Consider the following 115,343-nt stretch of genomic DNA (forward strand, 5'->3'; position numbering starts at 1 on the left):
TCCCCTTTTATCTGCGTTCTCCGCGCTATCCGCGGTCCCTCTCCTTTCCGTGATTTTTCGTGTCCTTCCGTGGCCACCATTCGTGAGATTCGTGGTCGTTCTCCCGGCTAAGCCCTCGCGTAGATTAGGTGCGCGAGCGTGAGCCCCAGGACTACCGGGAGACGGGGGAACCAGGAAGGATACGAAGAGCACGAAGGCAAGGTGGGGAGTTGAACCGCAGATAACACCGATAGCGCAGATTCTTGGTTCTCGCTGTTCCTCTTTCATCGGCGTTCTCCGCGCTATCCGCGGTTCTCTTTTTCGTGCCCTTCCGTGGCCACCATTCGTGAGATTCGTACCATTCGTGGTGGTCTCCCCGGCTAAGTCCTCGCGTAGATTATGTGCGCGAGCGTGAGCCTCGCGAGACTGCCGAAAGACGGGGGAACCACGAAGGAAAGGTGGGGGAGTTGAACCGCGGATAACGCCGATAGCGCGGATTCTTGGTTCTCGCTCTTCCCCTTTCATCGGCGTTCTCCGCGCTATCTGCGGTCCCTCTCCTTTCCGTGCTTTTTCGTGTCCTTCCGTGGCCAACATTCGTGAGATTCGTGGTCGTTTTCCCGGCTAAGTCCTCGCGTAGATTATGTGCGCAAGCGTGAGCCTCCCGGGACTGCCGAAAGACGGGGGAACCACGAAGGAAAGGTGGGGAGTTGAACCGCAGATAACACCGATAGCGCGGATTCTTGGTTCTCGCTCTTCCCCTTTCATCGGCGTTCCCCGCGCTATCGGCGGTCCCTCTCCTTTCCGTGATTTTCCGTGTCCTTCCGTGGCCACCATTCGTGTGATTCGTGAGATTCGTGGTTGTCTCCCCGGATCCCGCCTCCCACTCAGCTCAGCTCTTGCATGACTCGGCCGAAGGGGATTCCGTTGCAGACGCCGAAGTGCGGATCGCGGGAGAGTTTGCTTCGCGTCATCGCTGGTGAGGTGAAGCCGCAGAGAAAGCGGGCTTGTTGGCGGGGCGTGGCGAGCACCTCGGGATGGCGGCCGGCCAAGTCTCGCACGGCGGTTGCGGCGGAGCGTCCGATGCGGCCCTCGTGCGACTCTGGGATGCGGAGCGGTCCATCGCCGGTGCAGGCTGTGCAGCGGCCGCAGGGCTGCTCCATCGTTTCCCCAAAATGCTCCGAAAGCGTCGCCGCTTGGCACTCATTTGCAGCGATCAATTCAAACACCTCGTCCAGCCGTTGGACCTCGCCCTGTTCGCGGTCAGTCAACCGGGCGTGCAGTTCCTCGGCGAGTGCCGTTGGCTGCGTGATCGGCTTGAGTTTGTGGTAGCCGTGGACGAGATCGCTGACGCGGACATCGATCCAACCCTGCTCGGCTAGGTAATCGATCGCCTTGACCAGGCGCTCGCGATCGGCACCCAGACGTCTCGCGGCGACCGGGAGCGGGATCGAGAACCAGGTCCGTCCTTTGACGGCCGAGGCCAGCAGTCCGGCGATGAACTGCCGACGCTCGCCGCTGAAGTGGGCGAGGATCGATTGGGAACTGGTCAGCGGGCGGAATTGATAAGTGTCGTAGCGGGGGGACGTGCCGCGGAGGTAGCCGTCGAGCTCCAGGTACGTCAGCAGCGTGCGAGCGACGAGGACGCGAATATCGGTCTCGCTGGAGAGCCGGTAGTGGCTGATGTGAAACGTCTCCGCTTGTCCCGCGATCAGCTCGATGAACCGCACCACCGACGAAGCATCGGGGGTATCACCGTAGGCGAAGTTCTCCAGCACGATCCGGTCGCCGGGGACGAGCAGCGTTTCGCAGGTCGAGTCGAGCCCGTCTCGCCCGGCGCGGCCGATTTCTTGGGCGTACGCTTCGAGCGACTTGGGCGGGTTGTAGTGGTACACGTAGCGAATGTCGCTCTTGTCGATCCCCATCCCGAACGCGATCGTCGCCACCACGATCCCGTCGTTCGAATCGAGAAACCACTGTTGGATCTCGGCTCGCTCGGCCGGTTCGAGTCCGGCGTGGTAGGCTCGGGCCGGATAGCCGAGTTCGGCGAGTTGCCCGGCCACTTGTTCGGCTGTTTTCTGCAGCGTGACGTAGACCAGCGTGCAGCCCCGGGGTCGCTCTTTCAAACGTGCGAGCAGTTCGGCGTCGCGCTGAGCGTCACTGAGCACGCTGCTGCGAAGCTGCAAATTGGGGCGGAAAAACGGCGTCCGCACGGCGTCGTCGGCGTCGATCGCGAAGGCTCTGCGAATATCCTCGAGCACCTGCGGTGTGGCTGTTGCCGTCAGGGCCAGAACCCGTTCGGCCTGGAGGTCCTTCGCCAATTCGGCCAGCTTTAAATAGTCGGGACGGAAGTTGTGTCCCCACTGGCTGATGCAGTGGGCTTCATCCACGGCGAACATGGACACGTGCAAATCGCCCACTGCCGCTCGGAACCGCTCGTTGAAAAATCGCTCCGGCGCGACGTACAGCAGCTTCGTCTCGCCCCGCCGGACCCCTCGCATCGCCTCGCGAAACTCTTCCGGCCCCAACGACGAATCGAGCCGCGCCGCCGAGATCCCCCGCGCCGCCAGCGCATCGCACTGGTCCTTCATCAAGGCGATCAGCGGCGAAATGACGATCGTCACCCCCGAGAACGTGAGCGCGGGGAGCTGGTAGCAGAGCGATTTGCCGCCGCCGGTCGGAAACACCGCCACGGCGCTCCGCCCGGCGAGCAAGCTGTCGATCACCGCCCGCTGCCCGGGGCGAAACGATTCCAGCCCAAACCGCTCCCGTAGCAGCGCGTGGGGATCGACCGCCGGCACCGCCTCAGAGGCCGGCGCTGATGGGGAAGCTGGTGAAGCCGCAGCAGTTTTCATCGGAATCGCCTTCGGGTGGAGGCAGAAGGGAAAAACCTCACAGGCACTCCGGCAGTGTACGGGCATTCACGCGGAAGGCAAGTGTAGAATCCCCCAAAAGAGGCCCACGACTTTCCAGCCGCCGGACCGCCTTTCGTTTAACGGCAAGCCAAAGGCGACGGTGTTTCGGGGGGCGGGGCGCGACCACGAATAACACGAACGGTGGCCACGGAAGGACACGGAAAGGAGAGGGACCGCAGATAGCGCGGAGAACGCGGATAAAAGGGGAATCAGAAAGCCAACAATCCGCGCTATCCGCGGGGCAACTCCCCGCCTTTCCTTCGTGCTCTTCGTGTCCTTCGTGGTTCCCCCGTCTTCTGATCACTCGGCGCCTTTAACCCTCGACGGCCGATTCGCTGCTCAGCCGATCGACCATGGCGGCCGAGCTGCCGAGGGTGCTGGCCAGTTCCCGCTGCCGCTCGGCCCAGGTCGGCGCCGCAGCGATTTCCAGCACGTGCCGCAATTCGGACGTGCACCGCAGCTCGGTGGCAATCTCCTCAAGCCGCTCGACCAGCCGCGAGGCGATCTGGCGAACCGGCTGCACTTCGTAGTTGTAGCCGTTGACCAGCGCGGCATTCGTCCCGTAGCGACTGGCTCGCCACTTGTTCTGGCGGACCATCATCGGGTGGCAGTCGAACTGGTAGGTTCCCTCGTCGATTTCATTGCTGAGCTGCTGGACTAGGCACTGGATGAGGGCGGCCATGGCGCAGACGTCGTCCAGATTGCCCGGCATGTCGCACATCCGAACTTCGACCGTTCCAAACTTGTGGTGCGGGCGGACATCCCACCAGATTTCGCGGATCGTGTGGATGAACCCCGTATCGACCATGTGGTTGACCAGCCAGGTGTACTCGCTCCAGTTCCGCATCAACGGGGGCAGCCCGGCTGTGGGCAACCCCTCCATGATCTTCGATCGCTGCGATTGCAATCCCGTATCGCGGCTCTCCCAAAAAGGGCTGCTGCAGGTCAGCGCCAAGAGCGTCGGGAGGTGCTGCATGATCCGGTCGCAGATCATCACGGCCTTGTCTCCCGAGTCGACACCGACATGCACGTGCAAGCCGAAGGTGATCAGCCGCCGCGCCATTTCCTGCAGCAGGTCGACCAGCCCTTGGTAGCGAGGCGTGGCGGTCACGACCTGGTCCTTCCAGTGGCTGAACGGATGGGTGGCTCCCCACCAGAGCCGCAGCCCGAGTTGGTCGGCCGCGTGCTGCACGACACGCAGCTTGGCTTCCAGATCGCCGCGGGCGTCAGCGATGGTCTGACTGACGTCGCTGTTGAGCTCGACGCAGCTCTGCATTAGTTCGGGTTTGACGCAGCCGAGCGGCTCGGTCTCGAGATGCGCGATCAGTGAATCGCACTCGCTCGCTAAAGCAAAGGTTTGATTATCGAGCAAACCCAATTCGATCTCGATCCCCACGGTCGGCCGAGCATTGGCAGTAAATTCAAGTTTCGTCATTGTTGCCGATCCGTACCAAAGCCTTTCCACCACGTGCGCCAGCTTTTTCAGGCTGACAATCGAAGTCGTTTAACGGCAAGCCGAAGGCGACTTTGTTTTAAAAAGCAGTCGCCTTCGGCTTGCCGTTAAACGATTTTTTCGCGAGCCGTCCTGCTCCGAACCAATCCAAAGTGTCGCTGTCCAGTTAGGGTTAGGCTGGAAAGCCTGACGTACGGTTAGTGCCCGGCCGCGGCGCCCCAGATTTCTCTCAGCCGTTGATCGCGACCGCAGGTGTAGCGGTAGTAGGGGGTTAAACGGGTCGATGTTATGCCAAAATACGTTGAGCAATTCTTCGTAGCTGACGCGGTGGGAGGTCCATGACTCTCATTCCTCGCGAGGTGCGAAGTAGGAGATGGCCGCGGCGGCCATCATGCGGATGCCGACGGCCAGAGCGCGTTCGTCGATATCGAACTGCGGCGTGTGGAGCGGCGCACAGCCGACTTGATCGCCGGCCACGCCGAGCCGGAACATGGCGCCGGGAACATGATCTAAGTAGTAGGAAAAATCCTCGCTGCCCATGCTGGGGTAATCGATCCAGTCGATCGCTCCGGCGCCGAGGGTGCGAGTCGCGGCGGTGGCGAGCATCTCGGTGATCTGGCGATCGTTCTCGACCGTCGGGGAGGACTGGGTGCGTTGGATGTTGATCTCGACTCCCGCTTCGCGATGGATCGATTCGTTGATGTCTTCGAGCGCATCCAGCGCTGCCGCGCGGGCTTCGCGGGAGAGGGTCCGGAGCGTTCCGTAGAGCGTCGCCGTGCCGGGGATCACGTTCGGCGAGTGGCCGCCAGTGATATGCCCGATCGAGATCACCACCGTCTTGTGGGCATCGACGATCCGAGGAATCCGTCGGTAGGTAGCCAGAATCCAGGCCGCTGCCGCTTCGATCGGGTCGCGAGTCAGGTGGGGCCGCGCTCCGTGCCCCCCCTGGCCGACGAAATCGACGCGAAACGTATCGCACGAAGCGGTCAAGGCACCGACACGCAATCCAATGCGGCCCACCGCTCGAGAGGGATCGACATGCAGCGCGATCGCCGCGGCCACGTCGCGGAGGGCGTGGGCATGGATCATCGCTTTGGCACCGGTCGCGGTCTCCTCGGCCGGTTGGAACAGCCCGCGGATGGCGATCGGCCACGGCAACAGCCCATCGCGGTCGAGCGAGACCAGCAGCCGCAGAGCTCCGTAAACGATCGTCGGATGCGCGTCGTGGCCGCAGGCATGCATCCGCCCTTCGCAACTGCTGCGGTACTCGACCGCCTTGCCGTCCTGCAGTGGCAGGGCGTCGATGTCGCCGCGGAGCACGAGCCGAGGTGGCAACTCGGTCGCCGCAGTCCCACTCAGCAGGTCGCACGTCAAACCGGTGCGAGCTTCGGTCACCGTTGGAACCAGACCGAGCGATTCCACTAAGCGAGCCAGAAACTCGGTCGTGCGGAACTCCTGCTCGGACAATTCCGGGTTGCGGTGCAGGTGCCGCCGAACCGAGATCACATCGGGCAGCATCGCTTCGGCCCGCGCATTGATCTCGGTAACGAGGTCTTCCGAAAGGGGAGCAGCCGCCGGCGGGTCTCCGCCAGCGGCGGCCAGGTCGAGCGTTCGCAGGGGCAGTTCAGACAATGTCGATCCAGGTGCTAGCAGCTAAGGGGAACGGACGAAACATTCTATCAGCCGTCAGGCACTGTCAAAAAACTCCGTTTCAGCATTACTTTCCCCCGGGATGGTCATCGAACAGTGCACGGCTAGACTCTGTCAGAAAACCCAGGGTTTTAGGCTTTTGAGCCGTAGGCGCTAGCCTCGGGCCTCGCAGCCCCGGGATTTCCGCTGCAGCACCCGCGGCTAGCGCCGTCGGCTCAGGGGTTTCTGACAAAGCATAGCGCCTTCGGCTCAGGGGCCACCGGAAAGCAACTCGCGGGCCGGAAGCTAAATTTTCAGTTCGTCTTGCTCAGCGGGCGGCAATTAGCCTATTTCCGCCAGCGGCTCCCCACCCGCTTCCGCGGTCCCTGATTTCATGCGCCCTCCCCTTCCCTGGCTTGCCGCACTGCTCTGGATCGTAGGCGGCTGCGCAGGGTTATCGTTCACGGGCGGCTGCGCAGCACCTCTCGTTCGATCGACCGATCCGCCAGAGAGGCAGGCCTCCTTCGAGTCACCCGCGGAGCCGGTACCGGCGGCGAGTCGCGCGGCGGAGTGGATGGAGCGGTGGCTGTTTCCCAAACGGGTTGCCTGGGAGCAGTGGGGCGGAGCGAATCTGCAGACCGGCGACCTCGTCTTCACGCGCGGCAATTACTACGTGCTGCTCGGGGCGATCAACTTCTCCGATTTCCTGAGCACCGTTTCGGCCAGTCCCTTCTCGCACGTGGGGATCGTGGCGATCGAGGACGGGCAGGCGATGGTGTACGACATTTCCGATGCAGGACTCCGCAGCGCTCCCTTTGCCCACTATGTGACGCAGAGCAATTTTGAGCAGCTCGCGGTCCGCCGCCCGGTCCCGGAGCTGTACGCCGCGCTTCCCGAGGTGATCCGCTTCGTCCGCGAGAAGCAGGCCGAGGGAGTCGCGTTTGATCGCCGGTTCGGGCTCGGCAACGACGCGCTCTACTGCAGTGAGTTGATCGTCGAGGCTTTCGCGGCTGGCGGCGTCACGGTTGCGGAACCGGTTCCGGCTGGGGAGTTGCCGGGGATTGGCGAGGTGAGTCCTGCGATGCTGGAGCTGGTCCAGTGGACGACCGGGCTCGCGCTGAGCGATGCCGTCTATTCAATTGGCAATGAGACGAGTGGACTGTACGGCTCCCGCTGGTTTGTCGAGTGTTTGCCGCCGACCGAGTTGTAGCGAGTTACAGGCCGAGCCATTCGCGAAACCCGGCCAAGGTTTCGGTGGGCTGGCCGACAATCTGATAGACGGCGATCGCCATCAGGATGCTTCCGGCGGCAACCATCCCGCTCGCGCTGCGATGCGACGGGGGCTGCATGGCGTGGGTCCGTTCTCGGAGTTCCCGCAGCAGGTGGTTCCAAAACTCGGGATGGAGATGTTTTTCGAACGCTTCGATCGCCACGGCGTGGGTCCAGCCGAGCGGTTCGACGCGGAGGTGGACGCGGCGTTCGGGGAGCGAGACCTGCATCCGTTCGACCGTGCTGACCGCGGCCGGGTCGACCGTCCGGGCGGCCGCTTCGAGCGGCTCCAGAATGTCTCGAGCCCGCACGCCGTAGATCACGATTCGCTGGGGGAACGAGAACAGCAGGAGGCTCACGCAGAGCAGGTATAGGACGACCAGCAGGACCCAGGTCCACCAGCCGAGCTGGATGGCGGCGGTCGACGGAAAGAACAGATGGAGCGGTCCGACGACCATCAGCCCACTGATCGCCAGCGCCACGGCGGCTCCATCGCGAACGCCGGTCGTGGCCAGCGGACGGCGGCGGAAGCGGATCCCGCCGAGCAGCAACAGGTAGGTGGCCAGTGGCAGCAGGGCGATGACCGTCGCGAAGGGGTCGAAGAAAAACATCAGGAAGAGGTGGGGACGGAATCGGAACTGGAGACCGCCTTCGGTTCGCTCGAAGCGGCGTGCCCGGGCGGAATGGGCAAGGCGGGAACCAAGGCCACGACAGTGCTCCCCGGTTCGGGATTGAGTTTCTGGTCGACCGTGTTGACCTGCAGCGTCTCGCCCTGGATGACGAACATCAGCACCGCCTGGTCCCCGTAGCGTACGAGAAAATCGCTGTAGGAAAAGTTGTCGCTCAGCTTCGTCGCTTTGAACACCGCTCCGGCGGCGACGGTTTCACGAATCCGGGTGAAGGTCCAGTCGGAGCCGAACAGCACGCGGGCCTGCAGGTGGCTGGCTGGCGAACGGCTGTCGGCCGCGGCGTGCGATTTGAACGGCAGCTGAAAGACGCCGGAGCTTTCAAACAGCTGGCGGAACTCCTGCACGGCCAGCGAATTGACCTCGTCGTTCGGCGTGACCGCCAGCATCCGACCGATCCCGCCGAGATTGACCTCGTTCCGCGCTTGATCGCTGAGCACATTGATGCACTCGGCCGGCAGCCCCGCCATCCGGGCGGCGCTGATCTTGTTGTAGTTGGTGTCGACCAGCATCACCCGGACGCCGTTCTCGTGGAGCACTTTGGCCAGCTCGCGAACCCAGTGGTCCGCCCCAGCAAACAGCAGCCCTTGCGGGTTCGCGATCGCCAACCCGAGGACGCGGGCCAGCGGTCCGGAGACGAGGCCGTAGAAGGTGACCGTAGAAAGAATCACCAAAAACGTGGCCGAAACGAGCGGCGTCGCGCTGTCCACCATCCCCGATTCGTCCGCCAACTGCTCGAGCTTCAGTGCAAACACGCTGGCCACCGCAGCGGCGACGATCCCGCGGGGAGCGAGGAAGCCCACAAACACCTTTTCCCGCCAATCGAGCTGCGTGCCGGCAAGCGAAATGAACGCCGAGGCGGGGCGGATCACCGCGATCAGAAACAGGACCAGCCCGACGCCTGGCCAGCCCAAATCGAGCAGGGCCTGCGGATCGATCCGCGAGCCGAGCAGGATGAACAGGCAGCCGATCAGCAGCGTGCGGAGATGCTCCTTGAACTCGATCAAGTGCTCGATCACCGCCTGCTTCTGATTGGCGAGGATGATTCCCAGCAGCGTGACGGTGATCAGCCCCGACTCCTCGGCCAGATAGTTGCTGATGCAGAAGCTGACCAGGGCGACCGCCAGAGCCAAGATCCCCTGCAGATAATCGGGAACCCAGAAGCGGCGGATGCACTGCACCAAGAAGCCGGCACCGGCGGCTCCGAGCACCAGTCCGACCAGCACTGTCTTGCCGAGCGAGAGGGCGGCGCTCCACGGGTTGACGCTCGGCGGGAGCAACAGCTCCTCGAATACCAGGACCGCCAGGACCGCTCCGATTGGGTCGATCACGATCCCTTCCCACTTGAGGGTCGAGGAGATGCGGCGGGTCGGGCGGATGTGGTGCAGCAGCGGCGTGATGACGGTCGGTCCAGTGACGGTCAAAATCGAACCGATCAGGAGCGACACCCGCCAGCTGAAATCGAGAAACCAATGGGCGGCCAGCGTCGTCATCAGGCACGTCACGACTGCTCCGATCGTGACCAGCCGCAGGACCGCCGAGCCAGCCTCGCGAAGCTCCCCGAGCCGCAGGGTCAGGCTCCCCTCAAACAGGATCACCGCCACCGACAGGGAGACCAGAGGAAACAGCACCCGCGTTCCCGACGACGCATCGCCGCCGGTGACCCCCGCGATCACTTCGTCCGGGCTGAGGAATTGACCGAGGATGATGCCGAAAATCAGCAGCATCAAAATCCCCGGAAGGTGCAGCCGCCAGGCGATCCACTGGGCCGCGACCCCGAGCGCCGGAACCAAGGCCACGTAGTACAGCAGCATGGAATGGCTATGCGCTGTTTCCGCAGCCCAGAGGGCCGGTAGTTCAAAAAACGGGCTCATACAGGCTCGCTCGAAGAGGCTCGTGCGGAATCTCGGAGGATCCGGGGGGAACACGCGTTCCGGATCGGCGAAGATCCCCGGGCGGTTGCTTCGCAGCAAGCATAATACAGGCCATGCGACTCGGCGCTAGCGGGACGAGCCGGCAACGTCCGCGAGTCCCGAAGCCGGTTGCGAACAACGCCGGTGGCCGAGCGAAGGCAAGCGATGCAGCGAGTGCCAACAGCGAATCGGGCGCCGGTCTCGCTGGCAGCGTCGAAGCGGTCCGCCGCAAGAGGGCTACCGCGGCCGTAAGTTCCGCAGGTCGCTGCGCCTCTCTCACCCTCCCCCCGGGAGGGTCGGGCTCTCAGGCCCGGGGAGGGCCTGCAGGATTCAGCCGCGTAGAGGCGTTGCGTTTGGGATCACCCTCCCCGCTCGTTCCTCGCGACCCTCCCGGGGGGAGGGTTTTGATCGGGGGGACTGAGAGAGACCAGCGTCCGCGGCTCCGGAGGTCCGCAATTCGTCCGGGCGACTCAGACGCCCGAGATCGACTCGATCCGGACGCGGGTGTGCAGCTGGCGGTGGCCGGTCCGCTTGCGGTAGGTTTTGCGGCGGCGGAATTTCTGCACGTAGATCTTCTCGCCCTGCTTCGGTCCAAGCACCGAGGCGGTGACGGCAGCCCCTTCGAGGGTCGGCGAACCGAGCTTCAGCCCGTCATCGCCGCCCACGGCCAACACCTTGCCGAACTCGACGTTTTCCCCTTGGGCCACGTCCCGGTAATCGACGACCAATTCCATGCCCGGTTCGACTCGGTACTGGCGTCCGCCGTCCACAATAATCGCGTACATCGCAGGAAAACTCGTGTATCATTCTCGTGCGGTGAACGGCCGCTCGAGGGGGCCATCCGCCGCTGGGGGCAATAAGCTGCTTCAACGAATCGCGAAATATAGCGACCGGGCGAGCTTCCACGCAACCCATTTTGCGGCGAACCGGTGAGGCAACTTTTTTCCCAGGTTCCCCAAGTCCCGCCATCCCACGACGGCCCAGTTTGTTCATAATGGGCGACGGCCCCCCGCGGTCCAGGGGCCAAAACCGGCCGTGGGCCAACCCCGAGCTGGCCTCCGTGGGCGTCCTTCCCCCGAGCCGGGCCTGCCGGCTGGGGATCGCACCTTATTTGCTTCTTCCCGCTTGCCTTACGAGAGCTGTTACTGATGATGCGAACGCTTCCTTTCTTTCTCCTTTCCCTGACTGCCAGCGGAGTCCTCGGCGGCTTCGCGGCTGACTCGGCCGTCGCCGCGGAGGCAGCGGACCAGAGCCAAGAGCTTCCGCAGTTGTTCGACGGCAAGTCGCTTCAGGGGTGGCACGGCCGGCCTCACATGGATCCGGCGAAGTACGCTGAAACGACCGAAGAGCAGCGGGCCCAGTGGGAAAAGGAGACCGCCGAGCACTGGACGGTCGAGAATGGCGAGTTGGTCAACGACGGCAAGGGGCCGTATCTGACGACCAATAAGGAATATGGCGACTACGAGCTGCGGCTCGAGTACCGCACGGTCGCCGGTGCCGACAGCGGGATCTACCTCCGCGGCGTTCCCCAGGTGCAGATCTGGGACACGACCGACGAGTCGAAGTTCAAGCTCGGTGCGAACCTCGGCTCCGGGGCGCTGTGGAACAATCCTCCCGGCGCTCCCGGCAAAGACCCGTTGGTCAAAGCCGACCGCCCGTTCGGCGAATGGAACAGTGTCCGCATCGTCCACGTCGGCGAGCGGGTTTCGGTGTGGCTGAACGACAAGCTGGTCGTCGACCACGCCCGGATGGACAACTACTGGGATCGTGACGCGCCGCTTCCGGCAAAGGGGCCGATCCAGTTGCAGACGCACGGCGGCGAAATCCGCTGGCGGAACATCGGCTTGCGGGAGCTGTCGGCCGAAGAAGCCAACGAGATCCTCAGCTCGCACGGCGACAAGGGTTTCAAGTCGATCTTCGACGGCGAGTCGCTCGCAGGCTGGGCCGGTGCGGTCGACGATTACCAGGTTCAGGACGGAGCGATCGTGTGCCGTCCGGGCCGCGGGGGCAATCTCTTCACCGAGGAAGTTTATGGCGATTTCGTCGCTCGGCTCGAATTCAAACTCCCTCCCGGGGGCAACAACGGCTTGGCGATTCGCTACCCGGGTAAAGGCGGCCCTTCGGTCGACGGGATGACCGAGCTGCAGGTGATCGACAACACGGCGGAAAAGTACGCCGAACTCGATCCCCGCCAGTACCACGGCTCGGCCTACGGCATGGCCGCCGCCAAACGCGGTTACCTGCGTCCGATCGGCGAGTGGAACTTCCAGGAAGTCACGGTCCGCGGATCGACGATCGTCGTCGAGCTCAACGGGACGGTGATCCTCGATACCGATCTCTCGAAGATCGAGGAGTTCATGCAGAAGACGCCTCCGCCCGGACGCACCCGCACCGAAGGCCACTTTGGTTTCGCCGGTCACAGCGACCCGGTCCAGTTCCGGGCCCTGGAGATCAAGAAGCTCGACTAGTAGTGGCTACACTACGTACTGCGACAGATAGCGGTACGATTGCTCGAGAGCTCGAAGGCGATCTTCGAGCGTCGCTTCATAGGCTCGGTCTTCGACTTCCACGCAGACCGGGCCGTTGTATCCGGCGTCGGTCAGGATGCTGAAGAATTTCCCCCAATCCACATCGCCGAGTCCCGGTAGCTTGGGCGAGTGGTAATCGTTGGGGTGGCCGAGCACTCCCACGCGGTCGCGCCGCTGTTGGTCGACCCGCACGTCCTTGGCATGCACGTGGGAGATGCGGTCGGCGAATTCCCGCATCGGCTGCAGGTAATCCATCGCCTGCCAAATCATGTGCGACGGATCGTAGTTGAGCCCAAAGTGCGGGTCAGGGATCGCTTCGAACATCCGCTGCCAAAAGGCAGGATTCGACGCGAGATTCTTGCCCCCCGGCCACTCGTCGGCCGTAAAAATCATCGGGCAGTTCTCGATCCCCACGTTCACGTCATGCTTCGCGGCGAGCTCGATCAGCGGCGTCCAGGTGTCGAGGAACCGGGGCCAGTTGTCTTCGACCGAAAGATTCCAGTCCCGACCGATAAACGTGTTGACTTGCCGTACGCCCAGTTCCGGCGCCGTCTCAATCACCCGCCGCAGGTGAGCCACCGCGGCCGAGGCTTCGGCTTCGTCGGGCGTGAGCACATTCGGATAATAAGCCAGGCCGCTGATCGCGATCCCGTGGTCGTCGAACTTCCGCCGCACTTCTCCGGTTGCGGCGTCATCCCCGGCGATGCTGTCGATGTCGATATGGGTGATCCCCGAGTAACGCCGCTCGGCCCGCGAGGGAGGCCAGCAGCACACTTCCAGACATTCGTAGCCAAACTTGGTGGCGATGCGAAGGACTTCGTCGAGCGACAGCTCGGGAAGAATTGCCGTGAGAAAACCGAGTTGCATTGGGGGTGACTCCTAGTTCAATCAGCCGCCAGGCGCTAGCGTCCGGTTCCGTTGCGGTGGCGGAAACCGGACGCTAGCGCGTGGCGGCTGATGGGGTGTTTCAGCGGTCAAATCGAATGTAAAAACCGACGCCTTCGGCTCGCCGTTAAACGACTGGAGGCGAACCGAAGCCGCCTAGATCCTCAATCCAACCAGTCCTCGTTTTCCAGACGCTCGGGCACGTAGACCTCGGTAACATAACTGATGTCTTTGGAGATCAGGGCTTCGACTTCCAATTTGAAGCCATTGTCGAGCATCTTTTCGATCTCCTTCTGCCACGGCTTTTTGTTCTCGAACCATGGGTACTTGGCGATCTGCTTGGCCCGCTTGCGGTCGTTGTCACTGAGGTTGATCGTGACGTTCGGGTCGAGGTCGCAGCGTTCCAGATCGATGCTGCGGATGCCGAGGAATTTCGCGTCGGGAATCGCCATCCGGCTCGACTCGAATGCGAGATTGATACTTCCCTGTTTGATCACGCTGTAGATGTAATATCCCCAGGGATCGTTATCGAGCAGGCAGTAGACGGGCAGACCGAGTTCGACGTGCAATCGGTGCAGCAAACGGCGGACGCCGCGAGGCGGCTGACCATTGCCGTGCGTCAAGATGCAGTTGTGGGTTTCCCAGAACCGGTCCTCATTGAACCGCTGCCAGACCGTGTTTTTTTCCACATGCAGGATGAAGTCGGCGGTGCACTTTTTGAACTGCACCACGTCGGGCTCGCAGATGCTCGGGATCCCATAGCCGCCGCGCCCCATGCGGGCGCAGTTGATGTCGTTGCCATCGTCGGTGATCACGATCGGGCCGACCATGTCGCCCCGTTTGTCGGCGAACAGGTGCAATTCTTCGCGCAGGCTCCCGGCCAGCACTTCCAAATCCTCGAGCACCGCGTCCGATTCGCTCTGGTCGTCGAAGGTCGCTTCCTTAGTGCCGGGAATCGTGTGTTTGAGCTTGTAGTAGAGTCCTCGAATGCTGAGCGTCTTGCCGCGATGGATCAGGTCCGCGCAGCCGCTTCCAGCCAGCAGCGTCTGCATGTACGAGCGGGCTTGGTTCAGATTGAACAACTCGCGGCGGTTGGTCCGCTTGCCCATCTCGAGAAAGCGTTTGCGGCGGTTGTAAGTCACGTTCGAGAGCGTCCGCGAAGGGATGTCGAGGTGCGGGTCGCGCTGATTCTCAGCCGCTTTGACCACCACGTCCGCGAGCCCTTTGAGCCGCTCGACCGTGTCGAGATCCTTGCCGACCAGCTTGACCGGCTTCGGTGGAGCCACGTCCGCCGTCGTTCGTCGAGTGCGCTTCTTAGCCATCGAAGGGAATTAGGTTCCAGGGGGCAGGGAACAGGTTTCAGGTTTCAGGTTTCAGGTTTCAGGTTTCAGGTTTCAGGTTTCAGGTTTCAGGTTTCAGGTTTCAGGTTTCAGGTTTCAAGTTTTTTCGTACTCGTACTCGTACTCGTACTCGAATCGAGCGCAACAGATTTCAGGTTTGAGATTTGAGATTGCAGATTTCTTCGTGCTTCGTGCTTCGTGCTTCGTGCCCGATTCGAGTACCGCTCCGCTGAGTACGAGTACCGCTTCGCTGAGTACGAGTACGAGTACGAGTACGAGTACGAGTACGAGTGCGAAGGGAATTCAAATTCCTGAAACCTGAAACCTTCTATCCCGCTTCTCCGTATTTCTCGGCCACCGATTCGTCGATCTCTTGGCTTTCGTTTTCGGAGACTTCGATCACCTTGCCGAATTCGTCGAGCTTGACGTCGGCGTCGGAGGTTTTCGACTCGGCGACTTGCAGGAGTTGGTTGTAGAGCCGTTCTTTGTCGGTGCCGTTGAGATCGCTGACCGCCGTGGCGACTTCGCCCAGGTAGCGGAGGAAGACGCTGCGGCGTTCGGCTTGCTGGCGAATCGATTTGCGTTTTCGCATGAACGCGGCGAGCGAGCGACCGACGCCCTGGATCGCCATCCGCAGTTCTTTCTCGATCTCCGGGTAGCTGGCGACCGCTTCCTTCGATTCGCTCGTGAAGGGAACCCAGACGCTGGCGATGTGGGCGATGATCGTGACCGGTCCGTTGGGCAGATTGCCGCGGGACTGGGTCAATCCATAGGCCCGCCAGTTGGTGTTGATCACGGCCTGGGTGATCGCGCATGCGCCTCCCTGGAACTGCAGGGGCACGCGGTTGGCGAACCGCAGCACCTGGCACGATTGGCCTTCGCTGGTGTTGACCGCGTGCATCGCCTCGTGCAGCTTCTGCAGGTCGGACTTTTTGAGATTGCTCGGCCCTTTGCGAGTCGGCAGTCCGGCGGCTTTGATGATCTTGTCGGCCGAGTCGCTGCCGAGACCGCTGAAGGTGTCGATCAAAAATCGCCGCAGGGTCCGCGCGTCGCTCTGACCGATCAGCTCTTCGAGTTCATCCAGGGCGACCCGCTGGGTCTGCGGCGAGCCGCCGTAGGCTAGACCGACTTCGACCTGGAACGGACAGCCGCGATAGACGGCCGGAGGGCGGGTCAGCGTGTCGTGGAATTCGCCGGGGACGACCGACTGCAATCCCTTGAGCAGCAGGTCGTGGCCGATCGGGACTACGCAGTCGGTCGACGGCGGGCGGATCTTGGTTTCCTGCATCGCCTGGTACAGCTTGTCGGCCTGGGCGCGGCCGATCTTGCCGGTCGTCACCCGCGGTCCGATCTCCGCGGTTTCACAGATCCGGCGAGCCACTGCCGGAGTGACGCAGGAGAAGGTCTGCTTGAGGAACTGGCCGATCGGGTGCGAGCGGTCTTCGGCCAGCAGCGTGATCAGCCGCCCGAGTTCGATCCCGTAGGGGTGCGGCTTGATCTCCTTGGCCTCGGCCGGCAGCTCGGTCGTGCTCCGCCAGTAGGTCGTCTCGTTGCCGTCGGGATCGCGATAGTGGATCGTGACGTGCGGGTTGGCGATCGCTGTTTGCGAAAGGTATTCGTCGACGCTTCCGCGGCCTCGCTTATAGACTGCCGCCAATTCGATCGCCACACGGGTCCCGTGCTGGAGCGGCTCGCTCGTCCCATCCTCGTGCGGGATCTCGAACTCCCAAGCGATGTTCTGCTCGGCGATCTGCTTGAGCCCCTTCTCGCCTGGCGGAATATCGATTCCTTCGCCGCGGCCGTTGACGATCTCCGGAGCGTTCTTTTTGGTGTCGATCTGCAGCTCGAAATAGTGCACCGGTTTGCGGATCGAGGTCTTGCTGACGATCCGGATCGGTTGGCCGCTGGTCAGCATCCCGTTCATGCCGGCCGCGCTGATCCCGATTCCTTGCTGGCCGCGGCTCATCCGCAAGCGGTGGAATTTCGAGCCGTAGAGGAGTTTGCCGAAGATCAGGGGAATCTGCTTTTTGACGATCCCCGGCCCGTTGTCCTGGACGCTCACGCGGAACCGGCCGTTGACCGTGCTGTCGATCTGCACCCAAATCATCGGCAAAATGCCCGCTTCTTCGCAGGCATCGAGCGAGTTGTCGACCGCTTCCTTGACCGTGGTCAGCAGCGCCTTGCGGGGGTTGTCGAACCCGAGCAAGTGCTTGTTTTTGGCAAAGAATTCGCTGACCGAGATATCGCGCTGGCTTTTGGCCATCGCTTCGGCGGTCGAGCGGCGCGCGGGACGATCGGTTTTTGTTGCAGGGGTTGCAGTCGCCATCTTCTCCTTCGGGCAACTCAGAGGATCTGGGGCTTTGGGAAGCCGGGGAATTTGGGGACCCGGAATGCAGGTGCACAAATGTTCCTGTCGGCTCCGTCGCTGCGGATTGTATCGGTTTTGCCCTGCGAACCCCAGCCGTCAAGCCGGGAAAGCGGGGTAATTTTGGTGTGATTGGGGGAAGGCGCTAGGAAAGGCTGGCCCGGCGAACTAGCGTTGGACGAAACAAGCCCCGGGGACTTTTCCATCAAAAACCAAACGTTTCCGCCTTGGCAATGGCAAAAATTACGGCCCCGGGCGGGATCGGCTCCAAACTCGACCAAAAGGGGACGAGCGTCATGCGTCTTTCGCTTCGCAGCATCGTCGTCGCGGCAGCCGTTGCGGCGCTCGGCGGCACGGCCGACTCCGCTTCGGCTCAGGAATTCATCGTCAACAGCCAAGTCATCTCCGACGAGGTCGCCACGGACGCGGTGGTCAGCGGTGCGGCGGCTGGCGATGCGGTGGCCGGTGGGGCGGTGGTCGCCGGCGACGCGGGGTATTATCTGCCCGGCCGGACGTACGGTAGCCCTGACCTATTCTATAATTACTACACCCAGGGCTACAGCAATGCTGTCAATGCTCAGATGTACGTCTCGCCTCTCCCGGTGCCGCCGTACGTCGGGCACACGTTCTACACGTACCAGCCGCTGCTGCCTGAGCATTACCTCTACTGGCACAAGGACCGTTACCACAACCACTACGACGGCGGTCGCGGCCTGAACCGCACCCGGGCGGTCTATTACTCGCCGCCGGCGCGAACCGCTGCGCAGAACGTGTACTGGAACTGGTTGCGGATTCCTCGCTAAACGAGACCTCCCAATCCCCCGCATCCTGGAGTCGATTCCCATGTTCAAGCAGACCTTGCTGGTCGCCGTCGCCGCTGCGGCGCTCACCGCGTGCGGTGCCCACCGCGCCGAGGCAGGCGATCCCTACGCCTTCACCGATGCCTGGGCCGCCCAAGCCGCGGCGACTTATCCCTGGCACGGGGCGTACTACCACCAACAGTACGGTGCGCCGGTCGCGCTGGTCGTTCCGCCGACCTCGCACATGCGACAAGCCTACGCCTGGGGCGTCAGCCAGAACCTGATGTACCCGATCCACCACCAGTTCGAGCGGCCCGCCACCTATCCGGGCTCGACCGCCGGCTTCCTGCCCACCCCTTACTGGCCGAGCCACACCGACCAGTTCGGCGTGTACTACGTCCGCGGCCCCTGGTAAGAGCCCTCTCCAACTCGTACTCAGCGAAGCGGTACTCGTACTCAGCGAAGCGGTACTCGTACTCGAACGCGGTACTGAGTGCTGAGTACGAGTACGAGTACGAGTACGAGTACGAGTACGAGTACCGCCGCAAGCGGCTGAGTACGAGTTTGGGCCGCCTACACTAGCCTTACGATTTCGCCTGATTCGACGTGGTGCACCGTGTGCCCGTCGTCGATTCGCAGGGCTCCCGCCTCGTCGATCCCGCGGCACCAGCCGCGGAGTGATTCTCGGCCCCGCTGCAGCGTCACTTGTTTGCCGCTGAGCAGGCATCGTTGGCGGATCGCCGCGATCAACTCGGGGAATTCCTCGGCCATCCGGGCAGTATTTTCGGCCAGCCGCTCGACGAGGAGCTCGAGCAGTTCGTTGCGAGCGAGCGGACGGTTGGCGATCTCGGCGAGCGATCCGGCTCGCTGGCGAACGTCCTCCGCGGCGGTGCTGAAATCGGTCGAGACGTTGACGCCGATGCCGATGACCACGCGGTCGACTGCTGACCCAGCCGCTTCGACGAGGATCCCGCAGACTTTGCGGCCAGCAACTTGAACGTCGTTGGGCCACTTGATGCGGGCCGAGAGCGGAGGGACGAAGCTCTCAATCGCTTCGGCCACCGAGAGTCCCGCGACAAGGGCGATTCGCGAGGCAGTGGCGCGCTGGAGTTGTAGCCGCTTGAGCCCTTCGAGGAGGGAGAAGGTCAGCGTGCCGGCGTCGGCGTGCCATGAGCGATCGCCGCGGCCGCGACCGGCCGTCTGGTGGTCGGCTAGCACCAGCAGCGGCAGTTGCTCGTCGCTGAATTCCGCCCCGTGCTCGACCGCCCAGCGGTTGGTCGAATCGAGCTGGTGGAAGTGGCGGAAGCTGCGGACCGGTGAGCCCGCTTGTCGGAAGCTGGAGGGCTCCTCGGAGCTGGCAGGTGGCAGCATCGGGTCCACGCTCAGCTAGCGCGGCTCTTGGTCCGCGACTCGCGGAGTCCTCGGCTGAGGATGTCTCGAAGCATCGGCGAGTAATCCTCGTACTTCGAGCGGTCCGGAGCTCCCGCGGAGAACTGGTAGATCGCGTCCCGCGGTTTGACCCCCAGGGCGAGCAGCGTGCTGCTGACCGTGCCGTGCTCCTTGCCCCGCATGACCATGCTCGGCCGGCCCGGTCCGACCGGAGCACGGGCGAAGACTTTACTCGCGACGGCGAGGAACTTGACCGGCGAATCGAGCGTCTGAAGGGTCAGCAGCCGCTTGGCCATCTGGACGCGTTCGTCGGTCGGATCGTTGACGTTTCGCGAGCCGATGATGTTCAATCCTTCCTCGAGCTCGACCACTTCCTGGTCCTCTTCGGAATGAATGACCCAGCCGTGTTTGGCGTCGGCAATGACGATGTTGCAGCCCTCGTAGCGGGTTTTGTTCAGCTCCACGAGCGCTTTGTCGAGCGCTTTGCGGGAACTGGTGCAGCGGAGCAGGTCGAGGCAGAGCAAGCCGCGGGACCGCTGGCCGAACAGGGGCATCAGGGTCGCCCGGTTGCACAGCCCCACGAACAGCCCGTTTTGGTTGACGCCCAACCAGCTGCCGCCGGCCCGCTGGTCGATGCCGCACAGCACGCGGGGCTTTCCCGATTGGATCGAAGGCGGCAAACTAGGCCGCTCAAAATATTCTTCCCGGTTGGCAGCGACCAGAATCGGACTTTCAGGAACAAGCTGATATTGAACGGCGAGGAGGCACATCTCGGCTTTACTTTCGCTTTCCAAAGACCAATGAAACGAGGCCCTGGGGCCTGCGACGAGAGGGGAATCTACGGATCCGCCCGGTCGACTGGTGAAGCCGCTAATTTAGCTGCTCAGACGCTCGGGATGCACCCCCTGCGGTGGGGTAGGTAGCAAAAATAAAGCCGCATCTGGCAGGCTTTGACGCTCGCCTCGCCTTTTGGGCTGATGTCGGTCGGGGCGGATGGCCGATACCGTCGGGGAGAGGGTCCAGCCGTGCGTCTTGAGCTGGACTCGTGCCCCCACTCCTGCCCTCGTTGCCATGCCGCACGCGGCCTCCACCGCTGACGCCAAGAGCACCCCCCGGCCTCCGACAGGGGCGGTTCCGCCAGCAAACTCCGGCAGCCCCAATCCCGGTTACCAGCGCGAGGTGCTGGCGATCCGGGCACCGGTGGCGGTGACCTTGGCCCAGAAGCCGGTGCCGCTCTCGGTGGTTCTCGATCTGGTTCCCGGAGCGATGCTGCAGTTCGACAAAAACTGCGACGAGCCGCTGGTCCTCGAGGTGGGCGGGCACGCGATTGCCTACGGCGAAGCGGTCAAAGTCGACGACAAATTCGGGCTCCGCATCCGCAGTTTCGACGTCGCCAAAGAAGACCCCTGAGGGGGGCGTTGCAGTCATCAGCCGCCGGGCGCTAGCCCCCGGTTTCCGAAAGCGCGGTGGAAACCGGACGCTAGCGCGTTGCGGCTGATTGCGGAACCGGACGCTAGCGCGTTGCGGCTGATTGCGGAACCGGACGCTAGCGCGTTGCGGCTGATGGAGGAACCGGGCTACCGCGTGGTGGCTGATTGTGCAGCGGCTGAGCGATTTGCGGCGGTGGCCGGTTCGCGTTCGGGGGGGCTCTGAAGCTGCTCGGCGAGGCCGTCGTCGAGCGGCGAAATCAGCTCCGCCCTCCCCTGCCGCCACTCCTTGCCGATGATCAGCCGCGCTCCTTTGCTGAACGTCAGGTACGACCAAGTCCACTGCAGGAACACGAACACGCGGTTGCGGAAGCTGCTCAAGTAGTAGATGTGGATCAGCAGCCAGGCGAGCCAGGCGATGAACCCGTTCAGCTTGGCTTGGCGGCTCTGCAGGATTGCTCGGCGACGCCCGATCGTGGCCATCTGCCCTTTGTCCCAGTACTGGAACGGCTTGCGTGTCGGCGGCTCGGTTCCCGCCGCGGATGTCGCCTGTCGATGGCGGATTTCGGCCAGAATCGTTTTGCCGACGTAGCGGCCCTCCTGCATCGCCACCGGCGCCAGACCGGGGAGCGGGCGGCCGCCGGGGCCAGCGACGCTGGCGAGGTCTCCGGCGACGAAGACGTTGGGGTGGTCGGGAATCGAGAGATCCTCGCCGACCACCACCCGGCCCGCCCGGTCGAGCGGGACACCGAGGCTTTGGCCGATCCGATTGGCCTGGACTCCAGCCGCCCAGAGGACCGTTCCGGCGTCGATCCGCTGGTCCTGCATGTTGATCCCGCGAGCGTCGATCGCGGTGACCGGTTTACCGAGCACGACTTCCACGCCGAGCTGGTTCAGCGCCTTGTGGGCCCAGCTCGCTTGGTTGGCGTCGAACTGGTTGAGGATCCGGTCGACGGCGTCGACCAGGATCACGCGGGCCTGAGTCGCGTCGATGGCGCGAAAGTCGCGAGCCAAAGCGAAGCTGGCCATCTCCGCGATCGCTCCCGCCAACTCGACTCCGGTCGGTCCACCCCCGACGATCACGAAGGTCATCCAGTGGGCCTGCTCGGCGGGGTCCTTGCTGCGTTCGGCTTTTTCGAAAGCCACCAGCACGCGGCGGCGGATCTCGGTCGCCTGTTCGAGGTTCTTCAGCCCCGGCGCGTACTGCTCCCACTGCGGATTGCCAAAGTAGCTGTGCGTCGCCCCGCAGGCGACCAGCAAATAGTCGAACTCGAGCGGCCCGGCATCGCTCAGCACCCGCCGATTGGGCACGTCGATCGACTGGGCTCGCGCCAGCAGCGTGCGGACGCGGGGGTAGGGACGGAGCATGCTGCGGATCGGCGAAGCGATGTCCGACGGATCGAGCCCCGCCATCGCCACTTGGTAGAGCAGCGGCTGGAACAGGTGGTGGTTTCGCTGGTCGACGATGGTGACATCGACCGCTTGGCTCTGGCCGAGCACCTTTGCGGCGTTGATTCCCGCAAACCCGCCACCGATGATCACCACGTGGGGAAGCAATTCAGCACACTCCGGTAAGAAAGGTTGTTCCTTCCTTGGTATGCATCGGAGGCAGAAACAGCAACCCGGTACTCAGTACTCAGTACCGCTTCGCGGAGCTCCACGAAAAAACGGACCCTCGGGTTAGCGAGGGTCCGCGATTCGTCTTTCAGCTGGGTTTGCCGTGTGGGCGGGTTAGGCCGTGGTCGAGGCGGCCAGGCCGGCCGCTTCGGCCAGCGCGTCGGCCTTGTCGGTCTTTTCCCAGGTGAACGAGTCGCCGGTGCGGCCAAAGTGACCTCCGGCGGCGGTGGCGCGGTACACCGGGCGGCGAAGCTCGAGGTAGTCGATAATTCCGGCTGGCGAGAGCGGGAAGTGCTCGCGGACCAATTTGCAGATCGTCTCGTCGTCGACGCGGCCACTGCCCTGAGTGTCGACGTGGACGCTGACCGGCTCGGAGACGCCGATCGCGTACGCCAATTGGACTTCGCAGCGGTCCGCCAGCCCGGCGGCGACGATCGTCTTGGCGACGTGGCGGGCCATGTAGGCGGCGCTGCGGTCGACTTTGGTTGGATCCTTGCCGCTGAACGCACCGCCACCGTGCCGGCCCCAGCCGCCGTAGGTGTCGACGATGATTTTGCGGCCGGTCAAGCCACAGTCGCCGTGGGGTCCGCCGACGACGAACTTGCCGGTCGGGTTGATGTGGTACTTGATGTCCCCTTTGACCAGCTCCTGCGGCAGGCAGGGCGTGATGATTTGGTCGACGACGAACTTGCGGAGTTCTTCCTGCGAGACCGACTCGTCGTGCTGCGTGCTGAGCACCACCGTATCGATGCGAACGGGCGTGAAGCCGTCGTACTCGACCGTCACTTGGCTCTTGCTGTCGGGACGCAGCCAGCTGACTTCGCCGTTCTGGCGGGCCTCGGTGATGCGGTTGATGATCCGGTGCGAGAGGGCGATCGGCAGCGGCATCAGTTCTTCGGTGTCGCGGCAAGCGAAGCCGAACATCAGCCCTTGGTCGCCAGCCCCGACCTCTTTCCCCTTGCTGGCGTCGGCGTTGACGCCCATCGCGATGTCGGGGCTCTGCTCGTCGAGCGAGACCATCACGGCGCAGGTGTCGGCGTTGATCCCCATCTTGTCGTCGGTGTAGCCGACTTCGCGGATCACGTCGCGGACGATCTTCGCGTAGTTGACCGTCGCGGTGGTGCTGATTTCGCCCGCGATCATCGCCAGCCCCGTCGTCACCAGCGTCTCGCAGGCGATCCGGCTGTTCGGGTCTTGCGCGAAGAGGGCGTCGACGACGCCGTCGGAAATCTGGTCGGCCAGCTTGTCGGGATGCCCCATGCTGACCGATTCGCTGGTGAAGAGATACTTACCCGTTGCCACGTTCAATACTCCTGAAGACGCTTTTGGAAGACCCGTGTCCGCACGCCAGTATGACTGGACTGCGGGAAAAATGTTGGACGGTAGCCGGTAGCCGGTGGACGGTAGCCGGTGGCCGGTGACCGGACGCCGGAGACCGGAGACCGGACGCCGGAGACCGTTTTCTCAGCTATCGATCTCGACCAGCTCGCCATGGCTGTCGCGGCAGTCCATTTCGAGGTGTTCGGGGAACAGTCCGTCGCTGCCGAGAATTTGGACGGTCATGCTGCCGCTCTCCTCCATCTCCATGATCTTGCGACGTTTGCGGTTGTTGAGGAACGCGGCCACTTCGTCGTTGACGCGAATCGTGACCCGCGTGATGTGTTCGTTGCGGCAGGCCAGGGCGAGCATCCGGATGACTTCGATCGACATGCTCTCGGCCGTCTTGACCAGCCCTCGGCCGCTGCAGCAGGGGCAGTCGGTATAGATGCTCCGCTTCAGGCTGGGGCGAATCCGTTGGCGAGTCATCTCGATCAACCCGAACGGGCTGGTCCGCAGAATTTTCGTCCGCGCCCGGTCGTTCTTCATCGCATCGCGGAGGGCGTGCTCGACTTTGCGGCGGTGCGACTCTTTCCGCATGTCGATGAAGTCATTGACGATCACGCCGCCGAGGTCGCGGAGCCGCAGCTGGCGAGCGATCTCTTTGGCGGCCGACATGTTCAACCGGAAGGCGGTTTCCTCGGCCGAGTCGTCGGTGCGGAAGTTGCCGCTGTTGACGTCGATCGCCACGAGGGCTTCGGTCGGATCGATCACGATCGAGCCGCCGCCCGGGAGCGGCACTTTCCGCTCGTTGATGTTAGCGATCTCTTCCTCCAGCCGGTACTTGTGGAACAGCGGCTCGCTGCCTTCGTACAGGTGGAGATGGTCGGTGAACCGCGGCATCACCAGCCGCAGGAATTCGCGAGCTCGTTCGTAGGCGTCGCGATCGTCGATGTGGATCGCTTCGATCTCGTCGTTGAAGATGTCGCGGATCGTGCGGATGATCAGATCGCTCTCTTCGTAGATCACGCCCGGTTCGCTCGTCTCCTGCAGCCGGCGGACGATCGCCTTCCAGAGCCGCAGCAGGTAGTTCATGTCGCGGTGCAGGTCGCGGCCGCTCCGCTTCTGCCCGGCGGTGCGAACGATGAACCCGAGCCCCTTGGGCGGATTCATCTCGATCAGCAACTTGCGAAGTCGTTTGCGGTCGTCCTCGTCTTCGATCTTGCGGCTCACGCCGACCCGTCCGAGGGCGGGCATCAGGACGAGATAGCGGCCGGGGATGCTGATGTAAGTGCTGAGGGTCGGGCCCTTGGTGCCGATCCCTTCCTTGATGACCTGGACGAGCACCTCGTCGCCGCGTTTGAAGATCTCTTGGATCGGCGGCTTGATCCGGGGGCGTCCCCCTTTGAAGGCCCGGCGGTTTCCGTGCCCGCTCTCGCGTGCCCGCACCGCGGCTCGCTCGGCGTCCTCGTCCGACTGCCGCATGATCTCTTCGGGATCGTAGCCCCCTTGGCGGAAGTACTGCGGCTCGACGTCGCTGATGTGCAGAAAGCCGTTGCGGCCGACCCCAAAGTCGACGAACGCCGCTTGGATGCTCGGCTCGAGGTTGACGATTCGCCCGCGGTAGACGTTCCCGGCGTAGGTCTCCTGGCTGGCCCGGTCGATGTACAGCTCGTCGAGCCGCCCGTTGTCGAGCACGGCGATCCGGCTCTCCTCGGGCTGAGCGACGTTGATCAGCATTTCTTTCTTCATCGAGGTCTCTTCGGTTTGATTTGATGAACGCGAGGCGGAGCGTGAGGCGCGGCTGGAGCCGTCCGCACTGCGGCGCGTGGTTGGAGTGCTTCTCATGGCGTTTTGGTCGGGGGCATTTGGGTCGTTTGAATTTTGTTCGCGTGAGGATCGAGCGCGTCGGAGTCCGCCGCGTCTCGGGTCTGAGATGGATGGGTGGGTGCGGAGTTCGGCTCGGCACAGTCCGCCGCGGCAAGCTCGGCCGGATCGAGCTCGCGGTCGAGTTCGGTGCGGAATCGGGTCAGTCGTCCGCCGGCCTCGACGAGCCCCTGGAGACCGAGGGCGGTGAGCACATCGTCCGGACGGAGGCTGGCGGTGCGGCTGCTCCGCAGGACCATCTCCAGCCGCCCGTCGCGGACGGCCAGGTCGACGATCTGTTCGGCGACGCTCGCCTCGACCGGCTTGTCTTTGCGGGTGAAGCGAATCGTGCCAGCGGCCCGCAGGCGCTCGATCCGGGCTTCGACCTCCGAAGGGTCGAGCGTCACGGCTGAAGCCAATGCATCGCTGGCCGCGTCGCTGGGGGGCCATTCGAGGGCGAAGTGGCCGCAGGCGAGTTGGGCTTTGCCAAAACCTTCAGGGATCCGGCAGACCCGCGTGATCTGCATCCCGGCGGCGGTGGCCGCATCGCCGCGAAGGTCGCTCGAGAGCCGCTCGAGCAGTTCGGCGGCGGAGAGCTCCTCGGTCAGGTCGAGCTCGACGACTTCGTCGAGGCTCTCGGTGCCGAGGGCGAGGGCCGAGGGGAAGCTGATCCGCGGTTTGGGGTGAAAGCCCTCGGTCATCGCCAGCTGTAGCCCGCTCCGCCGCAGCAGGCGTTCCCACAGGCGTGCCAAATCCCGATGGCTGATCCAGCGGAGCAACCCGGTTTTCGTGAATCGGACTTGGTAGCGAACACGCGACATGCGGGAGCGGTGTTTCGGATTTCTAGGTGGGAATCAATTCGGGAGCCAAGTCACTCAAGCGGTCCATCAGATACATGTCGACTTCGCCGGCGGCTTCGAACGTCATGACCCGTTCGGCGATCTCGCGGCACTGCCCGATCGTCACCGAGCGGATGGCCTTTTTGACTTTCGTCAGGGCTTGCGGAGGAACGCTCAGGCGGCGGACGCCGAGCCCGATCAGGAGCAGGGCCCGAGCCGGATTGCTGCTCATCTCGCCGCAGACGCTCAGCGGCACGTGGTGGGCGTCGGCGATCTCGACCGCGCGGAGGATCAACCGCAGGACGGCCGGGTCGCTCGACTGGTACAGATCGGCGACGTACTCGTTGCTGCGGTCGACCGCCAAGGTGTACTGGACCAGGTCGTTGGTCCCGACGCTGAGGAAATCGACCTCGCGGATGAAGCGGTCGAGCATCAGCACTGCCGAGGGGACTTCGACCATCATCCCGATCGGAATGTCGGTGCGGCAGCCGACCCCTTCCTCTTCCAGGTCCTCGGCCACGACGTTGACCAGCATCCGCGCTTGCCGGAGCTCGCCGAGGGTGGTGATCATCGGGAACATCAGCCGCACGTCGCCGTGGATCGCGGCCCGCAGGACGGCTCGCAGCTGGGGGCGGAAGAGGTCTTGGTTTTTCAGGCTGAGGCGGATCGAGCGGAGGCCGAGGCAGGGGTTGTGTTCGTACTCGGCCAGCGGCCGGTGGCCCATTTTGTCCGCCCCGAGGTCGAGGGTCCGGATGATCACCGGTCGCCCCTGCATCGCCCGGACGACTTCGCTGTAGGCCTCGTAGTGGTCCTGCTCGGTCGGCTCGTCCTCGCGGCTGAGGTACAGGAACTCGGTGCGGTAGAGCCCAATTCCGTCGGCTCCACGCGACAAGCAGGCGGCGACTTCGTGGGGAAACTCGATGTTGGCCGAGAGTTCGATCGCGACCCCATCGGCGGTCTGCGAAGGGAGATCGGCCAGCTGGTCGAGGCGGGCGAGCAGCTCGCGGCGGCGGAGCAGCCCGCGTTCGTATTCGTCGAGCGTCGCCTGGTCGGGGTCGAGGATCACGATCCCCCGGTCCCCGTCGACGATCACGCGGGTGCCGACGACCACGCGATCCAAAAACGGGCCGATCCCGACGACCGCCGGGAGCTCGAGCCCTTTGGCGACGATCGCCGTGTGGCCGCCCGGGCCTCCGGTCTCGGTGGCAAAACCGATCACCTTGGTGCGGTCGAGCCCCGCCGTTTCGCTCGGCGTGAGGTTGTGGGAGAAGGCAACCGAGGGCTCGACCAGGCTGTCGAGCGGGCGGTGGGTGACCGCTCCGAGCTGCTGCAGCAGTTGCTTTTCGATGTCGAGCACGTCCTGCGCCCGCTCGGCCAACAGCGGGTTGTTGAGCCGCCGCAGGGCCGAGGCGTAGGAGTGCATGACCTGGCTGACCGCGTAATCGGCGGTGTGTTGCGAGCCGGTGATCTTCCGCTGCAGTTCGGCCGTCAAGCGCGGGTCGTGCAGCATCTGCAGCTGGGCGGCGAAGATGCTCCCGGTCGAATCGCCGAGCCGCCGCGAAGTGCTCTCGCGGTTGGTTTCGAGGGTGCGCGCCACAGCGGCCACGGCCGCGACGAGGCGGTCGTGCTCGGCGGCCACATCGGCTAAAGCGACGTGGCACCGGGGGATGCTGTAGCCTTGGTCATCCAGCACGACTGCGGGACCGATGGCCACTCCCGGTGAAACCGGTATGCCGTGAAATTGTTCCATCGTGGGCCGATGCCGTTTCGCTGTTGCCCCCCGGGCTTGGGCGTCCCGGTCCGCCAGGCTCCCTGGGGCTCGGTCGCATCGGCAAGCCGGCGGAGGGCCAGCGAAAGCTTCGTCTAAGTGGTTCGGTAGGTGTTCGGGGGCGGAGGCCGCTACTCGGACTCGGCCCCCTCGAGTTCATAAAAGCCGTGGTCGAACAGCTCGGCGATCGAGGCGATCGCTTCGGCTGCGTCCGCACCTTCGGCTGTCAAATGCAGTTCGGTTCCCTGGCTGGCCCCGAGCGTGAGGATCGAGAGGATGCTCTTGCAGTCGGCCATCTGTCCCTCCCGCCCGAGCATCACCTCGGCGTCGTAGCGACTGGCCTGTTTGACCAGCAGGTCGGCCGGTCGCAGATGCAAACCCTGGGGGTTGCGCACGACGACGGTTCGCTGCAGTGGTCGGGAGTTCATCGTGGACGGATCGCCCAATTGAGGCTCGGGGAGAAACAAGACGCAGGTCACGTGGCGAACTGGTTGTTGTCCGCTTCCTCGAGCAATTGGTGGATGTCATCGGCCGTCTTGGATTGCTTCAAGAACCGGCAGAAGGTGTCGTCGCGAAGCTGCCGCGAGATGTTCTCCAGGGCTCGCAGGTGGTCGCCCGGGCGTTCCGGAGGGCTGACGAGCAAGAAAAACAACTGGACGTTTTCGCCATCGAGGCTGTTGAAGTCGACTCCGTGAGCGCTGACGCCCACGGTGCCGACCAGTTTCTGAACGCTGGGGTGTTTGGTGTGGGGGACCGCAACGCCGCGGCCGATTCCCGTGCTGCCGAGTTCCTCGCGTTTCAGGATCGCAGCGATGATGTCGTCCTTTTCTGCCGGATTGACATCGCCGGCGTCGAGGAGCGACTGGACCAATTCGCTGATGACCGACTCTTTGTCATCAGCGGCCAAGTCCGCTCGGATTGCTTTGAAGCTAATAAAGTCGGCAAACTTCATCGTCGGTGTGTTCCTTGATTGGATTGTCACCCGGATCGGCCGGCCAAGGCGATCGCTCGCGGCAAGGCGCCAGTGAGTGCCAAGCCGTTTGTTCGCGGGCGCTGGGACTCAGCTTAAGTCGCGTCTTCCGGGGCGGAAGCGTCGAGGTGCTTGAGTCCGGTGGCTCGGTGTCCGGTCAATTTTTCTTTGGCTCGGCGGAGCTGCTGCTCCATCTTCGGCATCGCCAGATCAACCGCCGCGATGATGTTCGAGGCTTCCGCTTTCGCCACGAACTCGCCGGCATGCTCCGCCGATACCTTCACTTCGATCGCAGGCGTCTCCTGATGCTCGAGATCAGCCGTGACTTCGATGGCGCTCACCCGGTCAAAAATCCGCCGCAGTTTGGCGACCTTCTCTTCAATGATGGCTTGGTCACCGGGGCGGAGATTGCCGTGGCGGGCCGAAACGCTGATCAGCATTGGAGCGGGTACTCCCGAGGTGAGCAGAAGAGGGAAGGAGTGGATCGGTGGAGCGCGACCGAAACCCCAGCATACGAAAGCTGCGGCCCGGCGGTAAGTCAAGGATTCTAAATCTCCCCGGCCGTTCCACCAAGATGGATCTGGCAGTCCAGGCGAACTTCGTCAAGCAGGCAAACCCGCCGCCCATCGCCGAGCGTTGCGAGCCGCCCCGGGAGGCCCTAGATTGCCGGAATGAACAGCCACCCGCCGCAGCCACCCTCCCCCAGCACGCCCGCCAGCCGCGACCGCTGGCGGCGGGCCGACCCCGAGCAGATCGCCGCCCATCAGGTCGCGCGGGTCAACCGGCTGTTGGCCGAAGTCGTTGCCCAGGAAGGGTTTTATCGCCGCAAGTACCACGCGGATGCGCTCCAGCTCACCGAGTTTCCGAAGGTTACCGAGCTCGCCAAGATCACCGGGCTCCCCAGGATCACCGAGCTCGCCGACCTCCGCCGGCTGCCGCTGCTGGAGAAGCCCGAGCTCGATTCGGCCGATGGCTCTCCGGCCGCCTTTCATACCTACCCCCCCGGAGCCTACGTTCGCTTCCATCGTACGAGCGGCACCCGTGGGCGACCGCTGCCGGTGATGGATACCGCGGCCGATTGGCGGTGGTGGATCGATACCTGGCAGTACGTCCTCGACGCCGGCCAAGTGACTCCCGCGGACGTCGCCGTGATGGCCTTCTCGTTCGGCCCCTTTATCGGCTTCTGGAGCGCCAACGACGCGCTGGTCGATCGCGGCGCGATGGTGATTCCGGCCGGTGGCATGAGCACCGCGGCGCGGCTCGCGCTGATCGAGCAAACCCGGGCCACAGTCGTCTGCTGTACCCCGACCTACGCGATGCATCTGGCCGAAACCGCGGCGGCCGAAGGGATCGATCTGAGTGGCTCCAGCGTCCGCTTGCTGATCGTGGCCGGCGAACCTGGTGGCTCGATCCCCGAGGTCCGCCAGCGAATCGAGACGGCCTGGGGGGCGACGGTTCTGGACCACAGCGGCGCAACCGAGCTCGGTCCCTGGGGATTTGGCAGCCGCGACGGACGGGGGCTGCACGTGATCGAGTCGGAGTTCATCGCCGAGTTGCTGATCCCGGGAACCGACCGCCCCGCAGCCGAAGGGGAACTGGCCGAGCTGGTGCTGACCGGCCTCGGGCGGCTCGGCGCCCCGGCGATCCGCTACCGGACCGGCGATCTCGTCCGCGGCTATCGCGAGCACGACGAGCAGTGCCGGTTTTTGTGGCTCGAGGGGGGAGTGCTCGGACGGGCCGATGATATGCTGGTGATTCGCGGCGTCAATATTTTTCCCACCAGCATCGAGCAAATCGTGCGTTCACTCCCTCGGCTCGGCGAGTTCCGCTTGATCGCGACCCGCCGCGGTGTGATGGACGAGCTCGAAGTGTTGGTGGAAGACCCGCAAAACGATCCAGCCGATTTGGCCGCTGCGATGGAACAGCGGCTCGGGCTGCGGATTCCCGTGCGGGCGGTCGCTCCGGAGAGTTTGCCGCGGTTTGACGCGAAAGCCAAACGCTTGGAAGATCGCCGCCACGCCGCGCGCGGGGAGGGATCCCGATGAGCGACGTCACCAGCCCATCGCCGAGCGACGCTCACGCTCGCCCCACCCCGCTCGAGCTGCGACGAATCTCGCCTGCGGAGATCGAGATCGCCTGGTCCGATGGAGCGACGCTGCGGTATCGCGCCGCTCTGCTCCGCGACAAATGCCCCTGCGCCACCTGCCGCGAACGCCGCCGCGGCGAGCAAGAGAAGCGGGACTCGGCCGCCGGAGAGCGACCGCTGAAATTGCCCGTGTTGTCGGCCGCCGAAGCAAAGCCGCTCGCGATCGAGCGGGTTCGTCCGGTCGGTCACTACGCCTACAACATCGCCCTCAGCGACGGACACGACTCGGGGATCTTCCCCCTCGAGCTGCTCCGAGAGATCGGGCAACACGGACCCTAGGCAGGGTTGCCAATCCGTTTTTGCCAGACACTGTTTCAATCAGCCGCCACGCGCTAGCGTCCGGTTCTCACGGCGTTTTCGGGAACCGGGGGCTAGCGCCCGGCGGCTGATCAATAGGACGAGCTCGCCAGTCGCGGCTGACTAAAGGGCAAGATTCACCCTACCGGAAGAACGTGGTTCCGCCGGGGCTGCGGGCGACGTTGACCCGCGTCGAGTAGGGATCGAGCACCGTGGGGGCCATCCCGCCGCGAATTTCGGTGCGGACCGGGGGAGCGACGTAGGTCACCGGACCGGTGGAGATCGTGGTCAGCCCGGCCGACGGGGGGAGGCTGGCGACTTGCGTCTGCGAGGTGCTGGGGTTCGTCACGCCGACGGCGACCAACTGTTCTTCCTGCTGCTTTTCCATCCGCACGACCCGCGTCGGTTCGTTCACGACCCGTTGCTCGGCCACCCACCGAGTCGAGGTTTTGACGCGGTTGTAGGTTTCGGTCCGGGCTTCCCACTGCGTCTGGGGAACGTAGTGGTAGGCGAGCGTGGCGGGTTTGAAGGGGTTCCACAAGCCATGCCAGCGAGCTTCCACGCCGTAGCGGACGACTGGCGTGAAGTAGGTTTGGCTGACCGGTTCGAGCTCATTGACCGTCTGCGGCGTCGAGACAGTCACGACCTTCTGCTCCATCCGCGTTTCGACGACGGGGCGCTCGACCGTTTTAAACTCTTTGCGATACACAATCCCGGTCGTCGGGTCGGTGATTAAGTTGGAGTCCTCGGCCGCTGCCTGATGATCCCAAGGATTTCCAACCACGCTGCCCAGCAGGAATAGGGGCAGTAACATCCACCGCTTTCGCATGGCATTCCCTCGCCAATAATGTCTGCGGACACGCATTGTCTGCGTGTGGAGAAGATTATCTTCTTCAATCGGTTGGAACTGTTCGGCGCGTGAGCTTTTTTCTCAAGCCGGCCGACTTTTTACCCGACACCTTTCGTGCCCGTCGTCCCCCCCGGGAGCTCCCCCCGCTGTGACCGATCCTCCCACTCCACTCGATCCGGCCCTCTTGAGCCTCCTCCGCTGCCCGCAAACCGGCTCGGAACTCCGCGCCGCCACGGCCGAGGAAGTCGAGCGAACGAACCGCCGCATTGCCGCTGGCGAACTCCGCGACGCCTCGGGAGAGCCGGTCCACGAGCCGCTCGGCGGAGGGCTCGTCACCCGCTGCGGAACGTGGCTCTACCCGATCCGCGACCAAATCCCCACCATGATCCCCGAAGAAGCCATCCCCGCGGGAGAAGCGAGCGGCGAGTAGCGAGAGGCGAGAGGCGAGAGGCGAGAGGCGAGAGGCGAGTAGCGAGAGGCAGTTCGTACTCGTACTCAGCGAAGCGGTAGGCCGATGAAAATTCCCGGTTCTGGGTAAAGTGGAGAGGATGCGGGGATTCAAGCTGCTGGGGATGGCGTGGCATTCTACTTATAGATCTTTCCGCCCCGCAGGGGCCCCAACAATCCAGCCCAGGGCACAGCGCCGCGGCAACGCCGCAGAGCGACGCCCTGGGTCACGCGTGTCCCTCACATCCAAAAGCCCTGAAAGGGCGAGACAAACCTCCGCGCCACGCGTCCAAGCCTGTATCGCCCTTTCAGGGCTTCGCTCACTGGTGCGCAACAATTCCCAGGGCGGCGCTCTGCGGCTTCGCCGCGACGCTCTGCCCTGGGCTGTTATGTTTGAGCCCTTCGGGCTGAGGGAAAAGTGCCGCGCAGAACCGTCTGGCCTCCGAAATCCTTTTCATGAGCCCAGCGAAGCGGTACTCGTACTCGTACTCGGTTCGTCAGGGTTCGAAGCGAGTACGAGTACGAGTACGAGTACGAGTTCGAATGAATTCTTCCCTGAAACCTGAAACCTCCCCTCCCCTACGACAACCCCCAGCGTTTTCTCAAGTACCACTCGCTCGACATCAGGCCGACGAAGGCGAGCAGCAGCACCCAGCCGCTGAGCGGATCGTCGCCGAGGCGGTATTTTTCGACCACCGGGAGCACGGTTTGTTGCCGTAGCGCCGTGATCGTTTCGATCAGATCGTCGACTTCATCGGGCCGGAACGTGCGGCCGCCGGCCGAGCGGGTTAGGGCTGCCAGTTGCTCCATCTGGGCGACTTCGGCTAGCGGGCGGCTCAGCTCCGCATCGACATCGACGACCTGAAACTGCATTTCCGCCGCTGCGATCGTGCTGGCCTCGCGAGAATCGAAGACGCGGAGCGTGTAGAAGCCGCCCGGCAGGTCGGGAATCTGGCCCGAGACGAGCGGCTCGTCCGCGGCCCGCGAGGCACCACTGGAGCTCTGGGCGCCACTGGCGGCGGACTGGACTACTAGCGGCACCGCTTGCCGCGCGTCGTCGCCGATGATCTCGGCGGCCAACCGAGACTCACCGGCCGCCGGATCGAGCGAGTGGATGCCCGCGGTGAACGAGGCTGGTGCAGCGCGGTCGAATCGCCGAGCCTCCATCCGGATCCACACTTCGTCTTCTTCCAAGTTGTCGCGGGCGAGCAGCCACAGCAGGAGTTGACGCCAGAAGCGGCGGTGCACGTCGCTGCGGCCCTGCCCCCACCACTGCCAAGTGCTGTCGCCAGCAAACACCGCGGTCCGGCCTCCACCGTAGGCCCCCACGACCAGCAGCGGATCTTCCTCGGGCGACTCGAGTAAGACTTCCACGCCGGGAGCGATCTTGGGGTCGTCAAACCGGTTGGCTCCGCGGAGCGGCTTGAGCTCCTCCCAAACTTCGGCGTTGTTCTCGCTCTGCGTCAGCCGCGTGATTGGATGGGGGCGAGCGACGCGGAGAGGAACTTCCCCTTCGAGCATCGCCCGCGCCGGAGGTTCGGCGTCGAGCGGCGTCCGCATTGCCGCGTCAAGCGGAATCGGCAGCACCGGAGCCAAGGGGGAATTCGCGTAGCCGCCAGCGTCGAAAGTGTGGAGCCCGCCGATCATCAGCAATCCGCTCCCGGCGTTGACCCGTTCGGCGATCGCTTCGAGCGTTTCCTTGCCGAGCGCCGTGGCGTCGAGATCGCCGAGGATGAAGACGTCGTAGCGTCCCGGCTGCGTCGCGTCTCCGACGTCGATCGGCCAACGAGGCTGGGTCGCGCGATCGATCAGCAGGTCGTCCAGTTCCAGGTCGGGCGATTCGCTGATCGCTCGCCGCAAGAACGTGTGCTCGAAACGCCGTTCCCCTTCGACATAGAGCACCCGCCCGCCCCCCTCGCGGACGTCGAGGAAAGCGGTCTGCGAGTTATTGTCGGTCAGCGTCTCGCCCGGCTGCGATTCGGCGACGACTTCCAAGCGGTACTGGCCAGCCGGTGGTGCCGCCAATTCGACGTCCAGCGGGAGCACCTCGTCGGCCGTACTCGGCGCGAGCGAGCGGGTCGCCAATTCCTCCCGTTGCCCCTGGTCATTGATCAGCGTGATCCGCACCGGCAGGTCGCGCCCGGCCATCCCGCGGCTGCGCACGGCGGCGGTGATCCGAAACAGGTTTTTGCTAAACAGCTGGTAGGTTTCCGGCAGCTCTTCGACCGCCACGTCGCGGCTCTCCGAAGCGTCCACGCGGGGACCGATCGGCACCGACCACAGTGGAACCTCGAGCGACGCGAGCGTGCGGGCGACCGACGAAGGGTTGCTGTCGCTGACCGTGCTGGTCCCGTCCCCGCTGAAGACCACGCCGGCGAGCGGACGTCCCGAAGCGCTCGCCAAGCCAGCTCGCAGGGCCGCACCCAAATCGGTCTGCGGCCGCGTGGGGTCGGCAGCGAGGACGGCATCGAGCGAGCCGGGGTCGAGGGGCTGGACCGCGTCGCCGTACGCGAAGTAGCGAATCTCCAGCTGTTCGTCGAGCGATTCGAGCGCGGGCCGCAGCTGCTCGATCACCTCGCTCTGCGTCTGCCACCGCGGCTGTCCCTCGCCATCGGGCAACGTCATGCTCCGTGACTGGTCGATCAACACCGCGAGCGTGGCGGCTGCGGGACGCGAATCGGTGCGGACGATCGCCGGACGGAGCAAGGCCAGGAGGAGCAGCCCCAACGCCGCGGCTCGGACCCCCAGCAGCACGCGAGCCCGCCGCGGCGTCAATTCGCCTCCGCTCGGGCGAATCGCTCCCAGAGCTCCCGCCCCGAGCAGGGCGATCGCCACCACGACCAGCAGCGAATCAAAGATCGGTTCGAGAGCCAGCGAGGTCATGCGGCGGCAACCGGAGTTCGTTTCCCGTCAGCACCCGCCCCGCGCGTGGAGGTATCATTCAGCGGCGAATCGCGACGGCTCGGGTAGAACCGGTTCGAGAGAAGTTGTTCGAGCAAAAACAGAGCGGCGACCAGCAACATCACGCCGGCGTACAGCGAACGCGAATCGCTCGCCTCTCCCTCAGCCCACTGCACGTCGTCGCGGTTGCGGACCAAGCGATAATTCTCCGCCCCGAGCAACGCGTCCAGCCGAGCCGGTTCGACCCGCTCGAGCCGCGTCGCAGCGGCGGAGAGATTCGCGCTGTAGCCGTACCGCTCGCCCCCTCCGCCGCGGAGCCAGTAATTGCCGGCGACCAGCGGCGGCCCCGGCACGACCACCCCCTCGGCCGCGTCGATGGCCACGGCCGGAGAATCGGGAGCAAACCACTGAAACCGCGACGCCGCTTGCTCGGGAAGCGCCACCGCGACCGGTTGCCCCACCGCGACATTCATCTGCGACTGGCGGCCCCCCGAAAGATCCTCGAAGATCTGATGCAACAACCCAAAGATCGGCCATGCGTCGGCCGCCGCGAGCAGATCATTCCACTGGTCCGCCGGAGGCACCAGCGCCGGAAGAGGCGTCGTGAGCAGGACCACGCGACCGGCGTCCCACCGCCGTTCGGCCAGCGCCGGATGGTCGGTCCCGGCGTACTTCATGACGGTCGACCAGGCTTCCCGCTCGGCGAGTTGCCAGTACAGCGAGACGCGATGGACGTTCCAGGGAGCGCCGCCGGGGATCGAGGAAAACGTGGCCACGGCCGGATGCCCGCTCTGCACGATCTGCAAAAACGTTCCCGGTGGACGGACCCGCCAAATCCGCTGGGGACTGCCGACCAGTGGCCAGGAAATGTTCCCCCCACCGGTTTCCGCATCGACGGCCGGGCCGAGAGCGACGAACAGCGAACCGCCGGCATGCACCCAGTTCTCCAACTGCTGGCGGACCAGTGTCGGCGGCAGCGCCGGATCGAACAGGCCGACCGCCGCGTACGGTTCGAGCGAGCGGTCGCGGAGCGAGGCGCTGGACCCAAGATCGATATCGTACTCCCGCCGAGGATCTTCCACGCCGCGGGGATTGAGCACCGCGGCCAAAATCTCACGTTGCCGCGGATCGTCGGCGATGAGCAACACGCGGCGGGGCGGAGCGACGCGGACGGTCAGGTACCGCACGCTGTCGATCGCCAGCGGATCGGGTTCGGTCAGCGCGACCAGGCCGTGGTGCGTGCCGATCTCCAGCGGCGGCACGGTCAGCGTCACCTGCGCTGGTTGCCCCTCGCCGAGCTGGAGCGATTGGCGGTCGACCGTCCGCAGCGGTGGATAGACGGTCTCGCCGTCGCGCTCGATCGGCAAACCCGCCTCATCGCCGAACATCCGCAGCTCGAGAGTCAACTGCCGAGTTGCAGCCGGGGGAACTTCCGCGTCGCTCGCCGAGCGCTGCTGGGCGACCTCGACCGACAGCGTCGTCGCGACTCCCCGCGGCGGCGTCGCATCGGCCAGCTCGAGCTCCCCCAGCACGCGGTTGCGGTAGCTCGCCGAGCCGATGTCGACCACCTGGACTTTGACTTGCGGTTCTTCGGCGATCAACTGATCGAGCGCCGTATCGATCGCTTCCCGCTCCGTCTCGCCGCCGCTTTCGCTACCGCCCGACTCCTCCGCTCCCCAATTCCCTTCGCTCAGATCGGTCACGATGAACAGCGCGCGGCGGGGCAGATCGCTCGTCCGCAATAACCGCACGGCTGCCTCGATGCGTTCGGCGAGCGGCCGAGTCGACTGCAGCGGTTCGGTCTGGGTGATCCGCCGCTGGACCGCCGCCGCGTCGAGGGCGAAAGCCGCCGGACGGGCCGAGCGGTCGAGCGCCGCAAAGCGACTGTCACTCGGATAGCGGGAGATCAGCCACGTGGCCATCTCGCGTGCCAGATCGAGCCGCGTTTCTCCCGATGGATTTTCGTAGCCCGAGGTGGGGCCGTTGTCGATCAATATCGCCACCGCCGCCGAAGCGGTCGACTGATTGATCGGCTTCGGACCGTTGGCGATCGCCACCGCGCCCCAGCCGCCGGCAAGGAGCAGCAGCCCGAGGCCCGACGCGGCCAAGCCCCAGCGGACCGCCGCCGCCTTGCCCGCCGCGAGCGCCCAGACCGCCAGGGCGACGACGACCAGCCCCAGGACGGCGAGCGCCCCGATCCCCAGCCACGTGCCGGTCGCCGCGCGATGCACTTCCGGTCGAGCGAGAGCCACCGCCAAGACGGCCAGCAAGGCGATTCGCATCGCGAGCAAGACCCACCGCCGAACCTGCAACCGACGCCGGTTCGTCTGCAGTCGCTGGGTCAGAAACCGCACCGCCGGAAACGGAATCCGCTTCGGCTCCCGCCGACCAAGCAGGTGCAACGCGAGCGGAATCGCCGCAGCAAGAAATCCCAGCAGCAACGTCGCGTTAAGAAAAGCCATGCAGGGAAGGTTTTAGGTAGCAGGGAGCAGGTGTCCGGTGTCCGGTGTCCGGTGTCCGGTGCCCGGTGTCCGGTATCCGGTGTCCGGGAGCAGGTGTCCGGGAGCAGGTGTCCGGTGTCCGGGAGCAGGTTTCAGGTTTTTCGTACTCGTACTCGTACTCGTACTCGTACTCGAATCGAGCGCTATCGAGATCTCAGATTGCGGGGGGAGGAACCACGAAGAGCACGAAGAGCACGAAGGAACTGCGGTTCGATTATAGGGGAATCAGCCCGTTGCAGAATGCAGGTTCCCGACGCTCGGGCGAGGAGCAGGCCCCAGCGTGCGATTGCTAATCCCTCAAACTCCTACAACTCCCCCGCTTTCTCTCGCCGCGTCTGCCTCTTCCTTCCGTGCCTTTTCCGTGTCCTTCCGTGGCCCTCCGCCCGTTTGGCCCCCCCTGAAACCTGAAACCTGAAACCTGCTCCCTCCCCTAAAACCGACTTCGGCGGTTGACTAGGTATTCGGTCAAGGCGCGGTCGAACGGCATGCTGGTGTCGAGCGGCACGTAGTCGATCCGCAGCTTGCTGCACCTCTGGCGGTACTCCTCGCGGAACGCCTCGAGTCCGCTCAGGTAATCGTCGCGAAAACCGGTGGCGTCGACCGGAATCCGCTCGCCGGTCTCGGTGTCTTCGAACTCCACTGGACCTTCGAAGGGGAAGCTGACTTCGGCTTCGTCGAGGATGTGGAACAGGATCACGTCGTGGCCGGAGTGCCGCAGCCGGGCGAGCGCCGCGTAGGTCGGCTCGGGATCGCCGAGCAAGTCGGTGAACAGCATCACCAGGCTGCGGTGCGAGAGCATCGCGGCGACGCTGGCGATGCAGCTGGCCAGATCGGTTTCGCCAGCCGGCTTGAGCCGGGCGAGCTGGGCGAGCACGTCGGCCGATTGGCCGCGGCGGGAGCGAGCCGGAAGTTGAGCGCGAACCTTCTCGGCGAAGGTGATCAGCCCCACCGGGTCCTGCTGCATCACCATCAGGTAGCACAGCGAGGCGGCCAAGCAGACGGCGTATTCGAACTTCGTCAATTCCTGGCGGTGGGTGAACCCCATCGACTCCGAGAGATCCATCACCAGGTAGCCGGTCAGGTTCGTCTCGGCTTCGAACCGTTTGACGTAGTACTTGTCGGTCTTGGCGTAGGCCAGCCAATCGATCGTCTTCGGATCGTCGCCATGGCTGTAGCGGCGATGCTCGCTGAACTGGACCGAGAACCCATGGTAGGGGCTCGCGTGCAGCCCCTGCAAAAATCCCCGCACGACCATCTGGGCGCGCAGATCGAGCCGCTTGATCTGGTTGATGACGTGCGGCGAAAGGGGCGATTCGGACAGGAGCGGGCTCTCGCGGAGCGTGGAGGTTGGGGGCGCCTGGTTTGGGGGCGTCTGGTTTGGAGGCGAAGCAGCCACCTGCCTCACAGGAACATATAGCTTTCCTCGCCATGCTCGGCGACGTCCAGTCCCCGCCGCTCTTCGTCAGCTGTGACTCGCAAGCCGATCATCAGGTCGATCGCTTTGAGGAGCACGAAGCTGCCGGCTCCGGCAAACAGGATGGTGACGAGCAGCGCGGCGGTTTGGGCGATGACCAACTCCCAATTGCCATCGATCCCGCCGAGCGGGGCTCCGTCGTTGAGGTTGTTGACTGCCCGCGTCGCGAACACGCCTGTCAGCACTCCCCCGAGAGCTCCGCCCACGCCGTGCACGCCGAACGCGTCGAGGGCATCGTCGTAGCCGCAGCGATGCTTGAGCCACGCGCACGCCCAGTAGCAGCTAAGCCCCGCAGCGGCCCCCATCACCAAGGCCGCCATCGGCCCGACGAAACCGGCGGCCGGGGTGATGCAGACCAACCCGGCGACCGCTCCGCTGCTGGCCCCGAGCACGGTCGGTTTGCCGTTGAGCAGTCGCTCGGTCACGGCCCACGCGACCGCCCCGGCCGCGGCCGAGAAATGGGTCGCGCAAAAAGCGCTGGCGGTCAATCCGTCGGAGGCCAGCTCGCTCCCCGCGTTGAAGCCGAACCAGCCGACCCACAACATCGCCGCCCCGAGCGCGGTGTAGGTCAAGTTGTGCGGCGGCAAGGGCTCGCGGCCAAAACCCATCCGCGGACCGACCATGATCGCGGCCACCAGTGCCGAGATCCCGCTACTCATGTGGACGACCGTGCCGCCAGCAAAGTCGAGCGCCCCGCCAAGCAAACTGTGCTCTTCGCCGTAAGCCAGAAATCCGCCGCCCCAAACCATGTGGGCCAGCGGGCAGTAGATGAAGGTGCCCCACAGGATCGAAAACCAAACCATCGCGCTGAACTTCATCCGCTCGGCAAACGCCCCCGCGATCAGGGCAGGCGTGATGATGAAGAACATTCCCTGGAACAGCATGAAGGTCAGCGTCGGGATCGAACCGGTCATCGGCGTCTCCGGCCGACCCGCCGCCTCGTTCCAGTAGCGAGCGACGCCGCGCATGAAGACGTGGTCCAAATTGCCAATGAATGCGCTGTCGCCGCCAAACGCCAACGAGTAGCCGTAGAGAGCCCACAGGACGGTCATCAATCCCATCAGGAAGATGCACTGCATGAGGACGCTCAGCACGTTCTTTCTGCGGACCAAACCGCCATAAAACATCGCCAGCCCCGGAGCGGTCATGAACAGGACCAGCGCCGTGCAAACGAGCATCCAGCCGTTGTGCGCGGCTAACTCCCCAGCGTCCGCCGTCTCCGCAATCGCCGTCTCCGCAATCGCCAGCGGCTCGGCGGCCGGTGCGTCCTCGGCGGCCGGTGCGTCCTCGGCGGCCACCTGCGCCGGCAACGACGTTTCCTCCGCCGCGGACCGCTCGGTGGCCTGCGCTACGGGCTCCTTCGAAACGGCCTCTTGCAACGAGACGCCTTGCCCCAGCACGATCACGCAGAGAGCGAGGGAGCAACACAGGATCGCGCGGTTCATGACGGTCACCGGAGGAGAGATCGAGGAACAGTGTCGGCGTGTGGGGGGCTAGATGAAGCGAAGCAAGGCGTACTTCTTCTTGCCGCGGCGGAGCACCAGCGTACTCTCGCTGGCCAAGTCCGCGGTGGTCAGCCGCTGGTCGCCATCGGTCACGCGGCGATTGTTGACGTACGCCCCCCCTTCTTTAATCGTCCTGCGGGCTTCGCCATTGCTGCTGGTCAGCCCGGCTTGGCAGAGCGCTTCGACGACCCACAGCCCGTCGCCGCCGAGCTGCTCGCGGGACAATTCCTGGCTGGGCACATCGGCGAAGATCTCGCCCAACTGACGGTCGCTGAGCGCGTCGATCTCTCCGCCGAAGAAGATCTCCGTGGCCCGCTGCGCCGTGGCCAGCCCCTCGTCGCCGTGCACCAGCTGAGTCATCCAGCTCGCCAGTCGCTGCTGAGCGGTGCGGGCAGCGGGGTTCTCCTGCACTTGGCTCTCGAGCTGGTCGTACTCCTGGCGGTCGATCTCGGTCAGGAAGCGGAGGCACCGCAGCACGTCGTCATCGGCAACGTTGATCCAGTACTGGTAGAACGCGTAGGGGCTGGTCCGATCGGCCGAGAGCCAGATCGCTCCCTGCTCGGTTTTGCCCATCTTGCGACCGTCGCTGGTGGTCAGCAGCGGGGCGGTCAGCCCGAACAGCTGGGCGCCGAGCATTCGCCGGCCGAGGTCGATCCCGGCAGTGATGTTGCCCCACTGGTCGCTGCCGCCCGCCTGGATGCGGCAGCCCTGTTCGCGAGCCAAGTGGACGAAATCATACGCCTGCAGCAGCATGTAGCTGAACTCGGTATAGCTCAGCCCCGCTTCGCTCTCGAGCCGCGAGCGGACCGACTCCTTGCCGAGCATCACGCCGACCGGGAAGTTTTTGCCAACATCGCGGAGGAAGTCGAGGTAGCTGAAGTCCCGCATCCAAGTCAGGTTGTTCAGCAGCAACGCCCCTTGCGAGCCCTCAAAATCGAGGAACCTCCGCATCTGGGTGGCCACCCCTTCGACGTTTTTTTCGAGTTGTTCGGCCGAGAGCAAGTTCCGCTCTTCGCTCTTCCCGCTGGGGTCGCCGATCATGCCGGTCGCTCCGCCGACCAGGGCGATCGGACGATGCCCGGCGCGCTGGAACCGACGCAGCATCATCACCTGCATCAAGTGCCCCACGTGCAGGCTCTCGGCCGTGGGATCGAAGCCGATGTAGATCGTCTGCGGACCGGAGGCCAGCAGATCTGAAAGACCCTTGCGGTCGGTGGCTTGGTGAATCAAGCCACGCCAGGTGAGATCGTTGAGCAAGTCCATGGAGTGACCGCGTGGAGTGTGAATGGTGAAGAATTTAACGCCCGGGCTGCCCATTTGAAGCCGGCCCGTTTGAAGCCCGCCCTTTTGAAGCCCGCCCCTGCCGTTCGGCGGCCAGCAGCGCTGCGGCGATGGCCAGATCGTCGGCGACCGTGATTTTTAGATTTGTGGGCGAGCCGACAACCAGGCGCACCGCGGCTCCGGCGCGTTCGACCAATTGAGCGTCGTCGGTGACCGGGAAGCCTCGCCAGCGAGCGTAGGCATCGCGGAGCAGAGAACCGCGAAACAGCTGGGGGGTCAATGCCTCCCATAACCCCCGCCGGTCGACCGTCGCGGCGATTCGGCTCTCGGCCCCTTCGCGCTTGACGGTTCCCCGCAGCGGAGTGGCGAGAATCGCAGCCTCGGATGCTTCGGCCGCGGCGAACAGCCGCGCGAGATCCTCGTCGCGGACCAGCGGTCGCGCCGCGTCGTGCACGGCAATCCACTCGGCCTCCCCAAGCGTCGCCAGCGCCCGCCGCACGCTCTCGACCCGCTCGTCTCCTCCGGCGACCAGCTCGACGCGGTGCCGCGCGACCGGCGCGCTGCAGACGCCTTCCCAAAGGTCTGCGTCGTCGGGGTCGATCGCGATCACGATCCGCCCCACCTCGGGCCGCTCCCGGAGCCGGGCGACGGCATGCTCCCAGACCATTCGGTCGTCGAGAAGTGAAAAGATCTTCTTGCGGTCGCCACCAAAGCGGCGACTTTTCCCCGCGGCCGGTAGGACCACCGCGATCGATTCGGCTGCGAGCGTCACGAGTTCAGGCTGTCTCCCCTCGACAGGATCGAGGCTGGGCGATGGGTCGGTCGAGCCGCTCAGCCTAACGCCTCGACCGACCGCTGGACATCGCACACGCCAGCGTCGTCTTCCGCTCCTCAGCTTGAGCCGTAGGCGCTAGCCTCGGGCCTAATCCGGTCCGCGGCATGGGAGAGCGTTGCGCTGCCGCGGCGTCCGATCGCGTGCTCGACCGGTTCGGCAACGCGACGGAACCCGCGGCTAGCGCCTTGCGGCTCAGGGGAACCCGCGGCTAGCGCCTTGCGGCTCAGGAAAACCCGCGGGTAGCGTCTTGCGGCTCAGGAGAACCCACCTACGCCGCGACGTCGCCCGGATAGGCGTGCATTCGGTGCTCGGAGAAATCGAGTCCTGCATGCTCGTGCTCGGGGCTGACGCGGAGCAGGCCGATCGCCTTGAGCACCAGGAACAGGACGAGCATCGTGATGAACGCCCAGCCGATGATGATCGCCGAACTGTAGAGCTGAACCCAGATGAATCCGCCGCGGGTGAACAGGTCCACGCCGGCCTCGGTGGTGGGAATCGTGCCAAAAATGCCGGTGGCGATCCCGCCCCAGAGCCCGCACAGCCCGTGCACCGGCCAAGCCCCGACCGGGTCATCGATCCGCAGCTTCTCGAGCATGATCACTCCCATCACGACCAGGAACCCAGCGACCAATCCGATCACCAGCGCCGCTTCCTGCGAGACGCGGTCGCAGTTGGCAGTGATTCCAACCAGCCCGGCCAGCACGCCGTTGAGCGCCATCGTCACGTCGGGCTTGCCAAACACGACCCACGCCGTCAGCAGCGCCGCGACCGAGCCGGCCGCCGCAGCCAAGGTCGTCGTGAATGCAATGTACGTCGTCGCTTCGGCGTTCGACCAGCCGGAATAGGTGAGCTGGCTGCCGGGGTTAAATCCATACCACCCGACCCACAAGATAAACACCCCAAGGGCGGCGAAAGTGATATTATGACCGGGCATAGGGACGCTTTTTCCATCCTTAGTAAATCGTCCCAGTCGCGGTCCCAAAATCCAAGCACCGGCGAGCGCCGCAAAGCCTCCCACCGCATGCACTACGACCGAACCGGCGAAGTCCTGAAAACCTGCTTCGGCCAGGAATCCTCCACCCCATTTCCACATCCCGCTGATGGGATAGATCAGGCCTGTCAAGAAAGCGCTATAAACCAAATAGCCGGCGAATTTCATCCGTCCGGCGACGGCGCCCGAAACGATGGTCGCGGCAGTGGCGGCGAAGGCGACTTGGAACAGAAAGTCGGCGCTGTTGCTGAACCCGGTGTCCAGGTTCGGAGCGTCTGCATCGCGGGTCACGCCGGGGCCGGCATAACCGAAGTATCCGCCAGCGTAGTCCTCGCCCGGATACATCAGGCCGTAGCCGAGGACGAGGAACAAAATCACGCCCACGCCAAGGTCCAAGATGTTCTTGGCGAGGATGTTCACGGTGTTCTTGGCCGCGTTGAGTCCGACTTCGAGCATGGCGAAACCGGCTTGCATGAACAGCACCAGCACCGCGCAGATCATCATGATCAGCGTGTTGATGGTGTAAGACATGCTGTCGGCATCGGAGACCTCAGTCACGCCGCCTTCGGAGATGACGGTTTCCGTGACCTCATCATCTGGAACCTCACTCGCGGCCTCATTGGCTGGGGCGACTGCGGCGGCATCTTGAGCAACCGCGAAGGGTGCAAGTGCCAGGCTGGTTCCAATTCCTAATAGCCCCACGAGGAGCACGCATGTCAAAGATGGTCCCGTCGAAAACCTACCCATAGAAGTCTCGCCTTTCGTAGTTAGATCTGCGCGGTGCGTATTCCATGGATATGTTGCATGGAGTGCGCAGGCGCGAACATAAGAACACCGAATTCTTGCGAATCCATTCCATCTGTAACGACGCAGCCGGAGCGAGCGCTATTGCGCACACCCGGTGGTTGTTATGAGGTTTGGTAGGCATGGAGGTGGGGCGACATCGCGCGGATGTCGGCGCGCACCTCGAGCGGGATGATTGGTGAAGTCAATTCGCGCGCAGCAACGCCAACCCATCACCCTCCCGCATGCGGGAGGGTCGGCCTCTCAGAGCCGGGGAGGGCCTGCGGAATGTCTCTGTCAGAAAACCGGGTGACTTCGACCACTTTGAGCCGCAGACGCTAGCTTCGGGCCTCACGCGACTTCGACCACTTTGAGCCGTAGGCGCTAGCCTCGAGCCTCGCGATTGGCGTGATTTCCGGTGCGGAACCCGCGGCTAGCGCCGTCGGCTCAAGGTTTTCTGATAACTAGTTTGACACTGCCTAGCGTCGAGCGCGGGCGTGGTCGAGTGGCAACCAGGCGCCATTCTGTTGGCTGCTCGCGACGCACTGCTGAATGAAATACATGCCTTCGACGCCGTCGTGCACGTTCGGATAGAGCGTGTCGACGCGTTCTACCGCTTGGCCTTGCGAACGCTTGACCATCGCATCGAATGCGGAGGCGTAGACGTTGGCGAAAGCCTCGAAAAATCCTTCGGGGTGCCCCGATGGCAACCGGCAGGAGGCAGCGGCCAGTGGAAGTGTATGGGGAGCGTTCGGGTCGCGAGTGTAGATTTTGTGGGGCTGGCCGTTCTGCCGAACGATCATCTCGTTCGGGTTTTCTTGCCGCCACTGCAGGGCTCCGCGGGTGCCGTCGATTTCGATCTGCACATCGTTCTCGCGGCCATGGCTGATCTGCGAAGCGGTGACCGTTCCGAGGCCGCCGTTTTGATACCGCACGACGGCCGTGCCATAGTCGTCGAGCTGGCGGCCTTCGACAAACGTCTTCAGGTGGCAGCTGATCTCGGCCGGCAGCAGACCGGTCATGTAGCGGCCCAGGTTGTAGGCGTGGGTGGCGATGTCGCCAAAGCACCCGGCCGCTCCGCTTTTGCTCGGGTCGGTTCGCCAGGATGCCTGTTTCTGGGCTTCCTCTTCGAGCCGGGTTCGCAGCCAACCCTGGATGTACTGGACGCGGATCGCCTGAATCTCACCCAGTTCGCCCCCGAGAATCATCTCGCGGGCCTGGCGGACCAGCGGGTAGCCGGTGTAGTTGTGGGTCAGGGCGAACACGACATCCGAGTTGTCGACGACTTCGGCCAGCTCTTCGGCCTGAGCTAGATCGAACGTCATCGGTTTATCGCAGACGACGTTAAAGCCCGCCTTGACCGCGGCGATCGCCACCGCGGCATGGGTGCTGTTGGGAGTCGTCACGCTGACGAAGTCGATCCGCTCGTCCTCGGGCAATTCCGCTTCGCGGTCGATCATCTCCTGGTAGGAGCCGTAAGCACGGCTCGGAGCGATGTCGTAGCTCGGGGCGGAGGCCTTGGAGCGCTCCGGATCGCTCGACAGCGCCCCGGCGGTCACTACGGCACGGTTGTCCAGGCAAGCGGCGATCGTATGCACGCGGCCAATGAACGAACCCTGTCCCCCGCCGACCAAGCCCATCCGCAGCTTGCGGGCAAGCGGAGCGTTGATGCTCGTATCACTCATGGGAATCTTCTCCGATGATGAGGGACAGCCGGTGGACGCAGGCCAGCTGGGATGCTGGATTCGCATCGTAAGTGCCGCTCAGTTGACGTACAATCCGCAGAAGAGCCTGGCAAAGGCTCTTGGCGCGTCCTCGGCGCTTCGTCGGCGGCGTCTCGGCCCGGCTCGGGGCGGTTCGGCGAATCGGCGGAAGGGAACAGATGGAGCCTTTCCCGCCGTTAGCTGGGGGGAATTCCGACCTATGCCCCAGACCGCTTTTTCCCCTTCCCTCGCTCGCATCGCGGAGATTTTTCGAATGAAAATTTGTTGCGCAAAATCGCTCCACGTCGGATTTTTGACGGTATTGACGGTCGCAGGAGCGGCGGGTGCTGGTTTCTGGGCCGGTCGACTCGGCGACCGCGCGACGGCGGAGAGCGCCCCGCTGCTCTCGATCGACGCCACCGGCAGCGCGATCGGTGAAGAGTTCTCTTTGGCGACCGGGCCCGTCAGCGACGATGCCGAGGGAGTGTTCGTGCTCGACCACGCGACCGGCTTGCTGCAGTGCAACGTGCTCTACCCGCGGACCAGCCAATTTGGGGCGGCGTTCCAGGTGAACGTCAAGGAATCGCTCCCCGGCGGAGGCAAGAACTCCAAGTATTTAATGGTCACCGGGGCGGCTCGGTTTGGTGCGAGCTCGAACCGCGGCGGCGGGAATTGCGTTGTCTACGTGCTCGACCAATCGAGCGGCGCCTACGCCTGCTACGGCGTTCCGTTCAACCCCTCGGCAGTCAACTCCCGCACGCCGCAGATGGGCATGCTGGTCCCGTTGGCGGTCGGTCAAGCTCGCCAAGCCCTCGACCGCGACGCACTGCGGTAGCGGGGGTGCGGGCCCGGAGGGAGGCTCGCGTTGTCTTTGGCTGCCGTTTGCAGGTAAATCTGCGTTATCGTTGTCTTCAGGTGGGGTGATGGCCCGCGACCGACTCGTGGGCTCCCGCGATGCGAGCCCGGATGGTTGGGAGTGCTTAGGTTAACGCTATGGATCGAGTTCCTCGGGCAAGTCTCGCGGGCACGGATGCTGCTCCTGGTGAGCGTTCGCAGCTGGCAGCCGACCCCAAGCCGGCTGCGGTGGGGGCTCATGCCATCTTTCGGCTCAACGCCGCCGGGCGGATCTCGGTTTGGAACGCTGGAGCGGAACGGCTGCTCGGCTACGCAGCCGACGAGGTGCTCGGCGAGCCGCTGAGCTCGCTGCTGTCCCCCGAGGGACCGCTGCAAGGAGACGCTCAAGAAGCTCTCGCGGCGGCCGACCGCGAGGGGAGCGTCGAAGAGCAGGTCTGGTCGTTGCGCAAAGACGGCTCCCGGTTCCCCGCCAGCATCGTGATCACGGCGCTGCACAACCGCGACCAGTTGCTCGAGGGTTTTCTAGTCGTCGCCCGCGACCTGACCGACCGCCACAAGGCGGAGGAGGCGCTGCAGGAGAGCGGCGAGCGGTTTCGGTTGATGGTCGAGTGCGTCAGCGATTATGCGATTCTGATGCTCGATCCCGACGGCAAGGTCTCGACCTGGAACAGCGGCGCCGAGCGGCTGATCGGTTACGCCCCCGAGGAGATCATCGGCCAGCACATCTCGAAGTTCTATATGGAGGAGGATGCCGAACGGGGCTGGCCGTACGAAGAGCTGCAGATGGCGCAGGCGGTCGGGCGGTTCGAGGACGAGGGCTGGCGGGTCCGCAAGGATGGCTCGCGGTTTTGGGCGAACGTGATCATCACCGCCATCTGCGACAGCGAGAACCGTCTGAAAGGCTTTGCCAAAGTCACCCGCGACTTGAGCGAGCGAAAGCAAGCGGAGATCGAGCTGCGGCGGTCGCACGACATGCTCGAGGAGCGGGTGCGGCAGCGGACGAGCGAACTGGCCAAGACCAACGCCGCACTGCGGGCGGAGATCGAGGTGCGGGAGCGGATCGAAGACGCCCTTCGCGAGCAGGCCGAGGAAGTCGAAAAGGTTATGGACGTGCTGCCGGTGGCGGTCTGGATTGCCCGCGATCCGCAGTGCCAAACGGTGATCGGGAACCGGGCGGGCTACGAGATGCTGCGGCAGCCGTTCGGCGGCAATCTCTCCAAGACCGCCCCCCGCGAGGAGCAGCCCACCGGCTTTCGTGTCTTTCACAACGGCAAAGAGCTCGCGCCGCACGAGCTCCCACTGCAGCAGGCCGCGAGTCAGGGGATCGAGGTCCAGGATTTCGAAGAAGACATCGAGTTCGAAGACGGCAGCCGGATCTATGCCTACGGTTCCGCTTCGCCGCTGCTCGACGTGCACGGCAACGTCCGAGGGGCGGTCGCCGCATTCATGGACGTCTCGGAACTCCGGCGGCTCGACAAAGAGCTTCGCCAGAAGGTGCTCGAACTCGCTTCGGCCGATCAGCGGAAGGACGAGTTTCTCGCGATCCTGGCCCACGAGCTGAGGAACCCCCTGGCGCCGATCCGCACCGGACTGGAGGTCATGCGGATGGAGCCGGAGAACCTGGAGCTGATCGCCGACGTCCGCGCCACGATGGAACGCCAGACGCAGCAGCTGGTCCGCCTGGTCGACGATCTGCTCGACGTGTCGCGGATCACGCGCGGCAAACTCGAACTCCGCCGGAGCGAAGTGGCGCTGGTCGACGTGCTGCAAAGTGCCGCCGAAGCCACGCGGCCCTTCATCACCGAGCTCAATCACGAGCTGACCGTGTCCCTGCCGAAGCAGCCGGTCGTGCTCCACGGCGATGCGGCGCGACTCTCCCAGGCGGTCGCGAACCTGCTCAACAACGCCGCCAAATACACCCCCCCGGGAGGCAAAATCGAGCTCGCCGCCGAACTGCAGGATGAAGCGGTCGTGGTCCGCGTCAACGATACCGGGCTGGGAATTCCAGCCGAGATGAACGACCGAATTTTTGAGATGTTCACGCAGATCGATCAGCGTCTCGAGAGCGGCTACAGCGGCCTGGGGATCGGATTGACGCTCGTCAAACGGCTGGTCGAGATGCACGGTGGAAGCGTCCACGTCGCCAGCCCGGGAGCCGGCCAGGGAAGCCAATTCTCCATCCGACTACCGCTTCCCAAGCCTCCCGCCAGCGATCCCGGCGGAGCCGCCTCTTTCGGGGTCCGCGCCCAGCTAGCGACCCAGTCGGCTACGGCGTCGGCACCCGCATCGGCGCCCGCGTCGGCACCACCTGCGCTCGACTCCGGGCGGCGGATTCTGGTCGTCGACGACAACCGAGATGCCGCGAACAGTCTCGCGATTGCCCTGCGGTTGCTCGGCAACGACGTCCATCTGGCTCACGACGGGCTCGATGCCGTCCAGATGGCCGCCGAAGTCCAGCCCGACGTGGTGCTGATGGATATCGGGATGCCGAAGCTCAACGGCTACGAGGCGGCCGTGCAGATTCGTCAACAACCGGGAGGGGGCGAGCGGATTCTGATCGCCCAAACCGGCTGGGGCCAAGAAGCCGATAAGCAGCGAACCCGCGAAGCCGGCTTCGACCATCACCTCGTCAAACCGATCGAGATGAAGGTCTTGCAAAAGTTGCTAGATCCGTAAGGCCTAAAACCTTCTCAAACCGGTTTTGGGTTTCGTTCGGCGAAGCCTCGCTGGTGCCAGTACGGATAGGCGGGAGTGGTTGCGCTGGCCTCGTCGAGCCGGGCGATCTGCTCGGGGCTCAAGTTCCAGCCGACAGCAGCGAGGTTTTGGCGGAGTTGCTCCTCGTTTCGGGCCCCGATGATCACGGTCGAGACGCTCGGCCGCTGGAGCAACCAGTTGATCGCGATCTGCGGAACCGTCTTGCCGGTCTCTGCGGCGACCGCGTCGATCGCTTCCACGACCCGGTAGACCTGTTCGTCGGGGATCGGCGGCCCGGCGTCGTGAGCTTGCTTGTTTCGCAATCGGCTGACCTCGGGCAACGGTTGGCCGCGGCGGATCTTGCCGGTCAGCCGTCCCCAGCCGAGCGGGCTCCAGACGACCGCCCCGACGCGTTGGTCGAGAGCCAGCGGCATCAACTCCCATTCGTAATCGCGACCGACCAGCGAATAGTAGGCTTGGTGGGCGACGTAGCGGCTGAGCCCGTAGCGGTCCGAGACGGCCAGCGATTTCATCAGGTGCCAACCAGAAAAATTCGAGCAGCCGAGGTAGCGAATTTTGCCGGCACGCACCAAGTCGTCGAGCGTCTGCAGGACTTCCTCCACCGGCGTCACGGCATCGAAACCGTGAAGCTGATAAAGGTCGATGTAGTCGGTGCCGAGCCGCTTGAGGCTGCGCTCCACGGCCCGCGTCAAGTAATGCCGCGAGGAGCCGACGTCGTTCGGGCCGCTGCCGGTGCGAAACGTTCCCTTGGTGGAAACGAGAACTTGATCGCGGCGGCCTTTGATCGCTTGCCCTAATATCTCTTCGGCCAAACCTTGCGAGTAGGTGTCGGCCGAATCGAACATCGTCAGCCCCGCTTCGAGGCAGATATCAACCAGCCGTGTCGCCTCGGCGACATCGCTATCGCCCCAGGCCTTGAACATTCCGCCGCCGCCGCCAAACGTTCCGGTCCCCAAACTCAGGACCGGAACCTTCAATCCCGAGCCGCCCAATTGCCGGTATTCCATCGCGTGTTGCTCCTAGGGTGAAGGGCTGCGGGACGGGAGCTGCGCCGCGGCCCGCGCTTCCTCGGCGATCGGCCGGGGATGCCGGTGCAGTAGCGCCGCGGCCAACGCGAGCTCGCGAGCCCTTTCGCCCTGTCCAGCCGCTGCCAAGCGGTCGGCCGCGCACAGCAGCGGGCCTCCCTGCAGTGAGATTGGCAGCTGGTCGATTTTTTTCAACCACCCTGCCGCGGCCGCTTCGATTTGAGGCACGGCGGTTCGTCGCCAGAGGACGCAGTCGGCGAGCCGGGCAAGCCAGGGATGGGCATCGTCGCTGCTCAGTTCCCGGAGCGTCCGTTCGGCAGCCGTCCGGTCGCCGGTGCTGCCGAGCATCCAACTGGCGGCGACGAGTCGCACCTCCGGCTCCGCCGCATCCAGCTGACTCCGCGCGGCTGCCACGGCCGAAGCATCCGCCGCTCGAGCGGTCCAGCGGATCGGCAGCAAGCAGAGCATCGGAGTCGGCGGACGGCTCCGCGAGAGCTGGGCGATCAGCTCGAGGGCCGCCGGATAACGTCCCGCTTCGGCGGCGGCAAGCGCCATGTGGCCGGTCAGCCACTGTTGCTGCCATACCGGGGGGCGATCGCGGACCGCCTCGAGCAACAGCGGAATCGACTCGCCGTAGCGGCCCGCTTCAAAGGCCTCCATTCCTTGCCGAGCACTGGTGGTGGTCCAGCCCGGCTCGATCCACACGACCCGCTCCGAGGCGATCAACTCGAGCGAGTCTTCCCGCCGCCGTTCAGCTTCGCTCGCTCCTGGTTCTCCGGAATCGACCCGGAGCGACTCCGGGGTGAACTCCAGGACCTCGCCCGCTGTGTGCAGGATCGGCTGCGGTAACCAGCTCGAATCGCTGCCCGGCCGCGGCGGCGGTTGGTGCCAAATTTGGGTCCGAGCCGGTGGCTCGGCAGGCGTCGATTGGGCGAGCGCCGAGCCGCTGGCGAAGAGCATCGCGAGGGCGAGGATAGTCGCCTTTCGCTCCGCGAAAGTAGCGATCATGCGCAACTTTCGCGGAGCGAAAGGCGACTCTGTGTTCCGCGGCAAAGGAGCAGGCATCAGGAAGCGTTTCCAGGCATGGCGTCGAGCGTTTGGACTCGAATATAGCGATACTGGCCCCCGTTCTCCTCGGCCAAGGTTTGCAGGAAACTGTCTTCCGGAGTGACTCGATCGGTGCCGAATTCGATCGTATGAATGGTCGTTCCGCTGCGGCCGCTGCGGCTTCGCACCTCGTCGAGCTCGCGGCGATTGAGGCGGGGGATCCGGGCGTCGGTGAGAAAGAAGATCACGTCCGGCTCGAGCCGCAGCGCCATTTTGAGCGCGTCCATGTGTTCGGTCCCCCCGAAGGCCTGGATCGAACGCACGAAGGCTTCGGCGCGTTGCTTCATCGAATCGTCGGCGGGCAGCATCCAGTACGATTGGCCGCTCGGCTCGAAGTGGACCGGGCGGTGGTTATAAAAGATGATCTGAAAGGCGTGTTCGGGGCCGAGACCTCGGAGGCCTTTGATCATCTCCCGCTTGGCCGCCGCCAGGGCGCTGAAGCCATTCATGCTGTCGCTGCGGTCGAACACGAAGATGAAGCGTTGACCGGAGCCGGAGACTCCGAACAGGCTGATCGTCGCTGGCGATCCGCCGCCCTCGCCGTTCTCAACCGTGCCGCTCCCGCGGTCGACCGCCGGCTCCATCGCGTTGCCCCCGGTCGAGGGAGTCGGAGCGGGGGTCTCGGTCGCTTCGGCGAGCAACCCTTCGAGATCCAGGGGAGCCATCGCCGAAGGGGCAGCGGCGGCAGCGGCGGCAGCAGCTGTCGCTTCACTCGTCTCGCTCGCCTCCGCCGCGGTTTCCGCCGCTTCGGATTCCACCGCTTCGTATTCGGTGCGGTCGGGCATGCGGTGCGCGATGGCCACGCCCACTTGCCGATCCGGTTCGTCGCCGGTCCCCCCGCCGGGGCTGTCGACCCACAGGAACAGCAGCAGCATCAGGATGCAGTGCAACAGCATCGACATCGCCCAGGCAGGAATGCTGCGCGGGTGCCGCGGCACGTCGCCGACCGGAACCGGTTCGGACGACGAGTCGTCGCTGGAGGTCGATGGGGCGGATTTGAACACGAGTGGACCGCGCGGGCGAGAAACGGGGCAGCGGGCGAGAAACGGGGCAGCGGGCGAGAAACGGGGCAGCGGGCGGGGGTGATTTCCAAATGCTCGGCCGAGCCGGGGTTCAGGAGCCGCCCCCAACACTGCATGATAGGGCATTCGACCTCCGCACAGGCGACTCCGAGAACATGTCCGTCACCTTTCTTCGTACATTCCTACGACGCCCCGGCCAAGTTGGTGCGATCGCTCCGAGCTCCCGACACCTGGCGGCCGCGATGGTCGACTGGTTCGATTGGGAGCAGGCCCGCGGGGTCGTCGAGTACGGTCCCGGCACCGGGGTGTTCACCGAAGCGATCGCTCGCCGGCTGCACCCCGAGGCGCGATTTTTTGCGATCGAACGGAGCGAAGAGCTGTGCCGGGTGGTTCGGCAGCGGTGCCCGGCGGTGACCGTCTGTCAGGACAGCGTGGTCAATGTCGCCGAGCTCTGTCGCCAGCAGCAGATCGAGACGGTCGACGCGGTGGTCTGTGGGTTGCCTTGGGCCTCGTTTCCCGATGCGTTGCAGCGGGAGTGCCTGGACGCCTTGGCGGAGGTGCTCGTCCCCGGCGGCCAGTTCGCGACTTTCGCCTACTGGCAGGGAATGCTGATGCCCGCCGCCCACCATTTTCGCCGCCGCCTGGACGACTATTTTAGCGACATTCAGATGAGTCCCACCGTCTGGCGGAACCTACCGCCGGCGTTCATTTACCGCTGTCGCCGCTGACCCTTTCCCCCCATTCCGTAACTCCGCCCTTGGCGGCCGATCCATGTCCTTGATCCAACCCCGCACGCTCAAAGGTTTTCGCGACTATCTGCCCGAGACGATGATGCCCCGCGAGGAGTGCATGCAGATCGCGCGGCGGGTTTTCCGGCGATACGGTTTCGCTCCGATCGACACGCCGACGCTCGAGTACATGGAGATCCTCGGCGGCAAAGGGAGCGAAGAGACCGACCGGCAGATGTACCGGTTCACCGACCACGGCGGCCGCGAAGTGGGGATGCGGTTCGACCTGACCGTCCCTCTGGCGCGGTTTGCCGCCCAGCACATCGGCGTCCTCGGCACGCCGTTCAAACGCTATCACATCGCTCCGGTGTGGCGGGGGGAGAATACGCAGGCCGGACGGTACCGCGAATTCGTGCAGTGCGATTTCGATACGATCGGCACCGAATCGGTGGTCGCCGACACCGAGGCGGTCGTGGTCATCGATGACTTGCTCCGCTCGCTCGGCTTCGAGCGGTTTCGGATCCACTTGAACAACCGCCAGATTCTGAGCGGGCTGCTCGAACATCTCGGCTTGCTCCAGGCTTCGGTGCCGGTCCTGCGGGCTCTCGACAAGCTGGCCAAGATCGGTCCCGACGCGGTGGCCGAGGAGATGCGTTCGACCGCGGGAGTGAGTGACGCGCAAGCCCAGAGCGTGCTGAAGCTCGCCGAGCTGAGCGGCACGACCGAAGAGACGCTCGCCGCACTGCCGAGCGTCACCGGTGGTAATCCGACAGCCGCGGCGGGAATCGAACGGCTCCGCGCGATCGTCCGTGGGGCGCAGGCCGCGGGCGTGGCCGAGGGACGGATTCGGCTGGACGTGGGGATCGCTCGCGGACTCGACTACTACACGGGCGTGGTCTTTGAGACTTTCTTGGACGATCTGCCTGGCATCGGCAGCGTTTGCAGCGGTGGCCGCTACGACAACCTGGCCGAGCTGTACACCAAGCAGCACCTCCCGGGAGTCGGCGCGTCGCTCGGCCTCGACCGACTGCTGGCCGCGATGGAGCAGCTCAAAATGCTCCCCGAAACCCGCACCCCGGCTCCGGTCTTCATTCCTTATTTCGATGCCGAGCGGATCGACGACTACTTGCGGATCGCTGCCGCCGTGCGAGCCGGTGGAATCGGAGCGGAGCTGTACCCCGAGCCCAAAAAGCTCGGTCAGCAACTGAAGTACGCCGACAGCCGCGGGTTCCGCGTGGCGGTGATCGCCGGAGGACGCGAGCTCGACGCCGGACGCGTGCAGGTCAAGAACCTTCAGCACAAAATCGCCACCGACGTCGACTTTACCCCGGAAGCCCCCGAAGCCCTGCTCGACGCGATCCGCCAAGTGATCGATCTGAGCGAAGCGACGCTGCTAGCCTAGCTCTCTCAAAAAAACCTTCCCCAGAGTCCCAAAAGGTTTCGCGGCATGACTCAGCGTCTCGCTCCTCTCCTGTTTCTGGTCGGGCTGTGGACGATCGCCGCGGGCTGCGCGCGGCAGCCTGCCGGCGAGGTCGTGGTCTACGCGACGGTCGACCAGGAGTCAGCCGCTCCGATCCTCTCGGCATTCACGCGCAGCGAGGGAAAGGAGATCAAGCCCCGCGCCGTCTTTGAATCGGCGTCGATGCCCGAATTGTCCATGCAGATCATCCTCCACGCGAATGGACTGGAGGAACGAGTGCAGGGCGATCTGTTTTGGGACGATGCAGTGCTAGAAACTCTGCTGTTGCAAGAGCGAGGGCTGTTGGCGCCGCACGACTGGGACGTGCCTGCCGATTGGCCCGCGATCGCGGAGGATCGCACTTGGTGCGGCTTTGCCGCTCGAGCCCGCGTCCTGATCGTCAACGAAACGCTTCTTCCCAATCCGGCCGAGCGGCCGACGAGCGTCCTGGATCTGGCCGATCCGCGGTGGCGTGACAAGTGTGGCATCGCCGAACCGTGGCGGTGGGGCGGGACTTCCGCGACCCATGCGGCGGTTCTCTACGAACAGCTCGGCGGTGAGGAGTTCGAGAAATTTTTTGCCGCGGTCGCCGAGAATGCAAAGCTGCTCCCGAGCAACTCCAGCGTGGCCCAGGCGGTCGCCCAAGGCCGGCTGGCGTGGGGAGTGACCGACAGCGACGCGGCGATCCTTGAGCGCGATGGTCGGATGCCGGTGGCGATCATTTTCCCCGACCAGCAACCGAACCAGTTCGGCACGCTGCGAATCCCCAACACGGTGGCGATTCTCAAGGACGCACCCCATCCGCTTGCGGCCAAGCTTCTGGCCGACTACCTCGTCAGCCCCGCCACCGAAGAGCGATTCGCCATGGGGGACGGCGCCCAGATTCCCCTATCCCGCAGCGCCACTTATCAACCCCGCGTGCTCCCGCCCGAAGGAGCACGCTGGATGGAAGTCGACTTTCAATCCGCCGCCAAAAGCTGGAGCAAGGCCAATGAAATTCTGGTCCAGACATTCATCCCCGAATAGGTTTCAGGGAGCCGGTAGCCGGTAGCCGGTGGCAGGTAGCCGGTGGCCGGTAGCAGGTAGCCGGTAGCCGGTAGCCGGTAGCCGGTAGCAGGTAGCAGGTAGCAGGTAGCATTGAGATTTGAAATTTGAGATTTGATATTTCAAATATGAACTTTGTTCTCACTCTTCACTCTTCACCCTTCACTCTTCACTCTTCACTCTTCACTCTTCACCAGCAGTCTTCGTTCGTCGCGGTCGTAGCCGACAATTTGGGCTGGTCCGCTCCAGCGTTTCTGTCGCTCGATGTCGGCGACCTGGGAGAGCGAGAGGCCTCTGATGTGCAGCATGATTGGCTGCGGCGGATCGGGATAAGTCGCCAGGAAATTCGTTCCCTCGCGGTCGGCGAAGGAGGGTTCGTCGGAGTCGGCGTAGAGGCTTCGGCGCTCGATGTCGACCGATACGTTCATCACGAGGCCCTGCACCGCTTCGACCACCTGGTCGATCATCTCAAATTGTTCGCGGTTGGCCCAAACTAGATTCACCGTTTCCTCGAAGCTGACGCCTGCCGGTTCAGGGGAATCCTGCGGCAGCGGAGTGGACGGATTGCTCCCTTGCTCGCCGAGCCCCGCAAAGGCGTCGTTCCCCAATTCGGCGTCGCGGGCCCCAGGGAGCAGTGCCGCGGCGGCGGCCGGTTGTGTCGGGGGAACCACCTTGATTTTTTGTTCCTCGACCCAGTCGGGCCAACGGGGGATATCGATGCGGAGCTTCGCCGTCCACTCGATGTCGTTGTCCGACAAATCGATCGAATAGATGGGCCGCATCGGCAGCGTCGCTTCGATCGGGAAGCGATGTTCCTTGTCAGCCTGCAATTCTCCCGCGGCCATCACGGAGATCCGTTCCTCGTGCACCGTCTCCGCATGCGTCGTTCGGTTGGTCCCTGAACCGGAAACGCAAACTTCCTTGGCGTGCAGGTGCATCGTGATTCCGTTGAGGGTGATGTTCTTCTTTGGTTTGACGACCAACTCCGCACGGACCGTTTCGCCTGGACTGAGGCGCGGCGTATCGAGTCGGAATTCGACGGGACCGAGCCGACGTTTGGGCAGGACTTTGCGGAAGAACCACCAACCGCCGCTGAAAACGGCGACGACGGCCCCAAAGCACCAGAAAAACGGATTGAGCAAAAAGACCAGCCCGAACACGATCAAAAAGAGGGTGATCAGAAAAGTCGCGATCGGGCCGTTCGATTTCGCCTTCACTTCCGGGGCTCCCGACTCGGGAGCGGAAGTCACATAGACGCGAAACGGGTGGGCCACGGTGGGATCGAACTTCCAGGGCAGTTTGGCGGTGGCCCGAACCACATGCTCCACCGTCAGAAAGCTGCCGTGATAGGTCGGAGGCCAAGTGCCGCTGGCGAGATCGAACTCGTACCGGTAGGTCTCGCCTGCCCGCCACTCGCCCTCAAAAGCCGTCACCGAATCGACTTCGCCCGAATCGATATTGCCACGTCCATGGGTTTCCCAACGGGTGCTGATCTGCAGTCCCTTGCAATTAAAATCGCCGTCGGGCCGGACCACGACCGTCCCACGCACGCGCTCGCCCCCGCGGACGATGCGGTCGCCGTCGGCCATCTCAATCGACAAATCGCACTTTGCCATGCTTCGTTCTCGTCAAAATATGCAGCTGGTCGTACAGGTAGGATTCGATCGCGCGAATGTTATTTCCAAATCTCCCAATCAATCGTTCGGCATCCTGCTGACTGATGCGAGGAAGTTCGCCGGGTCGCAGTCGCGCGAGCTCGATCCGGCGATTGAGGATCTCCACGAGCCGCCGGGCGTCCAGGTGCTCGGAGACGTCGATCGTTCGCACCCGGTAGCCGGCTCGCTCGAGCGGGCCCGCGAGGTCGACATGGGTGCCCAGGATCAAAGGCACGCGGCGTCGCAAGACGCGGCGGCGCACCAACCACGGCAGTCGCTGCGCCTCGTCGATCAAGAGCGGAACGCCCACGGGAATCGCCGGAGTCGGTGCGTCGGCGGCGAGGTAGACATAGGCGGAGTCGGGAAGCTGAGTCTGCAGGGTCAGCAGGTGCGTCGTCTTGCCCCGCCCGCAGTCCCCCATGAACTGTAGCGCCCGCATGGAGCAAGCTTTCGTACTCCGACGGGCCTCAGCGGCTGATGGGGAGGGAGCGTGCGGCTCTGCGGCCTGAATCCAAGGAACGAGCTCGTCGGTTTCAACGACCGCCGCGGCAGCACGTTGCTGGCGGGTCAATTCGCCAAACGGGTTGTAACGCAGATTCAGGTGGGCCAAGGGGAGCCAGGCCAGCGAGCCTCCGTCGGCTGATCGAAGCTCCACGCTTTCGCTCATTCGCATCGCTGCCGCCGTCGTTTCCAAATCATATTCCCGTGATCCCATATCGTGAGCCGAAGGCGCTAGCCTCGGGCCCTTTGAGCCGTAGGCGCTAGCCTCGGGCCTCTTGAGCCCATCGTTTCGGCTGCAGAACCCGCGGCTAGCGCCGTCGGCTGCAGAACCCGCGGCTAGCGCCGTCGGCTCAGGGATCCTTGAGCTTTGTTTCGTGCTCCCCCCTTCTCTATTTTTCCTTAATCTTGGCGGAACATCGACTTTAAACGGAGGGCTGCGGGATCTGTAGCGGTTAAAACGTTGGCGGCAGCCGGAGGGGAAGATACGATGGCGACGGCATTCGCAGCGCAGCGCGGACTCGCTCTTTCGCCGGAGGAGTGCCGTGTGCTGTTGCGTCGGATGCTTTTGAATTGATGCTTTTTCCCGCCAACACGAGTCCCACCATGACGCTCTCACCAAACGTTTTCCGTTCCGCCCGCTGGCTGATGTTGGTGGCGGCGAGCCTCGTTCCCGTCGCCGCAAATGCCGCGGAGCTCCCCGGGGCCGCCAAAGTAATCGACGCGGCTGAATACGCTTCGCTGCAGGCGGCTCTCGATGCCGTTCCCGCCGAAGGTGGTTATGTGCGGATCCCGCCGGGCCGCTTCGAAATCAGTGAGCCGCTGCAAGTTCGGACGACCGATACCACGATCGTCGGTGCCGGATCGGCCACGCAGTTGATCAATACCAATGAAGAGGGCAAGCCGGCAATCCTCGTCGGCAAACCCGAGTTCGCAGGCCGGGCAACGCCAAAAGCCGAACGGTTATGGCGGGTCGAGTTGGCCGAAATGCGAATTTTGGGCAACGAGAAAAGTGGGGCGGGAATCGAAGCCCATTATATCGAAGAGATCTTCATCCACGACCTGAGCCTCACCGAGCATGGAAGCCACGGTATTCTGCTGAACCACTGTTACGAAGACCCACGCCTCAGCGACAATCTGCTCACCTATAACGCCGCCGACGGCATTCATCTCATTGGGTGTCATGATATCGTCGTCTCGGCCAACCATTTTGAGGAGAATCAAACGGGGTTGCGGTGCCTCGACGGTTTTAACCTCACCATGAATGGCAATAACCTCGATGACCATCTGGGTGACGGCGTGATCATCGAAAATACGTATGGTTCCGTGTTGTCGGGCAACATGATCGAAGAATGCCAAGGATGGGCGATCATCATCGACCGCGACTGCTATGGAATCACGATGTCCGCTAACGTGATTGCTCACGATTTTGCTGGCGGGATCGATCTCCGCGACGCTCACGGTTGTGCGGTCACCGGGAACTCGTTTCCGCTGGTCAAGAACGCCGCGGTCGCCGTCCGCAAAGACTCTGGGCGGATCGCGATCACTGGTAACGCCTTCAGCGACTCTTATATCGGCGACGGCAAAACCCGCCGCGGGACCGAATCGACCAGCCTGGAGGAGAACCCCAACGAAGCGACTGGAATCCTGCTCGAGACCACCTCGCCGGTCGCCATCTCCGGAAACCTCTTCAGCGGCCTCAAAACGCCGCCGATCCGCAGCGAAGCCGAGCGGCAAGGCGACGAAGCGAACAACGTCTTGGTGACCGACGAGGCGGACAAGCAGTAAGAAACCCTCGGAGCGGATCGGTTCGCCTGCAGGTTGTTTATAGTGGGGCAATGCAATTGCTTTCACCCATGCAAGCTGAGGGAATTCGGTCATGAAGAAGGGTTGGAACTGGAGCAGTGGGAGCTGGATGCTCGTTCTGCTGGCGGGGCTGGTAGGCTCGTTGAGCGGCGGAGCGTCGCTTTGCTCGGCGAGTGAGTCGGCGAGTGAGTCGGCGAGTGAGTCGGCCGGTGCAGCGACGCCTCGCCCCAACATCCTGTGGATCACCAGCGAAGACAACGGCCCGCAGCTTGGGGCCTATGGTGATGCGTACGCCGACACCCCCAATCTCGACCGCTTGGCGGAGCGGAGTTTGCGGTACCAGACGTGCTGGTCCAACGCTCCGGTTTGCGCCCCGGCGCGGACCGCCCTGATCAGCGGCATGTATCCGACCAGCACGGGCGGTCAGGCGATGCGGAGCCGCGTGCAGCTGCCCGACTCGATGGAGCTCTATCCGACGCTGATGCGGCAGGCCGGTTACTGGTGCACCAACAACAGCAAGACGGATTACAACGTCAAGACCCCCGAGGACCTCTGGCACCAGTCCAATCGGCAGGCCCATTGGCGCAATCGACCTTCGGCTGAGATGCCTTTCCTGTCGGTCTTTAACATTACCGTCAGCCATGAAAGTCAGCTCCGCAAACGGCCGCACACGCTGGTTCACGATCCAGCCAAAGCGCCGCTGCCGGCCTACCATCCCGACACTCCCGAGGTGCGGCACGATTGGGCTCAGTACTATGACAAGATGACCGAGATAGACGCGGGCGTTGGTGAGATTTTGGCCGAGCTCGAGGCCGACGGACTGAGCGATTCGACGATCATCTTCTACTACGGCGACCATGGATCGGGGATGCCACGGAGCAAGCGATGGCCGTACAGCTCCGGGCTCCGCGTTCCGCTGATCGTGCACATCCCCGAAGCGTTTCGCCAGCTGGCTCCGGCCGATTACCGAGCGAACGGGGTCAGCGATCGCTTGGTCTCGTTCGTCGACTTCGCTCCCACCCTGCTCAGCCTCGCTGGCGTCGAGCCGCCGGAGTACCTGCAGGGTGAGGCTTTCTTAGGGCCGCACGCGGGGCCAGCCCATGAGTACCTGTTCGGCTTCCGCGGGCGGATGGATGAGCGGATCGATCTCGTGCGATCGGTCACCGACGGACGCTTCGTCTACCTGCGGCATTTCATGCCCCACGAGATCTACGGCCAGCACGTTTCTTATATGTTTCAGACGCCGACGACTCAGGTCTGGGAACGAATGCACCGAGAAGGAAAGCTCGACGAGGTGCAAGCAAAGTTCTGGAAAGAAAAGCCGGTGCACGAGTTGTACGATCTGGCGAATGACCCGGACGAAGTCGTCAATTTGGCCGACGACCCCGCCCACGCCGAAACCCTCGAACGACTCGCCGCGGCGGTTCGCGGTTGGATGCTCGAAGTGCGTGACGTCGGATTGCTGCCCGAGGGCGAAATGCATCGGCGAGCCGAGGGGACCACGATCTACGAGATGGCTCAGGATCCGCAGCAGTATCCTGTCGAGCGAGTTCTGGCTATAGCCGAGCTGGCTTCGGATCGCCGCGAGAACCCGACGCAGGCATTGCTCGCCGCCACCGCAGATCCCGATTCCGCCGTCCGCTACTGGGCGGTGCTCGGGCTGACGATTCGAGGCGAGGCGGTTGCCGAGGCGGCCAGCGCGACGCTGCTTGCCGCTCTGGAAGATCGCTCGCCCGACGTCCGCGTTGCCGCGGCCGAAGGACTCGCCCGCTACGGCAGCCCCGAGCAGCGCGGCCGCGCTCTGCAAGTGCTGGCCGAGCTGTCCGACGTTCGCGAGCACAGCGAATACACCGCGATGGCTGCCCTGAATGCCATCGAAGCGCTCGGCGAAACGGCCGAACCGGTCCGCGCCACCATCGCCGCTCTCCCCAATACCTCCGGCCAAGAAGGGCCCCGAACCGAAAGCTACGTCGGACGATTGCTCAATACGATTAGGGGGGAAAGGTAGCAGGTTTCAGGTTTGAGATTTGAGAGTCCGGCAGGGGCCACGGAAGGACACGGAACGGCACGGAAAAGGGGGAAAGTCGTTAATAATTGTGCTCGTGCTCAGCGAAGCGGTGCTCGTGCTCGTGCTCGGATTCAGGGGGCACCACGAAGGACACGAAGGAATCTGAAAGATCAGATCGATCAGACCTGAGATTTCCCATTTCCGGTTGCCGTTCCTCCCCCTTCTTTTTCATCCGCGTTCTCCGTGCGATTCGCGGTCCCTCCCCTTTCCGTGCCTTTCCGTGTCCTTCCGTGGCCACCATTCGTGGTTTTCCCTCAGGCCAGCTATTACGCTCCGATGGAGGCGAGGCCCATCAGCAGCGCGATGATTAGACCGACGACGACGATCGAGACGAGGACTCCGACGATGTCCTTCACGCTCGGCCGGGAGAATTCGAGCTGCGTGCCGGGGAACAGCCGCCGATCGTTGAAGCGGCTCGGGTTGCGATACGATTCTTCGAGCCGCTGGTGATCGACTGCCGGATCGGGATGCACTTCGGTCTTCATCTTGGCGTAGTAGCGGTCGAGCGTTGCCTCGGAGTTGCGCGGCGTGATGAAGCTGACCAGGATCAGGAACACGAACGGCAACAGGAGTCGCGAGGGGAGCCGCAGGGTCTCGAGCGTTGCCGGCGAGACCGCCGCCAAGTCGACTCCCAGCCCCCGGTAGACGAGGAAGTCGAGCCGCAGCGGTCCCTGCCCCTCGAGCGGTCCGGCTTGGCGTCGGACCGTCACGCGGGTATTGTCCTCTTCGTACTCTTCGACGACTTCCAGCTGCGGCTGGCCGACCGGCACCGTGCTGTCCCAGAAGATGGCCTGGCCCCCGCGCTTCGTCGTGAACTCGGCCTGCTCACCGAGCGCTGCGTTGGCCGGTTCGGTCCCGATCGCCTTGAGAACTTCGTCCAACCGTTCGGGATCCTGATAGCGCTCCCGGGCTTCGGCGACCGCTTGCTCCCAGGCTTCGTGCTGGGCGACATCCGATGCGGTGACCGGCCGCGTCGTCGTGCGGGTCACTTCGTGCGTGGTGGTCGTCAGACGGGGGTCGGTGCGCAGCGACGGGGCGACCATCGGGAGCAGGGTCGGCAGGATGAAGAACAGTAGCGCTGAAAAACCGATCGTTGCCCAAACCGACGTGCGGTTGGCCCGCCGCCAATACATTCCGATCCAGAAGGGGGCGGCGAACAGAATTGGCAGCTCCACCGCCATCTTGAATTGCCCGAACACGTCGGCATAGGTCAGCGCCAGGCCAGCCGCGCCGATGATGATAATCAAGCCGGTCAGTCGGCCCACGGCGACATACTTTTTCTCTGTCGCATGCGGATCGATGTAGGCTGCATAGACATTGCGAACGACGAGCGCCGAAGTGACGATCATATAGGCATCGGCTGAGCTCATCATCGCTGCCAGCAGGCAGGCCAGCATCAAACCGACCAGCCCCAGATTCAGGGGGCCGAGGATCTCGCGGGCCGCCACGCCCCAAACGCGGTCCGGATCATTCGCGATCTCTGTGTTTCCGGCCAGCAGCGCGAGGGCGATCAATGCCGTCATCGCCCAGCCCACCGTGCAGAGCCGCTTCAGAAAATTGCCCACCAGCAACCCGACCCGCGCCTCATCCTCGCTCTTGGCCGAACCGCCGCCGGTAGCGATGAAGTGCGGCTGGACGACGATTCCCACCGTCACGAGGAGCGTCAAGGAGATGATGTAGTGCAACGGAAATTCGCCCGAACTCGGGCCAGCGAAGAGACTGAAGTAGTCTCCGGAGACCCGCTCGTGCATGATCCGGAAGCCTTCCATCATGCCATCGCTAGTTGGATCGCCAAACTTTGCGACCAAAGCCTTCAAGCCGTAGGGGATCAGCAGCACCGAAAGCAGAATGATGAAGATTCCCTGGATCAGGTCGGTCCAGTAAGCCGCGGTCAAGCCTCCCAGGACGCCGTAGATGATCACGATCCCCGCGATCAACGGGACCAGGATGTATCGCAATTCGAGCCCGGCGTATTCCTCGATGCCAATCAAGGGGACCGCGAATTTGGCGACCGCCGAAAACATGGTCGACAAATAAAACATGTAAAAGACGATCGCGAAGAGCGTATAAGCCGCTCCCAGGGAACGAGACTCATACCGTTCGACGAACCAGTCACCGAGTGTGAGATGTCGCATCCGGCGATACCAGACCGCCACGATCCAGTACAGCGGAGTGACGAACAGCCACATCAGCGCCGACCAAACTCCGCTGAGCCCGCTGGTCCATCCGGTGCGGCCGACCGTCACCGGCTCGTGAGCTCCGGTGCCGGCACCAAAGGCGGCGAACGTCTGCAGCAATTTGCCGAAGCCGCGGCCTCCCATGAAATAGTCTTCCTGCCCCTTCACACGCCGCATCGCCCATATCCCGATGCCGACCATCGTGCTGAAGTAAAGCACCAAAACGATGTAGTCGAGAATTTGCATCGGAGTACCAGAGAAGGCGGGTGGGAGGTGGGACGGGACAGCCAATCGTTTAACGGCAAGCCGAAGGCGACTGCTTTTCCGAAACACCGACGCCTTCGGCTCGCCGTTAAACGACCGAGTTTACTCTCCGTCGCAGCCGGGTTGGGTCGGTTGGCAACGGTACCGCGCAAAAAAAATGCAGCGAAGACCGTTGGTGTCTTCGCTGCAGTGTTGCGCTAGCGGTCGGGGAGAGGAGCGTTAGGCGCCCGGCTCCTCCGACATGTCCACGCCTTCGAGCCCCGCGTCAGGATCCTCGGACATCGGCACGCCCTGCGGTTCCGACTCCACGCCACCGCAACCGACCAGCGGAACTGCGACCAGCGTCAGGCAGAACACCAGAGAAAACGTTTTAAGCATGTGTCGCGTCATCAAAGTCCTTCTCCACGATTCAGAGTAATTGCCGATACACTCGATGGGGCTGGCGGGCCGCCCCGGCACAGTATAGCCGGGGCAAGCCGCCATGGGACCGGCCTAGGCGAGATCAGGGGAACTGCGCCACCATGCCGTCGCTGATTCCGCCGAGGTGCCGCCAAAGCACGATGTCGATGGTTTCCCCCACGAACCGGACCGAGCCGTCCCCGACCGCGACTTGAACACCACCCGGATGCAAGCTGCGGGCAGCATGCATGGCATCGCCGCTGTTCGAGTGGCAGTCCCAAAGCTTGGAGTTCGGGGCCATCAGCGTCGTGAAGGTCATCGACGAGGGGTGATAGCCTCGCAGCCACGTGTTACCCCGGGCGCGAGAACTGCTCGTGTCGTGTGAACCAGTGCCGCAACCGTTGTCGTTGGCTACGGCAGCGAGGTCGCCCGTTACGGGTGTAATCGCGTATCCGCTTTGCGATCGCAATGACGAGTTCACTGCAAGCCGAGGAAAGCCAATGACGCTCTCGGCCAAGGCGACGGTGTTGGACAGACCGTCAGTGACCGAAGCAAAGGTTGTCGTTTGGCCACGGACTGAGGAACTATTGGACATTTCCGTGAACATTCCCAAGCAGTTTGAACCGTTCACGGTAGTACCGGAGTCGGGTCCGACCGAGGCGAAGTAGTTGATGTGAGCCCACCCGCTACTCGCCGGACTGCCGCTGACTCGAGTCCCATCCGGAGCGGTCCATGCGACTCCCCCCATTCCGCCGTCGCTCGGGCACCGGAAGCTGGGGACGACGGTCAGTCGCGCAACGTCGAAGTTGCCATTGGGTTGAAACGAGTCGTCCCACCAGTAGGGAATGGTGTAGTCGAGGTTGTCATGCAGCGGTTGTTGCTCCATGAACGGCAGCACGCGAGCCGCCCAGTTGATGTTGTTGGTGTTCCAGGTGGAGGTTCCCGTCGCCGTGGCCAGCACGCTGTCGCGCACCCGCAGCGGAGGTAGGGCCTGGTAAACGTCGTGGTAGTTGTGCAGCGACAACCCGAGCTGTTTCAGGTTGTTCGAGCACGACATCCGCCGAGCCGCTTCGCGAGCTGCCTGCACCGCCGGGAGCAGCAGTCCCACCAGCACGCCGATGATCGCGATCACCACGAGCAGCTCTACGAGCGTAAAGCCGCGCCGAGTACTTCTCGATGCATCCATCTAAAGACCTCAAAAATGAAAGAAGGAAAAGGTCGCGGAAGAAGGCTTCGCCAAATGGCCGGTGTGGTCGCATCGGAAGCAGTCTGCCGCGGACAAGGGTGGGGCGGCACGGAGAATCCGGAAAGGAAAATAGGCCGCTGAGCGCCCTATCAGAAGTGCGAGCGGGTTACAACCGCGGTCGCAGAAGCCAGGCCCGCAGTGGGGTCCGACGTCGTTTCTAAATCCGGAAGATCCTCACAACCTAGATCCCCATCTACTCGGTTTTACGCCAGCCGAGAGTAGGGGTCAACAAAATTCTGGGGCAGCGAACGCTGCTAAAGGGACTGCTACGGCGTCTTAAACCGCCATGCGCCTACTCGCGAACCCGGATCCAGTGGTCGGTGAACGAGAGCCCCGGCACGATCTGGCTCTTGGGCATGTGGCACTCGATGCAGGAGGAATCGAGCGGCTCCGCCGAGCAGGGAGCGGCCCGCTGCGAGGCGAGCGGCCGGGCATGCGCGGCCGCTGAATCGGAGGCGACGCGATCCAGGATCGCTGCGGGCGAAACGTCTCCATGGCACTGCCGGCACTGGGCATTGAAGTACTCCGGTGCGGTCCGCGTCGGCAGGTGGGGATCGTGACAACTGAGGCAATCGAAGCGGGGAAAGCCCTCCCCCTGCTCCGGATCGTTGGCGACTTTAAAGCACGGGCTCAGGGCGAGTCCGACCGGAGCGAAGCGAACCAGGTGGGTGTGGGCGGGCGTCAGCTCGTCGGGCGTGAACTCATCGACCCGGCGATGGCACTCGCCACAGCGATTGATCGACTCGAGCGGACTCAGCTGGTCCCAGTCGACTCCCAAGGCCAGCTCGCCGTCGGAGGCAGCATGGCGGGCTGCCCCGGGATGGCACCGCGAACAATCGAGATTGATCACCGCGTGCTCCAGCTCCATCCGCCCCTCGGGCTGCGGCAGCCAGCTGGCGTGACAGCCGAAGCAACGCTCGGTCTCGGCGGCGTCGTGGTGCAGCCCGAGCGTCGGTGGACCATCGGCGATCCGGTCGCTGCCGGGTGTGCGGCCGATGCTGCCGTCGCGGAACCACGAGACGTGCAGCTGGGTCAAGTTGGGACGGCCGTCGAGATCCGGGTCGATCGAAACTGGCGTCAGCGCATGCTGCCCCGAACCAAAAATCCAATCGACTTCGATCGCGAATGGGACGTCGTCGGCGGCGAACCACAACTCGTCGCCGATCGACTCGAAGCGAAACCGCCGCCCTTCGAGCTCCACCGAGCGGCCCGCGAACCGGTCGAGCCACTCGGAGCCAGCGACGCGATGCAGCGTCCGCGCATGGGGAGCGGTGGCAAAGTCCTCGACCACTCCCGGATGGCACTCGGCACATGTCTGCGTTTTGACCAGCTCGGTCTCGGCTGCGACCACGGGACCAGGCAGCGTCGCCGCGTGGCTCCACCAGATCGCTCCGGCGATGATCAGCCCCAGGGCCAGGAAGGTCAGTGCCGCGGTCTTCACTGTTCTGCATCCTCCATCCGGTACTGGACCAAGATGCGAAGGTTCGGCGGGAGCGGACGAGCCGTGAGGCTGCGGCCGAGCTCCTGGGCGAACTCGTGCTGGCCGCTCTCGATCGCCCAACACACCCAAGCGTAGGCGAGTTGCGGGTGGGGGGAAACCGCGGCGGCGGGCGGCGGCGCTGCGGAGCGGTGAGCTTGCTCGCCAGCTGCTTGCAGGGCTGCCGCGGGGCCATCCGCCCAGTAAACCCGCAGCTGGCTGAGTAGCGTGCGTTTCGCCTCCGTCTCCTGCTCGTCGGCGTCCACTTCAGGCGGTTCTGCGGGCTTGGTTGCGGCTGCGAGCAGGGCGCTGGGCCGGCCGAGCCGCGGTGGGTCGCGAGGCTCGAGCTGTTCGATGTCGCTGCTCTGTGCGGCCCAGTCCCGCAGCCAACTCGCTTGGCCGGCGACCCGCCGTTCCTGGTGAGCCAGCTCCTCTTGGCAGTGGCGGATCTCGGCTTCGATGGCCCCGCTCTGCGGCCACCGTTGGCGGCCGACGAACAGCACCCGGAGGGCGGCGTAATGGAGCTCCATGGCTCGAAACGTGCGAGCTTGCCGGACGAGCAGCGACTCGCCGACGGCCGTTTCCCGCAGCCCAAACAGGTCGCGGTCGAACTCCGATCCGCTCGAGGGAGGAACGACGTAAGTCCACGGATCGAGATTGACCAGTTGACGGTAGCGAAGCACGGCGAGCAACTGGTCGGCGTACGCTGCGTCCCCTGCCCGGGCATAGGGGATCACGGGCGAGTCGAGCGAAAGCGGCTTCCAAATCGTCGGCTCGAGGGCTCGGACAAGCTCAAAACGATCGCTCGAAATGCACAGCAGCGACGTGTTGCGGAGCTGCAGGGCGAGCCAAAAGCCGCCCGGCGAGCGATCTTGCCGCCAGTACCGCGTCTGCCGGCCGGTGCGCAGGTCCACGAGCAAATGCTGGTGCTCGGCCAAGCGACCGCCGATCAAAGCTCGGCTCGGGACGTCCTGCAGTCGCAGGCCGGGCCTGTCACTCACCGGAGGAAGCGTCCAGGCCAACATCCCCCCGCTGCGGACATCGTCAGCGAAGGCAGTCCCCGCCGGACGCGTCTCGGCCAGGGCAATCTCCAGCAGCCGAGGGTCGAGCCGGGCGTCGATGCCCCAGCCGAGCGAGTCGAGCCGCCCGCTGAAAAACATCGCGAGGATCAGAGCGGCGGCGGTCGCAAGGGCGACTCCAGCACCTTGCGAACTCTTGCCGTCGTGGTGCTCCGAGGCGATCCGCCAGCGGTCGACCAAATCGCTCGCCAGCCACGCGATCGCGAGTGGGACGTTGGCCGCCGAAAACCAGGCGAGACCCTGCACGAACAGAAATTGGACAGCGCGGGTGCGACGTTCTCCCGACACCGCTCCCAGGGGGATCGAGCCCAGCCGCGCAGCCCCGACGCACCGCGCGAGCCAAAGGAGCGTCAGGATGAGTAGCGCGAGCGACGGAAAGCCCCAGGCGGCGCTCGGCAGCGGTGCCCAGGGCGTCTGCTCGAGCACCGCGGGCGAAACGGTCGCGGCTGGAAATAGCAACCGAACCGAGTCGGACCAGGCTCCCAGGCCTCGAGGATTAAGACTGCCGGCAACCCCCGCGACGAGCAGGGCGAGCGAGCCGAAGCGGAACGTCAGGGATTGCCTCAGCAGGGTCGCAGTGGTGGCGGTGACCAGCAGCAGCCCGGCCCCCAAACCGATTCCCCCGCCCAAGTTGCCCCAGGCGAAAAACAGCAGCCCGAGCCATGCCAGATGGCGCCGCAGCAATGGCTGCGCGGCGGCGAGCTCCTGGCGATCGGAGCGTTGCTCGGCGATCAGCGACCGGGCCCTGCTCGACCACGCCATGAGGAGCACGATCGCGATCACATCAAACCCGCCCGGGAGTGGGCTAAGTGCCGGGGAAATCGCCAGCAGTGCCAAGCCGCCCGTGAGCAAGGCTTCGAATCGCCCGGCTGCAATCCAACGCCAGGCCAGGAAGGTCACGATGGCGAGGCGAGCCACCATCAGACCGCCGGCCCCCAGAGCCGCGTACAGCAGATAGCCGGGGACGCCGCCGAGCCAATCCGCTTCCCGCGCCGTTTCGAGCGTCAGCAGGTCCGCGCTCGGCTGCACCGAACCGAGCAGGACTTGGCGGCCCCGGCTCAGCTGCCACCACAGATCCTCGCTGCAAATTGGCTGCAGCGCCGCAACCGCGGCGACGCTCAACGCTAAAACCAGCCCCAGAAGGTCGAGCCGCCGCTGCGTTTTGCTGGGAGTCGTGTTGGCCGCTGAACCAAGATCGGACGCCGAGGCTCGGGCCGGTGCGGACCGTCGAGCTTTTGCGGATCGCTGCGGCTGGGCCATGGGATAACTGACGGGGTGACGCACGACCAGCCGCCGCGCCTGGATTTTCGCATCCTTCGAGCCGTCGGCGCGAGCCTCGGGCTCAATCCGGTTTGCGTCCTGAAACAACATCGCATTGTAGCGGCGATGGACTGCGGGTTCGATCCGTTCGCCGACGCGACCGAACCCGCGGCTAGCGCCGTCGGCTCACCGCGACGCTGCATGGCTGACGGCTCAGCGGGTGGCCGCGACGTCGGTCACCCCTGGGATGGTGATCGGGAACCGCTCGTTCTCCGCCGTTTCTCGTCGGAGAATCTCCTTCGCCGCGGCGATGATTTCCTCCTGCTCGGCAGCGATGTCCTGCGACTCCGCCGGGTCGCGGCGGAGGTTGTAGACCTCCCAGTTTCCGGGCTTGTTGGAATGCAAGTTCTGCCGAACCACTTTGAAGTCTCCGATCCGTACCGCCACTTGTCCGCCATACCCGGTGAAGACCCAGACCATCGGCTTCCGCGACTCCGGAGCCGGTTCTCCATTGATCACCGACCAGATGCTTTCACCGTCCAGATTCGCCGGCCTCGACAGTCCCGCCGCATCGCACAGCGTGGGGAACCAATCGGCAAAGTAACTCGGTGCCTCTTCAACCGTGCCAGCCTGGCTTCCGTCGGGCAGGCGAACGATCATGGGCACGCGGATGCCTCCTTCATAAACGCTTCCCTTATAACCTCGCAGCCCCGCGGTGCTATTGAAGAATTCGCCGTCGACTCCTCCCACGTGGAATCGCGGGTCGTTGCCTCGCGGATGAGTTGTCCCATTGTCGCTCGTGAACACGACGAGCGTCCGGTCGGCGACTCCCGTTTTTTCCAGCGTGGCCATCACTCGGCCCACGTAGCCATCGAGGTCCGAGATCATCGCTGCGTAGCCCGCTCGGGGACGCGGGTGGGGAAGATATCCATTTTGGCCGCGGTAGGCCTTATCATCCCAGGCCTCGGGGAATTTTTCGACCGAATCCTTGGGCGGGTGCATTGCCACATGCGGCTCGGTGAAGGGGAGATAGAGAAAGAAAGGTTTGGATCGGTTCGCTTCGATGAATTTTTCCGCCTCGGCGATCATCAATTTCGGCGCGTAGGTTTCGCCGATCCAGTCCTCGAGCCGAACTTCGCCCTTGGGTTGTTTCTGGTGTCCAGGGATCGGATTCTCGTTGATCACGATCCGTTCGCGGTTTCGCCACAAGTGAGGTGGGTAGAAGCTGTGGGCGACGCTTTGGCAGTTATAACCGAAGAACAAGTCGAAACCTTGGTCGTTCGGATCTCCACTGCTGCCGACCGGACCGAGTCCCCACTTTCCCATTGCGCCGGTCGTGTAACCTGCCTCGCGAAACGCTTCGGCGATCGTGACGGCTTCAGCCGAGATGGGATACTGCCCTTCATCGAATTGCGGAAGAACTTTGGGGGCGGAAAGATTGCTGCGAATTTCCGCATTGCCCAGGTGCCGTCCCGTCAAAAGCACGCAACGAGCTGGAGCGCAGACGGGCGCGCCGGTGTAGTGCTGAGTGAAGCGAACGCCTTGAGCGGCCAAGCGATCGATGTTCGGAGTGGGGATCTTCTCCTGGCCATAACATCCCAGCTCACCCCAGCCGAGATCGTCGGCCAAGATAAACACGACATTCATGCGAGCGCGGTCAGCGCTGTTCGTCTCGCTCGCACGCGATTCGTCGGCACAGGCGTCGCGGCCCAAGCAGACGCCTAGAAGCAGAATTGCAATTGCGGTCAAACAACGCATGGAAGTTCTCGCAGGGTGGGAGGGAGGTGAAGGGAGTGCTTACTATCGCGGGCTCTCCTCAGCCGCCACGCGCTAGCGTCCGGTTCGAGGGCGTCGCGAGGAACCGTGGGCTAGCGCCCGGCGGCTGATCTATGCTCTGGTGCTACGGGCGTACTGGGGCTCTGTCACAACAGCCAGTTTTACCGCGACGCGTCCACGGTTTCTGCGGGGATCACCGGCAGGATGATGCGGCTCGGATGCGTCGCGTCGTGGTAGATCGTCTGTGTCGCCGTCTTTATCAGTCGGTGGCGATTGAGGGGCTCGCCGCTGTTGGGATTGACATCGAAACGGGGGAAGTTTGAGCTCGAAATATCGACTCGAATGCGATGTCCTTTTTTAAACACATTCGACGTCGGGTAGAGCTTGATCGTGAACTCATACACCTCGCCCGGCTCCATGAGCTTTTCTTCTTTCAGCGATTCGCGGAACCGCCCCCGGACGATGCCATCGCCGATGTTCAAGTCGAAGCCTCCCGGCCATTCGGCGCTGGGTGGATAGACATCGATCAATTTTGCGGTGAAGTCGGTATCGACCGCCGAGCTCGAGGCGTGCAGGCGGACTTCAATCTCACCAGTCACTTCGAGATCTTCTTGGAGTGGTTCGGACTGGAAGACGAGGACGTCGTTCCTCGCTGAGAGAGGAATTGGATCGAAGAAATTCCAGACGTGCGGTCCACCTTTCTGATCCCATGCTCCTTGGAGGAGGATGTCGTTGTGGGAGGAAATGTTACCGCCGATCGTAGGGACGGGATCGTTGGGATCGAATTGGAACTGGGTTGTCGAGGAGTCGCCCTTGGGTGGTTTGGTGGCCAGTCCGCCGTCGCCGTGGAGGTAGTAGTCGGTGTAGACGGTGCGGGCGAGCGGCCATTCGTGCTCGTCTCGCCAATACCCGCCATGCTCGATTCGGCCTTGGTCGTCCTTGCCGCCGTCGCCGGTTCCCATCACGAAGATTCGCACCGGAGTGGCGAACGGAGCTTCTTTGCCGACCGCATTATCGATGCCTTTGAGCCAATGGTCGTACCATTCCTTGCGCCATGCCCACTGGTCGGCGATCGCCGCGTCGCGACCAAAGGAAACTTGGCCGTGGGTGTAGCTCGACTGCCGACCATGAATCCACGGACCCATGATCATGTAGACCGGGCCCTTGATGGTTTTGCTGAGCGCTATGAAGTTAGCCGTGTTGTTTCCGGCCCAGGAGTCATACCAACCCGAGACGAGATAGACCGGGATGTCTTTGTATTTTTCCGGGGCGTCGACGATGTTGTTTTGCGCCCAAAACTCATCATTGGCTCCATGCTCCATGGCGGAGATCAGCCACTCCTCATACTCGGACGAAAGTTTGAGCGGCGTCATGCCGCGGCGTGTGGGAAGATTCCGAAGGTAGGTGAAACGCTGGTCGGCCATCTCTTTAAGGACTTCGGCGGTTCCCGGGTCCGTCGCTGCGTTGCTGCCACGACCGCCATTCAAAAAGATCCAGTTCCAGAATCGCATCTCGAACGCACCGGCGTTCCGCAGGCTCTGGCGGCCGAGGTTCGACATCGCATCGACCGGGATCACCGTCACGAGTTCGGGAGCGCCGGCCAGCGCCATCGCGTGCTGGGTTCCGCCGACGTAGGAGGTGCCAATCATCCCGATTCGGCCGTTGGACCAGGGCTGCTCACCGATCCAGGCGGCGCAGTCCACGCCGTCGCGGCCGTCGTCGGTCAGCATGTGCCAGACGCCTTCGGATTTATAGCGGCCTCGCGTGTCTTGGGCGACGAACACGTACCCGTGCGTCGCGTAGTAGACGCCGGCCGTCTCGGACCCGTCCTTGTTGTAAGGAAGCCGCGTGAGGATCACCGGCAGCGCTTCTTCGACCGGTTTGCCGTTCTTTGCCGGACGATAGATATCGGTTGCCAAGCGAACCCCGTCTCGCATCGGGACCATCACGTCGCGCTCGACGATGAAGTCCGCGGCCTGAACCGACGGCGGCGTCGTCCACGAAGGACCGATCCAGGCCTGGATCAAGAGGAGCGTGAACAACACGCAGGGACGGAACACCAATCGATGAGGCATGGCGCGCTGGTTCCGAGATATGGGTGGGAGGCGGGAGGTTGCAACAGACGTTCGGCTAATCATTACCCTCCCCCCGGGAGGGTCGGGCTCTTAGGCCCGGGGAGGGCCAGCTGAATCCATGTTCGCTCCGGGTTCTGCGTCTCGCATCGCCCTCCCCGCTCGTTCCTCGCGACCCTCCCGGGGGGAGGGTGTCGTTGAGGTTTCGGAGAACCGGGGGCTAGCGCCTGGCGGCTGATCAAACACAGTCGCCTTCGGCTTGCCGTTAAACAATGTTGCAGCGAACGGACTGCTATGGAACGCTCAGTTTAGTTGAACGTGCGCAGCAATTTGCGGCCGAGGAACAGATTCCAGATCTCCTCGGTGCCGAGCGGGCGTTGGCGGCCCTGCGTCGGGTGGTCGATCACTTCCAAGCCATCGGTGACGACCAGGCAGGCGGTCTCGTCGCGGACTGCGCGGGCGACGAGGGCATGTTCGTCCAAGATGAAGCCGAGCAGTACCGGCTCGAGCTGTTCAAAGCCCATGCGGTCGAGGTGCTCGACCAGCGGTTTGGCCAGCCGCTTCTGGGCCGCGTTCCAGCGTTCGGCGGGAACGGTGAAGATGTCTTCGTGCTCGGCTTGCCAGCCGGCGTAGATTGCATAGATGTCGTCGACCGGCAGATCGGCCACATCGGCTCCGACGGCGTGGACCATCGGCCCGGTGATCCCGACGTTCGAGTAGTTTCGCTCGCCCAGGTTGTATTCGAAGCGGACGAGGAAGCAGTCGGTCGGCGATGCGTAGCTTGGCCAGTACAGCGTCCGCCGATCGATGACTTCGACGGCCGTGGGCGGCACCGCCATCTGCTGGGGCTGCGAAAGCCAGAGCGCCATCTCGGCTTCGGCCCGCGCTTCGTCGGTCGTGTACTCTTCCGCAATTGCGTCGGCGAAGCCCAGTTCCTCGGCGTAAGCCATCACGCGGAGCCGGGTCGAAGGTTCAGCGGCGAGGGCCAGCAAGCGTTCGCGGCCTTCCTCGTTGCCAAGGCGCGCGAGCGCACCGGCCGCTTCGCTTTGGACGCGGCGATGGGCCAGCTCCATGGCTTGATTCAATTTGGGGATGGCTCCCTCCCAGCCGATCAAGCCAAACGCGTCGCAGAGCGAGACCGCCAGCGCCACCGCTTCGGACAAGACCTTCTGAACCTCCTCGACCGTGCTGCCAAAACTCCTCGGGTCCTCTTCGAATTGCCCGAGTCGACCGGAGACCCCACCGAGCAGCGCCGCGAGCGTCTCGCCTCGACTGCTTCCCGGATGTTCGCTGACGCGACCGGTGCGAGTTAGAAAGTTGGCCAAGTCGAGGATCGGCGCGGCGGCACTGGGGTGGGAAAGTGCATCGAAGGCGGCGGGAAAGAAGTCGCTCGGCTCCCAGTCGCGATGCTGCATCAGCGGGCTGAGCACTTGTCCCACCGCCATCCAGTCGTCCGGTGGTGAGGTAGCCAGCAGCTCGGCGAGCATCTGCAGCGACGCGGCAGTTCGGGCCGCCGCTAGCAGATACAGCAGCAGATGGCGGTTGGGAGTCCGCTCGGGGAGGGACTGGGCGAGGGTGCGAATCGCGGCCGGGTCGATCTTCGCCAGCACCGATCCGCGGCTGGAGCCCGGCGTCGTTTCCTCCGGCGAGCTGCTCGAAGAAGGCTCACGTGAAGGTTCGGGCGTCGCCGTCGCGGGGGCGTCGCTTGCGGCCGGCTCACTGGCAACCGCCCGCGCGGCGAGCTGCTGCAGGACGCGGAGCAAACCGCCCAGGATCGCCGGGTCGGAGGAGTCCAGCCGTTCGGCCCGCTCCCGCAATTGGATGATCAGGTCGGGGAGCGATGCCGGTTCGGCCGCGGCAAGTTGTTGAAGCGTCGCCCCGGCTGCAACGCGATCGGCGTCGGCCCCGAGCAACGATTGCACGGCCTCGGAGATTTGGATTTCGGACACGTTTTGCAATTCGTCTGAGCGTTTCGGGCACAAGCGAATATACGTCCGGCAAGCTGCAGCCGGGAGGCCCCTGTGGCTTCAGGTGGCCCAATCCATCACCCTCCCGGCGGGAGGGTGAAATCGAGGGCCGATATCTGCCCCCTCCCCCGATTCTGGTCTTGATTTGCCGGGAGGATTTGGTGAGTGTGCATGGCGAATGGCCACCGATGCTACCAGCCTCCCTCGCCCGGTTCCGTGGTATGACTCAGGCCCGCCCAGCCCCTGCCGTAACGACTCCGCCCGCCAGTGCCTCAGCCAGCGAGCGGCTGGCGGGTTTCGATCTGCTGCGGGTTGGGGCTGCGGTGGCCGTCGTCGTTCTGCACGCCACGGCTCCCTACTTGGCTCACCCGATGCCCGGGCTGACTTGGCCGGTGTTCGACCAGCCGAGTGCGATTGCCGACGCGGTGGGATGGGGGATCGAGCTGTCGATCATGCCGCTGTTCTTGATGATCGCAGGACTCTTCGCACTTCCTTTGTGGCAGCGGCACGGCGACCGCGGATTCGTGAAACATCGGGCGGTGCGGTTGCTCGGGCCGTTGGCTTTCGCCGCCGTGCTGATCCTGCCGATGGACTTGTACACGTGGCTGCTCGGCTGGGTCATCGAAGGGCAGATCGCGCTGCGCAAGATGCGGAGCCTGAAATTCGATCCCGGCGTCGACGATGGGTTGTGGGGGCTCAGCCACCTGTGGTTCCTGCACTATCTGTTCTTCTACTGCGTCGCCGCGGTCGCCGCCGTGCGGGCAGCGCGGTGGTTGGGCTCTGTCAGAAAACCTCGCCCCTCACCCCAACCCTCTCCCCCGCGATTCGCTGCGCGGCGGGGGCGAGGGAGCCTAAGGAGTCGGCGGACGAGCTCGCTGGTCGGGATGCTAGCGGGGCTCGCGCTGGTGGGCTGGGTGACGCTGGCCGCGGTCCCGGAAGTGGTGTTCGGTTTTCAGCACGCCTTCCTGCCCGTTCCCTCGAAGTGGATTTACTGTGGAACGTACTTCGTCGGCGGATTGCTGCTCGCGGCTGAGCCCCGGTTTCTCGAGTGGACGCGGCGGTGGGCGTTGCCGCTGACCCTAGGCGGCTTGGCCGCGACCGCGGTCGGGGTGGGACTCGGCTACGGATGGCTCGAAGGCCGCGGTGGAGTCCCGCTGCGGTTGCTGGCGACCGCTGTGACGGTCGTCACCGCATGGACGTTGTCGCTCGGGCTGGTCGGTTGGGCGTCCCGCACGACCACGCTTCGCCCGAGCTGGATCGGAGGTCGTCGCCTGCGCTATGCCGCGGCCGCTTCGTTTTGGGTCTACCTGATCCATCACCCGGTGATCGGTCTGATCCACATCGACTTGAAAGTCTACGCCCCGCAGTTGGCACCGGAGCTGAAAGTCGTGATCGCGACGGCCGTTGCGCTGTTGTTTTCCGGGCTCACGTTCGAGGTGCTCGTCCGCCGCTCACCGGTGGCTCGTTGGCTGGGGACCCCTTCGGAGTTTCGCAAGGGCTCGCGGCACAAACGCCCCGGATCGGGCCACAGCTCCGAGTCTCGTGGAGAAGCAGCCGAAGCGGCCGCGGCGTCCACCGTGGCGTTTGGGGGGCTGGCAGATAGCGGCGGGTTGGCAGATAGCGGGGGGCTACCAAATCACCTCGCCAAGCCCGCCGCGTGACAAGTCGCCGAGACTCCGCAGCCATCCGCCGTCCCAGCGACGCTGCTCGATGGCCGCCGCGGTCTCGGTCCCTGCACCACGTGCGAGGTCGTCCAACAGCAGTTGGAGGAACCCGCTCGGAGCGGCTGTCGGCGGGGTGAAGCACGGGGGACGCACCGGCGGGGGTGGATCGGCGGCTGAGGGAGTCGCGGCGGAGGCGGAGATCGCAGCGGCAAGGATCAGGATCGTCCCTCGCCGCATCGCGAAGCCGAGATCGGTCGAGTCGACCCTTCCGGCGGCGATCGTGCCGGCGACCATTTCCCATCCGCAGCGGGGGCCGGCTTGTCCACCGATGAGGATCGTGCCCCGCCGCATGCGGTGCCCGGTCGCCGCGGCTGCATTGCCCTGGACCACGACGCGACCGCCTCGCATTCCTGTCCGTTCGCCGCGGAGGGGGCCGCCGAGCGCTTCGCCCGCGTCGCCTGCGATTTCGATGACTCCGCCGCGCATTCCCGAGGCGGCCAGGGCGCCGACGGAGCCTTGCACGCGGACGATTCCGGCCGACATGCGGCGACCGAGCTGAGCTCCGGCCGAGCCTTCGACGACCAGCTCGCCTCCGGCCCAGGCGGTGCCGATGCCGTCGATGCGGCGGCAATCGCCTTCGAAGCCGAGCTTCTCATCGGCCCGCCCCGCGACGTCGAACCACGTCGCCACATCGGTCGCTTGGCAACCGATCCGTAGCGGCAGCCGCCGAATCTGGTCGGTCGAGAGCGGGCCGAGGCGTTCGAGCGTGAGCGAGGAGACGTCGAGCGCTGTGGGAGGCGTCGACCGCAGCCGGAGGGTCAGCGTCATGCGAGCACCTCGTGGAGATCAAAGCAGTGGCGTCCGAGCTTGCCGCCGTAGTTTCCGGCGGTGATCTCCAGTAACCCTCGCTCGCCAGCCGCCTCGCAGGCTGCGTGGATCCCGACCCGCATCGCTTCGGCGACTGCTCCCGGCGTGAGCCCATCGATGACGACTTCCAGGACCGCGTTGCTCCGCGCATCCAAGCCGGAGTCGACGGCGCCGCGGAGCGTGGGGCAATAGGCCTCGTTGACCGAGGCGACCAGCGCCGGGTACTTCGATCCGACTTTGGATCCGCTTCGCGTCGCCCCGCCTGCAAACGGGGTGATCACGTCGGGGAGCGGGCGGATCGCCGCCACGGCGGCCCGGCAGGCGAGCGCGACGACTTCGATCGACTCGCCAATTAGAAAAAAGTTGCCGCCGCCGACCGCATCGACGCGAGCCGTGTCTTCTTCACACAGGAACTCGCCATCCATCACGGGCACCCGCCAGTACCGCCGGCCGCCGATCGATTTCGAGATCTGATAACCGTCGCCGAAGTAGCGGAGAGTGCGGCCAAGGGGGACCCGCTTCTCACCATCGATTCCTGCGAACAGGGCGGTCGTCGGGCAAGTCAGTACGCACTGGCCGGCCCGCAGCGGGAGCTGCTTTTCGAGCGACTGGCCCGAGACGCCGAAAGCCAGAATCGCGACTCCCGGACGATGGTCCGGTGTTTCCTCGGGCGCTAGTTCCCGCTCGACCGCGATCTCGATCCCGCAGCCCACGACCGACGTTCCGAAGCCGGTCATCGCCGCCGCCGCGTCGCGAGCCCAACCCATATCGGCAGCGGTTACGATGACCCGAGTCGCCTTCATGTCGAAGGCTTCGGCAAATGTCGGAGCGATTGTTACGGAGCGGATTTGCATCAGCGGCAGGGATGGATCTCGGGGCGGGAGAGGATCGATGAGGCGAGTTCATCGTCGCTGATTCGGAGCGAACGCATCGACATCCCACCAGCGGCGGCGAACCGCTCGGCCAGTCGACTTTGTAGCCCCGGGTCGATCGCCGGACGGACCGTGTGCGTGATCGCTGCGTCGACCGAATCGACCAACCGACCGTCGCGGACGACCAGTTTCCCTCGGCGAAAGACATGCGTCGGACGGGCGAACATGGCTTCGATATCGTCGTCAGGCCGATAGACCGTCACGTCCGCGACCGCTCCAGCCGAGAGGTGCCCCAAGTCGCCGAGCCCCAACAGGTCGGCCGGTGCGGCGCGAGTCATCGTCGCGATGTCCCGTAGCGTGTACTGGCGGTCGAGTCCGCTCAATTGGCTCGCGGCGGCCGCATCGGAATGGATTTCCGCCAGCGCCGTGGCTCGGAACGAGCGGTCCATCAGCAAGCGGATCAAGTGCGGATACGTGGTGAAGGGTCCGCCGTTGGGATGGTCGGTCGTCAGGAACACGCGACTCGGATCGTCGACCATCAGGAACAACTCCAAGCCGATCGCCCATTGCAATGCGTTCACATAGCGGCGATGGCGATAACGGAAGGGGACCACGCCGCAGCCCGCTTCGCACTCGATGTCGAGGATTACGCTCTTGCGAGGAGTCGCCCGGCCGGTCCCTTGGAATTGGTGCATCGTGTCGGCGGAGATCGTGACGGTCTGGCCAAACATCACTTGCCCGACATCGATCGTCACGTTGGGGTTTTCCGCCACCGCCTTGGCCACTTGTTCGGCTCCCGAGGAGAAGCCCAGCGGTCCCTCTTTCCCGTAGCTGTGGAACTGCACGTGGGTTAGATGGATGCGGTGACCGTCGGCGGCCCGGATCGTTTTTAAAGTCGATTCGATGTTCCCGGCGACGCCGAGATTGCTGCCGTGGACGTGCAGCGGGTGCGGCAAGCCGATCTCTTCGACGGCTCGAGCCAGTCGCCGAATCACTTCTCCGGGCGTCACGCCGTAAGTCGGATGGGGATCGTCGACATCCAACATCCGCTGGTTGTACTTGAACGCATTGATCCCTCCGGCGTTGACGACTTTCACGCCGATGCACTGCGTCGCGGTGACCATGAAGGCGACGTAGGCATTGATCAGCGATTGCTCGACACCATCGCGAAGCATTCCGAGCAGCACGTCGTCGTTGCCGAGGATCACGTATCCGCCGGTGTCGATCAGCGGCGTGTCGGCCAGCTCGGCATGGGCGCCGCGGGCATTGCTCGGCAGCACCGCCGGTTCGAAACAAGCCGTGTAGCCCATTTCGATGTAGCGGCGGCCGGCGACCGGCGCTGAGGGCAAAAAGCCATCCGGACCGTTCCAGAGAAGCCCGCCCCCCTGTTGTACTCCGTGGCCCACCGCTTCTCCGCGGGGTCGCTCGGCTCGGTAACCAGCGGCGAGCAGCTCGGGGAGCAGCATCCGGGCGATCGTCGTCTTGCCGCCGCCGATGTGCGTGTGCAGGTCGATCGCTCCGGCCATCACCACGTGGCCGCTCAGATCGTAGCGGACGTCGACTTCGCTGGGCTGGGGGACGTCGCCCCGCAGGCGTCCGTCCTCGATGTACAGATTGCGAATGTCACCCGCCCAATTCTGCCGCGGATCGTAGACCGCGCCGCCCGCTAATTCGATCAGCACCGATCGGTCCTCCGCAGTTGGAGTTCCCCGAGAACCTCCGCGGCCGAAGGAAGCCCGCGGTCGAGCAAGGCGTGCAGCGGCAGGCATACCGCAGCGTCGCCACGGTAGGTGCTGGAGGCGAAATCGACTCCCGGAACACCGGCGGGAAGATAGACGTCGGCTCGCTCGGCCAGCTCCGCGTCGGCCATCCCCAGGACGATTAAGAAGGTGTCCTCCAGCGGCGGAGGTGGCGCCGTCGGGTACGGCTGCAGCCAGAGCGTGAGCTCGGCCGGAGTCGAGTTTTCCAGCAACTGCGGAGCCCCGCTGCCGAAATCGACGGGTCCGGAAAACCCGCTCAGCCAAGTCGACACGCTCCGCAGCGTGGTGTCGCTCGCCAACGAGACCAACACCGCTCGCCGCTCGCGGTTCAACTCTGTCGAGAGTCCGACGAGGGTTCCGGCGGCCAGCGGGTCGAGCGCTTCGGAGGACCACAGCCAACCGCTGTAGGTGGCGTCGGCGAGCCACGTCGCGATGCCGCTCGAGTCGGTTTTGCCCACCCGCAAGGCTCCCCTCGCTTCGGCGAGCAGGCGATGCAGATCGCCGCGGGCGACTTCGATGTGCGTGTATCGCTCGCCCGGTAGGCCCGCGATTCGAGACTCGCCGAGCGAGAGGAAGCGGCGGCGGGCCCGCTCCCCGACACGGGCGGGTGGGGCGGGACTTGGGGCAAGGAAGCGTTCGACCAGTCGCGGGCACTCGTCGGACGGATCGCCGAGGAGCACGACCGAGTCGGCACGCTGGGAGAGCTCCGCAAGGGTCGCCGCGACGACTCCCTCGCGTTCGATGGCTCGCCGCATCGCGGCGGAGGAAACGGATTCGGCGGCATCGACGACGCCACCGCAGGCCGCGGCCAAGCGGACAGCCGCCCGCGCGGTGGTGATGTCGATGATCGTGCCGCTGATCCGCAGGCTTGCCGCGCCGGCGACGCGGTCAGCGATCGACTCGGCCAGCACCGAGGCGGTCCGCCAAGCGGCGAGGCTGCTGAGCCGTGCGGACTCCGCAGCAACGCCTGCGAAACCCGCGTGGGCGCGAGGGCAATCGACTTCGTGCGGAACCAAGTGCGTCCCCTCAGCCCGGACGACCAGATCGTCGCAGCGCAGCGGGCAAAACGGACACGTGGCGAGCATCGGCGGGCTTTGGCGAGAGCAGGAACGGAGAGGGGAGCCCCAATGTAGTTTCCTGGGCTCATGCCATGTAGGCGCCGTGGACCAACCACCACCCTCCCCCCGGGAGGGTCGGGCAGTTTCTAGCCCCCTCTCCCCCGAAGGGAATCGCGGCAATCGCTAGACCTTCACCCCCGAACATTTTCGCGATTCTCTTTGGGGGAGAGGGTTGGGGTGAGGGGGTCTTAGCGGCTGGCAACCGGCCCCCTCACCCTAGCCCTCTCCCCCACGGCTTGGCTGCAGAACTTTCGTTCGCAGCCAAGCCGCGGGGGAGAGGGGACCGGAAAACTGCACGACCCCTGGGGGGAGGGCGATGTTTGAAGGTTCGCCCCCCTCAACACCGCCGGGGCGAGGCTTCTATGATAGCCGCCACACCGTGGCTCGCCCGACCGCTTCTGACCCTCCGGATGGTTCTTCGCCATGCTCGATCTGTACGACAAAGTTACCGAAGCCGCTGCGTTCATCCGGTCGCGATGGAGCGGGACGCCGCAGACCGGGCTGATCCTCGGAACCGGGCTTGGTGGGTTGGCCGCGGAGATCGAGACCGAAGCGACGATTTCCTACGAAGAGATTCCGCACTTCCCCAAGTCGACGACGACCAGCCATCGCGGACAACTGGTTTGCGGGAAGCTCGACGGCGTGCCGGTGATCGCGATGGAAGGCCGGTTCCACATGTACGAGGGATATCCGCTGAAGCAGATCACGCTGCCGATCCGCGTCTTCAAGGCACTCGGGGCCGAGATGCTGGTGGTCAGCAACGCCTGCGGAGGCTTGAACCCGAATTACAACTGCGGCGACATCATGTTGATCGAGGACCAGATCAATCTGATGGGGGACAATCCGCTGATCGGAATCAACGACGATCGCCTCGGGCCGCGGTTTCCTGACATGTGCGAGCCGTACGACCAACGGATGATCGACGTCGCGCTGGCGGTCGCTCGCCGCAACGACATCGTGGCCCACAAGGGTGTGTTCGTGGCGGTGGCGGGTCCGAATTTGGAGACGCGAGCGGAGTACCGTTACCTGCGAACGATCGGTGCCGATGTGGTGGGCATGAGCACGGTGCCGGAGACGATCGTGGCGGTTCACAGCGGGTTGAAAGTCATTGGGTTCTCGGTCGTCACCGACATGTGCTTGCCCGACGCGCTCAAGCCGGCCAGCGTCGAAGAGATTATCGCCGTGGCCACTCGCGCTGAACCGCAGCTGACTCGCTTGGTCCGCGAGACGATCGCCCAGGTCAATCAAGTTCGCATCGCCTGATTCGCAGGTCCGCTCGACAGATGATGATCGATTGTCGGATTACCGAAGCGGCCGCCGCGATCCGTGCTCGCATCGGCGATCGGATTCCTCGCGCCGCGGTGATTCTTGGAAGCGGCCTGGGAGGTTTCGCGGCGGCCATCGAGAATTCGCGATCGGTTCCCTTTACGGCGATTCCACACTTTGCCTGCAGCACCGCTGCGGGGCATCGCGGCGAGATCGTCGCGGGCGAGTTCGGCGCTCAGCGCACGCCGATCGTGGCGATGGCCGGTCGCCTGCACTGCTATGAAGGCTGGTCGCTCGACCAAGTCACTTTCCCGGTCGCCGTCCTGGCGGCGCTCGGAGCGGAAGTGTTGATCGTCAGCAATGCGGCGGGAGGGTTGCACGCCGATTTCTGCGTCGGCGACATCATGGTGCTCCGCGACCACATCAACCTGCTTCCCGGCTCGAGGGGCGATGGCCGGCCTGGCGTCGCGGCGGTGGACGCCTGCGGATACCGGCCTCGCACCGCTCGGGCGGACGCGGTCTACGACCCGGAGCTGGCCCGCGTGGCGCTTGACGCGGCAGAGCAAGGGGCGTTTGCCGCCTACCACGGCACTTATCTGGCGACGCTTGGCCCAAATTACGAGACCCGCGCCGAGTACCGGATGATGCGGCACTTCGGCGCCGACGCGGTGGGAATGAGTACCGTACCCGAAGTCCTCGAAGCGAGCCGCCGAGGGATGCGAGTGTTGGCGCTGTCGATGATCAGCAATCTAGCCTTCCCCAAAAACTGGGCTGATCCCACCGCCCCGCAGCCCACCGATCACGAGCATGTGCTTGAAGCCGGCGAGCGGGCGGAGCCAAAGCTGCGAAGGATCATCGAAGAAGTGCTCCACGCGACTCAGGCGGCGAGGACGCTCGTGCAGTGACCGCAGCGGCGGGCTTTGATCGGAATCTCCATCTGGCACTCCGGGCACGTCTTGGTGGTCGGCGAGGGGGTCTCTGGGCTCGCTTCGAACTGGCGGCGGATGCGGTTCATCAGCTTGACGACCAAGAACAGCGCGGCGGCGATGATCAGCAGGCTGATCAGCGAGTTGATGAATAATCCGTACTGGATCGCCACCGGTTCGTCGCCCGGGACCGGGAGGTTGACCGCCAACTCGGAGAAGTCGGCGCCGCCGGTCAAATAGCCAATCGGGGGCATGAGAATATTGTCGACCATTGATTTGACGACCGCTCCGAAGGCAGTCCCGATCACGATCCCGATCGCCATGTCGATCATGTTGCCGCGGAGGGCGAACTCCCGAAACTCTTTCAGCATGCTCATCGATTCTATCCTTGTCGTGATTGACGGCCCGTTCGCATGTCTGCTGAGCCGCAGGCGCTAGCCTCGGGCCTCGTGGCGTTCAAAGTCGCGACAGAACGCCGCGAAACGGTGGGTCAAATCAGCCGCCACGCGCTAGCCCGGATTATTCATCAGCCGCCGGGCGCTAGCCCCCGGTTCTCGAAAACGCCGCAAGAACCGGACGCTAGCGCGTGGCGGCTGATGAATAATCCGAACTAGCACCCTCGGATTCCCCGGCGGCTATCGTCTCAATGAGATTTATAGACGCAAGCGGCGGTCTGCAAGGGCGAGCGAGCTGCGAACGGCCCGGCTTCCCCCCCTTTTCCCCTGAGGCGATAGAATGCCCCCTGCCCCTTCCCCACCAGCTGCTGCCCGCTGACGCCCTCGCGAGGCGCTTCTCACGCTCGAGCGAACTGCTGCTTCATGACTTTGACGTTGATCTTCGTAGCTGTGTTACTGCTGGTGGGCGTGCTGCTGCGGATGTACGTACCGCTCTTTCGCTGGCTCTACATTCCCGCTTCCGTGATCGCCGGGAGCATAGGGCTGGCGATCGTCAGCTATGCAACGCTGGGAGTCACCTTCGCGGATTCTGATGTGCAGCGGTGGGGCGTGCGGGTCGACCAAACGCTCCAGTCGTGGCCGGGCTGGCTGATCGCGGTGGTGTTTGCCGGGTTGCTGCTGGAGCGTCAAACGGGCCTTCGCGGCGAGAATGTGCGGCGGGCGCTTCGCGAAGGTCTGATGGTCTGGATCATCGTCCTCGGCCAGACCGCGACGGGATTGCTGATCACGTGGCTGTTGATTCGCCCCTTCTACGACTTGCCCAACTCGATCGGGATGTTGATCGAAACGGGATTCGCCGGCGGCCACGGCACAGCCGCGGCGATGGGGCAAGTCTTCACCCATCCGGAGATCGGACTGGCCGCTGGACGCGATCTGGGAATGCTGATGGCGACCGCCGGATTGGTTTACGGAATCGTCTCGGGAATCGTGTGGATCAACATCGGGGTCCGAGCCGGCTGGGTTTCAGCGACGGTTGCAGATTCCGCAGCGGCGTCGGGCCGCAGTGGCGTGGCGGCTCCACCGGTCGAGCGGACGCCGATCGGGTACTCGGTGATCGACCACGACGTGCTCGATCCGCTGCTGCTGCAGATGGTGTGGCTGGCCTTGGCGTTTGGAATCGGGCTGGGGCTGCAAACGCTCGTCGGCCTCGCGGCGGAAGAGATCGATCGGGTCTGGATGGCGCCGGCAGCAGCGTCATCGGCGGCCCCCGAGGTTGCCGCGGACGATGCCGCTCCCTCGGGGGCAGTGGGAGACTCGGGCGAAGCGGGCGCGACCCAAGCGGGAGAGGCGGAGCTCGGGCGGCGGATGAACGTGGTCGCCGCGCTAGGCAGTTTCCCGCTGTTCATCTACACCTTGTTCGGAGGCGGGATCGTGCGGCTCGTGCTCCACCAGAGCGGCCGGGGCGATTGGATCGACGCGGCGAGTCTGCAGCGGCTTACGGCGGTGGCGATGGACATCCTGGTCGTCGCGGCGATCAGCTCTCTGGACTTGATTGCGGTGGCCAGCCTGTGGGTCCCGTTCACCTTGTTGTTTATCGGCGGGGTGGTTTGGACGGCGATCTGCTTGCTGGGAATTTCGAGGCGCGTTTTGCCCCGCGAGCACTGGTTCGAGCTGGGGTTGATCAACTACGGAATGTCGACCGGAGTGACGGCGACCGGGTTTGTGCTGCTGCGAATCGTCGACCCCGAGCTGCGGACCGCCGCGGCGGAAGATTATGCGTTGGCCGCTCCGCTCTCCGCCCCTTTCATCGGCGGCGGTGTGCTGACGATCGCCCTGCCGCTCTTGGTTCTCGAGAGGGTTCCAATCGCCGCGACGGCGGTCGGGCTCGCAGCGGTCGTCGCCGGGTTGATCTGGTACGGAGTGAGAATCGCCAAGCGAGCGCGAGGACTGAGTACTGAGCACTGAGTACAGAGGCGCTAGTTCGCGGCGGGCAGAATCTTTTCCAGGTGCTCGAGCGTGCGATTCGTCGCGCCTTGATGCCGCTCGATGACTTCGCGAGCCGCGGCTCCCATTCGCTCGGCTTGCTCGGGGGTGGCGAGCATCCGCGCGACGAATTCGACCAGCGCGTCCCGGTCGGTGACGACTTCCGCGGCTCGGGCTGCGAGCAGCTCCTCGACGATGTCGCGGAAGTTGCGGGTGTTGGGGCCAAAGCAGACGGCCGCTCCGTAGCCAGCCGGCTCGAGCATGTTTTGCCCACCGCGGCTTCCCAAGCTGCCGCCGACGAACGCCACGGTCGCCAGTCCCCACCAGCTGCGGAGTTCGCCGATCGAGTCGACCAGGACCACGGTGCGGGGGTCCCATTCACGAGCGGGAGCGGCCAGCTCGCTGCGGCGGCGGCAGAGGAAACCGTGCCGCTGGATCTCCGCGGCCACTTCGTCGAACCGTTCGGCATGCCGCGGGACGAGGATCATCCGCAGTTCGGGAGACCGCTCGAGCAGCGCGGCGTAGGCCTCGAGCGCGACTGCTTCCTCACCGGCTTGGGTGCTGCCGGCGACGAAGATCGGCTGTTCGGGAGCGGCGGCGACGAGGCGGCGGAAACTGCGAATCGCCTCGGTCTCTCGGCTCAGCGGCGCGTCGTCGAACTTGGTCGAACCGGTCACCGCGATCGCGGCCGGATCGGTCCCGAGCCGCGCAAAACGGTCGGCGTAGGTTTCGTTTTGGGCGGCGACCAGGCTGAGCCGGGCGAAGGTCGGAGCGATCAGCGGTCGCAGACGCTGGTAACCGCGGAACGACGTCTCGCTCAATCGCCCGTTGATGACGGCGACCGGGATCCCGTGCCGCTTGGCTTGGCGAATCAGGTTGGGCCAGACTTCCAGCTCGGCCAAGACGAGCGCGTCGGGACGAACCGTTCGCAGCGAGCGCTCGACCGCCCAGCTGAAATCGAGCGGGCAGTAAAACACGTGCTCGGGCGGAAACCGCTTGAGGGCCAGCTCGTATCCGGTCGCCGTCGTCGTGCTGACGACGATCTCCAGGTCGGGCCGTCGCTCGCGGAGCCGAGCGACGAGTCCGCCGAGCAGATTGACTTCGCCGACACTGACGGCGTGGAACCAGACTCGCGGCCGCGTCGGCTCAGGAAGTTCGACCCGTCCGCGGAGCTTGGCCTGCCAGCCGCGGCGGTACTTGCCCTGCCGGATCGCTCGCGAAGCCAACACCGGCGAGGCGAGCAGAATGGCGACCAGGTAGACGAGGTTCAGCAGCATCGGCGGAGAGCTACAGCTCGACCGAATTTCGCATGCAGCAGTTTTTGAACTTCTTGCCGCTGCCGCAGGGGCAAGGTTCGTTGCGGCCGACGCGGGGTGCGGTGTTGCGAACGGGTTCGGGTTTGGCCGCCGGTTCGTTGCTGTTGTCGACCGCTTGTTGCTGCTGCTGTTGCTGGCGGGCCAGGTCGCTCGGAGCGGCCGCTTCGTCGTGCCGCGTGCGGGCGTCGACCCACGTGCTGCGGACAAAATCCTCGTTGAACGATTCCATCCGGAAGATCAAGTCGGTCGTCCGCTCGGCGATCGAGTCCCACATCTTTTCGAACAGCCGCATGCCTTCGCGTTTGTATTCGACTTTCGGGTCGAGCTGGGCATAGCCCTTCAGCCCCACGCTGCTCCGCAAGTGGTCCATCGCCAGCAGGTGGTCTTTCCAAGCCGAATCGACGATCGAGAGCAGGACTTGCCGCTCCATCCGCCGCATCTCGGGATGGAAGCGATCATCGACAGCGCCATCGACCGTCTTCGTCAACTGGCTGAAGTCCATGCGAGCCAGCTCGTCCTTGGGCAGCCGGCAGCCGAGTTCGTCGGTCATCCATTCGGCGAAGCTGTCGAGGGCGCCGTTGCTGCCGCTGGCCACCGACGCGGTGGTCGTGCGGTCGGTTTGGCCGAACAGTTTGGCGAGCTTTTGCTCGGCGGCTTCCTGCGTGGCAGCCGCCTTGCCATGGGCCGATTCGCTGAATGCCACCAGTTGAGCTTTCAGTTCGTCGCGGGTGGTCCGCAAGTCCTCCGGGGCCACGTGTACGCCGAAGCGGCCTTCGACCCAGTGAGCCAGCCCTTCGCGGTCCAAGTGGACTTGGCTGCCTTGGGCTTGGGTGAACGCGGAGATGCCGGTCAGCACCGGGTACTCCGACTCCTTGCGGTTGTAGGCCTCAGTCGCCCGCTCGACCAGCATGCCGATGATCTCGTCCCGCTCGCGGTCGCGGAGTTCATCGGGGGTGACTTCGATGCCGAACTTGTGCCGCATCCAGCCGCACACCGACTGCAAGCCGAAGTCAGCGTCGAGGAATGGTTTGCCGTCGCTCAAGTCGACCGCGGCGATCTTCTTGTGCGCCTCGGCGGTCAATTGGTCGGCCAGCTCGTCGCGGTCGAGCTTCTTGAGATCGCGGTCGCGGTAGTTCGTGCCGTAGCGAGTATTGGCCCAGGAGGCCATCGCCTGCCAATTCCATTCGTCCTCGTCGCCATCGCTCGGCAGATTCTCTTCGATCGTTTCGTAGATCGCCGCTTCGCTGGCGCGTTCGGCTTGGTCGCGGGCGTATTCCTCGGCCGAGGCGAAGTCCATGTTGCGGAAGTCGCGCGGCTCGAGCTGGCAAGTCAGCTGACCGCCGGCCCAGGTGGCGAACGAACCGGGACCGTAATCGGGCTCGAGGAAAGTCGTGACCAGTTGCTTGATCTGGCCGCGAATCTGGGCGATCACCAACGTCCGGCAGGAGACGCCGTCGAGAATCTGTTGGCGGTAGCCGTAGACCCGCTTCCGCTGCTCGTCCATGACCTCGTCATACTCGAGCAAGTTTTTGCGGACTTCGAAGTTCCGCTCTTCGACCTTTTTCTGCGCGGCGGCGATGCGGCGGGTGACGAGCGACGATTCGATCGCCTCGCCCTCCTTCATCCCCATCTTTTCCATCATCCGTTTGACGAAGTCGCCGGCGAAGATCCGCATCAGGTCGTCTTCGAGCGACAGGTAGAAGCGGCTGCCACCGGGGTCCCCTTGGCGTCCGCAGCGACCGCGGAGCTGGAGGTCGATGCGGCGCGACTCGTGGCGCTCGGTGCCGATCACGAACAGCCCGCCGAGCTCGCGAACGACTTCCCCTTCCTCGCTCATCTTCTCGCGTTGGTCGATCTCCTCGACCAGCGCATTCCATTCCGAGTCGGGAACCTCCAGACGGGTCGGGTATTTGTGTTGCAGCTGGGCCCAAGCCATCGTCTCGGGGTTACCGCCGAGGATGATGTCGGTCCCACGGCCGGCCATGTTCGTGGCGATCGTGACCGCCCCGATTCGTCCGGCTTGGGCGACGATGTCAGCTTCCCGCTGGTGCTGTTTGGCGTTGAGCACCTCGTGCTTGATGCCGCGCTTATCGAGCAGCTCGCTCAGCCGTTCGCTCTTTTCGATGCTGACCGTGCCGACCAGAACCGGTCGTCCGGCGCGCTCGACGCGGGCGACTTTGCTCTTGGGAACCTGCTCTTTGGCTTTGGCCTGCTTGGGGACGATCTCGTAGGACTCGTCGCTGACCGCGCCGATTTTTCCCCAGACTTCGCTGCCGTCCTTCATCACCAGGACGTCCCACTTCGACGCCCGTTCGATGTCTTCGGCCAGGGCCCGGAATTTGTCCTTCTCGGTCAGATAGATAACGTCGGGGTGCTCGATCCGCTGCATCACCCGGTTGGTCGGGATTGCGATCACGTCGAGGTGATAGATCTTCCAGAACTCGTTCGCCTCGGTCATGGCCGTGCCGGTCATGCCCGAGAGTTTGTCGTACAGCTTGAAGAAGTTCTGCAGGGTGATCGTGGCGAAGGTCTGGGTCTCCTGCTTGATCTTGACCCCTTCCTTGGCCTCGACCGCTTGGTGCAAGCCGTCGGACCACTGGCGGCCTTCCATCAAGCGGCCGGTGAACTCGTCGACGATGACGATCTCGCCCTCTTTGACGACGTAGTTCACGTCGAGTTTGTAGATGTAGTGGGCTTTGAGCGCGTTATCGATCAAGTGCGGCCAGTCCATGTTGCCGGCGGTGTAGAAGCTCTCCACACCGGCCAGCCGCTCGGCCTCGCGAACCCCTTCGTCGGTCAGCGTGACGTTGTGGTTCTTCTCGTCGATCTTGAAGTGGGTCTCTTTATTGAGCTGGCGAGCGACGCGGTCCGCATCGCCGTATTTGCCCAGATCCATGTCGGCCGGACCGCTGATGATCAGCGGCGTGCGGGCTTCGTCGATCAAGATGTTGTCGACTTCGTCGATGATCGCGTAGTGCAGCGGACCCTGGCTCTGCTGGGCTTCCTTAGGGAACCGGTCGTCGCCGCGGGCAGCCGGCCGCATGTTGTCGCGGAGGTAATCGAAGCCGAATTCGTTGTTCGTGCCGTAGGTGATGTCGCAGGCGTAGGCGGCTTGCTTCTCCGCAGTGCTCATCCCGCTCTGGATCGCGCCGACGGTCAGCCCGAGGTTCATGTACAGCGGCGCCATCCACTCCATGTCGCGGCGGGCCAAGTAGTCGTTCACGGTGATCACGTGAACGCCTTTGCCTTCGAGCGCGTTGAGATAGGCCGGCAGCGTGGCGACCAGCGTTTTTCCTTCCCCGGTGACCATCTCGGCGATCGCCCCGCTGTGCAGCACCATCCCGCCGATCATCTGAACGTCGTAGTGCCGCATCCCCAGGAACCGCCGGCCCCCTTCGCGGCAGACGGCAAAAGCTTCGGGGAGCAGCGCGTCGAGCGTCTCCCCGTCGCGAAGCCGACGGCGGAACTCGACCGTTTGCTGGCGGAGCTCCTCGTCGCTCATCGCCTGGTACTTCGACTCCAGGGCGTTGATCGCTTCGACCGTCCCCTGCATGCGGTTGATTTGCCGCGCATTGCTGGAGCCGAACAGACCGGTCACCGAGCGTTCCACTGAACTCAAGACGCCAGAGGAGACAACTCCGGCCAATTCCCACATGCGTTCCAAAACTGCCATCGTCGTACCTGATACGCCCTGTGGCCGAACGCGCCCGGGGGCGGATCGACTCCGCCGACCACGTTCGAATCAGCGTGTGCGTCCCGCTTCAAAAACACCGGCGGAAGGCAGGGCGAACACGCGTCCATGCGCGGCGGCGGAAGGCGTTGATTGGGCCCAGGGAAGGGAAAATGCCGTGCGACGCGGGAGACGCGGTCGATATACGGCTGGATAAATCGCGTAAGTCTCCAGTTCCGTTAAAGTTATGCCTTTAGGCAATGTGGGTCAACCGTGATCCGGCGACCCCTCCTTAACGGCATATCTGCTTTAACCGGAATCGGCTCTGCCGGGAAACCTGTTCTTCACCATGACCCTCCCGCCGCGAGGGTCGGGCTCTTCAGCCCGGGGAGGGCCAGCGGAGCACCCTCCCCGCCCGTTCCTCGCGACCCTCCCGGGGGGAGGGTGTCGTCCGAGTTTTCCGGCCAGTGCCTAATCGGCTTTTCCCGGTTTCGCATCGGGATGGCAATAGCAGCTCGCGACCGGAACCACGTCGGCTCGGGCCCAGGCCTGCTCGACCCGTGCGGCCAGCGCTTCGAGTTCGCTCGCTTTTTCCTGCCGCGTCGCCGCATCCAGCTCGTTTTGAGTGGCGAGCTGGGCTTCGAGCGACTGTTGCAACCCGAGCAGCGACCAGGCGTTGTTCGGGTGCCGCACCAAGTCCTCGCGGTAGACCTTCTCGGCTTCGGCAAACTGGCGGTCAGCCATCAGCAGGGCTCCGAGCGCGTGGCGGACCGGTTGCATCCAGCCGGGGGGCTCGTCGTAGCTAAGCGCCTCTTCGAGCGCCACCGCGTCCCGGAGCAAGGCGAACGCCCGCTCTCGGTCCCCCTCGCGGAACGCCAGTTCGCCAGCGGCCATCGTGGCAGCCACGGCGACGACATCGCGGGCCGAGTTGTTACCGACCTTCCACTCGTCGCTGAGCTCGGGGGCGATTTTTTTTAAGGCTTCGAGTTCTTCTTTGGCTTGGGGGATTTTGCCCAGGGCGGAAGAGGCTACCGAGCGGGCGAAGTGGCGCTCGGCCCGGCTCAGCAGCCGCCAGGCAGGGGGCTCGGGTTCAGCCAGAATCTCTTCCCACTTGCCGAACCGCAGTAGGACGTGCAGCCCGGTCGGCATGAATCCGTCGGCGATCACCACGTAGTCGCGAAGGAATTTTTCGGGGATCTGTTGCTCGATTTTTCTCGCCGCATCGAGGGCCGTCGCGTACCGTCCCTCCATCATCGCCGCGTAGGCCAGGAAGTGGATGTTGTGGAGGAAGTACAGGCTATAGAACTCGGGGGAAGGCGCCTTGGCGAAGTAGCGTTCATCGGCGGCGATCGCCCGCTCGTTCGCCGCCGCCGCGTCGCGATACCGCCCGGTGCGGATGAAGATGTGCGAGGGCATGTGAACCAGGTGCCCGGAGCCGGGGACGAGACGCTCGGCCGCCGCGGTTCCGCGTTCCGGCCACGGCGAAGCCTCGATGGCGTGGATGTAAAAGTGGTTCGCACCGGGGTGCTGCGGCGCCTGGGCCAACGTCCGCTCCAGAACCGCCAAGATCTCCAGCACTCGGCCTTTCGGTTCCGCGTCGCCGGTCCAAAGGTCCCACGGCTGGAGGTTCATCAGCGACTCGGCGTACAGCGCTCCGACATCGGGATCGTTGGGAAAGCGATGCCAAACCCGCTCCATCGCATCGGCGTAGCGCTGGTCGAGCGGCCCGCGATCCTCCGGAGCGGGCCAGGCATAGCGTGTGGCGACCGCTTCGACCAAACCCCGCTCGACCTCCGTTTCATCGTCCAGCGCCGCCACGGCCCGCTGGGCCGCCTGGTGGGCCAATCGGCTCTGCTCCTCGCCCATCTGCGGATTGTTGATGTGCAGGCCGCGCCCGTAGGCCGAACCCCAGAGGGCCATGGCGCAGTCCGGATCGAGCTCGGCGGCCCGCTCGAACGAGCGAATCGCCTCGTCGTGGTTGAAGCCATAGAGCAACTGGATCCCCTGGTCGAACCACTGCTGCGCTTCAGGGACCCGCGTCGTCACCGGCCTCGCATAGCCGCTGAAGCCGGGGTACAGCACCGCCGGGGGAGACGCCGCGGGAGACGGTTGAGCGGGATCTTGTGCGACGGTCGGTGGCGCTAAGCCAGCCAAGCAAAACGTGGTCGTCGCGCAGACGCGAAACCAATAGGACACTCGCCAACGAGACATCGCGTGCTCCTTGGAAATGAGATGATCGCGGCGCTGCGAAAAATCCTCAGCCCGAAGGGCTCGAACAGAACAGCCCAGGGCAGAGCGTCGCGGCGAAGCCGCAGAGCGCCGCCCTGGGTATCGGAGCGCACCAGTGCGCCAAGCCCTGAAGGGGCGATACAGGCTCGGACGCGTGGAGCGGAGGTGTGTTTCGCCCTTTCAGGGCTTTTGGGTGCGCGGGACACGCGTGACCCAGGGCGTCGCTCTGCGGCGTTGCCGCGGCGCTGTGCCCTGGGCTGGATTGTTTGGGCCCCTGCGGGGCGGGAAGACTTGAGCAGAAGGCTACGCCCTCTCCACTTCGCCCAAAACTTGGCATTTTCGTCAGCCCTCCCGGGGGGAGGGTGACGCTGGTGGCGGTTGCCGCTACTCCGCTGGTTGGCTGGGACTGGTCCAGCGGATTTGGTCGCGGTTGAGTTTTGCTTCCCATTTTTTGATTCCCGCGGAGCGGCGGGCGGGCGTGTCGTAGTCGGCTCGGAAGTAGAGGCTGGTGCCAGTGATCTGGCGGAGCGTCTCGGTGGCAAGGGCCCGCACTGACATCGCGGGATGGTCGAGCATGGCCACGAGCGTGGCGTCGCCTCCCTCTTCGAGCTGGGTGTTGGAGAAGCCTTGCAGCAAACGCAGGACCTCATCGGCCGCTTCGCCTTCGAGCTCGCTCGCTGCCCGCGCGACGATTGCCGCCGACTGCGGGCCACGATCGACGAACTGGATGAGCGCGTCGACCAGCTCCGGCCAGTAGGTCCGCTGCGCGGCCCGGTTGAGCACGCCGCTAGGGCCGAAGTAACTGTCGGGCATGCCCAGGTTCAGCAGCGTGCGGGCGGCCAGGGCTGCCACTTCTTCCCGCCGGTAGCTGACAGCCTCGCGGAGCGCCAGCTCGACCGGTTTCTCCGTGGCCAGCAGTTCGACCAAGCCGCTGCGGGCGGTCGCTTCGATCGACGAGACGCTCTCCTCGGGCGGATCGAGCCACGCGGGGATGCTGCTCGGCACGTCCACTCGGCGCTCGCCGGCCGCAGTGATTCGGAGCCGCTCGCCGGTGGCCAGCGGGGTGGCCTGGTCGTCGCCGAGCGGAATCCACTCCAGGTCGCTCTGCGCCGACAGCAGGCTCAGCACCGCCGTGCTGTTGGCCGCAACGCCGGGATCGGTCCCGCTCGGACGGCGAAAGTCGACCGAGACCGCGGCCGTCGCCCCGGCTTCGCTGAGCGTCACGATGCCACTGCCGGCGGGGGTGGCCAAAAGGATCTCGACCGGGCCATGGATGGAGGTGATCAGAAGGCGGCCAAAGTCGACCGTCACCGCTGGCAGTTCCTCCGCATTGCGGGAATCGACGCGGACGGCGGTCGGGCCGATGAGGGTGATTTCAGCGCCGGCATCGAGCGTGACGAGGCTGCGGAAAGTGGGGCTCGAGACGAGCACCGTGCCGCTCGCGATGTCACTGTCGGTGAAGAGGCGGCCCCAGATCCCGCTCTGGGGATCCTGGGTCAGCAGCAGCCCGCCGTCGTTCTCGATCCGACCGATCGCCCCGGCGGCATCCGCTTCGGCGGCCGCCGCATCGAGCATCGCCGAGGGGTCGAGCTCCGTCCCCTCTCCGTTGGATCCACTGGCCGAGGGGCGCGGCGAGGGACGCGGCGAGGGGACCGGGGGCGCTTCGGAAGTTGCTTCCGCCGCCGCGGGTTCCCCGACCGGAGCCGGAGGAGCCCCTTCGGTGACCTCCATCACGTCGGAGTCGGCGGGCCGGGACGCGGGGCGATCGGCAGTGGGGGGCTGTGAATCGCTCGGCACCGGCGGCGCCTCCGACGCGGGAGCCAGTGGCGGGGCTTCATCCGACTCGAGCGGTGCGTCGCTCGGCAGCGGCGGTGCGGCATCGGTGGCGGGAACCTCCAGCACGTCCGGTCCGGCGTCGCCGGGGAGCGGAGGGGCTTCGGAGGTGGGTGACTCGGAGGCGGGAGATTCGGAGGCGGGAGATGCGTCGGTGGGCAATTCGCTCGGCGGGGGCGGAGGTGCCGCGGGAGAGGCGACGATGCCCAGGTCGTCCTCCTGGGCGAGTTGCTGCTGATCGATCGCGTCGCCGGCGGGACGCCGCGCGAACGGCTCAAAGACGCGGGTGAGCACGAACAGGAACGCGGCGGTCAGTGCGAGCGAGACCAGCCAAGGAGCGATCCGCGAGGGGCGGCCGCCGGAGAGGAAGGGGCCCATCGCTTCGAGTGCTTCCCGCGAGCGGTCACCGGCCATCGCCGTCCGCGACAGGGGAGGCTGCGGCTCGTTCCGCTTGGGGCGACCGCGGTTCTTGCGAAGGGCGGCCGTCGCAGCGGCAAGCGTGGCATTCAGGTCGGCCGCCCGCGACGGCTTGGCGTCGACCGGGAGCTTCGTGGCGAGTGGGCCCGCCTCTTGCGGCAGGTCGGCTTCCTGCGGCAGCCGCGTCGTCGCGTCCGAGACCCCCGAATCGGCGGGCCCCACCGGCGTGATCGATCCGGCGGCCAGGGGAGCATCGGCCGCCGCCGCGTCGCCGGAACTCGCCGCCGACTCTCGATTCGGCCGCTGCGCGTAGATCCGCTGGCGCAGGGGACTCGGGACGACGGCCGGTTCGCCCAGCGCGATCGTCAGGATCTGGTGGCTGGCGGCGACCTCGGCTAGGTGCTCGTCCGAATCGATGCACTGGCGTTCGACTTCCGCGGTCGCTTCGGCCGCGAGGGTGCTGTCGAGATACTCGGCGACCGCGTTCGCGTCATCGGTCGGGCCGACCGCGTTGGCCGAAGGGGCATCGATTTGTGGGTGGGACAGCAACCGCTCGATGCGGCGGACCAGTTCGCTGGCCAGGCTGCTTTGCTGGACTTTCTCACCGAGCGCCGCTTCGTCGGCCGGGTCGAGCGTATGGTCGAGGTAGGCGAGCAGGGTTCGCAGGGTCAGCCGCATCGGAGCTTTCGGGGGCACGAGACATCGGGAGGCGGTTTCGATTGGGACCGTTGTCCCTCTCTTTGATTAGTGCCGCGGAGGCTCCCGATCCGTGCAACAAATTTTCCGTTTTCCCCAAAAAGTATTTCCACTCACTCCCGCCGCATCACGCGGTAGGCGAGCAGGCAGAAGGCGGAGATCTGGGCCGAAGCGAGCGTGATCGGGTCGAGGGCGCGGAGGTACACCATCAGCGTCGCCAGCAGCCACGTGCCCTGCCCAGCCGACTCCAGTTCCTCCTGACGACGGATCAGGTCGTTGATCGTTTTGCCGGGATCGGCGACCGGGAGCGGAGTGCCGTCGATCCGCTTCCAAACCCCTTCCTCTTTCTTCCAGCCCGGCGGCCAAATTTCGCTCGGCCCGCTGCGTCGCTCCCAAGCCGGGTCGAGAACGACCTCGGAGCGGGAGGTCGAGGGAGCGGTCTCGGCCGCGAGCGGAACCGCCGCCAGGCCGGCGCCCAGCAGAGCGAGTCCCAGAGCCGAGGATCGAAGTGCAAGTGCCACGCGCATCGAAGGGTTGGAGGAGAGGAGGGAGTACTGAGTACTGAGTACTGAGTACTGAGTACTGAGTGCAGGGGCCGGGCCACGGGTCGCGGAAGGACTCGGCCGAAGTTTCTGGGCTCTCGCCTAAGCCCTCTCGTCCCAACGCTTTACCTTCGCCCGGAGGGCTGTTGGCGGGAAGTCCGCCTGTTGCCTGCCCGCCCCATTCCTCCGGGGGTGGTGGAGTTGCTGGGGAACGCGTGTGGCATTTTCGCCACACCGGCCACCCGGGGCGAGTGGGAGCGGTTCGGTTCGGGGCTGCGGTTTTTGCCGCTGGCGATTTGCCGCTCTGGCAATGGCAACCTAGGTTTGCTGCGGACAGCCGGAGCATCCGCCGTGGGCGGGTGTCACGGCGGTGACCCGGTGCTCGGTTCTCCCGCGCGCGATCCCCCGACTCTTTCTGCACTGCACGAGAACTCATGTCGACTTTTGCTGAACCGATCACGTTGGACTCCGTTCTCACTTCCGCTCAGCTTCCCGCGTTGCCGCAGAGCGCGATCGCGCTGTTGCAGCTTTCCCAGCAGGGGGACAAGGGGCCCGCGGACTTCGCCAAGCCGATCGAAGCCGATGCGGGATTGATGGGTCAGGTGCTGCGGTTCGTCAACTCGTCGTACTTCGGTTTCAGCCGCGAGATCGGCAGCATTCAGCAGGCGATCACGCTCGTGGGCGTCCGCTCGATCACGAATTTTGCGCTCTGGAGTGCCGTCTTCAGTGTGATCCCGAATCCGAAGTTCGGTCGATTTGATTTGAAGGGGCTGTGGCAGGACTCGTTGCGGCGGGCGCTGTTCGCGCGGCGGCTCGGCAAGGAGTTGAAGTTGCCTGAAGCGGAAGACTTGTTCGCCGGAGCGCTGCTGCAGGACATGGCGCTGCCGCTGCTGCTCAAGCAGCTGCCGGACGACTACGAACGGTTGATCGCCCGCCGCGAAGCCGAGGGCATGCGGCTCAGCTTGCTCGAGCGGGAGGCGTTTGGCTGGGACCATGCCGAAGCGGCGGCGGTCTTGGCGCGGAACTGGAAATTGCCGGAGTCGTTCGCCGAGCTGATCCAGAACCACACGCACCTCGAGCGGTTGCTGGCCGCTGGCACGGCCGCTCAGGGACCGGTCTGCGTCGCCCTGGCTTCGCTGTTGCCGAGCACGGTCGACCAGGCATGGCCCGAGCGGGCGATGCTGCTCGACGGCTTCGAGCGGCTCTCCGGCGAATCCGAAGCGAGCCTGCTCGGGTTGCTCGAAGAGACCGACGCCGCGGCGGTCGAATTCGCGCCGCTGCTGAAGCTGCCGACTCCCAAACGCTCCTTGGCCGAGCACTGGCGGACCGCCGGGGACTTGTGAGCCGACCTCCGCGGCCACTACCGTTATCGATTCGGGCGAGCCCCTCGAGTTGGGAGCTCGAGGGGCGCGAAGGGTTGACACAGCCTGGGTAACACGATTGCGGATGGCTCTCAGCGATGGACTGGTGGATTGTAGGGGGGATCTTGCTGATCCTCGCGGTGCTGATCGCGGCGGTCGTCATCGGATTTTTCGTGTTCCCCCGCCGCACCGTGCGGGCGGTCTTCAAACCGCTGCTCTGGATGCTCTACCGCAAGCGGTTGGTGGGGCTCGAGAATCTGCCCCGCACCGGCGGCGCCTTTATCGTCGCCAATCACGTCTCCTGGATCGATGGGATCCTGATCCTCTGGATGCTCCCGCGGAACGTGCGGTTCATCGTCGACGGCGGAAACTTCAACGGCGGATTTATGGAGCGGCTGGCCGGCGCGTTCGATACGATTTTGATGTCGCGGTCACCGAAATCGATCGGACGGGCTCTCAGGATGGGACGCGACGCGGTCCGCGATGGTGATCTGGTGGGGCTGTTCCCCGAAGGCACGTTGACCCGCAGCGGGATGTTTCAGGGTTTTCGTCCCGGGCTGTCGAAGATGCTCAAGGATCGTCCCGGGCCGGTCGTTCCGGTGTGGCTCGATGGGATGTGGGGCAGCATTTTCAGTTATTCCGAAGGCCGCTTCTTTCGCAAGTGGCCGCGGGACCCCCGCCGGATCCTGACGCTGCACATCGGCGAGCCGCTGCCGGCCGAGACGCCGCTGCCCCTCATTCGATCGCGGCTTGCCGCCCTCGGAGCTGAAGCGATGAAAGCACGATCCCAACGCACGCGAGTCCTTCCCCGCCGCCTTCTCCGCTCGTGGAAACGCCGCGGCAATCGGTTGAAGGCGGCCGATTCGACCAAGGTCGAAGTCAGCGGTCGCGAGCTGCTGCTGCGGACGCTGGTGCTCCGCCGCGTGCTCGCACGGGAGCATCTGGGCAACGATCAGTGCGTCGGACTCCTGCTGCCGCCGAGCGTTGCGGCCGTAGCGTCCAACGTCGCGCTCAGCTTCGATCGTCGCGTCGCGGTCAATCTGAATTACACGGCGACCAGCGACACGCTCAACGCGTGCATCGCGACGGCCGGGATCCGCAAGGTGCTGACCAGCCGCAAGTTCATGGAGAAGTTCGATTTCCAGCTGGATGCCGAACTCGTCTACCTCGAAGACATCCGCCCGCAGGTTCGCAGGAGCGACAAACTCGCCGCCGCGGTGGCGACCTACGCCACTCCGAGTTGGTTGCTCGAACGGGTCCTCGGGCTGCAGAAGATCAAACCCGACGATCTGCTGACGATCGTCTTTACCTCCGGCAGCACCGGCACCCCCAAAGGCGTGATGCTGTCGTACGCCAACATCGGTCACAACGTCGACGCGATCGACGGAGCGATCCGCTTGAACGACCAGGACGTGGTCCTCGGGATCCTGCCTTTCTTCCACTCGTTCGGATACTCGGTGACGCTCTGGGGAGCGATGACGCTGTCGCCGGCCGCCGTCTACCACTTCAACCCGCTCGATGGCCGCACCGTGGGCAATCTCGCGGAACGCTACAAGGCGACGGTGCTGCTCGGCACGCCGACGTTCCTGCGGGGCTACCTCCGGCGGATTCCCAAGGAGCAGTTCGCGTGGCTCGACGTGGTCGTGGCCGGAGCGGAGAAAATGCCGCGGGACCTGTTCGAGGCCTTCGAAACTCGCTTTGGCGTCCGCCCGATCGAAGGCTACGGTGCGACGGAGCTGAGCCCGCTCGTCTCGGTCAACATTCCCCCCACGCGATCGCATGCCAAGTACCAGCCCGATCGCTGCGAAGGTTCGGTCGGTCGGCCCGTGGCGGGCGTCGCGGCTCGCATCGTCGATCCCGAAACGATGGAGGAGATCCCCGGCGACGCGCAGGAGGGGATGCTGATGATCAGCGGACCGAACGTGATGCGGGGCTACATGGGGCGGCCCGATCTGACGGCGGAAGTGATTTTCGATGGCTGGTACCGGACCGGTGACATCGCCCGCATCGATAGCGATGGCTTCATCCATATCACCGGGCGGCAGAGCCGGTTCTCGAAGATCGGCGGCGAGATGGTTCCCCATCTTCGCGTCGAAGAGGAACTGCTGCGGCTGATTGCCGAGGGGGGCGAGCCGGAAGAGGGAGATGCCGAAGAGGGCGAACGCCCGCTGTTGGTGGTGACTTCGGTCGCCGACCAGCGGAAAGGGGAGCGGCTGATCGTGCTCCACCGGCCGATTTCCCAAACCCCCGAACAGCTCCGCGCCGGGCTGATCGCCGCCGGATTGTCGAACCTCTACCTGCCGGCGGTCGATGCCTTCTTTGAAGTCGAGGACGTGCCGTTGCTCGGCACCGGCAAGCTCGACCTCAAGGGAGCCCAGCAGCTGGCCGAGCAGCTCACGGCCGACCGAGGCGTCGCGCAGACGGAATAGACTTTGAGCCGTAGGCGCTAGCCTCGGGCCCCTTAAGCCGTAGGCGCTAGCCTCGGGCCTCGCGGCGGTGCGTTTTCCGCTGCAGGATCTGCCGTTCGTCCGGTCATCAGCCGCCACGCGCTAGCCCGGATTATTCATCAGCCGCCGGGCGCTAGCCCCCGGTTCCCGAAAACGCCGTGAGAACCGGACGCAAGAAGCGTGGCGGCTGATCGAGAAGTCGGGCTACCGCGCGCCGTCGGCTGCAGAACCCGCGGTTAGCGCCGTCGGCTCAGGGTTTTCTGACGGGAGCTACTTCTCGCGGCGGGCCACGAAGGGAATTTCTTGTCGCGGTGCGGCGCCGAGCCGAGTTCCGGCGCGGCGGGCGACATCGACCACCGCGGTGGCGAAGGCGCGGCGCGTGGCCGGCTCGATCGTGTCGAGCTCGAGCGCCAGGTCGTGCATGGCCGACGGATTCTGCTCCGAGGCCTGCGACACTTGGGAGATGAATCGGGCGGTTTCGACAAAGTTGTGATCGGCGGTCCGGCCGATCAACCCCGACAGAGTACGGGCGATCAAGTCCGCGCCGAGGCTGTCGAGCTGGATGAAGCAGTCGAGGGTTCCGGTGACGGTCGTTCGCCCTCCACTCCCCTCGGCATAGCGGCTTTGCAGCACGAACACCGCGTTGCCGGTGATCGGTCGCGGGGCGAGTGTGCCGGTATAGCTGCCGCTGGCTAAGAACACGTGCGTCGTCGCATCGCCGTAGACGAGGTCGATCGTGCACTCGGTTCCCGCCCGGTCGTCGGCGGCCAACTGGTAGGGACCGAGCCGCCGGGTCTGGACCTGCGAAACGTCCATTCGCTGCCAAATCCCCACGAGCACTTCCGGATTGCGGACCAGGAAGATGAACATCTTCGGGTCGCAGTCGATCGCCTGCGTCGGGAGCCGGCGGTAAAGCGTCGGCGAGTCGACGATGCCGCGGATCCGAGCGGCGGCCGGAGCGGTCAACCGGTCGTAAGGGATGACGCCCCCACCCGCGTGGGCCCGGTTGCCAGCGTGGGCCTGGTTGCCAGCGTGGGCCTGGTTGCTGGGGTGAAGCTGGCTGCTGGGGCCACTGGCCAGCCGCTGGCGGGCCTCGCCCGGCCCTTGGGCCGGAGCGATGGTCGCCGTGGCGAGGGTCGCTACCAGCGAAACCGCGGCCAGCGCCACGCTTCGGCAGGAGAGACGCGCTCGGCTGGAGACCAGCGGAATGTTGCGGCGCAGCATGCGAACTCCCCAGGCGAATCGGCCCTGCAGGCGAATCGGCCGGCGAGCCACACGCCGACGCGAGCCCCAGGGGGGCGTCCGTGGTGCGAACGCTCGGCTCGCAGCCCATCCGCCGCTCGATAACTCTATTTCGGCCAGCGACTCGGTTCGTGTCCAGTGAAAACGGGCTCCGCCTCCCCTCGTAACGATCGGGTGGATCTCGATAATCGCAGCAGCGACGCACGCGTCTCCTGGTTTGCATCCCGCACCCCCGAAATAGATTCAGGAATCCCGCCCCATGGCTAAGAAGTCCATCGATGCCGTCGACGTAGCCAACCAAGCCGTGCTGATGCGCGTCGACTTCAACGTCCCGCTCGACGAGAACCAGCAGATCACCGACGATCGCCGCATCCGGATGGCGCTCCCCTCGATCCGTTCGGTGCTCGACCGAGGCGGCAAGTTGATCCTGATCAGCCACTTGGGTCGTCCCAAGGGGGAAGGCAACGACAGCAAATACAGCTTGGCACCGGTTGCCGAACGGCTCGGGGAATTGCTCGACCAGAAAGTTCAGTTCGCGAGCGATACGGTCGGCGACGATGCGCGAGCGAAGGTCGCCGCATTGAACTCGGGCGAGGTCGTGGTGCTCGAAAATCTCCGCTTTCACAAAGGCGAGCAGGCAGGCGACGCGGAGTTTGCCGCCGAGCTTGCGAGCATGGCCGATGTGTACTGCAACGACGCGTTCGGAACCTGCCACCGCAAAGACGCGTCGATGGTTGCCGTCCCCGAAGCGATGCAGGGCAAACCGAAAGTCGTCGGGCACTTGGTGGCGAAGGAGATCGAGTACCTCAGCGACGTGATGGCCAGCCCCGAGCGGCCGTTCGTGGCGATCGTCGGGGGCGCCAAGGTCAGCGACAAAATCAAAGTCATCCACAACCTGCTGGAGATCTGTGACAAAGTCCTGATCGGCGGGGCGATGGCCTACACCTTCTCGCTCGCGCGGGGCGGGAAAGTCGGCAAAAGCTTAGTCGAGCCCGACAAGACGGAGCTGGCTGCTGAGCTGATCGCCCAAGCAGGCGACAAGCTGGAGCTGCCGATCGACACCCACTGTGGAGACGATTTTAGCCCCAATTGTAACAAGCAAGTCGTTGCCGCTGGCGAAATCCCCGAGGGCTGGGAAGGGCTCGACATCGGTCCCGAGACTGCGAAACGCTACGCGGCGATCATCCGCGACGCCAAGACGGTCGTCTGGAACGGGCCGATGGGGGTCTTTGAAATGCCTCCGTTCGACGAAGGAACCAAGACTGTCGCCCGAGCGATCGCTGACGGAAATTCGACCAGCATCATCGGTGGCGGAGATAGCGCAGCGGCGATCGAGCAACTCGGTTTCGCCGACGCGGTCAGCCACGTCAGCACCGGCGGCGGAGCCTCGCTGGCGATGCTCGAAGGCCAGCGGTTCGCCGCCGTGGATTTGCTCGACGAGGCGTAAGGCAACGCCAGAGCGGCTTTTTTGAAAACCGCGGCTGACGCTGCCAGTTTTTGCATCCGCTGTGAGCCGTAGGCGCTAGCCTCGGGCCCAATCCGTTCCGCGCCATGAGGCAGTATCACGCTGCAGCGGCGTTCAACCACGAGGTCGATCCGTTCGGCGACGCGACGGAACCCGCGGCTAGCGCCGTCGGCTCAAGGGGGATCGACGGCGCGCGACTTGCCGCGTGAGCGTCGGCGGGACTGGAACGCCAGCGGCCGAAAGGATCCGTCCTAGGGGGTCGCTGGCAGGCGAAACCGACGCGAAGAGGCAGAGGGAGAGAATGAACGGTTGGCGGGCGATGCTGCGGCTGCTCAAACAGCAGGGAGGAGAGCTGACGATTCGCTACGACTCGCACCGGCGGTGCTTCCGGATCGTCGTCAACGAAGGCTCGCGCGGGCTCAGCCAGTGCGTCTCGGAGGAGGATGCTGAGTTCGCCGAATTCGACATGCTCGACGAAGTCGCTGGGGATATCGCCTACAAACTCTCCCGCTGAGCCAATTAGTCGCCTTTCGCTCCGCGAAAGATGTGAACATGCTCAGCTTGCGCAACTTTCGCGGAGCGAAAGGCGACTATGGTCGCGCCCGCGCATAAAAAAAGCTGACCCGTTTCGAGGGTCAGCTTTCGCCAGTACGGATGAGAGGACTTGAACCTCCACGGCCTTGCGGCCACTAGAACCTGAATCTAGCGCGTCTGCCAATTCCGCCACATCCGCGTGCGAGTGAGAAAAGTTACTCGATCACCCATTCCTCTGCAAGGCAGGATCGGCGGAGTCCGGGAGCCGGTGTCCGGTATCGGGGGGAACCACGAAGGACACGAATTAAACGAATGGTAGCCACGGAAGGACACGGAAAAGGGAGGGACCGCGGATAGCACGGAGAACGCGGATGAAAGGGGATTCCGAAACCCGTGTCCTTCGTGGTTTATTCCTTCCCCGCAACTCGCAACTCGCAACTCGCCACTCGCCACCGGCCACCGGCAACCGGCAACCGGCGAATCAGTAGCGGGGGATGCTGGGGTCGATTTGCTGGCTCCACTGGTCGATGCCCCCGGCCATGCTCTGGGCTTGTTCGAAGCCGTTTCGGCGGAGGAACTGGGCGACCTGCAAGCTGCGGCCGCCGTGATGGCAGTGGACGACGATCCGGCGATCGCGGTGCGGTTCGAGTTCCTCGAGCCGTTCGCGGAGTTCGCTCATCGGCAACAGCGTCGCTCCAGGGATTGCCGCCGTTTCGTACTCGTCCGGCTCGCGGCAATCGAGAAAGAAGAAGGGCTCGCGGTTCTCCTGCATCGAGGAGACCGAGGCAACGTCGATTTCAGTCGGTAGAGACATCGGGGGCAGATTTGGGCTGGAGGGTGGAAGGAGCCACGGAAGGACACGGAACAGCACGGAAGGAAGGGACCATGAAAGGCAATCCTTCCATGCGCTTCCGTGTCCTTCCGTGGCCTCCCCGGCTCGCCGGTTTTACGGTTTGGTTCGGGCGGCGGCTTCGTGGATGGCGTCTCGCATCGCCGAGAGGTCGATCTGGTGGACGTTGACCGGTTGGCCGATCTGTTCGAGCAGCGTCAGGGTCAGGCGACCGCCGAGGTGTTGGCGGAACTCTTCGAGTCCTTCGAGGAGTGCCTCGGTGTCGTTCAGCAAGCGGTCGCCGGTGGGAAGTTTCAAGCGGTGCAGGCAGTCGATCACGCGATCGGCATCGGCCGCTGGGAAGCCGAGCGCGTTGCGGCTGTAGAGCGTGTCGATGGCGACGCCGATCGCCACCGCTTCGCCATGGTGGATCCGGTAATCGCTCATCGGCTCCAGGCGGTGGGCCGACCAGTGGCCGAAGTCGAGCGGGCGGGCCTCGAGCATCTCGAACGGGTCGCCGCCGCTGGTGATGTGGTGCAGGTGCATCATCACCGAGTGGTGGATCGCCTGGCTGGCGGCGGCATCATCGCGGTCGGCGATCCGCGTCGCATTCTGTTCCACTTCGGCGAAGACGTCGGGGCGTTTGAGGAGCGAGACTTTGACGACTTCGCTAAACCCGCTATGGAATTCGCGGTCCGGCAGCGTCCGCAAGACATGGTGGTCGTTGATCACGGCCCAGGGGACAGCGAAGGTCCCTTTCCAGTTCTTTTTGGCGAACCAGTTGACCGCGGTTTTGACCCCCACGCCCGAATCGGCTTGGGCGAGCGTGGTGGTCGGGATGCGGATCAGCCGAATGCCGCGGTGGGCGATCGAAGCGGCGAAACCGACGGTGTCGAGGACCGCTCCTCCCCCGATCGCGATGATGTAGCTGCGGCGGTCGAGGTCGTGCCGGTAAAAATGTTCGTGCAGCCCCTCGACCAGCAGCGGGTCGTTCTTGCACGGCTCGCCCCCGCCGATCGCCCGCGGTTCCTCGGTCAGCAGGACGCGGTCGGAGGCTTGTTCAAAAATATGCTCCAGCCGAGGCAGAAATTCGGGGTCGACGCGCGGCAGCGAAGCGTCGACGAAGATCTGAACGCGAGGCCGGGAATCGCCCGAGGGCTCGAGCAACTCGACGAGCGTCTGGGAATCCCCGCCGAGCACGTCGCGCGTCATGCGAAAGCGGAACGTCTGCGGGACCGCAAAGGGGATATCGAGAGAAGTGGGGTGGGCGGGCATCACGCTGCGGGTGGCGGGGAGGAAAGGCGATTCGGAGATGCACCGTTGTTGTAACCCAAATCGGCTCGATTCCGAATCCTGGCGCCATTGTACTCGCCGGTAGGAAGCGGAAGACGGGCCACGGAAGGACACGGAAGGGCACGGAAGGGCACGGAGGAAGACGGGCCACGGAAGGGCACGGAAGGAGAGGGGGCACGGAAGGAGAGGGGGCACGGAAGGAGAGGGAAGGATCGGGAAGGATCGGGAAGGATTGGGAAGGATCGGGAGGCGGTTGGGTACCGGTTCGCCCGCTGGCGTGGGGGGCGATACAATCGGGTCCGCGTCGCCGCACTCCGCCGGCTCAGGTCGCTTGGACCTTTTCGATCCTCCGCCGAGTTCTCCTTCTCAGATGACTACCGTCGCCGAAACCCTGCAGCAGCAGGCGGAGGAATTCCGCACCCGTTACGCGGCCGTCCGCGAACAAATTGGCCGCGTGATCGTGGGGCACGAAGAGGTCGTGCAGGGCGTGCTGACCAGCATGTTGGTCGGCGGGCACTGCCTGCTCGAGGGCGTTCCGGGGCTCGGTAAGACGATGCTGGTGCGGACGCTCGCCGAGACGCTCGACCTCGGATTCTCGCGGATCCAGTTCACGCCGGACTTGATGCCCGCGGACATCTTGGGAACGAACTTGGTCGTCGAGGACGAGCAGGGTCGCAAGACGTTTGAGTTCCAAAAGGGCCCGGTGTTTACGCAGATCCTGTTGGCCGACGAGATCAACCGGGCGACGCCGAAGACCCAATCGGCGCTGCTCGAAACGATGCAGGAAGGAACGGTGACGGTCGCCGGCAATCGGTTTGTGCTGGACCGCCCCTTCTTGGTGCTGGCGACTCAGAACCCGATCGAGCAGGAAGGCACCTATCCGCTTCCCGAGGCTCAGCTGGACCGGTTTCTGTTCAAGCTGGTCGTCGGCTACAGCACCCGCGAAGAGTTGTCGGTGATTCTGGACCGGACCACGCGGGGCGAGGTGGTCGAGCCGGAGAAGGTGATGGATGGCCGCGAGATCCTCCGCTGGCAGCGGCTGGTCCGCGACGTGATCCTCTCGCCCCACGTGCAGGACTACATCGTGCGGCTGACGCTGGCGACCCATCCCGAGGGGCCGCAGGCGTTGCCGATCACGAACCAGTACGTCCGCTGGGGGAGCAGCCCGCGGGGAGCGCAAACGATCGCTCTGGCCGCCAAAGTCCGGGCACTGCTTGGGGGCCGCTTCAACGTCAGCTTCGAAGACGTGCGGCGGGTATACTTGCCAGCGATGCGGCACCGCGTGCTGGTGAACTTCGAAGCCCAGGCCGAGGGGGTCGAAGCGGACGCGGTCCTGCTGGAGCTGCTGGAGAAAGTTCCCGAGCGGGCCGATGCCTGAGTTGCCCTTGTCGATCTCGGACGCGGTCAGTAAACTTCGCGATTCCTTCGGGCTACCGGTGCCCCGCGTGGAGCAATCGACCTCCGCGGACCGACGACTGGCGTTCTCCCGAAGCAACCGAACATTTAGCCGTATACGAACCGCATCGGTGCGAGGTGCCGACCGTGATTGGACAGAAAACATTCGTCGCCAAGCCGGGCCAAGTGGAGCAGAAATGGCACGTGGTCGATGGCACCGATCAAGTGCTCGGCCGCCTGGCTAGCGACATCGCGATGATCCTGATGGGCAAACATCGCCCGGAATACACCCCGCACGTCGACTGCGGTGACTTCGTGATCGTCACGAACGCCGAGAAGATTAAGATGACGGGCAACAAGATGGATGTCCGCCACTACACGTGGTACACCGGATATCCGGGGCTGCGGCTGGAAAGCTACGGCGATCGCCAGGCTCGCAAGCCCGAGGATCTGATCTACCACGCCGTTCGTCGGATGCTGCCGAAGAACAAGCTGGCGACGCAGATGCTCAAGAAACTGAAGATTTACGCGGGTCCGGACCACCCGCACCAGGCTCAGCAGCCGCAGCCGCTGGAAAACATCGGCAAGCGGATCTGAGCAGCCCCGGTTTTCTCCGCTGATTCTCGCCGAAACCGGCTCCCCTCCATCCATCCCGCTTCGTATTCGTAGAATTCTCCAGAAACCATGGTCGCAGTCAAAAAAGACAAGATCAGCGGCGATGCCCTCGGCACCGGCCGTCGTAAATCCAGCGTCGCTCGCGTCCGCGTCCGTCCGGGCAGCGGTAAGATCACGATCAACCGCAAGCCGATGGAAGAATATTTCGTCAACGAGCAGGACCAGCGGGCGATCGTCGATACGCTGGCGGTCGTCGAGCAACGCAACAACGTCGACGTGCTGGTCCGCGTCAGCGGTGGCGGCTTGACCGGCCAGAGCGGAGCGGTCCGCATGGGATTGGCGCGAGCCTTGGTCAGCTTCAACGAATCGCTGCACGATCCGCTCCGCGACGGCAATTACCTGACTCGCGATTCCCGCATGAAGGAACGCAAGAAGCCGGGTCTCCGCGGTGCCCGCCGCGGCGTCCAGTTCAGCAAGCGGTAACGCCCGCCCTGTCGAACCTGTCGAACAACGAACAGCCCCCGCGAATTTGTCGCGGGGGCTGTTTTTGTTGGCACAACAGCCGCGTAGCGGCGACAGAGAATAGCCAGGGGCGTGAGCCCCAAGCAAACTCCATTTGAGCCGCAAGGCGCTAGCCGCGGGTTCCGTTGCGCTGCCGAACGGCTCGAGCTCGTGTTTAACCGCCACTGCAGCGCAACGTCTTGCTGCGGCGCGGAGCGGATTGGGCCCGAGGCTAGCGCCTACGGCTCAACGGAGACGCGAAAGCGCGTCCTGGGGCTCGCGCCCCAGGCTATTTTCTGTCGTCCCTCCGGGACTGGAGAGTCAGCCTGGAAAGGCTGACGTACGGAAAGGCTGACGTACTTCCTTACTCGGCTTTCTCGGCGGCCTTGAAATCTCCGGCGATCGAGATCACGAGGGTTTGCGGATCGATGTACTCGCCGATCACCTTATTGACCTCTTCGAGCGTCGCATCAGCGATCTGCTGTTCTTGGTCCGCGTAGAATTCCATCGTGCGGTCGTTGAACAGCGTCGTGATTAGCAGCGTGGCAAGGCGAGCGTCGTCGGTCCGAGCCACCGTCTGCTGCTGCAGGTAGCCTTCCTTGGCGCGGGCCAATTCGTCTTCGGTGATCCCCTCGGTCTGGATCTTCTTGAGCTCCTCGGCGATCACGCTGAGCAGCCGGTCCTTGTTTTCGGGGTTCGAGATGGCGTAGACGCCGAGTTCCGCTCGTTCGTCCTTGGCCGAGGCGCTCAGGTAGGTCCCGACGCCGTAGGACAAGCCTTCCTGCTGCCGAACACGATTGCCGAGCCGACTACTGAGCGAGCCGCCGCCGAGCACAAAGTTGCCCAGCACCAATTCCGGATAGTCAGGGTCGTTGTCGCTGAGCGCGTAGTGCTGGGAGGCGAAGTAGACCGCGTTCGCTTTGTCGGGCGTCTCGATCACATTCGTCTGACCGGCGATGTCGGTGTGAGCCGGGCGATCGATCCGGGTGTATTCGATCTCGGTTTCCCAGTCTGCGAGCGCTTCGGTCAGTTTGGTTTGAACCAGTTCCGGCTCAAAATCACCGACGACCGCCAGCTCGCCTGCTTGGCTGCTGAAGAATTCCGTGTACAGCGCTTTGACGTCCTCGATCGAGACCGAATCGAGCCGCTCGAGTTCCTCTTCGAGCGTCGGCACGTAGCGTACGTCACCCGACGGGTAGGGCGAGAGGGCGCGGCGGGTCGCGAGGGCCGCTAGCGCCTGCGGGTCCTTCTGGGCCTGCTCGATGACCGACTTCGTCTGCCGCCGAACCACCTCCAACTCACTGGCTTCGAACCGCGGGCGGCGAATCACGTCGTGCAGCAGGTCGAGCATTTCGGGGAGGTGTTTGCGCTGCGTCTTGACCTGGATCTGCAGCACTCCGAGTTGGCCGCTAATCCGCAGCTCCGCCCGCAGCCGAGTCAGTTCGTCCTGCAGCTCCTGATAGGTGTGCGACTCGGTCCCGCGGCTCATCAACGTGGGCAGCAGTTCGCTCGCCGGGACTTTGCCCTCAAGCGATTCGGCGTCGCCGTACCGCAAGGTCAGCATCAGCGAGACGCTTTCGTTCCGCGTCTGCTTCGGCAGGAAGGCGTATTTGATTCCCTCGGTCAGCTCCCCACGCGTCGTTCGCTGTTCGATGTTTTGGGGCGAGGGATCGAAGGCTTCGCCCTCGGCGACCGATTCCCGGCCTTTGTAATCCGCCAGCAAGGCATTCAAGTCGGGCGCTTCGGGAATCGAAACCCGCTCGGCCTGTTCGGTGGGGATGAAGAGTCCGGCGGTGCGATTGTTGCGAACCAGGTACCGCTCGGCGACCTCCTGGACTTGCTGCTGGGTGAGCGCTTCGACGGTGTCGCGGAACAGGAAGTACAGCCGCCAGTCGCCTTGGGCCGCCCACTCGGTGAGGGCAACGGCGAGGCGATCGGTCGAGGCCGCTTCGAGTTCGCGCTGTTTGAGGATCTGCTGCTTGGCCCGTTCGAGTTCCTGCTCGGTGATCGGGTTGTCCTTGAGATCTTGCTCGAGCGTGCTGATCAGGACCTGCCGTGCTTCCTCGATCGACTTGTCCTCGGGGACTTGGGCGGCGGCGATCAGCAGGCCGGGGTCATGGTAGGCTCGGGCGAAGGCGTAGATGTGGCTGGCGAGTCCGGTTTCGACCATCTTCTGGTACAGCCGTCCGCTCGGCTCGTCGCCGAGGATCAGCGTCAGGGCGCGGGCCGCGGCGAAATCGGGATGGCTGCCACTGGGAATGTGGTACAGCGAGCCGACCGCTTGAATGTTGCCGACGCGGCGAAGCACCACCGTCCGTTCGCCGTCCTGTGGCGGCTCGGTCGTGTAGGTATCGTCGATCGGTTCTTCGGGAACCGGCAGAGCGCCAAAGTATTTTTGCAGGTAGTCGAGCGCCGTTGCGGGCTCGAACTTTCCGGCGACGACGACCAGCGTATTATCGGCACGGTAAAACTTGCGGTAGAAATCGCGGAGCCGGTCGACCGGCACGCGCTCGATATCGCTGCGGTTTCCGATCGTGCTCTTGCCGTAGTTGTGCCACTCGTAAGCGGCTGCGGTCATCCGCTGCAGCAGGATGCTGAAGGGATCGTTCTCGCCACGCTCGAACTCGTTTCGCACCACCGTCATCTCGCTCGCCAGATCCTCGCCGCGGACCAGGCTGTTGACCAGCCGGTCGGCTTCGAGCCGGATGGCGAACTCGAGGTTCTCCTCCGAGGCGGGGAGCGTTTCGTAGTAGTTCGTGCGGTCGACCCAGGTCGTCCCGTTGAATCGGGCACCGCGGTCTTGCAAGACTTTGGGAACATCGGGATGGCTCGGCGTCCCTTTGAACAGCATGTGTTCGAGCAGGTGGGCCATCCCGGCTTCGCCATAGCCCTCGTGCCGAGAGCCGACGAACACGGTCATGTTGACCGTCACGACGTTCTTCGACGGGTCCGGGAAGAGCAGCACGCGGGTGCCGTTCTCAAGGACGTATTCGCTGATGCCTTCAATTTCGGCTACTTTCATCGGCTCTTCCGCGTAAACATGATGCCAGGATGACGCACACCAGAGCACGGCGATCGCAGTTCCAAAGACAGTTTGATTGACCCAGCTCTTCACGGTTTTAATCCTTCGTGGTAGCAGCAATGCTTCGGCCGGCGATTCCCAGCGAAGCCCCCGATTGTACCGCGATGCGGCATTCGCCGGGACTCCAGCCACCTTCCCCTCACTCCGTGCGTTTTGTTTTCGGGAGCCGTTCGATGCAGCCCACTTCCAGAGATCCATCCGCGTCGGGCGAAGCGGCGCAACCGCCGCGCTGGGTCCCCGTCGCGGCTAGTGACGAGCTGCGCGAAGACGTGGGAATCGAACGGGCGGTCGAAGGACAGCTGCTCGCCCTCTTCCGCCACGGCGGCCAGGTTTATGCCATCGAGGCGCTGTGCGCCCATCACGGTGGTCCCTTGGCCGAAGGACAGGTGGTCGGGGGATGCGTCACCTGCCCCTGGCACGGCTGGCAGTACCAGCTGGCCGATGGAGTCCATACGGGGAGCGGCACCCCATTGATCGGTTCGTACCCGGCGCGGGAGGTCGAAGGGCGGATCGAGGTGCAGATTTAGAACTGCGTCGCCTCGTGCATCGCTCCGAAGACCCGAAAAGCCATCCGCAGGATCAGCGTCACCAGCACAACGACGACCAGCACCCAGATCACGACCGTCGCGAGACCAGCGATCGTGCGGACCGCGACCTTGGCCCGTTCGTCGTACTGGGAGGCCAGCGAGGCGAGCGACTCGGCGTCGGTGCCGGAGATCTCGGCGACTTCGATCGAATTGAGGAATTCACTGGGGAAAATCTCGGTCTTGGCCAGTGCCTCGCCGAGCGATTGACCGTGCTGAATGGCCCGCGTTGCCGTCTTCGTCTCCGAGCGGTAGTAGTCGCTGCCGGTGCTGTCCATCGCCAACGAGACGCTCTGCATCGGGTCGAGGCCGGCGTCGAGAGCCATGGCCAACGTCCAGCAAAAACGGGCCAAGGTGATCGTCTGGATCGCCGGGCCGAGCTTGGGGATCAGGTAGAAGAGCGGAATCGCCGCGTGCAGATTCAGCAAGTTGTTGCGGATCGCCAATACGATCAGCGCGATGGTCCCGAAGAATAACCCCACGAACCCAAAGTAGATCATCAAGCCGCTGGTCCCGCGGAGCCCGAACCCGGTCGGATCAAACGACTCGCCGCCGCCGACCGGCTGCAGCATTCCCAAGATCCAGATCAGCAGCGCGATCACGAGGATTGCGGCGATCAGTTGCAGGGCGGGCCACGCGATCCCGATCAAAAACATCCGTCGCGTCGAGAGCTGCGTCTGGTAGTGCTCGGCCATCAGCAACATCGTCCGCTCGAGGCGGCCGGTCTGCTCGCCGACGCGGACCATCGAGAGCAGCAGCTTGGGAAAATACTTGGGTCCCGACTGCTGCATCGCGTCGGCGAACGAGGAGCCTTCGGCAACCGCATCGGCCACCCCAGCCATGACTTGCTGCTGGCGGCTGTTGCCGTAGCGCGATTCGGCGCGACAGAGCGAGACGATATCGACGCCTGCGCGAAACGCGGTCCCGAAGCGGCGGCAGAACTCCATGGCTGCCGCCAGACCCATGCGGCCCGCCATCAGGCCCCCGAATCTCCAGTAGGAGCGGCATCGCCAGCAGGAGCTGCGTTGTCGGCAGGAGCTGGCTGGTCGCTCGCTTCGGCGGGCTGCTCGTCAGCCGCTTTGGGATTGGCCTCGGCGTCGCCCTTGGGTTCGGCGACCTCTTCGGGCTCGTAGATCCGCCGGCCGGCGAGCAGCGTCTCCAGCTCTTGCGTGAGCAGCGCGGTCGATTCGTTGGCGTCGAAGCCGACGTGGACCGCTTCGACGCGGCCCCCTTTGCCGATCAGCACGGTTTGGGGAATCGCGGTTGCGGCATAAGCCGAAGCGATCTCTCCTTCGGGATCGAGCAGCACGGGCATCGCCAACTCGCGATCCTCCAGGAACGTCTCGACCGCTTCGCGATCTTCGCTGACGTTGACCGCATAGAACTTGACCTTCTTGCCCTCGAAGCTGCGGGCCAGTTCGGCCATTTTGGGCATCGCTTCGACGCACGGGGCGCACCAGGTGGCCCAGAATTCGAGGACCACCACCTCGTCGCTTTGGCCGCCGATCGTCACCGCCTCGCCCTCGACGGGTTGGGCTTCCAGCTCCGGAGCCGGTTTGCCGAGCAACGGGTGCGGCCCGGCTTCGCTAGCCTGCAGCAGGTAATCGGCGATCGAATCAAACTTCTCGGCGCCGGTCGGCGGCTGGTAGGTGAACAGCTCGGGAGCGAGCTTCGGGTCGACCTCCCAGCCCTCGAAGTCGTAGCGGATCGAGAACGAGTAACCCTCGGGGACTTCCAGGTCGTTCGCCTTGGTGATCATCTCGGTCATGTCGATCAGCAGCGTCAGCGGACGCGGCCGGTCGTCGGCGGCGATCGAGAGGGTCCAGTCCATTCCTTCCCGCCGCTTGGCCCGAACTTGCACGGCCGGAACGTCGCCGACCGGTTCCCGCCCGACCAGTTCGACCGAGACGACGTTGTTGAGCAGCGAGACCGAGGGATCGACCCCCGCAACGCTCAGCCACAGCATTGGCTCGGGCTGCGGGCCGAGCTGGATTGGCATCGCCGAAACGAGAGCGGCGAGCGATTCGGGAGCGTCGGTCTGGACATACGCTTCGGGCGACAACTGGATATTCAGCT

The 115,343-nt window shown here is 64.4% G+C and carries 85 protein-coding genes and 1 tRNA gene (1 of these 86 running past the window's edge); 28 read left to right on the top strand and 58 right to left on the bottom strand.

Going from position 1 to position 115,343, the window contains the following annotated elements; all coding sequences use genetic code 11:
- Positions 1–863 precede the first annotated feature (863 nt).
- The 3 genes from GNK13_RS18110 to GNK13_RS18120 form a co-directional block, all read right to left on the bottom strand.
- Positions 864–2,831: a RecQ family ATP-dependent DNA helicase gene (locus GNK13_RS18110; protein ID WP_164103966.1), complete on the bottom strand. Its 1,968-nt coding sequence runs from the start codon at positions 2,829–2,831 to the stop codon at positions 864–866.
- A 373-nt stretch (positions 2,832–3,204) separates the two neighbouring features.
- The gene (locus GNK13_RS18115) at positions 3,205–4,326 is read right to left on the bottom strand and encodes a carboxylate-amine ligase (RefSeq protein ID WP_164103967.1); all 1,122 of its coding nucleotides are present in this window, start codon (positions 4,324–4,326) and stop codon (positions 3,205–3,207) included.
- 363 nt (positions 4,327–4,689) lie between these two features.
- Positions 4,690–5,976 (bottom strand): amidohydrolase, encoded by a 1,287-nt coding sequence (locus tag GNK13_RS18120; protein WP_164103968.1) that lies wholly within the window; start codon positions 5,974–5,976, stop codon positions 4,690–4,692.
- A gap of 571 nt (positions 5,977–6,547) precedes the next feature.
- Here GNK13_RS18120 and GNK13_RS18125 point away from each other — a divergent pair.
- Positions 6,548–7,183 carry a YiiX/YebB-like N1pC/P60 family cysteine hydrolase gene (locus GNK13_RS18125; RefSeq protein ID WP_164103969.1) on the top strand — a complete coding sequence of 212 codons (636 nt, stop codon included), beginning with the start codon at positions 6,548–6,550 and terminating at the stop codon, positions 7,181–7,183.
- 4 nt (positions 7,184–7,187) lie between these two features.
- Here the strand turns inward: GNK13_RS18125 and GNK13_RS18130 are convergent, their stop codons facing one another.
- The 3 genes from GNK13_RS18130 to rplU all read right to left on the bottom strand — a co-directional run bounded on the left by GNK13_RS18130 (position 7,188) and on the right by rplU (position 10,626).
- Complete coding sequence (locus GNK13_RS18130; protein ID WP_164103970.1) at positions 7,188–7,853, bottom strand: hypothetical protein; 666 nt, start codon at positions 7,851–7,853, stop codon at positions 7,188–7,190.
- The gene (locus tag GNK13_RS18135) at positions 7,853–9,742 is read right to left on the bottom strand and encodes a cation:proton antiporter (protein ID WP_164104102.1); all 1,890 of its coding nucleotides are present in this window, start codon (positions 9,740–9,742) and stop codon (positions 7,853–7,855) included. The genes GNK13_RS18130 and GNK13_RS18135 overlap by 1 nt, the downstream gene beginning before the upstream one ends.
- A gap of 569 nt (positions 9,743–10,311) precedes the next feature.
- A complete protein-coding gene (gene rplU, locus GNK13_RS18140) occupies positions 10,312–10,626 on the bottom strand; it encodes a 50S ribosomal protein L21 (RefSeq protein ID WP_164103971.1) in 315 nt (104 codons plus the stop codon).
- Between the two features lie 366 nt (positions 10,627–10,992).
- On the opposite strand from rplU, the gene GNK13_RS18145 reads away from it, so the two are divergent.
- Positions 10,993–12,309 (top strand): 3-keto-disaccharide hydrolase, encoded by a 1,317-nt coding sequence (locus GNK13_RS18145; RefSeq protein WP_390622529.1) that lies wholly within the window; start codon positions 10,993–10,995, stop codon positions 12,307–12,309.
- Positions 12,310–12,315: 6 nt separating this feature from the next.
- Here the strand turns inward: GNK13_RS18145 and GNK13_RS18150 are convergent, their stop codons facing one another.
- From GNK13_RS18150 to GNK13_RS18160, 3 genes are all read right to left on the bottom strand, one after another.
- Positions 12,316–13,236, bottom strand: a complete 921-nt coding sequence (locus GNK13_RS18150; protein ID WP_164103973.1) for a sugar phosphate isomerase/epimerase family protein — start codon at positions 13,234–13,236, stop codon at positions 12,316–12,318.
- 182 nt (positions 13,237–13,418) lie between these two features.
- Positions 13,419–14,576, bottom strand: coding sequence for a DNA topoisomerase IV subunit A (locus tag GNK13_RS18155; protein WP_164103974.1), 1,158 nt, complete (start codon positions 14,574–14,576; stop codon positions 13,419–13,421).
- A 346-nt stretch (positions 14,577–14,922) separates the two neighbouring features.
- On the bottom strand, positions 14,923–16,920 hold the full coding sequence (locus tag GNK13_RS18160) for a DNA topoisomerase VI subunit B (protein WP_164103975.1): 1,998 nt from the start codon (positions 16,918–16,920) through the stop codon (positions 14,923–14,925).
- Positions 16,921–17,192: 272 nt separating this feature from the next.
- Here GNK13_RS18160 and GNK13_RS18165 point away from each other — a divergent pair, with 272 nt between their 5' ends.
- Positions 17,193–17,762, top strand: coding sequence for a hypothetical protein (locus tag GNK13_RS18165; RefSeq protein WP_164103976.1), 570 nt, complete (start codon positions 17,193–17,195; stop codon positions 17,760–17,762).
- 40 nt (positions 17,763–17,802) lie between these two features.
- The gene (locus tag GNK13_RS18170; protein WP_164103977.1) at positions 17,803–18,174 is read left to right on the top strand and encodes a hypothetical protein; all 372 of its coding nucleotides are present in this window, start codon (positions 17,803–17,805) and stop codon (positions 18,172–18,174) included.
- 158 nt (positions 18,175–18,332) lie between these two features.
- Here the strand turns inward: GNK13_RS18170 and GNK13_RS18175 are convergent, their stop codons facing one another.
- Positions 18,333–19,130, bottom strand: a complete 798-nt coding sequence (locus GNK13_RS18175) for a biotin--[acetyl-CoA-carboxylase] ligase (RefSeq protein WP_164103978.1) — start codon at positions 19,128–19,130, stop codon at positions 18,333–18,335.
- 11 nt (positions 19,131–19,141) lie between these two features.
- Positions 19,142–19,918, bottom strand: coding sequence for an NRDE family protein (locus GNK13_RS18180; protein ID WP_164103979.1), 777 nt, complete (start codon positions 19,916–19,918; stop codon positions 19,142–19,144).
- Between the two features lie 301 nt (positions 19,919–20,219).
- Here GNK13_RS18180 and GNK13_RS18185 point away from each other — a divergent pair, with 301 nt between their 5' ends.
- Positions 20,220–20,558 (top strand): FliM/FliN family flagellar motor C-terminal domain-containing protein, encoded by a 339-nt coding sequence (locus GNK13_RS18185; protein ID WP_164103980.1) that lies wholly within the window; start codon positions 20,220–20,222, stop codon positions 20,556–20,558.
- Between the two features lie 167 nt (positions 20,559–20,725).
- On the opposite strand, the gene GNK13_RS18190 is transcribed toward GNK13_RS18185, so the two are convergent.
- From GNK13_RS18190 to hpf, 8 genes are all read right to left on the bottom strand, one after another.
- Positions 20,726–22,132: an NAD(P)/FAD-dependent oxidoreductase gene (locus GNK13_RS18190; protein ID WP_164103981.1), complete on the bottom strand. Its 1,407-nt coding sequence runs from the start codon at positions 22,130–22,132 to the stop codon at positions 20,726–20,728.
- Positions 22,133–22,306: 174 nt separating this feature from the next.
- Complete coding sequence (gene metK, locus GNK13_RS18195) at positions 22,307–23,494, bottom strand: methionine adenosyltransferase (RefSeq protein WP_203329132.1); 1,188 nt, start codon at positions 23,492–23,494, stop codon at positions 22,307–22,309.
- Between the two features lie 162 nt (positions 23,495–23,656).
- Complete coding sequence (locus tag GNK13_RS18200; RefSeq protein WP_164103983.1) at positions 23,657–25,261, bottom strand: Rne/Rng family ribonuclease; 1,605 nt, start codon at positions 25,259–25,261, stop codon at positions 23,657–23,659.
- Positions 25,262–25,353: 92 nt separating this feature from the next.
- Positions 25,354–26,196, bottom strand: coding sequence for a TIGR03936 family radical SAM-associated protein (locus GNK13_RS18205; RefSeq protein ID WP_164103984.1), 843 nt, complete (start codon positions 26,194–26,196; stop codon positions 25,354–25,356).
- Positions 26,197–26,218: 22 nt separating this feature from the next.
- Positions 26,219–27,964 carry a phosphoenolpyruvate--protein phosphotransferase gene (gene ptsP / locus GNK13_RS18210; RefSeq protein ID WP_164103985.1) on the bottom strand — a complete coding sequence of 582 codons (1,746 nt, stop codon included), beginning with the start codon at positions 27,962–27,964 and terminating at the stop codon, positions 26,219–26,221.
- 149 nt (positions 27,965–28,113) lie between these two features.
- Positions 28,114–28,410, bottom strand: coding sequence for an HPr family phosphocarrier protein (locus GNK13_RS18215; protein ID WP_164103986.1), 297 nt, complete (start codon positions 28,408–28,410; stop codon positions 28,114–28,116).
- A gap of 47 nt (positions 28,411–28,457) precedes the next feature.
- Positions 28,458–28,934, bottom strand: a complete 477-nt coding sequence (locus GNK13_RS18220) for a PTS sugar transporter subunit IIA (protein WP_164103987.1) — start codon at positions 28,932–28,934, stop codon at positions 28,458–28,460.
- A 113-nt stretch (positions 28,935–29,047) separates the two neighbouring features.
- A complete protein-coding gene (gene hpf / locus GNK13_RS18225; protein WP_164103988.1) occupies positions 29,048–29,392 on the bottom strand; it encodes a ribosome hibernation-promoting factor, HPF/YfiA family in 345 nt (114 codons plus the stop codon).
- Positions 29,393–29,623: 231 nt separating this feature from the next.
- Here hpf and GNK13_RS18230 point away from each other — a divergent pair, with 231 nt between their 5' ends.
- Together GNK13_RS18230 and GNK13_RS18235 are read left to right on the top strand one after the other, a co-directional pair.
- Entirely contained in the window at positions 29,624–30,997 is a 1,374-nt protein-coding gene (locus GNK13_RS18230; RefSeq protein ID WP_164103989.1) for a phenylacetate--CoA ligase family protein, read from the top strand.
- Complete coding sequence (locus GNK13_RS18235) at positions 30,994–31,377, top strand: DUF971 domain-containing protein (RefSeq protein ID WP_164103990.1); 384 nt, start codon at positions 30,994–30,996, stop codon at positions 31,375–31,377. Before GNK13_RS18230 ends, GNK13_RS18235 begins: the two co-directional genes overlap by 4 nt.
- Before the next feature lie 160 nt (positions 31,378–31,537).
- Here GNK13_RS18235 and GNK13_RS18240 read toward each other — a convergent pair whose 3' ends face one another.
- Complete coding sequence (locus tag GNK13_RS18240; protein ID WP_164103991.1) at positions 31,538–32,209, bottom strand: hypothetical protein; 672 nt, start codon at positions 32,207–32,209, stop codon at positions 31,538–31,540.
- Positions 32,210–32,393: 184 nt separating this feature from the next.
- Here GNK13_RS18240 and GNK13_RS18245 point away from each other — a divergent pair, with 184 nt between their 5' ends.
- Positions 32,394–32,675: a Trm112 family protein gene (locus GNK13_RS18245; RefSeq protein WP_164103992.1), complete on the top strand. Its 282-nt coding sequence runs from the start codon at positions 32,394–32,396 to the stop codon at positions 32,673–32,675.
- A gap of 596 nt (positions 32,676–33,271) precedes the next feature.
- On the opposite strand, the gene GNK13_RS18250 is transcribed toward GNK13_RS18245, so the two are convergent.
- The 8 genes from GNK13_RS18250 to GNK13_RS18285 form a co-directional block, all read right to left on the bottom strand.
- A complete protein-coding gene (locus GNK13_RS18250; protein WP_164103993.1) occupies positions 33,272–35,575 on the bottom strand; it encodes a glutamine amidotransferase in 2,304 nt (767 codons plus the stop codon).
- On the bottom strand, positions 35,572–38,055 hold the full coding sequence (locus GNK13_RS18255; RefSeq protein ID WP_164103994.1) for a BatA domain-containing protein: 2,484 nt from the start codon (positions 38,053–38,055) through the stop codon (positions 35,572–35,574). The genes GNK13_RS18250 and GNK13_RS18255 overlap by 4 nt, the downstream gene beginning before the upstream one ends.
- A 469-nt stretch (positions 38,056–38,524) precedes the next feature.
- On the bottom strand, positions 38,525–39,415 hold the full coding sequence (locus GNK13_RS18260; protein WP_164104103.1) for a DUF58 domain-containing protein: 891 nt from the start codon (positions 39,413–39,415) through the stop codon (positions 38,525–38,527).
- Positions 39,416–39,495: 80 nt separating this feature from the next.
- Positions 39,496–41,013 carry an ammonium transporter gene (locus GNK13_RS18265; RefSeq protein ID WP_164103995.1) on the bottom strand — a complete coding sequence of 506 codons (1,518 nt, stop codon included), beginning with the start codon at positions 41,011–41,013 and terminating at the stop codon, positions 39,496–39,498.
- 48 nt (positions 41,014–41,061) lie between these two features.
- Positions 41,062–42,336, bottom strand: a complete 1,275-nt coding sequence (gene tyrS, locus GNK13_RS18270; RefSeq protein ID WP_164103996.1) for a tyrosine--tRNA ligase — start codon at positions 42,334–42,336, stop codon at positions 41,062–41,064.
- A gap of 34 nt (positions 42,337–42,370) precedes the next feature.
- Positions 42,371–43,126: a 2-C-methyl-D-erythritol 4-phosphate cytidylyltransferase gene (ispD, locus tag GNK13_RS18275; RefSeq protein ID WP_164103997.1), complete on the bottom strand. Its 756-nt coding sequence runs from the start codon at positions 43,124–43,126 to the stop codon at positions 42,371–42,373.
- 331 nt (positions 43,127–43,457) lie between these two features.
- The gene (locus tag GNK13_RS18280) at positions 43,458–44,891 is read right to left on the bottom strand and encodes an ammonium transporter (protein WP_235935338.1); all 1,434 of its coding nucleotides are present in this window, start codon (positions 44,889–44,891) and stop codon (positions 43,458–43,460) included.
- Positions 44,892–45,442: 551 nt separating this feature from the next.
- Entirely contained in the window at positions 45,443–46,648 is a 1,206-nt protein-coding gene (locus GNK13_RS18285) for a Gfo/Idh/MocA family protein (RefSeq protein WP_235935328.1), read from the bottom strand.
- Between the two features lie 292 nt (positions 46,649–46,940).
- Here GNK13_RS18285 and GNK13_RS18290 point away from each other — a divergent pair, with 292 nt between their 5' ends.
- Together GNK13_RS18290 and GNK13_RS18295 are read left to right on the top strand one after the other, a co-directional pair.
- Complete coding sequence (locus tag GNK13_RS18290) at positions 46,941–47,501, top strand: hypothetical protein (protein ID WP_164103999.1); 561 nt, start codon at positions 46,941–46,943, stop codon at positions 47,499–47,501.
- Positions 47,502–47,659: 158 nt separating this feature from the next.
- On the top strand, positions 47,660–50,197 hold the full coding sequence (locus GNK13_RS18295; protein WP_164104000.1) for a hybrid sensor histidine kinase/response regulator: 2,538 nt from the start codon (positions 47,660–47,662) through the stop codon (positions 50,195–50,197).
- 14 nt (positions 50,198–50,211) lie between these two features.
- On the opposite strand, the gene GNK13_RS18300 is transcribed toward GNK13_RS18295, so the two are convergent.
- The 3 genes from GNK13_RS18300 to GNK13_RS18310 are packed head-to-tail and all read right to left on the bottom strand — an operon-like array spanning position 50,212 to position 53,372.
- On the bottom strand, positions 50,212–51,243 hold the full coding sequence (locus tag GNK13_RS18300) for an aldo/keto reductase (RefSeq protein ID WP_164104001.1): 1,032 nt from the start codon (positions 51,241–51,243) through the stop codon (positions 50,212–50,214).
- Between the two features lie 12 nt (positions 51,244–51,255).
- Positions 51,256–52,269, bottom strand: a complete 1,014-nt coding sequence (locus GNK13_RS18305; RefSeq protein ID WP_164104002.1) for a tetratricopeptide repeat protein — start codon at positions 52,267–52,269, stop codon at positions 51,256–51,258.
- A gap of 56 nt (positions 52,270–52,325) precedes the next feature.
- Positions 52,326–53,372, bottom strand: a complete 1,047-nt coding sequence (locus tag GNK13_RS18310; protein WP_164104003.1) for a hypothetical protein — start codon at positions 53,370–53,372, stop codon at positions 52,326–52,328.
- A gap of 173 nt (positions 53,373–53,545) precedes the next feature.
- Between GNK13_RS18310 and GNK13_RS18315 the strand changes: the two genes are divergently transcribed.
- From GNK13_RS18315 to GNK13_RS18325, 3 genes are read left to right on the top strand one after another with little or no spacing between them, the layout of a single operon-like run.
- On the top strand, positions 53,546–54,118 hold the full coding sequence (locus GNK13_RS18315; protein WP_164104004.1) for a class I SAM-dependent methyltransferase: 573 nt from the start codon (positions 53,546–53,548) through the stop codon (positions 54,116–54,118).
- Positions 54,119–54,167: 49 nt separating this feature from the next.
- Positions 54,168–55,520 (top strand): histidine--tRNA ligase, encoded by a 1,353-nt coding sequence (hisS, locus tag GNK13_RS18320; RefSeq protein WP_164104105.1) that lies wholly within the window; start codon positions 54,168–54,170, stop codon positions 55,518–55,520.
- A 45-nt stretch (positions 55,521–55,565) separates the two neighbouring features.
- Positions 55,566–56,603, top strand: a complete 1,038-nt coding sequence (locus GNK13_RS18325) for an extracellular solute-binding protein (protein WP_164104005.1) — start codon at positions 55,566–55,568, stop codon at positions 56,601–56,603.
- Positions 56,604–56,797: 194 nt separating this feature from the next.
- Here the strand turns inward: GNK13_RS18325 and GNK13_RS18330 are convergent, their stop codons facing one another.
- Positions 56,798–58,237: a sporulation protein gene (locus tag GNK13_RS18330; RefSeq protein WP_164104006.1), complete on the bottom strand. Its 1,440-nt coding sequence runs from the start codon at positions 58,235–58,237 to the stop codon at positions 56,798–56,800.
- Positions 58,212–58,991, bottom strand: a complete 780-nt coding sequence (locus tag GNK13_RS18335; RefSeq protein ID WP_164104007.1) for a hypothetical protein — start codon at positions 58,989–58,991, stop codon at positions 58,212–58,214. Before GNK13_RS18335 ends, GNK13_RS18330 begins: the two co-directional genes overlap by 26 nt.
- A gap of 389 nt (positions 58,992–59,380) precedes the next feature.
- Here GNK13_RS18335 and GNK13_RS18340 point away from each other — a divergent pair, with 389 nt between their 5' ends.
- Both GNK13_RS18340 and GNK13_RS18345 read left to right on the top strand, forming a co-directional pair.
- Positions 59,381–60,562, top strand: coding sequence for a right-handed parallel beta-helix repeat-containing protein (locus GNK13_RS18340; RefSeq protein ID WP_164104008.1), 1,182 nt, complete (start codon positions 59,381–59,383; stop codon positions 60,560–60,562).
- Between the two features lie 91 nt (positions 60,563–60,653).
- Entirely contained in the window at positions 60,654–62,588 is a 1,935-nt protein-coding gene (locus GNK13_RS18345; RefSeq protein WP_235935329.1) for a sulfatase-like hydrolase/transferase, read from the top strand.
- A gap of 326 nt (positions 62,589–62,914) precedes the next feature.
- Here the strand turns inward: GNK13_RS18345 and GNK13_RS18350 are convergent, their stop codons facing one another.
- From GNK13_RS18350 to GNK13_RS18385, 8 genes are all read right to left on the bottom strand, one after another.
- Positions 62,915–65,071 carry a sodium:solute symporter family protein gene (locus GNK13_RS18350; protein ID WP_164104009.1) on the bottom strand — a complete coding sequence of 719 codons (2,157 nt, stop codon included), beginning with the start codon at positions 65,069–65,071 and terminating at the stop codon, positions 62,915–62,917.
- Between the two features lie 237 nt (positions 65,072–65,308).
- Positions 65,309–65,479 carry a hypothetical protein gene (locus GNK13_RS18355; RefSeq protein WP_164104010.1) on the bottom strand — a complete coding sequence of 57 codons (171 nt, stop codon included), beginning with the start codon at positions 65,477–65,479 and terminating at the stop codon, positions 65,309–65,311.
- Positions 65,480–65,591: 112 nt separating this feature from the next.
- On the bottom strand, positions 65,592–66,674 hold the full coding sequence (locus tag GNK13_RS18360) for a DUF1559 domain-containing protein (RefSeq protein ID WP_164104107.1): 1,083 nt from the start codon (positions 66,672–66,674) through the stop codon (positions 65,592–65,594).
- 352 nt (positions 66,675–67,026) lie between these two features.
- A complete protein-coding gene (locus GNK13_RS18365) occupies positions 67,027–68,175 on the bottom strand; it encodes a multiheme c-type cytochrome (protein WP_164104011.1) in 1,149 nt (382 codons plus the stop codon).
- Positions 68,172–70,661: a hypothetical protein gene (locus GNK13_RS18370; RefSeq protein WP_164104012.1), complete on the bottom strand. Its 2,490-nt coding sequence runs from the start codon at positions 70,659–70,661 to the stop codon at positions 68,172–68,174. Before GNK13_RS18370 ends, GNK13_RS18365 begins: the two co-directional genes overlap by 4 nt.
- A gap of 102 nt (positions 70,662–70,763) precedes the next feature.
- Entirely contained in the window at positions 70,764–72,308 is a 1,545-nt protein-coding gene (locus tag GNK13_RS18375; RefSeq protein ID WP_164104013.1) for an arylsulfatase, read from the bottom strand.
- A gap of 179 nt (positions 72,309–72,487) precedes the next feature.
- Positions 72,488–74,401, bottom strand: coding sequence for a CocE/NonD family hydrolase (locus tag GNK13_RS18380; RefSeq protein ID WP_164104014.1), 1,914 nt, complete (start codon positions 74,399–74,401; stop codon positions 72,488–72,490).
- Between the two features lie 305 nt (positions 74,402–74,706).
- Positions 74,707–76,347, bottom strand: a complete 1,641-nt coding sequence (locus GNK13_RS18385) for a HEAT repeat domain-containing protein (protein ID WP_164104015.1) — start codon at positions 76,345–76,347, stop codon at positions 74,707–74,709.
- A 239-nt stretch (positions 76,348–76,586) separates the two neighbouring features.
- Between GNK13_RS18385 and GNK13_RS18390 the strand changes: the two genes are divergently transcribed.
- Positions 76,587–78,026, top strand: coding sequence for an acyltransferase family protein (locus tag GNK13_RS18390; RefSeq protein WP_164104016.1), 1,440 nt, complete (start codon positions 76,587–76,589; stop codon positions 78,024–78,026).
- Here GNK13_RS18390 and GNK13_RS18395 read toward each other — a convergent pair.
- Genes GNK13_RS18395 through GNK13_RS18410 form a run of 4 tightly spaced genes read right to left on the bottom strand, consistent with a single transcriptional unit; the run spans position 77,994 to position 82,613 of the window.
- Positions 77,994–78,857 carry a formylmethanofuran dehydrogenase subunit C gene (locus GNK13_RS18395; protein ID WP_164104017.1) on the bottom strand — a complete coding sequence of 288 codons (864 nt, stop codon included), beginning with the start codon at positions 78,855–78,857 and terminating at the stop codon, positions 77,994–77,996. The genes GNK13_RS18390 and GNK13_RS18395 overlap by 33 nt on opposite strands.
- Positions 78,854–79,750, bottom strand: coding sequence for a formylmethanofuran--tetrahydromethanopterin N-formyltransferase (fhcD, locus tag GNK13_RS18400; protein WP_164104018.1), 897 nt, complete (start codon positions 79,748–79,750; stop codon positions 78,854–78,856). Before fhcD ends, GNK13_RS18395 begins: the two co-directional genes overlap by 4 nt.
- Positions 79,750–81,450 carry a formylmethanofuran dehydrogenase subunit A gene (locus tag GNK13_RS18405; protein ID WP_235935330.1) on the bottom strand — a complete coding sequence of 567 codons (1,701 nt, stop codon included), beginning with the start codon at positions 81,448–81,450 and terminating at the stop codon, positions 79,750–79,752. Before GNK13_RS18405 ends, fhcD begins: the two co-directional genes overlap by 1 nt.
- The gene (locus GNK13_RS18410) at positions 81,444–82,613 is read right to left on the bottom strand and encodes a hypothetical protein (RefSeq protein WP_164104020.1); all 1,170 of its coding nucleotides are present in this window, start codon (positions 82,611–82,613) and stop codon (positions 81,444–81,446) included. The genes GNK13_RS18405 and GNK13_RS18410 overlap by 7 nt, the downstream gene beginning before the upstream one ends.
- 456 nt (positions 82,614–83,069) lie before the next feature.
- Between GNK13_RS18410 and GNK13_RS18415 the strand changes: the two genes are divergently transcribed.
- Both GNK13_RS18415 and GNK13_RS18420 read left to right on the top strand, forming a co-directional pair.
- Positions 83,070–83,909 carry a purine-nucleoside phosphorylase gene (locus GNK13_RS18415; protein WP_164104021.1) on the top strand — a complete coding sequence of 280 codons (840 nt, stop codon included), beginning with the start codon at positions 83,070–83,072 and terminating at the stop codon, positions 83,907–83,909.
- 20 nt (positions 83,910–83,929) lie between these two features.
- A complete protein-coding gene (locus tag GNK13_RS18420) occupies positions 83,930–84,817 on the top strand; it encodes a purine-nucleoside phosphorylase (RefSeq protein WP_203329135.1) in 888 nt (295 codons plus the stop codon).
- Here the strand turns inward: GNK13_RS18420 and mscL are convergent.
- Entirely contained in the window at positions 84,790–85,215 is a 426-nt protein-coding gene (gene mscL, locus GNK13_RS18425; protein ID WP_203329136.1) for a large-conductance mechanosensitive channel protein MscL, read from the bottom strand. The genes GNK13_RS18420 and mscL overlap by 28 nt on opposite strands.
- Before the next feature lie 441 nt (positions 85,216–85,656).
- On the opposite strand from mscL, the gene GNK13_RS18430 reads away from it, so the two are divergent.
- The gene (locus GNK13_RS18430; protein WP_164104023.1) at positions 85,657–87,198 is read left to right on the top strand and encodes a sodium/glutamate symporter; all 1,542 of its coding nucleotides are present in this window, start codon (positions 85,657–85,659) and stop codon (positions 87,196–87,198) included.
- An 11-nt stretch (positions 87,199–87,209) separates the two neighbouring features.
- On the opposite strand, the gene GNK13_RS18435 is transcribed toward GNK13_RS18430, so the two are convergent.
- From GNK13_RS18435 to GNK13_RS18455, 5 genes are all read right to left on the bottom strand, one after another.
- Positions 87,210–88,493 carry a 3-deoxy-D-manno-octulosonic acid transferase gene (locus tag GNK13_RS18435; protein ID WP_164104024.1) on the bottom strand — a complete coding sequence of 428 codons (1,284 nt, stop codon included), beginning with the start codon at positions 88,491–88,493 and terminating at the stop codon, positions 87,210–87,212.
- Between the two features lie 10 nt (positions 88,494–88,503).
- Positions 88,504–92,205, bottom strand: coding sequence for a preprotein translocase subunit SecA (gene secA, locus GNK13_RS18440; protein ID WP_164104025.1), 3,702 nt, complete (start codon positions 92,203–92,205; stop codon positions 88,504–88,506).
- A gap of 468 nt (positions 92,206–92,673) precedes the next feature.
- A complete protein-coding gene (locus GNK13_RS18445) occupies positions 92,674–94,413 on the bottom strand; it encodes a hypothetical protein (RefSeq protein ID WP_203329137.1) in 1,740 nt (579 codons plus the stop codon).
- A gap of 402 nt (positions 94,414–94,815) precedes the next feature.
- The gene (locus GNK13_RS18450; protein ID WP_164104026.1) at positions 94,816–97,359 is read right to left on the bottom strand and encodes a hypothetical protein; all 2,544 of its coding nucleotides are present in this window, start codon (positions 97,357–97,359) and stop codon (positions 94,816–94,818) included.
- A 131-nt stretch (positions 97,360–97,490) separates the two neighbouring features.
- Positions 97,491–97,904: a hypothetical protein gene (locus GNK13_RS18455; protein WP_203545380.1), complete on the bottom strand. Its 414-nt coding sequence runs from the start codon at positions 97,902–97,904 to the stop codon at positions 97,491–97,493.
- Positions 97,905–98,353: 449 nt separating this feature from the next.
- On the opposite strand from GNK13_RS18455, the gene GNK13_RS18460 reads away from it, so the two are divergent.
- Both GNK13_RS18460 and GNK13_RS18465 read left to right on the top strand, forming a co-directional pair.
- A complete protein-coding gene (locus GNK13_RS18460) occupies positions 98,354–99,262 on the top strand; it encodes an HDOD domain-containing protein (protein ID WP_164104028.1) in 909 nt (302 codons plus the stop codon).
- 116 nt (positions 99,263–99,378) lie between these two features.
- Positions 99,379–101,709: an AMP-binding protein gene (locus GNK13_RS18465; RefSeq protein ID WP_164104029.1), complete on the top strand. Its 2,331-nt coding sequence runs from the start codon at positions 99,379–99,381 to the stop codon at positions 101,707–101,709.
- 288 nt (positions 101,710–101,997) lie between these two features.
- Here GNK13_RS18465 and GNK13_RS18470 read toward each other — a convergent pair whose 3' ends face one another.
- Entirely contained in the window at positions 101,998–102,951 is a 954-nt protein-coding gene (locus tag GNK13_RS18470) for a hypothetical protein (protein WP_164104030.1), read from the bottom strand.
- Between the two features lie 277 nt (positions 102,952–103,228).
- On the opposite strand from GNK13_RS18470, the gene GNK13_RS18475 reads away from it, so the two are divergent.
- The 3 genes from GNK13_RS18475 to GNK13_RS18480 all read left to right on the top strand — a co-directional run bounded on the left by GNK13_RS18475 (position 103,229) and on the right by GNK13_RS18480 (position 104,948).
- Positions 103,229–104,416, top strand: a complete 1,188-nt coding sequence (locus GNK13_RS18475; RefSeq protein ID WP_164104031.1) for a phosphoglycerate kinase — start codon at positions 103,229–103,231, stop codon at positions 104,414–104,416.
- 104 nt (positions 104,417–104,520) lie between these two features.
- Complete coding sequence (locus GNK13_RS21945; protein ID WP_261345436.1) at positions 104,521–104,643, top strand: hypothetical protein; 123 nt, start codon at positions 104,521–104,523, stop codon at positions 104,641–104,643.
- Between the two features lie 92 nt (positions 104,644–104,735).
- Positions 104,736–104,948 (top strand): hypothetical protein, encoded by a 213-nt coding sequence (locus GNK13_RS18480; RefSeq protein WP_164104032.1) that lies wholly within the window; start codon positions 104,736–104,738, stop codon positions 104,946–104,948.
- A 135-nt stretch (positions 104,949–105,083) separates the two neighbouring features.
- Here the strand turns inward: GNK13_RS18480 and GNK13_RS18485 are convergent.
- From GNK13_RS18485 to GNK13_RS18495, 3 genes are all read right to left on the bottom strand, one after another.
- Positions 105,084–105,167: transfer RNA gene (locus GNK13_RS18485), tRNA-Leu, on the bottom strand.
- A 282-nt stretch (positions 105,168–105,449) separates the two neighbouring features.
- Positions 105,450–105,782, bottom strand: coding sequence for a rhodanese-like domain-containing protein (locus GNK13_RS18490; protein ID WP_164104033.1), 333 nt, complete (start codon positions 105,780–105,782; stop codon positions 105,450–105,452).
- A 132-nt stretch (positions 105,783–105,914) separates the two neighbouring features.
- On the bottom strand, positions 105,915–107,072 hold the full coding sequence (locus GNK13_RS18495; RefSeq protein WP_164104034.1) for a 3-dehydroquinate synthase: 1,158 nt from the start codon (positions 107,070–107,072) through the stop codon (positions 105,915–105,917).
- A 388-nt stretch (positions 107,073–107,460) separates the two neighbouring features.
- On the opposite strand from GNK13_RS18495, the gene GNK13_RS18500 reads away from it, so the two are divergent.
- The 3 genes from GNK13_RS18500 to rpsI all read left to right on the top strand — a co-directional run bounded on the left by GNK13_RS18500 (position 107,461) and on the right by rpsI (position 109,583).
- The gene (locus tag GNK13_RS18500) at positions 107,461–108,468 is read left to right on the top strand and encodes an AAA family ATPase (RefSeq protein WP_164104035.1); all 1,008 of its coding nucleotides are present in this window, start codon (positions 107,461–107,463) and stop codon (positions 108,466–108,468) included.
- A 164-nt stretch (positions 108,469–108,632) separates the two neighbouring features.
- Positions 108,633–109,082, top strand: coding sequence for a 50S ribosomal protein L13 (rplM, locus tag GNK13_RS18505; protein ID WP_164104109.1), 450 nt, complete (start codon positions 108,633–108,635; stop codon positions 109,080–109,082).
- An 87-nt stretch (positions 109,083–109,169) separates the two neighbouring features.
- Positions 109,170–109,583, top strand: coding sequence for a 30S ribosomal protein S9 (gene rpsI, locus GNK13_RS18510; protein WP_164104036.1), 414 nt, complete (start codon positions 109,170–109,172; stop codon positions 109,581–109,583).
- 382 nt (positions 109,584–109,965) lie between these two features.
- Here rpsI and GNK13_RS18515 read toward each other — a convergent pair whose 3' ends face one another.
- Positions 109,966–112,623, bottom strand: coding sequence for a M16 family metallopeptidase (locus GNK13_RS18515; RefSeq protein ID WP_235935331.1), 2,658 nt, complete (start codon positions 112,621–112,623; stop codon positions 109,966–109,968).
- 233 nt (positions 112,624–112,856) lie between these two features.
- Between GNK13_RS18515 and GNK13_RS18520 the strand changes: the two genes are divergently transcribed.
- On the top strand, positions 112,857–113,210 hold the full coding sequence (locus GNK13_RS18520; protein ID WP_235935332.1) for a Rieske (2Fe-2S) protein: 354 nt from the start codon (positions 112,857–112,859) through the stop codon (positions 113,208–113,210).
- On the opposite strand, the gene GNK13_RS18525 is transcribed toward GNK13_RS18520, so the two are convergent.
- Both GNK13_RS18525 and GNK13_RS18530 read right to left on the bottom strand, forming a co-directional pair.
- A complete protein-coding gene (locus GNK13_RS18525) occupies positions 113,207–114,244 on the bottom strand; it encodes a type II secretion system F family protein (RefSeq protein WP_164104039.1) in 1,038 nt (345 codons plus the stop codon). The genes GNK13_RS18520 and GNK13_RS18525 overlap by 4 nt on opposite strands.
- On the bottom strand, positions 114,244–115,343 hold the 3' portion of the coding sequence (locus GNK13_RS18530; RefSeq protein WP_164104040.1) for a redoxin domain-containing protein. Its footprint extends 445 nt past the window's final position; 1,100 of the gene's 1,545 nt are visible here — the last part of the coding sequence; its start codon lies off the right edge, out of view; it ends in the stop codon at positions 114,244–114,246. The genes GNK13_RS18525 and GNK13_RS18530 overlap by 1 nt, the downstream gene beginning before the upstream one ends.

This window comes from Candidatus Laterigemmans baculatus (assembly GCF_010367455.1).
In the GTDB taxonomy this organism is placed as follows: Bacteria; Planctomycetota; Planctomycetia; order Pirellulales; family Pirellulaceae; genus Laterigemmans; species Laterigemmans baculatus.

What these genes read in the sequence shown, in the direction of transcription:
- GNK13_RS18110 (WP_164103966.1), bottom strand. Translation starts at nt 2,831, where the DNA reads ATGAAAACTGCTGCGGCTTCACCAGCTTCCCCATCAGCGCCGGCCTCT.
- GNK13_RS18115 (WP_164103967.1), bottom strand. Translation starts at nt 4,326, where the DNA reads ATGACGAAACTTGAATTTACTGCCAATGCTCGGCCGACCGTGGGGATC.
- GNK13_RS18125 (WP_164103969.1), top strand. Translation starts at nt 6,548, where the DNA reads ATGGAGCGGTGGCTGTTTCCCAAACGGGTTGCCTGGGAGCAGTGGGGC.
- GNK13_RS18130 (WP_164103970.1), bottom strand. Translation starts at nt 7,853, where the DNA reads ATGTTTTTCTTCGACCCCTTCGCGACGGTCATCGCCCTGCTGCCACTG.
- GNK13_RS18135 (WP_164104102.1), bottom strand. Translation starts at nt 9,742, where the DNA reads ATGCTGCTGTACTACGTGGCCTTGGTTCCGGCGCTCGGGGTCGCGGCC.
- rplU (WP_164103971.1), bottom strand. Translation starts at nt 10,626, where the DNA reads ATGTACGCGATTATTGTGGACGGCGGACGCCAGTACCGAGTCGAACCG.
- GNK13_RS18145 (WP_390622529.1), top strand. Translation starts at nt 10,993, where the DNA reads ATGCGAACGCTTCCTTTCTTTCTCCTTTCCCTGACTGCCAGCGGAGTC.
- GNK13_RS18150 (WP_164103973.1), bottom strand. Translation starts at nt 13,236, where the DNA reads ATGCAACTCGGTTTTCTCACGGCAATTCTTCCCGAGCTGTCGCTCGAC.
- GNK13_RS18155 (WP_164103974.1), bottom strand. Translation starts at nt 14,576, where the DNA reads ATGGCTAAGAAGCGCACTCGACGAACGACGGCGGACGTGGCTCCACCG.
- GNK13_RS18160 (WP_164103975.1), bottom strand. Translation starts at nt 16,920, where the DNA reads ATGGCGACTGCAACCCCTGCAACAAAAACCGATCGTCCCGCGCGCCGC.
- GNK13_RS18165 (WP_164103976.1), top strand. Translation starts at nt 17,193, where the DNA reads ATGGCAAAAATTACGGCCCCGGGCGGGATCGGCTCCAAACTCGACCAA.
- GNK13_RS18170 (WP_164103977.1), top strand. Translation starts at nt 17,803, where the DNA reads ATGTTCAAGCAGACCTTGCTGGTCGCCGTCGCCGCTGCGGCGCTCACC.
- GNK13_RS18175 (WP_164103978.1), bottom strand. Translation starts at nt 19,130, where the DNA reads ATGCTGCCACCTGCCAGCTCCGAGGAGCCCTCCAGCTTCCGACAAGCG.
- GNK13_RS18180 (WP_164103979.1), bottom strand. Translation starts at nt 19,918, where the DNA reads ATGTGCCTCCTCGCCGTTCAATATCAGCTTGTTCCTGAAAGTCCGATT.
- GNK13_RS18185 (WP_164103980.1), top strand. Translation starts at nt 20,220, where the DNA reads ATGCCGCACGCGGCCTCCACCGCTGACGCCAAGAGCACCCCCCGGCCT.
- GNK13_RS18200 (WP_164103983.1), bottom strand. Translation starts at nt 25,261, where the DNA reads ATGAAGAAAGAAATGCTGATCAACGTCGCTCAGCCCGAGGAGAGCCGG.
- GNK13_RS18205 (WP_164103984.1), bottom strand. Translation starts at nt 26,196, where the DNA reads ATGTCGCGTGTTCGCTACCAAGTCCGATTCACGAAAACCGGGTTGCTC.
- ptsP (WP_164103985.1), bottom strand. Translation starts at nt 27,964, where the DNA reads ATGGAACAATTTCACGGCATACCGGTTTCACCGGGAGTGGCCATCGGT.
- GNK13_RS18215 (WP_164103986.1), bottom strand. Translation starts at nt 28,410, where the DNA reads ATGAACTCCCGACCACTGCAGCGAACCGTCGTCGTGCGCAACCCCCAG.
- GNK13_RS18220 (WP_164103987.1), bottom strand. Translation starts at nt 28,934, where the DNA reads ATGAAGTTTGCCGACTTTATTAGCTTCAAAGCAATCCGAGCGGACTTG.
- hpf (WP_164103988.1), bottom strand. Translation starts at nt 29,392, where the DNA reads ATGCTGATCAGCGTTTCGGCCCGCCACGGCAATCTCCGCCCCGGTGAC.
- GNK13_RS18230 (WP_164103989.1), top strand. Translation starts at nt 29,624, where the DNA reads ATGAACAGCCACCCGCCGCAGCCACCCTCCCCCAGCACGCCCGCCAGC.
- GNK13_RS18235 (WP_164103990.1), top strand. Translation starts at nt 30,994, where the DNA reads ATGAGCGACGTCACCAGCCCATCGCCGAGCGACGCTCACGCTCGCCCC.
- GNK13_RS18240 (WP_164103991.1), bottom strand. Translation starts at nt 32,209, where the DNA reads ATGTTACTGCCCCTATTCCTGCTGGGCAGCGTGGTTGGAAATCCTTGG.
- GNK13_RS18250 (WP_164103993.1), bottom strand. Translation starts at nt 35,575, where the DNA reads ATGACCTCGCTGGCTCTCGAACCGATCTTTGATTCGCTGCTGGTCGTG.
- GNK13_RS18255 (WP_164103994.1), bottom strand. Translation starts at nt 38,055, where the DNA reads ATGGCTTTTCTTAACGCGACGTTGCTGCTGGGATTTCTTGCTGCGGCG.
- GNK13_RS18265 (WP_164103995.1), bottom strand. Translation starts at nt 41,013, where the DNA reads ATGAACCGCGCGATCCTGTGTTGCTCCCTCGCTCTCTGCGTGATCGTG.
- tyrS (WP_164103996.1), bottom strand. Translation starts at nt 42,336, where the DNA reads ATGGACTTGCTCAACGATCTCACCTGGCGTGGCTTGATTCACCAAGCC.
- GNK13_RS18285 (WP_235935328.1), bottom strand. Translation starts at nt 46,648, where the DNA reads ATGAGTGATACGAGCATCAACGCTCCGCTTGCCCGCAAGCTGCGGATG.
- GNK13_RS18290 (WP_164103999.1), top strand. Translation starts at nt 46,941, where the DNA reads ATGAAAATTTGTTGCGCAAAATCGCTCCACGTCGGATTTTTGACGGTA.
- GNK13_RS18295 (WP_164104000.1), top strand. Translation starts at nt 47,660, where the DNA reads ATGGATCGAGTTCCTCGGGCAAGTCTCGCGGGCACGGATGCTGCTCCT.
- GNK13_RS18300 (WP_164104001.1), bottom strand. Translation starts at nt 51,243, where the DNA reads ATGGAATACCGGCAATTGGGCGGCTCGGGATTGAAGGTTCCGGTCCTG.
- GNK13_RS18305 (WP_164104002.1), bottom strand. Translation starts at nt 52,269, where the DNA reads ATGATCGCTACTTTCGCGGAGCGAAAGGCGACTATCCTCGCCCTCGCG.
- GNK13_RS18315 (WP_164104004.1), top strand. Translation starts at nt 53,546, where the DNA reads ATGTCCGTCACCTTTCTTCGTACATTCCTACGACGCCCCGGCCAAGTT.
- GNK13_RS18325 (WP_164104005.1), top strand. Translation starts at nt 55,566, where the DNA reads ATGACTCAGCGTCTCGCTCCTCTCCTGTTTCTGGTCGGGCTGTGGACG.
- GNK13_RS18330 (WP_164104006.1), bottom strand. Translation starts at nt 58,237, where the DNA reads ATGGCAAAGTGCGATTTGTCGATTGAGATGGCCGACGGCGACCGCATC.
- GNK13_RS18335 (WP_164104007.1), bottom strand. Translation starts at nt 58,991, where the DNA reads ATGGGATCACGGGAATATGATTTGGAAACGACGGCGGCAGCGATGCGA.
- GNK13_RS18340 (WP_164104008.1), top strand. Translation starts at nt 59,381, where the DNA reads ATGACGCTCTCACCAAACGTTTTCCGTTCCGCCCGCTGGCTGATGTTG.
- GNK13_RS18345 (WP_235935329.1), top strand. Translation starts at nt 60,654, where the DNA reads ATGAAGAAGGGTTGGAACTGGAGCAGTGGGAGCTGGATGCTCGTTCTG.
- GNK13_RS18350 (WP_164104009.1), bottom strand. Translation starts at nt 65,071, where the DNA reads ATGCAAATTCTCGACTACATCGTTTTGGTGCTTTACTTCAGCACGATG.
- GNK13_RS18355 (WP_164104010.1), bottom strand. Translation starts at nt 65,479, where the DNA reads ATGACGCGACACATGCTTAAAACGTTTTCTCTGGTGTTCTGCCTGACG.
- GNK13_RS18360 (WP_164104107.1), bottom strand. Translation starts at nt 66,674, where the DNA reads ATGGATGCATCGAGAAGTACTCGGCGCGGCTTTACGCTCGTAGAGCTG.
- GNK13_RS18370 (WP_164104012.1), bottom strand. Translation starts at nt 70,661, where the DNA reads ATGTTGTTTCAGGACGCAAACCGGATTGAGCCCGAGGCTCGCGCCGAC.
- GNK13_RS18375 (WP_164104013.1), bottom strand. Translation starts at nt 72,308, where the DNA reads ATGCGTTGTTTGACCGCAATTGCAATTCTGCTTCTAGGCGTCTGCTTG.
- GNK13_RS18380 (WP_164104014.1), bottom strand. Translation starts at nt 74,401, where the DNA reads ATGCCTCATCGATTGGTGTTCCGTCCCTGCGTGTTGTTCACGCTCCTC.
- GNK13_RS18390 (WP_164104016.1), top strand. Translation starts at nt 76,587, where the DNA reads ATGACTCAGGCCCGCCCAGCCCCTGCCGTAACGACTCCGCCCGCCAGT.
- GNK13_RS18395 (WP_164104017.1), bottom strand. Translation starts at nt 78,857, where the DNA reads ATGACGCTGACCCTCCGGCTGCGGTCGACGCCTCCCACAGCGCTCGAC.
- fhcD (WP_164104018.1), bottom strand. Translation starts at nt 79,750, where the DNA reads ATGCAAATCCGCTCCGTAACAATCGCTCCGACATTTGCCGAAGCCTTC.
- GNK13_RS18410 (WP_164104020.1), bottom strand. Translation starts at nt 82,613, where the DNA reads ATGCTCGCCACGTGTCCGTTTTGCCCGCTGCGCTGCGACGATCTGGTC.
- GNK13_RS18415 (WP_164104021.1), top strand. Translation starts at nt 83,070, where the DNA reads ATGCTCGATCTGTACGACAAAGTTACCGAAGCCGCTGCGTTCATCCGG.
- GNK13_RS18420 (WP_203329135.1), top strand. Translation starts at nt 83,930, where the DNA reads ATGATGATCGATTGTCGGATTACCGAAGCGGCCGCCGCGATCCGTGCT.
- mscL (WP_203329136.1), bottom strand. Translation starts at nt 85,215, where the DNA reads ATGAGCATGCTGAAAGAGTTTCGGGAGTTCGCCCTCCGCGGCAACATG.
- GNK13_RS18430 (WP_164104023.1), top strand. Translation starts at nt 85,657, where the DNA reads ATGACTTTGACGTTGATCTTCGTAGCTGTGTTACTGCTGGTGGGCGTG.
- GNK13_RS18435 (WP_164104024.1), bottom strand. Translation starts at nt 88,493, where the DNA reads ATGCTGCTGAACCTCGTCTACCTGGTCGCCATTCTGCTCGCCTCGCCG.
- secA (WP_164104025.1), bottom strand. Translation starts at nt 92,205, where the DNA reads ATGGCAGTTTTGGAACGCATGTGGGAATTGGCCGGAGTTGTCTCCTCT.
- GNK13_RS18445 (WP_203329137.1), bottom strand. Translation starts at nt 94,413, where the DNA reads ATGTCTCGTTGGCGAGTGTCCTATTGGTTTCGCGTCTGCGCGACGACC.
- GNK13_RS18450 (WP_164104026.1), bottom strand. Translation starts at nt 97,359, where the DNA reads ATGCGGCTGACCCTGCGAACCCTGCTCGCCTACCTCGACCATACGCTC.
- GNK13_RS18455 (WP_203545380.1), bottom strand. Translation starts at nt 97,904, where the DNA reads ATGCGCGTGGCACTTGCACTTCGATCCTCGGCTCTGGGACTCGCTCTG.
- GNK13_RS18460 (WP_164104028.1), top strand. Translation starts at nt 98,354, where the DNA reads ATGTCGACTTTTGCTGAACCGATCACGTTGGACTCCGTTCTCACTTCC.
- GNK13_RS18465 (WP_164104029.1), top strand. Translation starts at nt 99,379, where the DNA reads ATGGACTGGTGGATTGTAGGGGGGATCTTGCTGATCCTCGCGGTGCTG.
- GNK13_RS18470 (WP_164104030.1), bottom strand. Translation starts at nt 102,951, where the DNA reads ATGCTGCGCCGCAACATTCCGCTGGTCTCCAGCCGAGCGCGTCTCTCC.
- GNK13_RS18475 (WP_164104031.1), top strand. Translation starts at nt 103,229, where the DNA reads ATGGCTAAGAAGTCCATCGATGCCGTCGACGTAGCCAACCAAGCCGTG.
- GNK13_RS21945 (WP_261345436.1), top strand. Translation starts at nt 104,521, where the DNA reads ATGAGGCAGTATCACGCTGCAGCGGCGTTCAACCACGAGGTCGATCCG.
- GNK13_RS18480 (WP_164104032.1), top strand. Translation starts at nt 104,736, where the DNA reads ATGAACGGTTGGCGGGCGATGCTGCGGCTGCTCAAACAGCAGGGAGGA.
- GNK13_RS18490 (WP_164104033.1), bottom strand. Translation starts at nt 105,782, where the DNA reads ATGTCTCTACCGACTGAAATCGACGTTGCCTCGGTCTCCTCGATGCAG.
- GNK13_RS18495 (WP_164104034.1), bottom strand. Translation starts at nt 107,072, where the DNA reads ATGCCCGCCCACCCCACTTCTCTCGATATCCCCTTTGCGGTCCCGCAG.
- GNK13_RS18500 (WP_164104035.1), top strand. Translation starts at nt 107,461, where the DNA reads ATGACTACCGTCGCCGAAACCCTGCAGCAGCAGGCGGAGGAATTCCGC.
- rpsI (WP_164104036.1), top strand. Translation starts at nt 109,170, where the DNA reads ATGGTCGCAGTCAAAAAAGACAAGATCAGCGGCGATGCCCTCGGCACC.
- GNK13_RS18515 (WP_235935331.1), bottom strand. Translation starts at nt 112,623, where the DNA reads ATGAAAGTAGCCGAAATTGAAGGCATCAGCGAATACGTCCTTGAGAAC.
- GNK13_RS18520 (WP_235935332.1), top strand. Translation starts at nt 112,857, where the DNA reads ATGCAGCCCACTTCCAGAGATCCATCCGCGTCGGGCGAAGCGGCGCAA.
- GNK13_RS18525 (WP_164104039.1), bottom strand. Translation starts at nt 114,244, where the DNA reads ATGGCGGGCCGCATGGGTCTGGCGGCAGCCATGGAGTTCTGCCGCCGC.